Origin of the sequence: Microbacterium proteolyticum (genome assembly GCF_030818075.1) — a bacterium.
In the GTDB taxonomy this organism is placed as follows: Bacteria; Actinomycetota; Actinomycetes; order Actinomycetales; family Microbacteriaceae; genus Microbacterium; species Microbacterium proteolyticum_A.
In genome coordinates, this window is sequence record NZ_JAUSZZ010000001.1 from 2,811,256 (window position 1) to 2,926,598 (window position 115,343).

Annotated in this window: 97 protein-coding genes, 3 tRNA genes, 1 other RNA gene and 1 pseudogene (1 of these 102 running past the window's edge); 56 read left to right on the forward strand and 46 right to left on the reverse strand. The window is 68.9% G+C overall.

Annotation, left to right across the window (positions count from 1 at the left end):
- Positions 1–376: 376 nt before the first annotated feature.
- The 3 genes from QE392_RS13075 to QE392_RS13085 are packed head-to-tail and all read left to right on the forward strand — an operon-like array spanning position 377 to position 2,583.
- Positions 377–1,075: a recombinase family protein gene (locus QE392_RS13075; RefSeq protein ID WP_307452398.1), complete on the forward strand. Its 699-nt coding sequence runs from the start codon at positions 377–379 to the stop codon at positions 1,073–1,075.
- 48 nt (positions 1,076–1,123) lie between these two features.
- On the forward strand, positions 1,124–1,360 hold the full coding sequence (locus QE392_RS13080) for a helix-turn-helix transcriptional regulator (RefSeq protein WP_307452400.1): 237 nt from the start codon (positions 1,124–1,126) through the stop codon (positions 1,358–1,360).
- The gene (locus tag QE392_RS13085; RefSeq protein WP_307452403.1) at positions 1,357–2,583 is read left to right on the forward strand and encodes a tyrosine-type recombinase/integrase; all 1,227 of its coding nucleotides are present in this window, start codon (positions 1,357–1,359) and stop codon (positions 2,581–2,583) included. The genes QE392_RS13080 and QE392_RS13085 overlap by 4 nt, the downstream gene beginning before the upstream one ends.
- Before the next feature lie 14 nt (positions 2,584–2,597).
- On the opposite strand, the gene QE392_RS13090 is transcribed toward QE392_RS13085, so the two are convergent.
- Positions 2,598–5,588, reverse strand: a complete 2,991-nt coding sequence (locus tag QE392_RS13090) for an SIR2 family NAD-dependent protein deacylase (RefSeq protein ID WP_307452404.1) — start codon at positions 5,586–5,588, stop codon at positions 2,598–2,600.
- 144 nt (positions 5,589–5,732) lie between these two features.
- Positions 5,733–5,805, reverse strand: a tRNA-Lys gene (locus tag QE392_RS13095).
- Between the two features lie 102 nt (positions 5,806–5,907).
- Between QE392_RS13095 and QE392_RS13100 the strand changes: the two genes are divergently transcribed.
- Together QE392_RS13100 and QE392_RS13105 are read left to right on the forward strand one after the other, a co-directional pair.
- Complete coding sequence (locus tag QE392_RS13100) at positions 5,908–6,726, forward strand: inositol monophosphatase family protein (RefSeq protein WP_307452406.1); 819 nt, start codon at positions 5,908–5,910, stop codon at positions 6,724–6,726.
- Positions 6,723–7,304: a hypothetical protein gene (locus QE392_RS13105; RefSeq protein WP_307452409.1), complete on the forward strand. Its 582-nt coding sequence runs from the start codon at positions 6,723–6,725 to the stop codon at positions 7,302–7,304. Before QE392_RS13100 ends, QE392_RS13105 begins: the two co-directional genes overlap by 4 nt.
- Positions 7,305–7,325: 21 nt before the next feature.
- On the opposite strand, the gene QE392_RS13110 is transcribed toward QE392_RS13105, so the two are convergent.
- Positions 7,326–7,592, reverse strand: a complete 267-nt coding sequence (locus tag QE392_RS13110) for a hypothetical protein (protein ID WP_307452411.1) — start codon at positions 7,590–7,592, stop codon at positions 7,326–7,328.
- 148 nt (positions 7,593–7,740) lie between these two features.
- On the opposite strand from QE392_RS13110, the gene QE392_RS13115 reads away from it, so the two are divergent.
- Both QE392_RS13115 and QE392_RS13120 read left to right on the forward strand, forming a co-directional pair.
- Entirely contained in the window at positions 7,741–8,559 is an 819-nt protein-coding gene (locus QE392_RS13115; protein ID WP_307452414.1) for a DUF6891 domain-containing protein, read from the forward strand.
- A gap of 11 nt (positions 8,560–8,570) precedes the next feature.
- The gene (locus QE392_RS13120) at positions 8,571–9,110 is read left to right on the forward strand and encodes a YaeQ family protein (protein WP_307452416.1); all 540 of its coding nucleotides are present in this window, start codon (positions 8,571–8,573) and stop codon (positions 9,108–9,110) included.
- Between the two features lie 195 nt (positions 9,111–9,305).
- On the opposite strand, the gene ssrA is transcribed toward QE392_RS13120, so the two are convergent.
- Positions 9,306–9,675, reverse strand: a transfer-messenger RNA (tmRNA) gene (ssrA, locus tag QE392_RS13125).
- 340 nt (positions 9,676–10,015) lie between these two features.
- On the opposite strand from ssrA, the gene QE392_RS13130 reads away from it, so the two are divergent.
- Positions 10,016–10,672, forward strand: coding sequence for an SIMPL domain-containing protein (locus QE392_RS13130; RefSeq protein ID WP_307452419.1), 657 nt, complete (start codon positions 10,016–10,018; stop codon positions 10,670–10,672).
- A 74-nt stretch (positions 10,673–10,746) separates the two neighbouring features.
- Here QE392_RS13130 and smpB read toward each other — a convergent pair whose 3' ends face one another.
- The 4 genes from smpB to prfB all read right to left on the reverse strand — a co-directional run bounded on the left by smpB (position 10,747) and on the right by prfB (position 14,539).
- Positions 10,747–11,223, reverse strand: a complete 477-nt coding sequence (gene smpB / locus QE392_RS13135; protein ID WP_058231363.1) for an SsrA-binding protein SmpB — start codon at positions 11,221–11,223, stop codon at positions 10,747–10,749.
- An 86-nt stretch (positions 11,224–11,309) separates the two neighbouring features.
- Complete coding sequence (gene ftsX, locus QE392_RS13140; protein ID WP_307452422.1) at positions 11,310–12,227, reverse strand: permease-like cell division protein FtsX; 918 nt, start codon at positions 12,225–12,227, stop codon at positions 11,310–11,312.
- The gene (gene ftsE, locus QE392_RS13145; protein WP_307452425.1) at positions 12,224–13,300 is read right to left on the reverse strand and encodes a cell division ATP-binding protein FtsE; all 1,077 of its coding nucleotides are present in this window, start codon (positions 13,298–13,300) and stop codon (positions 12,224–12,226) included. The genes ftsX and ftsE overlap by 4 nt, the downstream gene beginning before the upstream one ends.
- A 126-nt stretch (positions 13,301–13,426) precedes the next feature.
- Complete coding sequence (gene prfB / locus QE392_RS13150) at positions 13,427–14,539, reverse strand: peptide chain release factor 2 (protein ID WP_307452427.1); 1,113 nt, start codon at positions 14,537–14,539, stop codon at positions 13,427–13,429.
- 71 nt (positions 14,540–14,610) lie between these two features.
- Here prfB and QE392_RS13155 point away from each other — a divergent pair, with 71 nt between their 5' ends.
- From QE392_RS13155 to QE392_RS13165, 3 genes are all read left to right on the forward strand, one after another.
- Positions 14,611–15,849, forward strand: coding sequence for an MFS transporter (locus QE392_RS13155; RefSeq protein ID WP_307454147.1), 1,239 nt, complete (start codon positions 14,611–14,613; stop codon positions 15,847–15,849).
- A 141-nt stretch (positions 15,850–15,990) separates the two neighbouring features.
- Positions 15,991–17,577: a M28 family peptidase gene (locus QE392_RS13160; RefSeq protein WP_307452430.1), complete on the forward strand. Its 1,587-nt coding sequence runs from the start codon at positions 15,991–15,993 to the stop codon at positions 17,575–17,577.
- 309 nt (positions 17,578–17,886) lie between these two features.
- Positions 17,887–18,528, forward strand: coding sequence for a YoaK family protein (locus tag QE392_RS13165; protein WP_307452432.1), 642 nt, complete (start codon positions 17,887–17,889; stop codon positions 18,526–18,528).
- Between the two features lie 167 nt (positions 18,529–18,695).
- On the opposite strand, the gene QE392_RS13170 is transcribed toward QE392_RS13165, so the two are convergent.
- Positions 18,696–19,718, reverse strand: coding sequence for an NADPH:quinone reductase (locus QE392_RS13170; protein ID WP_307452434.1), 1,023 nt, complete (start codon positions 19,716–19,718; stop codon positions 18,696–18,698).
- Between the two features lie 75 nt (positions 19,719–19,793).
- Here QE392_RS13170 and QE392_RS13175 point away from each other — a divergent pair, with 75 nt between their 5' ends.
- From QE392_RS13175 to QE392_RS13185, 3 genes are all read left to right on the forward strand, one after another.
- A complete protein-coding gene (locus QE392_RS13175) occupies positions 19,794–21,407 on the forward strand; it encodes an amidohydrolase (RefSeq protein ID WP_307452436.1) in 1,614 nt (537 codons plus the stop codon).
- A 52-nt stretch (positions 21,408–21,459) separates the two neighbouring features.
- Positions 21,460–21,541: transfer RNA gene (locus QE392_RS13180), tRNA-Leu, on the forward strand.
- Between the two features lie 54 nt (positions 21,542–21,595).
- Positions 21,596–22,345, forward strand: a complete 750-nt coding sequence (locus QE392_RS13185; protein WP_307452437.1) for a DedA family protein — start codon at positions 21,596–21,598, stop codon at positions 22,343–22,345.
- Positions 22,346–22,666: 321 nt separating this feature from the next.
- Here QE392_RS13185 and ku read toward each other — a convergent pair whose 3' ends face one another.
- Complete coding sequence (gene ku / locus QE392_RS13190; RefSeq protein WP_307452439.1) at positions 22,667–23,518, reverse strand: non-homologous end joining protein Ku; 852 nt, start codon at positions 23,516–23,518, stop codon at positions 22,667–22,669.
- 1,198 nt (positions 23,519–24,716) lie between these two features.
- On the opposite strand from ku, the gene QE392_RS13195 reads away from it, so the two are divergent.
- The gene (locus QE392_RS13195) at positions 24,717–27,278 is read left to right on the forward strand and encodes an ATP-dependent DNA ligase (protein WP_307452441.1); all 2,562 of its coding nucleotides are present in this window, start codon (positions 24,717–24,719) and stop codon (positions 27,276–27,278) included.
- A 22-nt stretch (positions 27,279–27,300) separates the two neighbouring features.
- Here the strand turns inward: QE392_RS13195 and QE392_RS13200 are convergent, their stop codons facing one another.
- A complete protein-coding gene (locus QE392_RS13200) occupies positions 27,301–27,804 on the reverse strand; it encodes an alpha/beta fold hydrolase (RefSeq protein WP_307452444.1) in 504 nt (167 codons plus the stop codon).
- A complete protein-coding gene (locus QE392_RS13205; RefSeq protein ID WP_307452446.1) occupies positions 27,747–28,148 on the reverse strand; it encodes an alpha/beta fold hydrolase in 402 nt (133 codons plus the stop codon). Before QE392_RS13205 ends, QE392_RS13200 begins: the two co-directional genes overlap by 58 nt.
- Here QE392_RS13205 and QE392_RS17565 point away from each other — a divergent pair.
- Positions 28,139–28,681, forward strand: coding sequence for a helix-turn-helix domain-containing protein (locus tag QE392_RS17565; RefSeq protein ID WP_373426474.1), 543 nt, complete (start codon positions 28,139–28,141; stop codon positions 28,679–28,681). The genes QE392_RS13205 and QE392_RS17565 overlap by 10 nt on opposite strands.
- Before the next feature lie 70 nt (positions 28,682–28,751).
- Here QE392_RS17565 and QE392_RS13215 read toward each other — a convergent pair whose 3' ends face one another.
- Positions 28,752–29,669 (reverse strand): cation diffusion facilitator family transporter, encoded by a 918-nt coding sequence (locus QE392_RS13215; protein ID WP_307452452.1) that lies wholly within the window; start codon positions 29,667–29,669, stop codon positions 28,752–28,754.
- 395 nt (positions 29,670–30,064) lie between these two features.
- On the opposite strand from QE392_RS13215, the gene QE392_RS13220 reads away from it, so the two are divergent.
- On the forward strand, positions 30,065–30,334 hold the full coding sequence (locus QE392_RS13220; RefSeq protein WP_307452454.1) for a hypothetical protein: 270 nt from the start codon (positions 30,065–30,067) through the stop codon (positions 30,332–30,334).
- 6 nt (positions 30,335–30,340) lie between these two features.
- Here the strand turns inward: QE392_RS13220 and QE392_RS13225 are convergent, their stop codons facing one another.
- Positions 30,341–31,153, reverse strand: coding sequence for a hypothetical protein (locus QE392_RS13225; protein ID WP_307452457.1), 813 nt, complete (start codon positions 31,151–31,153; stop codon positions 30,341–30,343).
- Between the two features lie 54 nt (positions 31,154–31,207).
- Here QE392_RS13225 and QE392_RS13230 point away from each other — a divergent pair, with 54 nt between their 5' ends.
- Positions 31,208–31,516 (forward strand): hypothetical protein, encoded by a 309-nt coding sequence (locus tag QE392_RS13230; protein WP_307452459.1) that lies wholly within the window; start codon positions 31,208–31,210, stop codon positions 31,514–31,516.
- A gap of 697 nt (positions 31,517–32,213) precedes the next feature.
- Here the strand turns inward: QE392_RS13230 and QE392_RS13235 are convergent.
- From QE392_RS13235 to murI, 8 genes are all read right to left on the reverse strand, one after another.
- Positions 32,214–32,801, reverse strand: coding sequence for a hypothetical protein (locus tag QE392_RS13235; RefSeq protein ID WP_307452461.1), 588 nt, complete (start codon positions 32,799–32,801; stop codon positions 32,214–32,216).
- A gap of 1,082 nt (positions 32,802–33,883) precedes the next feature.
- Positions 33,884–34,459 carry a hypothetical protein gene (locus tag QE392_RS13240; RefSeq protein WP_307452466.1) on the reverse strand — a complete coding sequence of 192 codons (576 nt, stop codon included), beginning with the start codon at positions 34,457–34,459 and terminating at the stop codon, positions 33,884–33,886.
- Between the two features lie 36 nt (positions 34,460–34,495).
- Positions 34,496–41,011 (reverse strand): DUF6531 domain-containing protein, encoded by a 6,516-nt coding sequence (locus QE392_RS13245; protein WP_307452469.1) that lies wholly within the window; start codon positions 41,009–41,011, stop codon positions 34,496–34,498.
- Positions 41,012–41,016: 5 nt separating this feature from the next.
- Complete coding sequence (locus QE392_RS13250) at positions 41,017–41,745, reverse strand: hypothetical protein (RefSeq protein ID WP_307452471.1); 729 nt, start codon at positions 41,743–41,745, stop codon at positions 41,017–41,019.
- A 152-nt stretch (positions 41,746–41,897) separates the two neighbouring features.
- Complete coding sequence (locus QE392_RS13255) at positions 41,898–42,707, reverse strand: glycosyltransferase (protein ID WP_307454148.1); 810 nt, start codon at positions 42,705–42,707, stop codon at positions 41,898–41,900.
- A gap of 26 nt (positions 42,708–42,733) precedes the next feature.
- The gene (gene rdgB / locus QE392_RS13260; RefSeq protein WP_307452474.1) at positions 42,734–43,330 is read right to left on the reverse strand and encodes an RdgB/HAM1 family non-canonical purine NTP pyrophosphatase; all 597 of its coding nucleotides are present in this window, start codon (positions 43,328–43,330) and stop codon (positions 42,734–42,736) included.
- 1 nt (position 43,331) lies between these two features.
- Complete coding sequence (gene rph / locus QE392_RS13265; protein WP_307452476.1) at positions 43,332–44,057, reverse strand: ribonuclease PH; 726 nt, start codon at positions 44,055–44,057, stop codon at positions 43,332–43,334.
- A 35-nt stretch (positions 44,058–44,092) separates the two neighbouring features.
- On the reverse strand, positions 44,093–44,911 hold the full coding sequence (murI, locus tag QE392_RS13270) for a glutamate racemase (RefSeq protein ID WP_307452478.1): 819 nt from the start codon (positions 44,909–44,911) through the stop codon (positions 44,093–44,095).
- A gap of 268 nt (positions 44,912–45,179) precedes the next feature.
- Here murI and QE392_RS13275 point away from each other — a divergent pair, with 268 nt between their 5' ends.
- The gene (locus QE392_RS13275; protein ID WP_307452481.1) at positions 45,180–46,505 is read left to right on the forward strand and encodes a nicotinate phosphoribosyltransferase; all 1,326 of its coding nucleotides are present in this window, start codon (positions 45,180–45,182) and stop codon (positions 46,503–46,505) included.
- 95 nt (positions 46,506–46,600) lie between these two features.
- Here QE392_RS13275 and QE392_RS13280 read toward each other — a convergent pair whose 3' ends face one another.
- The 3 genes from QE392_RS13280 to QE392_RS13290 are packed head-to-tail and all read right to left on the reverse strand — an operon-like array spanning position 46,601 to position 50,356.
- A complete protein-coding gene (locus QE392_RS13280; RefSeq protein WP_136585370.1) occupies positions 46,601–46,867 on the reverse strand; it encodes a DUF3039 domain-containing protein in 267 nt (88 codons plus the stop codon).
- 49 nt (positions 46,868–46,916) lie between these two features.
- The gene (locus tag QE392_RS13285; RefSeq protein ID WP_307452486.1) at positions 46,917–48,443 is read right to left on the reverse strand and encodes a hypothetical protein; all 1,527 of its coding nucleotides are present in this window, start codon (positions 48,441–48,443) and stop codon (positions 46,917–46,919) included.
- 11 nt (positions 48,444–48,454) lie between these two features.
- Positions 48,455–50,356 (reverse strand): ATP-binding cassette domain-containing protein, encoded by a 1,902-nt coding sequence (locus QE392_RS13290; protein ID WP_307452488.1) that lies wholly within the window; start codon positions 50,354–50,356, stop codon positions 48,455–48,457.
- A gap of 25 nt (positions 50,357–50,381) precedes the next feature.
- Between QE392_RS13290 and QE392_RS13295 the strand changes: the two genes are divergently transcribed.
- The 3 genes from QE392_RS13295 to QE392_RS13305 all read left to right on the forward strand — a co-directional run bounded on the left by QE392_RS13295 (position 50,382) and on the right by QE392_RS13305 (position 53,380).
- On the forward strand, positions 50,382–50,714 hold the full coding sequence (locus QE392_RS13295; protein ID WP_307452491.1) for a hypothetical protein: 333 nt from the start codon (positions 50,382–50,384) through the stop codon (positions 50,712–50,714).
- Between the two features lie 297 nt (positions 50,715–51,011).
- Positions 51,012–51,971 carry a hypothetical protein gene (locus QE392_RS13300; protein ID WP_307452493.1) on the forward strand — a complete coding sequence of 320 codons (960 nt, stop codon included), beginning with the start codon at positions 51,012–51,014 and terminating at the stop codon, positions 51,969–51,971.
- Between the two features lie 71 nt (positions 51,972–52,042).
- The gene (locus QE392_RS13305) at positions 52,043–53,380 is read left to right on the forward strand and encodes a maltokinase N-terminal cap-like domain-containing protein (protein ID WP_307452496.1); all 1,338 of its coding nucleotides are present in this window, start codon (positions 52,043–52,045) and stop codon (positions 53,378–53,380) included.
- 336 nt (positions 53,381–53,716) lie between these two features.
- Here the strand turns inward: QE392_RS13305 and QE392_RS13310 are convergent, their stop codons facing one another.
- Positions 53,717–55,258, reverse strand: coding sequence for a S1C family serine protease (locus QE392_RS13310; RefSeq protein WP_307452499.1), 1,542 nt, complete (start codon positions 55,256–55,258; stop codon positions 53,717–53,719).
- Between the two features lie 149 nt (positions 55,259–55,407).
- Between QE392_RS13310 and QE392_RS13315 the strand changes: the two genes are divergently transcribed.
- The 3 genes from QE392_RS13315 to QE392_RS13325 all read left to right on the forward strand — a co-directional run bounded on the left by QE392_RS13315 (position 55,408) and on the right by QE392_RS13325 (position 57,516).
- Positions 55,408–56,613, forward strand: a complete 1,206-nt coding sequence (locus QE392_RS13315) for an aminotransferase class I/II-fold pyridoxal phosphate-dependent enzyme (protein ID WP_307452501.1) — start codon at positions 55,408–55,410, stop codon at positions 56,611–56,613.
- Positions 56,614–56,629: 16 nt separating this feature from the next.
- Positions 56,630–56,974, forward strand: a complete 345-nt coding sequence (locus QE392_RS13320; RefSeq protein ID WP_307452503.1) for a Pepco domain-containing protein — start codon at positions 56,630–56,632, stop codon at positions 56,972–56,974.
- Positions 56,975–57,288: 314 nt separating this feature from the next.
- A complete protein-coding gene (locus QE392_RS13325) occupies positions 57,289–57,516 on the forward strand; it encodes a hypothetical protein (protein WP_307452505.1) in 228 nt (75 codons plus the stop codon).
- Between the two features lie 67 nt (positions 57,517–57,583).
- On the opposite strand, the pseudogene QE392_RS13330 reads toward QE392_RS13325, so the two are convergent.
- Both QE392_RS13330 and QE392_RS13335 read right to left on the reverse strand, forming a co-directional pair.
- Positions 57,584–58,392 (reverse strand): annotated as a pseudogene (locus QE392_RS13330) (carbon-nitrogen hydrolase family protein).
- Positions 58,389–58,886: a DUF6328 family protein gene (locus QE392_RS13335; RefSeq protein ID WP_307452507.1), complete on the reverse strand. Its 498-nt coding sequence runs from the start codon at positions 58,884–58,886 to the stop codon at positions 58,389–58,391. Before QE392_RS13335 ends, QE392_RS13330 begins: the two are co-directional and overlap by 4 nt.
- A gap of 83 nt (positions 58,887–58,969) precedes the next feature.
- Here QE392_RS13335 and QE392_RS13340 point away from each other — a divergent pair.
- Positions 58,970–59,043, forward strand: a tRNA-Met gene (locus tag QE392_RS13340).
- A gap of 167 nt (positions 59,044–59,210) precedes the next feature.
- On the opposite strand, the gene QE392_RS13345 is transcribed toward QE392_RS13340, so the two are convergent.
- The 6 genes from QE392_RS13345 to QE392_RS13370 form a co-directional block, all read right to left on the reverse strand.
- The gene (locus QE392_RS13345; protein WP_307452509.1) at positions 59,211–59,423 is read right to left on the reverse strand and encodes a hypothetical protein; all 213 of its coding nucleotides are present in this window, start codon (positions 59,421–59,423) and stop codon (positions 59,211–59,213) included.
- Between the two features lie 289 nt (positions 59,424–59,712).
- On the reverse strand, positions 59,713–60,771 hold the full coding sequence (locus QE392_RS13350) for a hypothetical protein (protein WP_307452511.1): 1,059 nt from the start codon (positions 60,769–60,771) through the stop codon (positions 59,713–59,715).
- A 101-nt stretch (positions 60,772–60,872) separates the two neighbouring features.
- Entirely contained in the window at positions 60,873–62,000 is a 1,128-nt protein-coding gene (locus tag QE392_RS13355) for a polysaccharide pyruvyl transferase family protein (protein ID WP_307452513.1), read from the reverse strand.
- Between the two features lie 45 nt (positions 62,001–62,045).
- Positions 62,046–63,119, reverse strand: coding sequence for a glycosyltransferase family 4 protein (locus tag QE392_RS13360; RefSeq protein ID WP_307452515.1), 1,074 nt, complete (start codon positions 63,117–63,119; stop codon positions 62,046–62,048).
- Complete coding sequence (locus QE392_RS13365; RefSeq protein WP_307452518.1) at positions 63,116–64,180, reverse strand: glycosyltransferase; 1,065 nt, start codon at positions 64,178–64,180, stop codon at positions 63,116–63,118. The genes QE392_RS13360 and QE392_RS13365 overlap by 4 nt, the downstream gene beginning before the upstream one ends.
- A 352-nt stretch (positions 64,181–64,532) precedes the next feature.
- The gene (locus QE392_RS13370; RefSeq protein ID WP_307452520.1) at positions 64,533–65,084 is read right to left on the reverse strand and encodes a CPBP family intramembrane glutamic endopeptidase; all 552 of its coding nucleotides are present in this window, start codon (positions 65,082–65,084) and stop codon (positions 64,533–64,535) included.
- A 304-nt stretch (positions 65,085–65,388) separates the two neighbouring features.
- On the opposite strand from QE392_RS13370, the gene QE392_RS13375 reads away from it, so the two are divergent.
- The 7 genes from QE392_RS13375 to QE392_RS13405 all read left to right on the forward strand — a co-directional run bounded on the left by QE392_RS13375 (position 65,389) and on the right by QE392_RS13405 (position 73,949).
- Positions 65,389–66,015 carry an arsenate reductase/protein-tyrosine-phosphatase family protein gene (locus QE392_RS13375; RefSeq protein ID WP_307452523.1) on the forward strand — a complete coding sequence of 209 codons (627 nt, stop codon included), beginning with the start codon at positions 65,389–65,391 and terminating at the stop codon, positions 66,013–66,015.
- 152 nt (positions 66,016–66,167) lie between these two features.
- Positions 66,168–67,646 carry a polysaccharide biosynthesis tyrosine autokinase gene (locus QE392_RS13380; RefSeq protein WP_307452525.1) on the forward strand — a complete coding sequence of 493 codons (1,479 nt, stop codon included), beginning with the start codon at positions 66,168–66,170 and terminating at the stop codon, positions 67,644–67,646.
- Between the two features lie 199 nt (positions 67,647–67,845).
- Positions 67,846–69,540 carry a DUF4012 domain-containing protein gene (locus QE392_RS13385; protein ID WP_307452528.1) on the forward strand — a complete coding sequence of 565 codons (1,695 nt, stop codon included), beginning with the start codon at positions 67,846–67,848 and terminating at the stop codon, positions 69,538–69,540.
- A 213-nt stretch (positions 69,541–69,753) separates the two neighbouring features.
- Positions 69,754–70,341 carry a hypothetical protein gene (locus QE392_RS13390; RefSeq protein ID WP_307452530.1) on the forward strand — a complete coding sequence of 196 codons (588 nt, stop codon included), beginning with the start codon at positions 69,754–69,756 and terminating at the stop codon, positions 70,339–70,341.
- A gap of 435 nt (positions 70,342–70,776) precedes the next feature.
- Positions 70,777–71,403: an SMP-30/gluconolactonase/LRE family protein gene (locus QE392_RS13395; RefSeq protein WP_307452532.1), complete on the forward strand. Its 627-nt coding sequence runs from the start codon at positions 70,777–70,779 to the stop codon at positions 71,401–71,403.
- Positions 71,404–71,843: 440 nt separating this feature from the next.
- Positions 71,844–73,175 carry a hypothetical protein gene (locus QE392_RS13400; RefSeq protein ID WP_307452535.1) on the forward strand — a complete coding sequence of 444 codons (1,332 nt, stop codon included), beginning with the start codon at positions 71,844–71,846 and terminating at the stop codon, positions 73,173–73,175.
- A 129-nt stretch (positions 73,176–73,304) separates the two neighbouring features.
- Positions 73,305–73,949: a formylglycine-generating enzyme family protein gene (locus QE392_RS13405; protein WP_307452538.1), complete on the forward strand. Its 645-nt coding sequence runs from the start codon at positions 73,305–73,307 to the stop codon at positions 73,947–73,949.
- Between the two features lie 106 nt (positions 73,950–74,055).
- On the opposite strand, the gene QE392_RS13410 is transcribed toward QE392_RS13405, so the two are convergent.
- On the reverse strand, positions 74,056–74,406 hold the full coding sequence (locus QE392_RS13410) for a MarR family winged helix-turn-helix transcriptional regulator (protein WP_307452540.1): 351 nt from the start codon (positions 74,404–74,406) through the stop codon (positions 74,056–74,058).
- A gap of 191 nt (positions 74,407–74,597) precedes the next feature.
- Between QE392_RS13410 and idi the strand changes: the two genes are divergently transcribed.
- Genes idi through QE392_RS13445 form a run of 7 tightly spaced genes read left to right on the forward strand, consistent with a single transcriptional unit; the run spans position 74,598 to position 80,317 of the window.
- Positions 74,598–75,149, forward strand: a complete 552-nt coding sequence (idi, locus tag QE392_RS13415; RefSeq protein ID WP_307452543.1) for an isopentenyl-diphosphate Delta-isomerase — start codon at positions 74,598–74,600, stop codon at positions 75,147–75,149.
- Positions 75,146–76,216, forward strand: coding sequence for a polyprenyl synthetase family protein (locus tag QE392_RS13420; RefSeq protein WP_307452545.1), 1,071 nt, complete (start codon positions 75,146–75,148; stop codon positions 76,214–76,216). The genes idi and QE392_RS13420 overlap by 4 nt, the downstream gene beginning before the upstream one ends.
- Positions 76,213–77,082: a phytoene/squalene synthase family protein gene (locus QE392_RS13425; protein ID WP_307452548.1), complete on the forward strand. Its 870-nt coding sequence runs from the start codon at positions 76,213–76,215 to the stop codon at positions 77,080–77,082. Before QE392_RS13420 ends, QE392_RS13425 begins: the two co-directional genes overlap by 4 nt.
- Positions 77,079–78,635 carry a phytoene desaturase family protein gene (gene crtI, locus QE392_RS13430; RefSeq protein ID WP_307452550.1) on the forward strand — a complete coding sequence of 519 codons (1,557 nt, stop codon included), beginning with the start codon at positions 77,079–77,081 and terminating at the stop codon, positions 78,633–78,635. The genes QE392_RS13425 and crtI overlap by 4 nt, the downstream gene beginning before the upstream one ends.
- 1 nt (position 78,636) lies before the next feature.
- Positions 78,637–79,116, forward strand: a complete 480-nt coding sequence (locus QE392_RS13435; RefSeq protein ID WP_307452551.1) for a lycopene cyclase domain-containing protein — start codon at positions 78,637–78,639, stop codon at positions 79,114–79,116.
- Entirely contained in the window at positions 79,113–79,430 is a 318-nt protein-coding gene (locus tag QE392_RS13440) for a lycopene cyclase domain-containing protein (RefSeq protein WP_307452553.1), read from the forward strand. The genes QE392_RS13435 and QE392_RS13440 overlap by 4 nt, the downstream gene beginning before the upstream one ends.
- Positions 79,427–80,317 carry a prenyltransferase gene (locus QE392_RS13445; protein ID WP_307452555.1) on the forward strand — a complete coding sequence of 297 codons (891 nt, stop codon included), beginning with the start codon at positions 79,427–79,429 and terminating at the stop codon, positions 80,315–80,317. The genes QE392_RS13440 and QE392_RS13445 overlap by 4 nt, the downstream gene beginning before the upstream one ends.
- A 686-nt stretch (positions 80,318–81,003) precedes the next feature.
- On the opposite strand, the gene QE392_RS13450 is transcribed toward QE392_RS13445, so the two are convergent.
- The gene (locus QE392_RS13450; protein WP_307452557.1) at positions 81,004–83,943 is read right to left on the reverse strand and encodes a UPF0182 family membrane protein; all 2,940 of its coding nucleotides are present in this window, start codon (positions 83,941–83,943) and stop codon (positions 81,004–81,006) included.
- A gap of 43 nt (positions 83,944–83,986) precedes the next feature.
- Positions 83,987–85,111 carry a YlbL family protein gene (locus QE392_RS13455; RefSeq protein WP_307452559.1) on the reverse strand — a complete coding sequence of 375 codons (1,125 nt, stop codon included), beginning with the start codon at positions 85,109–85,111 and terminating at the stop codon, positions 83,987–83,989.
- 128 nt (positions 85,112–85,239) lie between these two features.
- On the opposite strand from QE392_RS13455, the gene QE392_RS13460 reads away from it, so the two are divergent.
- Positions 85,240–86,703 carry a zinc-dependent metalloprotease gene (locus tag QE392_RS13460; protein WP_307452561.1) on the forward strand — a complete coding sequence of 488 codons (1,464 nt, stop codon included), beginning with the start codon at positions 85,240–85,242 and terminating at the stop codon, positions 86,701–86,703.
- Positions 86,704–87,497: 794 nt separating this feature from the next.
- Here the strand turns inward: QE392_RS13460 and QE392_RS13465 are convergent.
- Both QE392_RS13465 and nudC read right to left on the reverse strand, forming a co-directional pair.
- Positions 87,498–89,249: an ATP-dependent helicase gene (locus QE392_RS13465; RefSeq protein ID WP_307452563.1), complete on the reverse strand. Its 1,752-nt coding sequence runs from the start codon at positions 89,247–89,249 to the stop codon at positions 87,498–87,500.
- Positions 89,246–90,256 (reverse strand): NAD(+) diphosphatase, encoded by a 1,011-nt coding sequence (nudC, locus tag QE392_RS13470; protein ID WP_307452565.1) that lies wholly within the window; start codon positions 90,254–90,256, stop codon positions 89,246–89,248. The genes QE392_RS13465 and nudC overlap by 4 nt, the downstream gene beginning before the upstream one ends.
- A gap of 107 nt (positions 90,257–90,363) precedes the next feature.
- Here nudC and QE392_RS13475 point away from each other — a divergent pair, with 107 nt between their 5' ends.
- Positions 90,364–91,809 carry a phosphotransferase gene (locus QE392_RS13475; RefSeq protein WP_307452567.1) on the forward strand — a complete coding sequence of 482 codons (1,446 nt, stop codon included), beginning with the start codon at positions 90,364–90,366 and terminating at the stop codon, positions 91,807–91,809.
- A gap of 50 nt (positions 91,810–91,859) precedes the next feature.
- On the opposite strand, the gene QE392_RS13480 is transcribed toward QE392_RS13475, so the two are convergent.
- The 3 genes from QE392_RS13480 to QE392_RS13490 are packed head-to-tail and all read right to left on the reverse strand — an operon-like array spanning position 91,860 to position 98,285.
- Complete coding sequence (locus QE392_RS13480; RefSeq protein WP_307452569.1) at positions 91,860–95,144, reverse strand: ATP-dependent DNA helicase; 3,285 nt, start codon at positions 95,142–95,144, stop codon at positions 91,860–91,862.
- On the reverse strand, positions 95,141–96,982 hold the full coding sequence (locus QE392_RS13485; protein WP_307452570.1) for a UrvD/REP family ATP-dependent DNA helicase: 1,842 nt from the start codon (positions 96,980–96,982) through the stop codon (positions 95,141–95,143). Before QE392_RS13485 ends, QE392_RS13480 begins: the two co-directional genes overlap by 4 nt.
- Complete coding sequence (locus QE392_RS13490) at positions 96,951–98,285, reverse strand: UvrD-helicase domain-containing protein (RefSeq protein WP_307452572.1); 1,335 nt, start codon at positions 98,283–98,285, stop codon at positions 96,951–96,953. Before QE392_RS13490 ends, QE392_RS13485 begins: the two co-directional genes overlap by 32 nt.
- Before the next feature lie 211 nt (positions 98,286–98,496).
- Between QE392_RS13490 and QE392_RS13495 the strand changes: the two genes are divergently transcribed.
- Both QE392_RS13495 and QE392_RS13500 read left to right on the forward strand, forming a co-directional pair.
- The gene (locus QE392_RS13495) at positions 98,497–98,721 is read left to right on the forward strand and encodes a DUF3107 domain-containing protein (protein ID WP_307452574.1); all 225 of its coding nucleotides are present in this window, start codon (positions 98,497–98,499) and stop codon (positions 98,719–98,721) included.
- Between the two features lie 10 nt (positions 98,722–98,731).
- Positions 98,732–99,019, forward strand: a complete 288-nt coding sequence (locus QE392_RS13500; RefSeq protein ID WP_307452577.1) for a hypothetical protein — start codon at positions 98,732–98,734, stop codon at positions 99,017–99,019.
- 119 nt (positions 99,020–99,138) lie between these two features.
- Here the strand turns inward: QE392_RS13500 and QE392_RS13505 are convergent, their stop codons facing one another.
- The gene (locus tag QE392_RS13505) at positions 99,139–99,855 is read right to left on the reverse strand and encodes a ferritin-like fold-containing protein (protein WP_307452580.1); all 717 of its coding nucleotides are present in this window, start codon (positions 99,853–99,855) and stop codon (positions 99,139–99,141) included.
- A 149-nt stretch (positions 99,856–100,004) separates the two neighbouring features.
- Between QE392_RS13505 and QE392_RS13510 the strand changes: the two genes are divergently transcribed.
- Complete coding sequence (locus QE392_RS13510) at positions 100,005–101,459, forward strand: DEAD/DEAH box helicase (RefSeq protein WP_307452582.1); 1,455 nt, start codon at positions 100,005–100,007, stop codon at positions 101,457–101,459.
- A 381-nt stretch (positions 101,460–101,840) separates the two neighbouring features.
- Here the strand turns inward: QE392_RS13510 and QE392_RS13515 are convergent, their stop codons facing one another.
- The gene (locus QE392_RS13515; protein ID WP_307452584.1) at positions 101,841–102,701 is read right to left on the reverse strand and encodes a PHP domain-containing protein; all 861 of its coding nucleotides are present in this window, start codon (positions 102,699–102,701) and stop codon (positions 101,841–101,843) included.
- Positions 102,702–102,817: 116 nt separating this feature from the next.
- Between QE392_RS13515 and QE392_RS13520 the strand changes: the two genes are divergently transcribed.
- The 8 genes from QE392_RS13520 to QE392_RS13555 all read left to right on the forward strand — a co-directional run bounded on the left by QE392_RS13520 (position 102,818) and on the right by QE392_RS13555 (position 110,900).
- Complete coding sequence (locus QE392_RS13520) at positions 102,818–103,849, forward strand: endonuclease/exonuclease/phosphatase family protein (RefSeq protein WP_307452586.1); 1,032 nt, start codon at positions 102,818–102,820, stop codon at positions 103,847–103,849.
- Positions 103,850–103,932: 83 nt separating this feature from the next.
- Positions 103,933–105,384: an aminopeptidase P N-terminal domain-containing protein gene (locus tag QE392_RS13525; RefSeq protein WP_307452588.1), complete on the forward strand. Its 1,452-nt coding sequence runs from the start codon at positions 103,933–103,935 to the stop codon at positions 105,382–105,384.
- The gene (locus QE392_RS13530) at positions 105,381–107,162 is read left to right on the forward strand and encodes a gamma-glutamyltransferase family protein (protein ID WP_307452590.1); all 1,782 of its coding nucleotides are present in this window, start codon (positions 105,381–105,383) and stop codon (positions 107,160–107,162) included. Before QE392_RS13525 ends, QE392_RS13530 begins: the two co-directional genes overlap by 4 nt.
- A gap of 95 nt (positions 107,163–107,257) precedes the next feature.
- Positions 107,258–107,605 carry a hypothetical protein gene (locus QE392_RS13535; RefSeq protein WP_307452592.1) on the forward strand — a complete coding sequence of 116 codons (348 nt, stop codon included), beginning with the start codon at positions 107,258–107,260 and terminating at the stop codon, positions 107,603–107,605.
- Positions 107,602–109,326 carry a hypothetical protein gene (locus QE392_RS13540; RefSeq protein ID WP_307452596.1) on the forward strand — a complete coding sequence of 575 codons (1,725 nt, stop codon included), beginning with the start codon at positions 107,602–107,604 and terminating at the stop codon, positions 109,324–109,326. The genes QE392_RS13535 and QE392_RS13540 overlap by 4 nt, the downstream gene beginning before the upstream one ends.
- A gap of 59 nt (positions 109,327–109,385) precedes the next feature.
- Positions 109,386–109,880 (forward strand): hypothetical protein, encoded by a 495-nt coding sequence (locus tag QE392_RS13545; protein WP_307452598.1) that lies wholly within the window; start codon positions 109,386–109,388, stop codon positions 109,878–109,880.
- A gap of 340 nt (positions 109,881–110,220) precedes the next feature.
- Complete coding sequence (locus tag QE392_RS13550) at positions 110,221–110,388, forward strand: hypothetical protein (protein ID WP_307452600.1); 168 nt, start codon at positions 110,221–110,223, stop codon at positions 110,386–110,388.
- A 62-nt stretch (positions 110,389–110,450) separates the two neighbouring features.
- A complete protein-coding gene (locus tag QE392_RS13555) occupies positions 110,451–110,900 on the forward strand; it encodes a hypothetical protein (protein ID WP_307452603.1) in 450 nt (149 codons plus the stop codon).
- A gap of 145 nt (positions 110,901–111,045) precedes the next feature.
- On the opposite strand, the gene QE392_RS13560 is transcribed toward QE392_RS13555, so the two are convergent.
- Positions 111,046–111,714, reverse strand: a complete 669-nt coding sequence (locus QE392_RS13560) for an alpha/beta hydrolase family protein (protein WP_307452606.1) — start codon at positions 111,712–111,714, stop codon at positions 111,046–111,048.
- A 49-nt stretch (positions 111,715–111,763) separates the two neighbouring features.
- On the reverse strand, positions 111,764–112,477 hold the full coding sequence (locus QE392_RS13565) for a general stress protein (protein WP_307452608.1): 714 nt from the start codon (positions 112,475–112,477) through the stop codon (positions 111,764–111,766).
- A gap of 71 nt (positions 112,478–112,548) precedes the next feature.
- Here QE392_RS13565 and QE392_RS13570 point away from each other — a divergent pair, with 71 nt between their 5' ends.
- The 3 genes in view from QE392_RS13570 to QE392_RS13580 are tightly spaced (each overlapping or abutting the next) and all read left to right on the forward strand, a layout consistent with a single transcriptional unit that may run on beyond the window.
- A complete protein-coding gene (locus QE392_RS13570; RefSeq protein ID WP_307452610.1) occupies positions 112,549–113,868 on the forward strand; it encodes a magnesium transporter in 1,320 nt (439 codons plus the stop codon).
- A complete protein-coding gene (locus tag QE392_RS13575) occupies positions 113,868–114,440 on the forward strand; it encodes a DUF1003 domain-containing protein (RefSeq protein WP_307452611.1) in 573 nt (190 codons plus the stop codon). The genes QE392_RS13570 and QE392_RS13575 overlap by 1 nt, the downstream gene beginning before the upstream one ends.
- Positions 114,437–115,343, forward strand: the 5' portion of a protein-coding gene (locus QE392_RS13580; protein WP_307452614.1) for an Mrp/NBP35 family ATP-binding protein. It continues 242 nt past the right edge of the window; only the first 907 of its 1,149 coding nucleotides appear in the window; it begins with the start codon at positions 114,437–114,439; the stop codon falls past the right edge of the window. Before QE392_RS13575 ends, QE392_RS13580 begins: the two co-directional genes overlap by 4 nt.

Below are 115,343 nucleotides of genomic sequence, written 5' to 3' on the forward strand. Positions count from 1 at the left end.
GCTCGAAGCCCAGCAACAGGACGACGACCACCAAGCTGAGCGGGAAGAGCAGGACTGACACCTAACGCCGCAGATGATCCGCAAAACAACCGTGTGACCTGACCCGGGGTCTGGAATTCTCCTCGGGTCACACGGTCCCGACCGACTTAAGTCTTTCAATGCCGGGATGACAGTCGGTCCAGCCCCCTCCCTCAGCTTCGCTCACCTGGCTAGTGGGGAGGGGGTCTTCTCATGCTCTCGCGACTGTCTCACCTGTCATGGCATATGAGATAGCGGTACGTACGCACAAAACCGTCTCACGTATGCGCTTGAAGACATCAGTTGACACGTGTCTCACCTATTGCGTCGCATAGGCAGTAGGTGATACTTTTGCCGCATGACGAGTTCTCACGGCACCACCCCCGGCTACGCATGGGCGTACCGAAGAGTGTCGAGCGTGCAGCAGAGCTACGCCCGCCAGACCGAAGCGCTCACCAAGGCGCTCCGTGATGCCGGTGTGCCAGAACAAGAAATTGCGAGCCGCATCTTCGAAGACAAGTTGACGGGGAAACACGAGAACCGCCCCGGCTATCAAGCCCTCCTCAGCCGTGTGCGACGAGGCGACCAGATTTTCGTGAGCAGCTTGGACAGATTCGGTAGAACGACCCTCCACATCCTCAACACCATTGAGGAGCTGGCGAACAAGGGCGTTCAGATCAAGTCACTGAAGGAGGGTGAGCAGTTCGAAGGCATCACCGGCAAGCTCATCCTGACCATCCTCGCGGCGTTGGCTGAATGGGAGCGGGCCAACATCGCCGAGCGCGCGGCAGAGGGCAGAGCCGCCAGAGCCGCCACGGGTGACAGGAAGCCCCGCGCGAAGACAGCCCTCACGCCTGAGAAGGTGACAGCGGTGAAAGCTTTGCGGGCGCAAGGAATGACCATCGACCACATCGTGAAGACGCTTGGCGTGTCCCGCGCCTCCGTCTATCGAGCACTGGACGACGGTGCAGTGAAGACGCCTCGCCCGCGCAAGGGCGTCCAGCCCAATGAAGACATCCTGTTCGAGGTTCCGCAGGAGGAGCTACCGAAGCGGTGAGACACCGCCCCGGTACGCAGATTCAAAAAGAACCTCTAGGGAGACACGATGGACAAACAACAATTTCGGGGCAGCACAACAGAAGCAGGGGCGGTTGAAGCATTCAGTGACCGGTTGATGACACCAAGGGAGGTCGCGGACCGCCTTGTGCGCTCCGTGCCAGCCCTGGCGCAGATGCGCTATCGCGGCACCGGTCCGAAATTTATCCACGCTGGCGGTCGCATCCGCTACCGAGAGAGCGCCGTCGAGGCGTGGCTGAACACCGGAGAGAAGACCACGACATGACCGCATCGCGCGTGTGGGTAGCTGATCGGTGGATGCGCGCCGACAAGACCAAGAAACCGTCCTACGGGCAAGGGGACCGCTGGCGCGTCGTGTGGATTGACCCTGAGACGAAGCGTGAACGATCCCGGCAGTTCAGCAAAAAGACCGATGCAGATGCGTTCCGGGCGGCGAAGGAACACAGCCTCAGAGACGGTGCTTACGTCTCCCCCGAGGTCGAAGCGATGACGGTAGGCGAAGTGCTCACCGTGTGGATGTCCTCGAAGAAGCGCCCGAAGGATTCGAGCCTGAAGAAGTACGAGGACGCCATCGCCATGTACGTACGCCCTCGCTGGGGTGGCGTGCTTCTGACGGCGGTACAGCGTCCTGACGTTGAGCGGTGGCTGTCTGCCCTCATCGACGGCTCAGCGCCCCGTAAAGCCAATGCCAGGACCAAAGCCGTTCCGTTGGCTCCTGCGACCGCTAAGGCCGTTCTCCTGCCTCTGAATGCCGCTCTGCGCTACGCCGTGGCGGAGGGGTGGCTGAAGAAGAATCCTGCCTACGGTGTGGAGTTGCCGAAGGCTAAGCCTGAGCCGGTGATCTTCCTCAACTACCGGCAGTTGGAAGCGCTCGTGACGGCCACGCGCTCCGTCGCTACGGATGCGGATGCTGTCATGGTCGCTGTGCTGGGAAACGTCGGGTTGCGCCCCGGCGAAGCCGTCGCTCTTCAGGTGTCGGACGTGAATCTGAAGACGCGCCGAATCAGTATCTCGAAGACGGTCACCACGGATCGGGAGGGACGCACGATCATCGGTCATAGCCCGAAAACCGACAGCGGCATCCGTGACGTTCCGATCCCTCCGCACCTGATCCCAGAGCTTGCCGAACTCACGGATGGCAGAGCCGATGACGCTCCCCTGTTTCCAACAGCGCGCGGGCAGGTGATCAACCTCCACAACTGGAGGGACCGCGTGTGGAGGAAGGCAAAGGAGCAAGCGAAGATGCCCGCTGACCTCACTCCGAAAGGTCTGCGGCACACAGCGGCATCCCTCGCCATCGCCGCCGGTGCTGACGTTCTCGTGGTGCAGAAGATGCTTGGGCACGCCGACGCAACCGAAACTCTGAACACCTATGCCAAGCTCTGGCCCGACCGCCTCGACCAAGTGACCGCTCTCATGTCTGCCGCCAGATCTGTTGCTCTTAGTGCATGCGAGCCGACAGGAGACAAGTCACATGCCGCGAGTTGATATCTCGGCTGTCGTCACAACTCGATAGCGAGTCGAGGACGGTTCTTGTCGAGACGATCCCGACGCAGCTTGGCCTCGAAGTCGTTCAGCACCTTATTGCGATGCTGCACGCTGTCGAAGTTGTAACGTGCCTCAATGACCTTGCGGAGAAAATCTCTAATTTTATCACGGTCCGAGTCGGTGAGGTAGGTTGCCGTCAAGTATGCACGCCGAGCCAACGCAGAGAAAAATGAGACGGAGAAGAAGGTCTTAAGGCTCGTTTCGTCGATATAGTCCAGAGTCTCAACCCAGCGACGATTTTCTGCTTGCAAGAGCGCGAGGGTCCGCATCAATCCTGCATAGCCCCCATTCTCAACGTCATCGAGTTTGAGCTGGACGAGCCTCGTCGCCAGACCCGGCCCGGACAGACAGTATCGGATTCCAGCGGCGGTGATAATGGAGGGAAGGAGTTTGATCAGGAACAGCTTTAGCCGCTCTACCTCCTCTTCATCATCCGCGTCTTCTCCCAAGAATGTCGAGACTACATCGTCGAGGTCCGGGATTCCCGCCATCTCCGATTCCCACAAGTCAGCGAAAGCCACCCAGGCTACAAGAACCTTTTTGAGAATCCGTTCCTTGAGTTCTTGGTCACGCACTTCGTCAGAATCTCTGAGGACTCGTGAGGCCAGATCGACAACCAGCATTGCCACACGGGCCTCTGACAGGTCCTCGATACGCGTTGTCAAGAAGGCCGGAGAGTCGGAGTCGGAAGAGTCATCGTAATAGCTGCCAGTCAGACCTTTACGTTCGACGACGCCGTCACCCTTGGACTGCCCCTCTCCGGCGTGATCCCGCTCAGTTTCCGCGTCGTTGTCGTCGGAAAATAGCTCGTGACGAGCATCCATCTTCCGAATGCTGGAGAAGATACCGCCTGTCGGAGGAGCGATGGCGATACGCTTAATTTCCCGTTCAACTACGTCGAGCACGTCAACGGCGTTGCGAGTCATCGCCGTGTAGGTACGAACTATCGACGCAAGTTGAATCGGAAACTGGAAAACAAGCGCCCGGAATTCGGCATCATCACGGGCTGCGATCCCCGCCATTAGCTCCAGGTATGCTGAGCGTTGAAACCGCAAGGTTGTTTCGGCAGACCGCGCGAGTACACGCCGGTCAACCAAGTCGTTAACGCAATCCTGTACATTGTGATCCCAGCCAAGTTCTTCGAACTGCGCCCGAAGCCACTCCGTAATTTCCGGCTCCGATCCTTTGTCTTCTCGCTTCTCAACGAAACGACGAGCAAGGAGTTCCAGAACGAGCCGCTTGTTCCTCACCGTCATCGTCAACTCGGAGGCAGTCTGGACATAGTCCGTGTTGAGCAACAGATCTAAGTACTGATCCAGGACTGCTATCTCAGACTCCTGCTTTTGCAGCAGAACGCCGCTTTGCACCAAGTCGACAAGCAGCGTGATTGTGAAAGGTGTACGGGGTAGGTTCTTCTCGCGAATCACAACCATCACGTAGCTGGCGACTTTGTCCTCCCGCCCAGGAGCAACGCGCCTAGCGAGTTCTCGGGCTTCGCCGTCGCTGAACCGGCCAAGAAAGACCACCGTGACCTCGACATCGGTCTGTTCCTTGAGAAGGTTAGCGATAATTACCGCGTCGCCTTGTCGGACACCGACTATCTTCAGTGCGGCCGGAGACGCGACGATGTCGCTCAACGCCTTTTGAAAGCGGGAAGACTCGTCGTAACGGAGGTTGTCGACGCCCAGAATGAGACGAGCTTGCGTCTCTTGCGGCGGCGACCCTACTCCCCAATCACGATACGCACGTTCCACGACCCTCGCAACAGGATGAACCCCCGCCGCAGTCGGATTTTTCACCAGGAGTGCGTGTGCGAGCGGCCGGAGGTCCAGCGCTTGACTCAGTGAATAACCGAGAGCGGTTGACACGCCCGACGATTCCTCACCCGCAATTATGATTATCCCTCCCTCCGACATTTTCTCTGCCAAGTCGAGTGGGGTGGGTTTGTCCTTCTCCGCATTCAAGACAGCGCTATTCACGTACTGATCGTGCGGCTCTGGCAAGAAGATGGGCGGGACCACAAGGTCCTTGATGGATTTCTCGTTTAATGTCTCAGTATCTCGCCAGAGCGTCGAGTTATCGCGGAGCGCGTCCAGCAGCAATCGTCGAGACTTCGCACCCAGTTCTGCGTGCGAAGACGTTGCGGGATCGACAAGCCCCTCTAGGAAGCTCGCGAGGTCATCGTGTCTACTTCCGTATCCAACATCAACGACGCTCTTCAGATCGGAGGCCGGATCGACGTCACCGTCAACGCAAAGCCGGAAATGGGTGTGAGCGCTTGAAGGGAACCGTTGCTCAAACGCCGTCACCATCGGACTGAAGTTCGGATCCGTCAAACCGTCGCCGACTCCGATGAAAAGGAATGTTTTGATACTAAACGCTGCCGTCTGGGTAGCCTGAGCGTCATCGTCGGCAGTAATCCGTTGATAGTCACCTTGGGAAAAGACCACGCTCGCTAGATCGTTGTACACGCCGTGCAGGTGACCGATTGCCCGAGACTCTCGTCGAATTACTTCGCGCATGTCACTTGGACGCGACCACGTTGCGGAGCCTCTCCCGAGCGCTTTCTCCAGGAGCTGATCGTAGTTCGTCGTCATGATCGGGGCACCAAGGCCGGCAATGGCCTGCGCTAGACGAGGCGACTTGAGGGGCAATGCGCCTACCGACAAAGCGAGCCAGCGTCCAAAGTCCGCTCCGAGCGTGCGCTTCAAGTCATGCGCAATTCCAATGAGGTCATCGGCGGTTTTGGCATGCTCAAGCCGAAACTCAAGAATGGTCGCAGCGTCGACGTCTATCAGCTTGGCGCGAGCGACCCCGTCCCGGATGAGGCCCATCCACGTACTCGTCTCAGCCCCACCGGTGAGAGCCATCGTCACGCCAGTACCTGTGACCACGATCACTTCTTGGCTTGCTATCGCATTTACCAGACGCGCCTTCGCATCCATTACTGCCCCCATACGAACATGGCGCGGCCACCCGCGCGCCATGGCAGCCTAGTCGACGCAAACCAGTCCTGACAGAATCCTGACCGCCGGAACAAAGCCAAACCGCCCCGCAGCAGGAACACCTGACGCGGGGCGGTTTACTCGTGCACCCCCTGGGACTCGAACCCAGAACCCACTGATTAAGAGTCAGTTGCTCTGCCGATTGAGCTAGAGGTGCGTTCCGTTGGCCCGAAACTTGCGTTCCGAACCGAGGGATCACGTTACCAGTCGTAACGTGAGCACACCAAATCGGCCACATGCCGACGGTTATCCTGGAGCCGTGCCCTCTGCCGCAGCGCCGTCCCCGACCCTCACCGACGACCTCGCTCTCGCGCTTCGGCTTGCCGACGCCGCCGACGCCGTCGCGATGCAGCGGTTCGATGCAGCCGACCTCCGAGTCGACACCAAGCCCGACCGCACCCACGTCACCGAGGCGGATCTCGCGACCGAGCGGGCGATCCGGGAGATCCTGGATGCCGAACGACCCGGCGACGCCGTGCTCGGGGAGGAGTACGGCTCCTCGGGCGACACGGCCCGGCGGTGGGTCATCGACCCGATCGACGGAACGCACAACTACATGCGCGGCATCCCGATCTGGGCGACGCTGATCGCGCTCACCGTCGACGGCGTGCCGCAGGTGGGCGTGGTCAGTCAGCCCGCTCTCGGCCGCCGCTGGTGGGCCGCCACCGGTCACGGCGCGTGGACGACGACGGCGACCGGCGACACCCGTGGCATCCACGTGTCGGGCATCGACGAGGTCGGGGCGGCCAGCATCAGCTTCCAGAGCATCGAGCAGTGGGACGGCATGGGACTCCTCCCCACCCTCGAGAAGCTGGCGCGCGCGGTGTGGCGCGACCGCGGGTACGGTGACGCGCTTCCGTACATGTGGCTGGCGGAGGGGCGCCTCGAACTCGTCGCCGAGTTCGACGTGAAGGAGTACGACATCGCCGCGATCGCCCCCATCGTTCGCGAGGCCGGTGGCCGCTTCACCGCCTTCGACGGCTCCGAACGGCTCGACGCGGGATCGTCGCTCGCGACCAACGGCATCCTCCATGACGCATTCTCGGGGCTGCTGCACGACGAGGACCGCGCCCGGTGACCGGTCACGGTGGACGCGTCGTCACCGCGGCAGCCGCGACCCTGCTCTGTCTCACGGTTCTCACGGCGTGTACGGGCACGGCGCCCGAGACCGCACCGAGCGTCGCCGAGTCCGCCGCGGGCCCGACCATCGCAGCTCCCACCGCCACGGCGACGCCCGCCTCGGAGACGCCCGAGCCGACATGCGAGAACATCATCCCGCAGGCGACGGCCGACGACTTCAAGAGCCTCGGATGGGTCTCTCAGCAGGAGCCGTTCCGCATCGGCGCGACCGCTCTCGACGACGGCATCCAGTGCAAGTGGGGGGACTCGAAGATCGCCTCCGACCGCGTCCAGATTTTCGGGTGGGCGCCCATCGATGAAGCCACCGCGGAGTTCGCCAGAGACGAACTCGTCGACTCCGGCTGGAAGGTCGAAGTCGACGGCGACCTGACCTACGTGACCGAGAACCCGGAGTGGCTCGGCGGTCGCGGCGTCGACGGCTACGGTCTGACCTACCTCTTCGGCGACGGCTGGGTGAAGCTCGCCGACACCCGGCAGAGCCTGATCCTCGTCGACAGCCCGCGCCCTCCCGCCTGAGCGGATGCCGGGCCCCCGGCGTCAGCGATACGGGTTGACCGCGGCGGCGTCCCGCGCTGCGGCGAAACCTTCGTCCCACGCGTCTCCGCGCGCCTCGAGCCCGCGCCACAACTCGTCGGCCCGCAGCACGCGCTGAGCGAAAGCCACCCAGTCGCTCCACCCGCCGGTGACCCCGGATGCCGCCGACCCGGTGACACTCCTCGGTGCGGCGGTCCAGGTCGCGGCGTCGGGCGTGGGTTCGAGATGGAACGGACCGACGTCGATTCGCGAGGCGCGGGGATCTGGCATCCCTCGACGCTAGACGCCCCGTGAGAGCCCGGGCAATCCCCGCCCGGGAGGCGGCTGCCGCGGGCGCCGGCGACGGCAGGAGGTCGAGGTCCATTCAGTCGTCACCCGCATTTGACACTCTTCGACGCGCGTCGGTTCACTGACCCTCATGAGATTCATCGATCGCATCCTCGGGCGACTCACCTCACCCGGGAAGCGGGACGCTGCCCCGGCCGACCCCACCCTCGCCGAGCCCCACCAGGCCGAGCACGGCACCACCCCGGCCGACCCCACCCTCGCCGAGCTCCACCAGGCCGAGCACGACGCCACCCCGGTGGACCCCGCCCTCGCCGAGCTCTACGAGACCGCTCGGGAAGCCGTCATTCCCGGCTTCCGGGACTTCGATGAGGTCGTGGAGCAGGTTCAGGACGTCCTCGAGCTGGAAGACAGCGAGGCCGTCGAAGCCGTCGTGCGAAAGGTCTGGATCGCCCGTCAGGAAGCGGAGGCCGGGTGGCCGGAGGTCACCGAGGCGGACCGCCTGTTCGACGCCTTCGAGGCCCTCGGCGACCTCGGCGTTCTCGCCCTCCCGGACTTCACCTGCTGCAACAGCTGCGGCACGTCCGAAATCGCAGACGCCCGGACGCCCCTCGAGGGCGGCACCGGCTATCACGAATGGGCCTACGTCTTCTTCCACCAGCAGGACACCGAGCGCCTCGCCGAAGAGCCTGCGCACCTGCTGCTCACCTTCAGCGCTTTCGCCCCCGTGCGAGATCTCGATCCCGATCTGCTCGCTCGGGCGGACGGAGGCGATCAGGCCGCTCTCACAGAGGCGTGGCGCCAGACCGACGCCCGCGTGGGACGGATCGTCGTGGACGCCCTCGCCGAGGCCGGTCTCCCCGTGGAATGGAGCGGCGATCCCGCCCAGCGCATCGTCGTCACGATGCCCCAGTGGCGTCAACGACTCCCCGAGGATGCTCCCGCCGCGTAGGCTCGAACCCCGTGGCCATCGGATCGACCATTCACACGTTCACCGTGCAGCTCTCCGACGTCGATCGCGGCGTCTACGACGAACTGCAGCTCCGCGTCGCGCGGCATCCATCCGAGACCGCCCCGTACATGCTCACGCGGGTCCTCGCGTACTGCCTCGAGTACGAGGAGGGCATCGGCTTCAGCGAGGGTGTCGCCGCCACCGATGAGCCCGCCGTGATGGTGACGGACCTCACCGGAGCCCTCGTCGCCTGGATCGAGGTGGGAGCCCCGGATGCCGCTCGCCTGCACACCGGCAGCATGAAGGCCGGACGAGTCGCCGTATACACCCATCGCGACCCCGACAAGGTCGCCGCCGCGTGGGCGGGCAAGCGCATCCACCGCGCCGACGAGGTGCTGCTGCACAGCTTCGACCCGGGCTTCGTCGAGCGCCTCGCCGACAGCATCGAGCGCCGCAGCAGCGCCACCCTGACCCGGACGGAGGGGCGCATCTACCTCGAGCTCAACGGCGTCTCGGGCGAGAGCGACCTCCACACCCGCGCCGCGGCCTGACCCCCCGAGCACGCTCGTACCGCGGCTCGAACGGGCCGATCGTGCAGCGGCCTGACCCCGCGAGCACGCTCGCACCGCGGTCCGAACGGGCCGATTGCGCCGCCGCGTGGGGCACGTACGCGCGAAGAAGCCCCCGCCCCCGCCGAAACGGGCGGGAGCGGGGGCTTCGTCAGACGACTCAACCGTGACAACGGCTCGTGGAGCTGGGGGGAATCGAACCCCCGTCCAACGCTGGGTCTCCGCGTTTTCTCCGGGCGCAGTCTGTGCAGACGTTCTGCTCGGCTCCGACCTTTGTCACAGACACCTAAGTCGACGAGCCCAGCCTGGGAAAAGTCCCGCGTGACGTCCAGACGCCGTCACGCAGCAAGACCCCTAAATGACGCCAGGATCCGTGGCGGGGTCACACACGGTCTGACGGACTATCGGGCTCGCTTAGGCAGCGAGGGCGAAGTCAGTGCGCTTAGCATCGGCACTTATTGGTTTGCAGGGAGCGTTTACGAGATAACCCCACATCCTCGGCCCGCTTCTCGCGGGTTCGCAGGCGCTGTCGAAACCGATCAGCCCCGGGAACTCCGTGAAGGAGCGGCCGTTGTCACGCTGTTGAGTTGCCACCTCGGGCGCCGAAGCACCCGAGCATCACAGTCTATAACGGATCGAGACGCGACATCATTCCCACCCTCGGATCCGGGCAGCGCGCGCCAGGCGCGAACGAAGTGATTCCGGCCGCACCGGTGTGCCGAACTCCGGAGAATCGCACTCGCCGCCGTGCACGACGACAACGGTCCCACGCTGGTCGAGCGATCTCCCCGGAGTTCCGCACGACGACACCGCACCCACACCCCCACTCACCGACGACGAGGACATCGCGGAACACCGCACGACACCCGTCGCGTAGGCTCCCGTCCATGAGCGAGGTCGTCATCACCGTCCGGGGCGAGAGCAACGCCCGCGTTCGCGCGGAGGAGGCGGCGGTACGCGTCACCGTCTCCACCGACGGCCCCTCCCGCGGCCCCGTCGTCGAGCGGGCGCAGGAGAGGGCGTCGGTCGTGCAAGACGGGCTCGTCGCGCATCTGCGGTCCGGCGAGGTGTCCGAGTGGTCGAGCGCGCGCGTATCGGTGTGGTCGGACAGGCCGTGGAACAACGAGGGCGCGCAGCTTCCCCTCGTGCACCACGCCGGCGTCGAGCTCTCGGCGACGTTCACCGACGCCGGCGCGCTGTCGTGGTGGTTGGGCGATGTCGCCGAGTCCGACGACGTGCAGGTCACGGCCGTCGAGTGGCGCCTCTCCCCCGACACCCGCGCGCGCGTCGAGCGCGAGGTCGCCGCCGAGGCGGTGCACGTCGCGGTCGAACGCGCCGCCGCGTACGCGGACGCGCTGGGTCTGGCATCCGTGTCCGCCGTGGAGATCGCGGATGCCGGTCTGCTCGGCTCCCACCCGGAGACCCCCGCTCCCCTCGGTGCACGCTTGATGGCGGCGAGCGGCGCGGGCGGACCGTCGTTCAGCCTGCGGCCGCCCGAGATCGTCGTGACATCGGTGGTGGAGGGGCGCTTCCGCGCCGAGTAGCTCGAAGCCGACCGGGCGTCCTACCGCGCGTCGTCTGACGGGGCTCTCGGCCTTCTGCGGCGAGCCGAGACGGTTTATTCGCCCAGTCGGTTCTTCGTCCGCATCGCGCGCTCGGCCTCGCGCTTGTCTTCGCGTTCGCGGATGGTCTGGCGCTTCTCGAATTCGCGCTTGCCCTTGGCCACCGCGATCTCGACCTTCGCACGCCCGTCGAGGAAGTACAGCCGCAGCGGCACCAGCGTGTAGCCGCCCGCGGACACCGCGTGCGACAGCTTGATGATCTCTTCCTTGTGGAGGAGGAGCTTGCGGGTGCGTTTGGCCGAGTGGTTGGTCCAGTGCCCCTGCGAGTACTCGGGGATGTGGACCGCGTCCAGATACGCCTGCCCGCCGTCGATGTAGGCGTACCCGTCGGTGAGGTTCGCCCGCCCCTGGCGCAGCGACTTCACCTCGGTGCCGGTCAGGATCAGACCGGCTTCGTACGTCTTCTCGATGGCGTAGTCGTGACGCGCCTTCTTGTTCGACGCGATGAGCTTTTCACCCTGCTCACGAGGCATGGTGCCACCTCCTCATGATCATGGGCACACAGAGCCGCTCAGTTTACCCCACCGCTCGACGTCGGCCTCGCCGGGGCGAGAACAGGCTAGGCGCGCAACCACCGGCGGATGGCGAAACTGGCGCTCAGGGCGGCAAGGATCACGCCGACCACGACGATCACCGGGATGACGACGGCGACGTCGCCGACATTGACCCACGAGGTGATGAAGCCGATGCGGTCACGCAGGTACTGATCGACGCCGATGCCGACGATCGCCCAGACGGCGACACTCGCGAGGCCGGAGCCGACCAGGGCCGCCAAGACGCCCTCGAGGACGAACGGTGTCTGGATGAAGCGGTTGGACGCGCCCACCAGGCGCATGATCCCGAGCTCGCGCCGTCGAGCGAATGCCGACAGACGGATGGTGGTGGCGATGAGCAGCACCGCGGCGATGAGCATGAGGCCGGCGATACCGACGGCGACGTAGGTCGCGACCGTGAGCGCTTGGAAGAGCGGCTCGAGGTATTGCAGCTGATCCTGCACGTCTTCGACGCCCGTCTGCCCGGTGAAGGCCTCGGTGATGACGTCGGACTGTCGCTGGTCGATGAGGTTGATGCTGAAGGTGGCGTTGAACTGGTCGGCGGTGACGACACCGAGGATGTCCTCCGGCAGCTGCTGCTGCGCGTCGGCGAACACCTCGTCGCTCGTCTGGAAGGTGTAGTCGCGGATGAGCGGCGCCAGGGCCGGGCCGTCGAGGGTCGCGCGCACCTCGTCGATCTGCTGCTGCGTCGCCGGCTCGCCGGCGTCGCAGGTGGGCACGTTCGACGACGAAGCGCACATGAACACCGCCACCTGAGCGCGGTCGGCCCAGTACGACTGCATCTTGCCGATCTGCATCTGCATGAGCATCGCCGCGCCGACGAACGTCAGCGAGACGAAGGTGACCAGGATGACCGAGATCACCATCGAGGCGTTGCGCCGCAGGCCCGTGAAGGCCTCCGACAGGATGAGTCCGAGCCTCATGTCGTGGGTCCCACTTCGTCGCTGCGGTCGCTCTTCTTCCCCAGTCCCAGGCGGTCGGCGAGGCCGAGCTCGTCAACCTCGGGCGTCGTGACGGGGATGAAGCCCGTGTTGGTGCCCGGTTCCCGCGGCGGCCGGGCCTGGTCGGCCGCGGGGGCCGCAGACGCGGGGGCCGGCGTCGACACGGAAGACGGCGACGTGGCGGCGGGAGCCGACGCATCGGCATCCGTCGCCCGACCTTCGGACGGCACGCGTGCCGCGCCCGTGTCGGGCAGGGGCTGGACCGGACCGGTCATGCCGGTGACCTCGCGCTGCACCTCGAGCACCGCAGTCAGCGCCGCGACAGCCGCCGCACCCCGCTCCACCTCGGGCGTCAGACGCGGGATGCTGGTCGTGTCGCCGTACCCGCCGCCGCGCTCGTCGCGCACCAGTTCGCCGCCACGCAGCTCGATCACGCGGCGCTGCATCTGGTCGACGAATCCCGCCTCGTGCGTCGCCATCACGACGGTGGTGCCGCCGGCGTTGATCCGAGCGAGCAGGCGCATGATGTCGGTGGAGGTGCCGGGGTCGAGGTTTCCGGTCGGTTCGTCGGCGAGCAGCACCTGGGGGCGGTTGACGAGCGCGCGGGCGATCGCGACGCGCTGCTGCTCCCCGCCCGACAGTTCGTGCGGCAGGCGCTTCTCTTTGCCGTCGAGGCCCACGAGCGCGAGCACCTCCGGCACGGCCTGCTGGATGAAGCCGCGGGACGACCCCGTGACCTGCAGCGTGAAGGCGACGTTCTGGAAGACGGTCTTGTTCGGCAGCAGGCGGAAGTCCTGGAACACCGAGCCGATCTCGCGACGGAAGTAGGGCACCTTGCGATTGGACAGGGTGCGCAGGTCACGGCCGAGCACGACGACGCGCCCCTCGCTGGGGGTCTCCGCCCGCAGGATCAGCTGCAGGCACGACGACTTCCCCGACCCCGACGCTCCGACGAGGAAGACGAACTCTCCGCGCAGCACCTCGAAGTCGACGGCGTTCAGGGCGGGCTTCGCGGTGCCGCGATACCGCTTGGTGACGTTCTCGAACCGGATCATGGCTCGACGAGCCTAAACGGGCGTTCCGGGCACACCGTCAAGACGCGCCGTGACCCGAAACGGAGAAAGCCCTGTGGATGCCGGGGCACCGGCATCCACAGGGCTTCTCGCGAAACGCGAGACGCGTCAGTCGTCGTCGTCCTTACGCTTGCGCCAGCGGATGCCGGCGGCGATCAGGCCGTCGAGGTCGCCGTCGAAGACGACCGCGGGGTTTCCGACCTCGTACCCGGTGCGGAGGTCTTTCACGAGCTGCTGGCCGTAGAGGAAGTACGAGCGCATCTGGTCGCCCCAGCTCGCGGTGATGGTGCCCGCGAGCTCCTTCTTCTTGGCTGCCTCTTCTTCGCGCTTGAGCAGGAGCAGACGCGTCTGCAGCACGCGCATGGCGGCGGCGCGGTTCTGGATCTGCGACTTCTCGTTCTGCATCGACACGACCAGGCCCGTGGGGAGGTGCGTGATGCGCACGGCGGAGTCGGTCGTGTTGACCGACTGACCACCGGGTCCCGAGGAACGGAAGACGTCGACACGGATGTCTCCCTCGGGCACGTCGACCTCGACGGCCTCTTCCATCACGGGGATGACCTCGACCGCGGCGAAGCTCGTCTGGCGCTTGTCGGCGCCGCCGAAGGGGCTGATGCGCGCGAGGCGGTGCGTTCCCGCCTCGACAGACAGGGTGCCGTAGGCGTAGGGCACGTCGACCTCGAAGGTGGCCGACTTGATGCCGGCGCCCTCCGCGTAGGACATGTCCATGACCTTGGCCGGGTACTTGTGACGCTCGCACCAGCGCAGGTACATGCGCAGCAGCATCTCGGCGAAGTCGGTGGCGTCGTCGCCGCCCGCACCGGAGCGGATGGTGACGACGGCGGAGCGCGCGTCGTACTCCCCGTCGAGCAGCGTCTGCACCTCGAGCTGGCCGATGACGTCCTTCAGCGCGGCAAGCTCACGGCGGGCCTCCTCGGCGGAGTCTTCGTCGTCCATCTCGATGGCGAGCTCGACGAGCACCTCGAGATCGTCGAGGCGCTGCTCGATCTCGGTGATGCGCTTGAGCTCGGCCTGACGATGGCTGAGGCGGCTGGTCACCTTCTGCGCGTTGTCGACGTCGTCCCAGAGGTCGGGAGCACCGGCTTCTTCGCTCAGGCGTTCGATGTCGGCGGTGAGTGCGTCGACGTCGACCACGGCCTGAATATCGGCGAAGGTCGAGCGCAGCGCCTGGATGTCGGCGGTCAAATCGAGTTCGAGCATTTGCGATCAAGCCTATCGTGGAGACGGTGACAGCCGACTCTCCCCGGAACGTGCTGGTGCGCTTCGCCCCGATGATCTACGGCCCCACGCTGTTGTTCTCGCTGGGCGAGGGTGCCGTCATCCCCCTCATCCCCGTCATCGCCGACCGCCTCGGCGCCGATGTCGCCGTTGCCGCATTGGTGGCCGCTGCCCTCGTCGTGGGCCAGCTCTGCGGCAACATCCCCGCCGGATGGGCCGTCGCCCGCTTCGGCGAGCGCCTCACCATGGGCACCGCCGGCATCGTCGTGCTGGCCGGGCTCGTGGGGATCGTGTTCGCTCCCTCGTTGCTGATCTTCGCGGCGGCCGTCTTCCTCATCGGGTTCTGCGCCGCGTCGTTCGCTCTCGCCCGCCATTCCTTCATGACCACGCGCGTACCCCTGCACTTCCGCGCGCGAGCCCTGTCACTGCTGGGCGGCACGTTCCGCCTCGGGATGTTCGTCGGGCCGTTCATCTCCGCGGCACTGCTGACCGTCTTCGGCGACGAAGCGGCATCCGTCGTCTTCTTCGCCGTCTGCCAGGTCGCGACCATCCTGCTCGTGTTCTTCGGACCCGACCCCGAGAAGGCCGTACCGGTGGGCGCCGGCTCCCCCACCCGTCGCGAGCCCGACGCGGCGGCCGACGCCGAAGACAGCGGCGAGCCCGTCACCGGCGCGATCCCCACGGTCGAACGCGTCGGGGTGTTCCGCACGATGTGGCGCTACCGCGGTGTGCTCGCACGCCTGGGCCTGGCCGCGGCATCGCTGTCGGCCGTGCGCTCGGCCCGCCAGGTCGTCTTGCCCCTCTGGGGGGTGTCGCTCGGGCTGGATGCCGGCACGATCGCCGTCGTCGTCGGCGTGTCGGGGGCGATCGACTTCGCCCTGTTCTACGCCAGCGGCCAGGTGATGGACCGCTTCGGGCGCCTGTGGGCGGCTCTGCCGGCCATGATCCTCATGGGCGCGGGGTTCTTCGCGTTGTCGTTCACGCATGATCTCGCCTCCGCGGCGATGTGGTACTCCCTGTTCGCGGCCGTGCTGGGGGTGGGCAACGGCCTGTCCAGCGGCATCCTGCTCACCCTCGGTGCCGACATCGCTCCCCCGAGCGATCCCGCCGCGTTCCTCGGGTCGTGGCGCACCCTCACCGACGGCGGGGGTGCGGTGGCGCCGCTGATCGTCTCGGCCCTCACCGCAGCGGTGTCGATCTCGGTCGGGGTGGGCGCCATGGGGGTCATCGCGGTGCTGGGGGCGGTGGGCTTCATCCGCTGGGTGCCCCGATACGTGCCGCGCGCCCGGTGAGGGAAAGATTTCCGCCAACCGGCAGTGATTGCATCCAAAGAGACGCAGAATTTGGAGGAGTCGACCAAAAAAAATACGACGCGAGGAAGGGTGGTCGGATAACCTCCGTGCAAAGCAAGTTCACAGGATGGAGATTGTCAAATGTTCCACTCCCGAGCTCCACTTCGCACCGGCATCGCCGCCGTCGGCGCCGCCGCTCTCCTCGCCGGGTTGGCGGTGTCGCAGGCGGGCGCGGCAACGGCCGCCACGCCCAGCGCCTGCGGAACCCTGTCCGCACCTTCGTTGCCGAAGATGCAGGCGTGTATCGCAGCGCTCGACCCTGTCATCCACATGAAGGCGCTCCAGAAGATCGCCGACGAGAACAACGGCAACCGTGCCGCGACGACGAGCGGCTATGACGCCAGCGTCGCCTACGTCGCCGGAGTCCTCGAGAAGGCGGGCTGGGACGTCTCCTACGACGAATTCGACTTCTTCGTCTCGCCGCCGCCGGTGTTGACGCAGATCTCGCCGACGGAGGTGGACTACGAGTCGGTCGCAGCCACCGGCACCGGCTACGGGTCCGTCACAGCCGACGTGGTCGCCGTGGACACCGTCCTCGATCCGCCGCGCGACCCCGTGACGAGCGGATGCGAGCCGGAGGACTTCGCCGCCTTCCCCGAAGGTGCGATCGCTCTCGTGCAGAGAGGCACGTGCACGTTCCGGCAGAAGGCGGTCAACGCCGAGGCCGCCGGAGCCGAGGGCGTCATCATCTTCAACCAGGGCAACACGCCCGAGCGCGAGCCTCTGTTCGCCGGCACGCTGCTCGGCACCCCCGACGACGCGCCGCTGACCGTCCCCGTCGTCACGGTGAGCTTCGCCGACGGCGCAGCGCTCGCCGCCGGCACCGTGGCTTCGCTGACCATCGAGCCTCCGGTCAACAAGCCCCAGGTGAACGTCATCGCGGAGCTGCCCGGAAAGAATGCCGACAATGTCGTCATGGCCGGCGCCCACCTCGACAGCGTCGAAGAAGGCCCGGGCATCAACGACAACGGCAGCGGTTCGGCCGCCCTCCTGTCGGCGGCGCAGGCGCTGGGCAATGTCACCCCGGAGAACACCCTGCGGTTCGCGTGGTGGGGAGCTGAGGAGGCCGGCCTCGTCGGCAGCTCCGAGTACGTCGACGGGCTCGCGCCCGAGGAGCTCGAGAAGATCGCGCTCTACCTGAACTTCGACATGATCGCGTCGCCGAACTTCATCTACACCGTGTACGACGCCGACGAGTCCTCGTTCGCGGCGCCCGTCGAGGTGCCGGAGGGATCGGAGGCGATCGAGTCCCTGTTCGCGAGCTACTTCACCGCCCTGCGGCTCCCGTACGACGACTCGGAGTTCAGCGGTCGCAGCGACTACCAGGCGTTCATCAACAACGGCATCCCCTCGGGCGGCCTGTTCACGGGCGCCGAAGAGATCAAGACCGAGCAGCAGGCTGCGCTGTGGGGCGGCACGGCGGGCGAGTCGTTCGACCCGAATTACCACACGCCGCTCGACACGCTCGCGAACTACTCCAAGAAGTCGTTGTACGTGAACACCGGAGCGCTCGCCACCGCGCTGCTGACCTACGCGTACTCGACCGAGTCGGTCAACGGTGTGGCGGGTAAGGCCCTGCCGATCCCGCTCCCGAAGCCGGCACCGCCCGCCGGCACCTTCGTCAGCGGAGGTGGCATGTCGCTCCCGCACACGTCGGAAGAGTTCTAACGCGCGACGCGATTCCCCCGGTGCGGGGTGGCCCACGCTTCGGCCGGGGTCACCCCGCACCTTCGTTTGGGACCGGCTCGCGACGGCAGACGCCGCAGCGGCATCCTCTCCGCCGCCCTCACGGTGCTCCCGTCACCGTGGGGGCGGCGTGGTGCGGTGACGCCGGAGCAGCGGTGACCGCTGACCGCATCGCATCCGATAGCGACGGGCGGACTCCGCGGACGCGGTAGCGTCGGCGAAGAGCCCGGGGCTCGATGGCCTCACCGGCGCCATCCGTCACCCGGGTCCGCCGCAGAACGGGAGGGCACGGTGCAAAACGTCGATCGACCCGCGCTCGTGCTGTCGTCCACGCTCGCCGCGGTGGCGGGATTCGTGGATGCCGTGGGCTTCCTCGACACGGGAGGCATCTTCGTCTCGTTCATGAGCGGGAACTCGACCCAGGCCGCCGTGCAGGTTCTCGGCGGCGACCTGTCGGTCGTGTTCGTCTCCGCCGGGATCATCACGGCGTTCGTCGCGGGTGTCGCCGCGGGCGGTATCGTCAGCGCACGTACGGCACGACAGCAAGCCGGCGTCGTCGCGGGCACAGCGGTTCTCGTGGGCCTGGCGGCCGCGCTGGCGATGGGCGGAGACGCGACGCTGTGGCGGGCCGGACTGCTGGCCGTGGCGATGGGGGCGCTGAACACGCTGTTCCTCGCAGACGGACGCGCCCGCGTCGCGATCACCTATTCCACCGGCACCCTCGTGAGCCTGGGTCTCGGTCTCGCCTCCCTCGTCACGGGCGGGTCGCGCACGGCGTGGCGGCGGCCCCTGCTGTTGTGGTCGGCGCTGGTCGGCGGCGCGGTGATCGGCGGCCTCGCCCACGGACTGGGCAGGGCCCCGGCGCTCGCCGCAGCCGCCGCGGTCCTCGCCGCGGCGGCTGCGGTGGTCGCGGTGCGCGCGCGGCGCGGCTGACGGCGCAGACCGTCCGCCGTCCTCGCCGCGCACGGCGCCGTCGCGGCGGGGCTGACGGCGCAGACCATCCGCCGTCATCGCCGCGCACGGCGCCGTCGCGGCGAGCGCGCGGCTCACGACACCGGTGCCGCGCGAGGCCGTACCGCCGCGCGGGGGGGCGCCCGGCCTCAGTCCTCGTCGGCGACGCGGATGAGCACCTTGCCCGTCGCACCGTTCGCGACGGCGTCATGCGCGGCCGCGGTGTCGGCCAAGCCGAACCACGTCAGCGGCAGCCCGGCATCCTCTCCCACGGGAAGGGCCCCGGCCGCGACGGCCACCGAGACGTCTTCCGCGGCGGCGGCGAGCGCCTCCTCCCCCACGGTGTAGAGCAGAAGGCCCTGCCAGCGGACGTTCTTCGCGAAGCTCGCCCGGACGGGAGCGCTGAAGGCATCGCCGCCGTTGTCGGCGTAGTAGCCGATCGAGCCGTGGTTGGCGATCACCTCGACGTCGAGGGCGGCGTTGTCGGCGATGGCGACCTCGACGATGTGGTCGACGCCGTTCGGGGCGAGCTCGCGGATGCCATCGGCCAGGGCGTCGCTCGGGTACTGCACGACGTGATGGGCCCCGGCCGCGCGGGCCAGCGCCTCCTTCTCGTCGCTGCTGACGGTGGCGATGACCGTGGCCCCGGCCCACACGGCGAGCTGAATGGCGGCGTGCCCGACGGCGCCGGCGCCTCCCTGCACGAGGACGGTGCGTCCCTGCAGCGCGCCCGGGGCGAGTCGCGACGGTCCGTGCTCGTGCACGGTGAGCGCGCGGTGCGCCGTCATGGCGGGCACGCCGAGGCTGGCGCCCAGGGTGAACGAGGCGTCCTCGGCCAGCGGCACGGCGCGAGACGCCGGGATGACGGCGTACTCGGCGGCCGTGCCGGTCGGGCGCTCGTGCTGGGCGAGGTAGACCCACACTCGCTGGCCCACCGAGAGATCGTCGACGCCGTCGCCGACGGCATCCACTGTTCCCGCGCCGTCCTGGTTCGGAGTCACCTCGTCCCACGAGAAGGGCCGTCCGCCCTCGCGCGCCTTCCAGTCGGTCGGGTTCACCCCCGACACGGCGATGCGCACCCGCACCTCGCCGGGACCCGGCTCGGGCAGAGGACGCTCCACGAGCGTGAGGACGGAGGAGTCACCGGTCTGGGAGTACGTGATCGCCTGCATACAGAGGGACAAGGGGCGGGCGGCGGTCCGCATTCCCGCTCGGCGTGTCGCGGTGGCGCCCGCCACACTGGGGCGGTGAGCGCTCTGATCATCGGCAACGCGGTCGTCTTCTCGGACGGACGGGTCCAGGATGCCGACACCATCGGCATCCTGGACGGGACCATCGTGGCGGTCGGCACCGCCGCCTCCGTGCGGGATGCCGTGGGCCGGGGAGCCGACGAGCTCGACGCGCGCGGAGGCCTGGTCACTCCCGGTTTCGTCGACGCCCACGTGCACCTCGGTGTCGGAGCGATGGACGCGCTGCGCTGCGACCTGTCGGGGGCGGCATCCCTCGACGAGATCGACGCGCGCGTGCGGGCCTTCGCCGCGGACTCCCCCGCGCCGTGGATCGTCGGGGGCGGCTGGGATCCGACGCTTTTCCCGGCCACCGGTCCCTCCGCCACCCATCTCGACGCCCTCGTGCCCGACAGGCCCGCGTTGCTGCTCGACGCCGACCACCACGGCGCGTGGGCGAATTCGGCGGCGCTGGCGGCGGCGGGACTCGACGCCTCGACACCCGACCCCGCCGACGGCCGGATCGAGAGGGATGCCGACGGCCGACCGAGCGGCGCCCTGCGGGAGGGGGCGATGCAGCTCGTCGCCCGGTTGCTCCCCGCCCCCGCGACGGCCGATGTGGCCCGCGGCATCCTGCACCTGTCCCGGGATCTGCTGCGCGCCGGGATCACGGGATGGCAGGAAGCGGCGCTCGGCGCCTACGGCGGGTTCCCCGACTTCACCGACGCGTATCTCGAGCTCCTCCGGCACGGCACCCTGGTCGGACGCGCGACCGGTGCGATCTGGGTGCCCCGTGACCTCACCCTCGACGGTGTCGATGCGTTCGTGGCCCACGCCGTCGAGCGGTCGCGCGTCAACGCTGCAGAGGGCCTCCCGAGCGCGACGGCGAAGCTCATGCTCGACGGAATCGTCGAGACGCGGACCGCCCACCTCCTCGAGCCGTACGGCGGCAGCGACTCGCGCGGGCTGTCGTACTTCTCCCCCGCGCTCGTGCAACGGCTCCTGCCGGCGCTCAACGCGGCCGGCATCGCGGTGCACGTGCACGCCATCGGCGACGCGGCCGTTCGCGACGCGCTCGACGGGTTCGCCCACGTGCCAGCCGTCGACCGGGCGCGAGTGCGCAATCACCTCGCGCACATCCAGCTCATCCACCCCGACGACGTCGCCCGCTTCGCCGCACTCCAGGTCACCGCGAATGCGCAGCCGTTCTGGGCCTGTGCGACCGCTCTCACCCGGCAGGCGACGCTCCCCGTCATCGGTGAGCACCGGCGCGACGAGCTCTACGTGTTCGGCTCGCTGCACCGGGCGGGCGCTGCGCTGGCGATGGGGTCGGACTGGCCCGTGTCGAGTTACGACCCCTGGCAGGGCGTGCACGTCGCCGTCACCCGCCGCCCGCCGAGCGAACCGGATGCCGACCCGCTCGGCGCCGGCGAAGCGCTCGGACTCGCGACGGCGCTCGACGCGTACACCCGCGGCTCGTCCGACCTGCTCGGGCTCGGCGGTGGGGCGATCGCCCCGGGCCGGGCGGCCGACCTCGCCGTCGCCGACCGCGATCCGTTCGCCGCGCCGGCTTCCGGCATCCACGAGACCCGGAACGTCGCGACGATTGTGGCCGGTGCCGTGGTCGACGCTTGACGGCGGCTTCACATGGGGAGAGCGTCGCGGCCCGTTTAGACTGATGCCACTCGCGGGAGTGGTGAAATCGGCAGACACGCAGGATTTAGGTTCCTGTGCCTTCGGGCGTGGGGGTTCAAGTCCCCCCTTCCGCACGTTCTCTCGTTCCACCTGCACCAGCGACACCGCTCCGACCCGACGGGACCGATGTGATCCACACCACCGCCGCACTGCTCCCGTGGCTCGACCCCGCGACGATCATCACCAACTCGCAGCCGTGGGCGCTCCTGGTGGTCTGCTTCATCATCTTCGCCGAGACCGGGCTGCTCATCGGCTTCCTCCTGCCGGGCGACACGCTGCTGATCATGGCGGGTCTGCTCTCGCACTCGACGCCCGCCGCCCCCAACGGCGTGTTCGGCCTCAACGCGTGGTGGGTGGCCCTCGCCATCGGCGTCGCGGCGTTCGTCGGCGGTGAGGTCGGGTACTACATCGGCCACAAGGCCGGTCCGTCGATCTTCGAGCGGAAAGACTCCGGCATCTTCAGCCGCAAGAACGTCGAGCGCACGAACGCGTTCTTCGAGCGGTTCGGCGGTCTCACCGTCATCCTCGCCCGCTTCGTCCCCGTCGTGCGCACCTTCGCGCCCATCGCCGCCGGCGTCGGGCACATGCCGTGGCGCAAATACACGCTCTACAACTTCATCGGTGCCGTCATCTGGGGCATCGGCCTGACGATGTTCGGATACGCCGTGGGGTACATCCCGATCGTCCGCGACATCGTGACGGAATACATCGACGTCATCCTGCTCGCCGCCGTCGCGGGCACCGTGCTCTTCATCGCCATCCACTACTTCCGCGAGCGCGCCGCCGCCAAGCGCGAGGGCGCCGTGACGCGCGCGGAGGCCGAGTCGCTCGCGCTCGACCCGAAGACCCTCGAAGACGGCGACCAGCCGGCGCGCTGACGCGCCGCCCGCCGCAGGCCTTGTGGCTCCGGCGCAGGCCGGCGTCCGCCGATCGGGCGCATCGCCGTGGGCGCGGGGCGACCGCGGCGGGAAGTCTGTGTCCTGCGTCGGCGCCCGGCGGGGGTCTTCGGCGCGGGCCCGCCTCCGCCGATCGGGCGCATCGCCGTCGGCTCAGCACGACCGCGGCCTGGGGTCTGCGTCTCCGGCGCCGGCACGCGGCGGGGGTCTTTGGCGCGGTCGCGCGGCGAGGTCCGCGTCTTCGGCGCGGGCGCGCGGTGGGGTCTGCGTCTCCGGCGCCGGCGCTCGGCCCCTCGCCTCTGGTCAAGACGCCTTCGAACTCTTCTTCTTCGCGGGCGCCTTCTTCGCCGGAGTGTCCTTCTCGGCCCGTGCCGCCCGGGAGCGTTCGACGCTCGCGCGCAGCGCCTCCATCAGGTCGATGACCTCGCCGCCGTCGTCGTCCTCGGCCTTGCCGAAGGTGGCATCCGTGTCGAGAGCGTCACCCTGCTCGAGCTTCGCGTCGATGAGAGTGCGCAGCTCTACCTGATACTCGTCGGTGAACTCTTCGGGGTCGAAGTCCTTCGAGAAGCTGTCGACGAGGGATGCCGACATCTCGAGCTCCTTCGCCGAGATCCGCACCCTTTCGTCGAGCGCCGGGAAGGCCGCCTCGCGCACCTCATCGGCCCACAGCAGCGTCTGCAGCACGAGCACATCACCGCGCACCCGGAGGGCTGCGAGCCGCGTCTTCTGCCGCAGTGAGAAGCGGACGATGGCGGTGCGGTCGGTCTGCTCGAGCGTCTTGCGCAGCAGCACATAGGCCTTCGGCGACGACGAGTCGGGCTCGAGGTAGTACGCCTTGTCGAGGGTGAGCAGGTCGACCTGGTCGCTGGGCACGAACTCGACGACCTCGATCTCGCGGCTGCGCTCGCTCGGCAGTGACGCGAGGTCGTCCTTGGTCAGCACGACCGTCTGCTCACCATCGTCGTACGCCTTGTCGATGTCGCTGTACGGCACGACCTCGCCGTCGATCTCGCAGATGCGCTGGTACCGGATGCGCCCGCCGTCCTTGTTGTGCACCTGGTGCAGCGAGACGTCGTGGTCTTCCGTGGCGGAGTAGACCTTGACCGGCACGTTCACGAGGCCGAAGGTCAGGGCGCCTTTCCAGATCGATCGCATGTGCTTAGTGAACACCGTCGGCGGGGAGGATGCCGAGACCCTTGCGCCGTTCACGCCCCGGGCTCGCTTTCGGTCTCGCCGGCCCCTCGCTCCTGCGCCGCAACGCACGCCGGCCCCCCCACGCATAAACGCGATCCGTGCGCAGAAACACGCCGACATCGTGTTTATGCGCGCAGATCGTGTTTATGCGTTGATAAACACCGCGGACGCCACTCCGACGATGTGCAGACGCCGCGGCTTCACCCCGCCACCCTCCGCTCCTGCGCTGCGCCGCAACCCCCGACCTTCCACCCATAAACACGAACCGTGCGCAGAAACACGCCGACATCGCGTTTACATGCACAGATCGTGTTTATGCGTTGATAAACACCGCGGACGCCACTCCGACGATGTGAAGACGCCGCGGCTCCACCCCGCCACCCTCCGCTCCTGCGCTGGCGCAACCCCCGACCTTCCACCCATAAACACGAACCGTGCGCAGAAACACGCCGACATCGTGTTTACGCGCACAGATCGTGTTTGTGCGTCGTCGTCACACCCGCGACGCCACCTCGACGTCGTCCTGACGCCGCGGCTCCGCCCGGCGGCCCCTCGCTCCTGCGCCGCGCCGCACACCCGCCCTCCCACGCATAAACACGATCCGTGCGCAGAAACACGCCGACAACGTGTTTATGCGCACGAACGGTGTTTACGCGTCGACGTGACCCCCGCAACGTGACACCCGCGACGCCACTCCGACGATGCCCAGTCGCCGCGGCTCCGCTCCGCGGCCCTCCGCCGCACACCCGCTCTCTCACGCATAAACACGAATCGTGCGCAGAAACACGCCGACAACGTGTTTACGCGCACCGATCGTGTTTACGCGTCGACGTGACCCCGCGACGTGACACCCGCGATGCCACTCCGACGACGTCCAGACGCCGCGGCTCCGCCCGGCGGCCCCTCGCTCCTGCGCCGCGCCGCACACCCGACCTCTCACGCATAAACACGATCCGTGCGCAGAAACACGCCGACAACGTGTTTACGCGCACGAACGGTGTTTACGCGTCGACGTGACCCCCGCAACGTGACACCCGCGACGCCACCCCACGATGCGCAGACGCCGCGGCTCCGCCCAGCCGCCCTCCCCCGTCGGACGGACACGCAGCATCCGCAACCCCCTCGGCATCCGCCACCGCCCCCGCTCTACGCTGGGGCGATGGCGGAGCAGACGGTGCGTATCGGCGGGCACCGCTTGCGGCTGTCGAACCTCGACAAGGTGCTCTACCCCGAGACCGGCACCACCAAGGGCGAGGTCGTCGACTACTACTCGCGCATCGCCCCGCGCCTGCTCCACCACGTCGCCGATCGCCCCGTCACCCGCAAACGCTGGCCGGACGGGGTGGGCACCGAGACGGATGCCACCGAGCCCTTCTTCGCCAAGGCGCTCGAGCCCGGTGCCCCGGCGTGGGTGCGGCGGTTCCCGATCGATCACTCCTCCGGCGCGAAGGACTACCCCCTCGTCGACTACCTGCCGACGCTGGTGTACCTGGCGCAGGTCGCCAGCCTCGAGTTGCACGTGCCGCAGTGGCGGTTCTCCCCCGACGGGGAACGCCAGAACCCCGACCGCCTCGTGCTCGACCTCGACCCGGGTCCGGGCGTGGGTCTGCCCGAATGCGCCGAGGTCGCACGGTGGGCACGCGCGATCCTGCAGGACATCGGCCTGGACCCGCTGCCGGTCACGAGCGGCAGCAAGGGCATCCACCTCTACGCCCACCTCGACGGTCGGCAGTCGAGCGACGCGGCGAGCGCGATCGCGAAGGAACTCGCGCGGGCGATCGAAGCCGATCACCCCGACCTCGTGGTCAGCCAGATGGCCAAGGCGGCGCGCCCCGGCAAGGTCTTCATCGACTGGAGCCAGAACAACGGCTCGAAGACGACGATCGCCCCGTACTCGCTCCGGGGCAGGGCGCAGCCGACCGTGGCCGCGCCCCGCACGTGGGACGAGCTCGACGACCCCGACCTACGCCACCTGCTGTTCACCGAGGTGCTCGCGCGCACGGGCGACCCGCTCGCCCCCGTCGAGCGCGACAGCGGTCCCCTGCGTTCGTACATCTCCAAGCGCACGGCGGGGAGGACACCGGAGCCCGTTCCGCAGGCTCCGCACGGTGAGGCCGCGCCCGAGGGGCTCCCCCGCTTCGTCATCCAGGAGCACCACGCCACCCGCCTGCACTGGGACCTCCGCCTCGAACACGACGGCGTACTGGTCAGCTGGGCGGTTCCGAAAGGCGTACCGCCGACGACGGCGAAGAACAGCCTCGCCGTCATGACCGAGGATCACCCGATGCAGTACCTCGACTTCGCGGGGGAGATCCCCCGCGGCGAGTACGGCGCCGGCATCATGACCGTCTGGGACACCGGCACCTACGAGCTCGAGAAGTGGCGCGACGACGAGGTGATCGCCACCCTGCAGGGTCGCGACGACGGCCCGCTCGGCCGCGTGCGCGTCGCCCTCATCCGCACCGAGGGTCGCGGCGAGAAGTCGCAGTGGCTGCTGCACCGGATGAAGACGGATGCCGATGGCCGCCCGCAGAGCGAGGGAGCACCGGTGGTCCCGCTCGACCACGGGGCGCATGCTGCCGCGTCCACGCCGGAGACCGCCGCGCCCACCGACGACCCGGAAGCATCCGCGACGGCGACGCCGAAGCACCACTCCCCCGCCGCACCCCCGAAGGAATCGGAAATACCCGCGAGGACGACGACGTCCAAGACCCCACACCGCTCCCCCACCGCCGCCGACCTTCGCCCGATGCTCGCGACCTCCGCGACCCCGGGCCTCGCGCGTGCCGCCGCCGAGCGGTGGGGCCGGGCGTGGGTGGAGATGAAGTGGGACGGCATCCGGGGTCTCGGCATCTGGGATGGCGAGCGGCTGCGGCTGCGTTCGCGCAACGGCAACGACCTCACCGCGACCTACCCTGAACTGACCACGGCCGACCTGGGCCTCGGCCCCGAGCCCGCGGTCGTCGACGGCGAGATCGTCGCCCTCGACGAGCAGGGCCGACCGAGCTTTCCTCGCCTGCAGAAGCGCATGAACCTCGCCCAGCCGCGCGAGATCGACCGCGAGGCCCGGCGCACCCCCGTCCAGCTCTACCTGTTCGATGTCCTCACCGTGGGCGATCGCGACGTCGCCTCCCTGCCGCTGGTCGAGCGGCGCGGCATCCTGGAATCTCTGGCACGGGATGCCGCTGCCCCCGTCGTCGTTCCGCCGGTCTTCGACGACGTGGATGCGGCCGTCGCCACGAGCGGCCGCTTCGGGCTCGAGGGTGTCGTCGTCAAAGACCCGTCGTCGACCTACCGCCGCGGCGAACGGTCGGAGCTCTGGCTCAAGGTGAAGCACTCACGCACGCAGGAGGTCGTGATCGGCGGCATCCGCCCGGGTAAAGGAAACCGTTCGGGCACGATCGGGTCGTTGCTGGTCGGTGTACCCGGCCCGGAGGGGTTGCAGTACGCCGGCCGCGTCGGTTCGGGTTTCGGCGAGCAGACCCTCGCGCGGCTCACCGAGTTGCTCGGCCCCCTCGGCAGCGAGGAGAACCCGTTCGTGGGGGTTCCCGCGGCCGATACGCGCGATGCCGTGTGGATACGCCCCGAGCTCGTCGCCGAGGTCGAGTTCGCGGAGTTCACGCCCGGTGGCATCCTGCGGCAGGCGCGGTGGCGAGGGCTGCGGCCCGACAAGAACGCGGGCGACGTCGTGCGGGAGGACTCGCTCTCAAGCGGAGGGTGAGGCACCGTCGCGAGAGCGTTTCTCATCGGCGCAGCCAGTCGCGAACGGCGGTGACGACCGCCGCCGCGCCGACGACGGGTGCGAGGTGGCCGACCTCGCCGAAGACGATGACCTCCGCGTGACCGGGGAATGCCGCCTGGAGCTCATAGGCCTGCTCGAGCGGAAGCCACGGGTCGTCGCGGCCCCACCCGATCCGCACGGCGCATCGGGTCGCGTGCAGCGCGTCCGCAATCGCGCGAGTGTCCGATGAGGCGACACCGACGATCTGCCGGTAGAACGACGCTTGGCCGCGGGCATCCAGCCAGGGGCTCGCGAGCATGTCGACGATTCCCGCCCTCTCGCGCGGCGGGAGCGCCGTGGAGATGTACTCCCTCACCAAGGCGGCATGCAGATTCGCGGGCAGCCGGGCGAAGACCTCCGCGTGCTCGGCTACGAGGACGAAGAAGGGCGAGCCCCACGGATCGAGGGTCACGATGTCCCACAGGAACAGATCAGCGAAGTCGGCGCCGTGCAAAAGATGCGCCATGAGGGCCACAGCGCCGCCGATGTCGTGCGCCACCACGTGCGGACGCCGCAGCCCCAGAGCTGCAGCAGGGCGACCAACCGCTCCGCCTGTGCACGCAGATCGGTCGCCACGGTGGCATCCCGGTCGGACTCTCCGTATCCCGGCATGTCCCAGAGGAACACGCGGTAGTCCCGGCTGAGCTCGCGCGCCACCTGCGCCCAGACGCGCGAAGACCACGGCGTGCCGTGACACAACACGACCTCGCCGCGCGCTGCCCCGACGGGCTCGAGGACCCACGTGGCGAGCGAGGTCTCGCCCATCATCACGAAGCGCGGGTCGGGCAGGGTCGGGTCGTATGTCACCATGGCTCGACGGTAAAACCTCAGGTCGACCTGAGGTCAAGACGAAAGGAGCGATCGTGAAGATCGGCGAGGCCTCCCGACGTGTCGGCGTTCCTGCGCACGTCCTTCGGCACTGGCACGACAGCGGTGTCGTCGTTCCGGACCGCACCGCGACGGGGCACCGGGTGTACACCGACGAGCACGTGCGACGATTCCGCGTCGTCCAGGCGTGCCAGGAAGTCGGGATGAGCCTCGAGGAGATCCGGCACGTGCTGCACCGCGACGAGGCGGGCCGCACCGAGATCATCGAACGACGGCTCGACTGGATCCGCGCTCAGCGCGATCGGCTTGCGCAGGCCGAGGCGTTCCTGCAGCACGTCGTCGACTGCACGCACGACATGCTCACCCGATGCCCTTCGTGCGCCCGCTACCCCGACACGTCGTCGCTCTCGCTCCCGACGACGCCACGACCGGATGCGTCGTCAATCGCTCGCGGAGACCGCGGCGGCCCGGACCCTTTCCCACGCTCCGGAACCACCCTCAGCACAGGTGGCTGAGCCCGTCGAAGCCACCGGCACCCGCCGGAACCCTGGCCGGCTCGAGGTCCTCCGCCACGACCCGTCGCCGTTACGCGTGCCGCGTGTCGTGCTCGACGTGGCCGGCGGGCTCGAGCTGGAACGTCGAGTGCTCCACGTCGAAGTGGTCACTCAGGCACTCCTGCAGAGACGACAGGATGCCGGCGGCCCGGCCGTCCGAAAACGCGGCGTCGTCGACGATCACGTGCGCGCTGAACACCGGCGCGCCGCGGGTGAGCTGCCACACGTGCACGTCGTGCACATCGACGACGCCGTCGGCTTCGCGCAGGTGCTCGCGGATCTCGGCGACGTGCACACCGACGGGTGCCGACTCGGTCAAGACGACGACCACCTCGCGCAGCAGGCCGATGGCCCGCGGCACGATCATCAGAGCGATGAGCAGCGAGGCGATGGCATCCGCCTGCGTGAAGCCGGTCGCGACGATGACGACGGCGGCGAGGATGACGGCCACCGAGCCGATCAGATCGCCCAGCACTTCGAGGTACGCGCCCCGGACGTTGATGCTGCGTTTCTGCGCCCGGCCGAGCAGCCACATCGACACGGCGTTCGCGATCATGCCGACGCTCGCGACGACGAGCATGAGCCCGCCCTGCACCTCCGCCTCGGCCGGCGCAAGCAGTCGCTGGACGGCTTCGATCCCCACCCACACGCACAGCACGATCAGGATCGCGCCGTTCGCCAGGGCACCGAGCACCTCCGCGCGCTGATACCCGTAGGTCTGCCGGTCGTCGGCCGGTCGGGCAGCGATCGCCGTCGCGATGAGAGCGACGACCAGGGCCGCTGCGTCGGTGAACATGTGCGCCGCGTCGGCCAACAGGGCGAGCGAGCCCGACAGGATCGCCCCGACGATCTGCACGACCATCACGGTCGCGGTCAGGCCGAGCGCTGTCGCGAGCAGGCGCCTGTTGCTGGCATCCCGGATGCCGCCGGCGGGCGCGTGATCGTGCATAACGCCAGGCTAAGACGGGTGCTGCGCCTGTCGCCCTCGTTCCGGCAAGTCGGGAATGAGAACCGCCCTCAGCCTTCCCATACGGAGACTGGGGGCACGGACCCCGTGTCCATCTCGTGTCCCAGATCATGGCCGGAAGCATCGTGTTCGGCGGGATCTCAGAGGCGTATTACGAGTACGCCCACGAGAGGACCCGTTCCATATCCCAACCTCAGAAACTGCCTTCTGGCAACTTCCGCATCCGTGTGAAGGGGCCGGACGGTTCCGACACAGCGTGACCGCCGACAGCATCCGGGAGGTGCAGGAGGAGGCGAAACGGAAGACGGCCGAGCTGTGGACCGAGAAGCCCACGACGGCCAAGCGACAGCCCCGACAGAAGGTCATCGAAACCCGGTTTGATCTGTTCGCAGAGGAGTGGCTGCACACCCGCCGCCCTGGGGAGCGCCACCGCAACGTTCACGGCGCTTCTGGTCCAGGTGCTGGGCCTGGTAATCGTCGCTGGCGGTCTCGGCGCGGGCCTCGACAGCGTGCAGCAGAAGTTGGAGACGGTGGAGAAGCAGACCAACGGCACCCTGTCGGCGCTGCGTGAGGACAACGACCGACTGCACGCCGAGAACGCCAAGCTCAACCGCCAGCTCCATCCAGAGGACTCCGCGGACCACTGACGCTAGCTATTCGTCCTCGGGTGGGTTCACTGCGAAGTGAAAGAAGGCGTGGCCGTCGTACCAGTCACTGCGGTGGAACTTCGACGTGCTCGCCATGCGCACGTGGACCGTCCGCTGCTCACCCACGTCAGCCGCGGTCATCTGGTATCGCAGTACGACTTCCGATCCTGTGGCGTCTGGATCGCGGTCCAGGCGCGTTTTCGTGGCGAGACCTTCCATCAGTCCGCCGGAGAATATCCACCATTCGAGGTCGAACCCTCTGGCTGCAACGGCGCTCGCCCGCACTTCCACCCAGTCGCCAACGTCGAGGCGGGGACGTTCGGGATGGCTATAGATGTCGGCGGGGGTAACCGAACTGCGTCCCAGTTGGTCGGTCGCGGACTCGATACGCGGGTAGTACCTTGTTTCGCTCCCCGATGTTCCCCGGAAGATGGCGACCTGATTCTGCACCTGCTGCGCGCCACCGGACAGAAGGTCGCGCTCGAACGGCAGGATCACACGGTTGTGCTGGGCCGGGTTCCGATAGTCGTTCACCAACGCGAACATCACTTTCAGGCGTGCCAAATCCTGGAACACGGGCTTGAACTTCTCCCAGTTGGACTCCACTAGGCGGGTGAGTTGTGTCGTCTCCGTGTAGTCGAGAAGGTCAGTGCTCGCGACTGCGCCGTCACGCTTCTTCTCGTCGGTGGTCTGCTTCTCCTCCAGCTTTTCAACAGCCTCACTCTGGAGCTTCGTCTTCCACTCCGGCAGCACCTCCCGGATGGCGCTTCGTAGCGCACTCTCAAAGACCGCCACCGACTCGCTGGGTTCAAGTGCCATGAACGCAGGATAGTCAGATGCGCCCCGGGGACCGGGGGTCGATATCCTCTGGGGGTGAATCCCAGGTTGCGACTCGCTATCGACGCCCTCCTCAACGCCGTGCTCGTCATCGACGAAGACGCCAATCCCGCCGTCGTCCAGCGCCGGTACGAAGAGGCTTTGGCCCCGGCGCTGGACGACATGCGGGAGCCCGACAACACCAATGTCAGCTATCTCGTCAGCGCTGCAACCAGCATCATCCACGAACTCATGGGGAGCATCGTCAACGCGCAGGGCGTCACCAAGAGCGATATCGCGGAGGTACTCAGGAAGACCTACGAGCGGCAATCGGAAGTCTCAGACTCCGACGGCCACGGACGCTGACCTAACTCGACAGCCCCTCGTCCATCCAGCGTGAGGGGCTTCGTCGTGTCCCGTTCGTGTCCCAGAGTTGGCCCGCGCGCTAGGCTAATTCTACCTAGAGAACGCCGCCATTTCGCGAAGTATCGGCCCTGACCAACCAGCGTCGGGAATGAGAACCGGTGTCACGGATTGCGGCCATCGTTCACCGCGGTCGCCGGGTCTTCGACGTTCGCCGACTGCCGGGCGGCGCCGCGCACATTGCTCATCCGGCGACGGCGTCGCCAGCCGAGAGGGTCGGATGCTGCATGGCTGGCCCGACGCCGAGTGGGTTCCCCTCCCGTCGCGATGGACCAGGGTGACGTGAGCGTCACGCGGAACACGCCGTTCTTCTACCTGTGCGCGTCGCGAAGGCGGTCTCGCGCGTTCTGAACTGCCGTGGCGTAGTCGGGTGAGAACGTCACGGTCAACGCTGATTCGAATGCCGCTTCGAGATCCCACAGAACTCTTTCTTCAGCCTGATCGACGAATCGACCTTCGCGGTGTTCGGCATTTTCTCGACAAAGCAATTCGTACAAAACTAATGCCTCGTCGTGAGACACTCTCAGAACAAACTGCGTGACGCCCGTCTCGCCACGACTCTGATTCATTTCCACGTCATACCACGCGTCGGCGGGAGAAGACCACATACCCGCGACTGGACCGACCACCTCGACATGTGTCAGTCGTCGGCACTGTTCGCCACGCATCGTGACAGCGAGTCGACGAAGTCATCAACCTCATCTGGATGATAGCCAGTGATGGAGTGCATCTCTTCGGAGCCGACGTACGAGCGCATTTCCTTGGCACAGGCCAGAGCGATACTCAACGTGTTGCGCGTTGCAACGATCCGGAGCACTCCACCACTCTTCGACAAGTCCGCTTCCTGAGCAACCTGTCGTGCGCGTGCCTCTACGACGGCCCGCTCGCCGAATGGGATGAATAAGCGAAGAATCCTGGCTGCAGGGTGCCCTCCGACCTCAGAATCGAGGTCGCTGTTCAATATCGCAGCGAGAGAACGCTGCACATCCGATCGCATGACCCCCATCCCTATCCAAAAATCTGGCCGTCTATGAGCGGCCTCCAGAGCTTCTCTGAAACTCGATATGAGCAATGAGACATCATCTCTCGCGACGTTCAAGAGAACGACGGGCGTGGCTACCGCGCTCTCAACGACGCGAACACGTGCAACATTTTCAATCAGAATTGGCTTGGTCTTTCTCCTCGGAGAGCCCGATTCTGCATCGGAGAAACTCTCTCTGTGAGGCACCCTCGATCCCGCAGGCGAACGAAAAGAGCGACTTCACACCCAAACCGAAGAATCCCGATATGCCGGGCCGAACCAACGCTGCAACAAATCGCCGTTGCGATCCGAAGCGAACACGCAATTGAGGGGACGGCTTTGCACCGGACAACCTCAACGGCTTCAATCTGTCCGCAAGCGATCGCACGTACCGATGAATCTCGACGCCAGAAGATCTGCACGCCCCCATCACCGACGAAGTATGCGCCCTCCCCCGTTTGATGCGCGGGTTTCCAGTCGCGCCAAGAAGTGATGGGCCCACCAATCGAGGAATCACTGAAAAGAACCGGGCCCGTGGATCTGGAAACACGAGGGAGATCAACCGCCCAGCGTTGAAGTCCACGGTGCCTACTACAAGCCAAAACGAAGGTGAGAAGAGGCATGAGCAGAGCTGCCGCTGACCACAGGATCATCCATCTCATGCCGCGATGCTCCGACACAGAGAGAACTGCCGCACTGAGAGAGACAATTTCCAGGGCGCCGATCGAAGCCAAGCTGATCACTTGTGCGAGCCGCGCCTCGGGCTGAGCCGCCGGCATCCACTCCGTAACGATGTTCACCTGAAACTGCTCTCTAGACTTTGGCACGACCAATGACGCGACCGACTAATAATCCGTTTTTCATTGGCAGCGGTCAAGGAGCTCGCGTATTAGTTGAGCAAGCCTTCAACCTGCACCTGATCCGCGCTGATCATGAGAGGCTCGGCCAGCCAACGACCGAGCAACGCGAGCCATTTCGAAACTAAGGGCGCCCTCACGCGGATAGCGAAGCAATATAGTCGTCGTAGATAAATCGACCGGTGACCTCTGGGGGGAACTGTCGCATGTCTTCGCTCATTCTCATGAGATACGCAGACCACGAGCCCAGGAGGGCTCCATACGTAGCGGGCTCGCCACCCTACTGCACTGGCGTCCGAAGCATGATCTTGCCTGCTTCTTTCTGATCACCACGAACGTGTTGAATCTGCCAATATCAAATGTGTATTGTGCCGGCGCTACCAACCTCCTCCCTCGACGTTGACGCAGTCGTCAACGCCATCTTCACCTGCCTCACGACTGAAGCACGCAATTATCTTGGAGTCTCCGCCATTCCCCTCGCGTGATCCCGTGGTCCATGATCACCCATCCTGGATCAGTCAGCACGTTCGGGCTGTTATGTGCAATGCCGTCGGGTAGCCCATCAGGTACTTCGTCTGTTACAAGAAGGGCAACGTCCCAACCCCGCTGCCCCCAGACAGCCCACCTCTGACTTGTCCCCGCGATCGCGACATAGTCAAAGACGACCTCGGGTATGTTATAGGCACCTCGCGTATTGGCGCGATTTGTCGTCATCGACCGCCAATAACTTTCAGCCAGCCCGTCGGGCGTCACCCGAAAGCCGGGGTAAGCGCCATAACGCTGTAGATACCTGCCGTCGTCCCGTCCGGTCACATCATCCCATCCGACAACGAAGATCTCCTCATCAGCGCAGGATTCAGCAATCTTCATCAGAGTGAGCGCGAACTCGAGGCTGAAGACCTCGACAAAATCGTAGACGAAAACCTCACCCTTAATCTTGAAGGGCCACGCCGGAAAACTCGCGTCAAGTCGACAAGAAGTTTCTGCACGCGCTCGAATTTCGGCCATCTCGTGCTCAACCCGAGGAAAACTAGACACCTTCGCTCAACTCCCATCAAACCTGATCTTCATTCGTGCCTTCTCGCCAATTTTGAGATAGTCAGCACTCCAACCATCAAACGTCTTGGCCCTGTCGCGTAGCGTGTAGCGGAAGCCGTCCTTCTCGAAGGTATAGATTCCCTCCTTGATCTCGGTCTTGATCCAACCCGAGTCGAGAAGATTCTGCGCGAACTCCTGAGGGGTTGCGTCAGTGCGGACGTTCCGTACGCTGCCCCCACGGGTCAGATCCTCGTAACGGCGACTGAGACCGGGGAGCTCGTCCCCGGAACTAGTGGCATTTCCTGGTCGCGAGTAGTTGGACAACCCGCTAGGGACACAGTCTCCGCGCATCGCAGCGAGCGGGTCACAGCCCGGCGAACCGCTACCGGAACGGGCACCGGCCGCTGATGATGACCCAGATGTCGACGCGGCTGCCTCGTTCTTCCGGATGCCGATGCCGGACGAGTCACCGCTCAGAGACAGGAGCAACATCCCCGATACTGCCCCCGCTGTCGCGAGAACCAGAGCAGCGGCGGCAGCGGCCGCCGTCTCCGCTGCGGCCGCAAAGCCGGCTCCGATGAGCGGAAGCCCGGGCGACAGTACACCGACCGATCCCGCGGCGTGTCGAGCAGTCGTTTGGGAAGTCGACTTCGGCGACACGGGCTTCGGCTTGGACGAGGTACCGCGATAGGTCTTCGACGGGGCGAAGGGGGACGTGTCGGGTTGGGATTGCCCAGGGCCGTTCCACAGGCCCGGCGCCGTGAACCGCGGCGCCGTCGACCGCCCGCCGCGTGATGTTCCATAGTGGTTGTCGTAACGCCCCAGCGGCCGGAAGCCGAGCCAGTCGCGCGACGTCACCGGATTGCTCTCGACGTAGGCGTACCCGTTCAGTGACGCAGGCGCGTCAACCGTGCCCTCCCAAGCGTCTCGAGACAGCCATGATCCAGAACGGGTGTCGTAACCGCGAGAGTAGAACAGGTCGACGCCGGCGACCGGGTCGGTAGGTTCACCCGAGTGGCCGAGTGCGGCGTTCCAGCCGGAAGTCGCGAAACTCGGCACGCCCCAATCCGACCCGCCCGACACCTGGGTGACCCGCGCGCCGCGGTCAGTCAGGGCATCACGCGCGGCCTGCACCGGGTTGTTCAGAGCGGAAGCGAGACGGGTGTCGCCTACCTGCGCGATCGCGCTGCCGAGTCGATCCAGCAGATCCCATGTCGATGTTCCCGACGAGCGACCCTCGAGCAAGAGCTCACCCGCGACATCTCGCACGAGTGTCGTCGTTCCCGCGACATCGCTGACATCCTGCACGGGCTGCAGCCCACTCCACACGGTTGCCGTTTCGGTGCTGCCGTAGACGCCTCCGGTTCTGGACGACACTCGGCGCCCGAGCCCGTCGTACTCGAACCGGGTCGCACCCGATGCGTTCCGGTACCCGGTGAGCTGCCCGAACGCGTCCCAGTCGTAGGAGACGTCGCCTGAGGCTCCGCCGGACGCGGCGACCCGGTGTCCGTCCGCGTCATATGTGAAGCGTTGTGCGCCCGCCGTCCCGCCGTCCGTCGACACGAGCTGGTTGAGGTCGTTGAACAACTGGGTCTGCGTAAATGATGCGTCTACTGCCTGAACCGAGCCCGTCGCGATCGAGGCAGGGGGCCGCGAAGAGCTGACACCCTGAGCATCCAAACCGAGAATCGGATCGAGCATCCCCGACGACGACGTAGACGCAATATGCGCCCATGACGTTCGGTTGCCCGTCTCGTCGTAGCCGTACGAATCGGCTGCCCCGGTGCTCTGCACCGATCCGGTCACCCGGTCGCCATCGTCATAGGTGTATCGGGTCGCCACGCGATCAAGCACCGTGGTCATCGCGTCGGAGGCGCTCATCAGCGCGCCGATAGGTGTGACGCCGCCGGGGAGCGACGCGGTCGGAGCGGTCGCGGTCCGAGTGGCATCCGTCACGTTGCCGACGGCGTCATATGCGTAATCGAGCGTCAACGAGACGCCCTGCGCGAGCGAGCCCGTGTCGGACGGCAGCGTTCGACGTGAGAGGTACGACGACGGCTTGACGCAACCGGGCTTGTCCACAGTGGCTGCTCGAAGCGCCGGAGCGTTCGTGCTCGTGACGATCGGGCACTGCCCTTCGGTGCGCACCGGTCCGGCAGCAGCCGGCGCCGCTACGGACGTCCCGGGCGCGGGAGTGTCCGTCGTCATCTGCGTCACCCGATCGGCGGCGTCGTACTCGTATCGCGTGCTTACGCCGTTCGAGCGGTCCGTGCGGGTGTGATTGCCACCCGCGTCGTAGGCGTAGGCGGCACTCCCCCACGGACTCGACATGCGCAAGACACGGCCCGCCGAGTCACGCTCATACGCAATTGCCTGTCCGGTCGGTACCGTGAGCTGCGCCAGTGCACCCGAAGGGTCGTACGAGTAGGTCAGCTCGCGTCCCCCGGCGTCGAGCTGAGAGGCCAACCGCCCGGTCGCGGTGTACGTCCACCCCGTGGTGCCGACGCTCGTCGATGCGGCGATCAGGCGCTGTTCAGCGTCGTATTCGAATCGGACGGCGTCGGATGCCGACGATTGAGAGGTGCGATCCCCCCGAGCGTCGTATGCGTACGACACCGCTGTTCCCGACGGAGCGACCACACGGGACAACAGTCCGCGGGAGTCGTACTCGTAGCGGGTGCTGCCTCCTGTCGCATCGATCGTCTGCTCTGGTTGACCGGCAGCATCGTTGTCGTATCGCGTGACCTTCCCCCGCGCGTCGGTCAGTGATGCGAGAAGTCCGATCTCGTCGTAGGTGTACCGAGTCACGCCTCGCAGGGGGTCGGTGACCGAGGCGAGCTGGCCGTGCTCCTCGTAGGCGTACGTGGTCACGCGCCCCAACGCGTCCGTCGTCGACGTGAGCTGCCCGGCGTGGTCGTACCCGAAGGTCGTTGTGTTGCCAAGCGCGTCGGTCGTACTTGTGCGCTGGCCCGCAGCGTTCCACGTGGCGCGCGTCGTGTGGCCGTTGGGATCGACGACCGCGGTCACGTTGCCGAGCACATCATGTTCGAACCGGGTGCTGTGTCCAGCGGCGTCGACGGACTCGACGAGCTGATCGGCGTCGTCGTAGGCCCGCGTGCTACGGCGACCCACGGCGTCGACCACCGACACGACGTTGCCCGCCGCGTCATAGCCGTATGCGGTGGCGCCGTCGGCATCGGTCACGGCGGTGAGCTGCCCCGCAGCGTCGTGCTCGTAAAAGGTGGAATGGCCGAGCCGATCGGTCATGCCGACCAGGTGTCCGTCTTGATTGAAGCTGTACGTCGTGCGATGACCCAACTGGTCGACCACCGCCGTCATCCGGTCGAGGTCGTCGTATTCGTAGGAGGTCCTCTGCCCCGCGCCGTCGACGACCGCGGTCACTCGTCCGACTCCGTCGTAGACGGTGTGCTGCTCGACTCCTGTGGGGCCTTTCGTGGCGGTGACCTGTCCGAGATCGTCGACGGTTTGCTGTGTTTCGGCTCCGCGGGGATCGGTTTGGACGGTCGGAGTGCCGACGGCGTCGTACGTGCGCGACCAGGTCTGTCCGGCCGGGTCGGTCACCTGTGTGGCGCGCTCGAGGGCGTCCAGGACGAACGAGGTCTGGCGTCCGGCGGCATCGGTCACGCCGGTGAGCCCGTCTTCGCGGTCGTACGTGTAGGTGGTGACGCCACCCAGCGCGTCCGTTGCGCTGACGATGCGGAACAGCGCGTCCCACGCATACGAGGTGGTATTCCCCGCGGGGTCGGTCGATGAGGTCAGGTTGCCATTGAGGTCGTACGCGTAGGTCGTCGTCCGCCCGAGCGGGTCGGCAATCGTCGTGAGTCGATCGCGCGCGTCCCACCCGTAGTGTGTGGTACGCCCGAGCGGGTCGGTCGACGTCTGCAGGCGGTTGCCGTCGTCGTAGGTGAATCGCGTCGTTCGTCCCAACGGATCGGTGCTGGCGGTGCGGTTGCCGCGTCCGTCGAACTCGAACGTGTAGGCCGCACCCGAGGGAAGCGTCATCCTCGTCGTGTTGCCCACGGCATCGACGCCATAGGTGATCGCCGAGCCATCCGGCTGCACCATTGTCGTCAGCACGCCGTTGCCGTCGTAGCCGTAGCTGGTCACACGGCCGAGCGGGTCGGTGCGTGAGGCAACCGCCCCCTTCGGCGTGTACGTGTAGCGGGTCGCGTTGCCCGCGGCATCCGTGACCTCGGCGACGTTGCCGGCGGAGTCGTAGGCGTACCCGGTCGTGCGCCCGGCAGCGTCGGTGAAAGCGGTGACGTTGTTGTCGTCGTTGTACGTCCACGACTGCTCGCCACCGACGGGGTCGGTGATCTTGGTGATCCGCGCGCGCCCATCGAACGTGTAGGTGTGCTCGCGGCCCTCCTGATCGGTGTAGGTCGTCTGGCCCGCGCCGTACGAGAACCGACGCTCGTTGCCCGCCGCATCCCACTGCTTCTCGACCCGCCCCGCGCCGTCGTAGGCATTACGGAGGTAGGTCACGCCGAGTGCGTCGGTCATCGTCGCGATGCGGTGCGCCCCGTCGTAGGTGAACGTCTTCATCCCCCCGTCCGCAGCGGTCACGCGCACGAGGTCGCCCTTGTCGTCGTATCCCAGCGACCACGCCCGCCCGTCAGGGAGGACGAAAGCGGTGACGCGACCGACACCGTCGGAGTCGACACGGACGACCTGGCCCGCCGCGTCGATCAGCCCGGTGAGGGGGACGAATTGTTGGGTGTCCGACGGCGGGCCGTAGGTGAGCGTCGTCGCCCGACCCGATGCGTCCACCGAGCGCACCATCTCGCCGATACCGTCCTGGTCAGCGGCGTCATAGTCCCACGTCTCGCCGGTGCGCGACGTCATCCTGAGGATGCCGTTGCCCGCCTCGGCGAGGTGCAGCCCTTCCCCTCGGGGGTCGACGTAGCCGCCTGAACCGTCGGGTTCGAACATGATCGAAGCGCCGTCGCCGCGGACCACCATGACCGAGTGATCGTCGAAGCGTTGCGCGCGACCGCCGAGTCCGAAGGTCCACCCCGCACCGACACGGCCAAGGCGCCCGTCCTGCGCATTGTAGATCAGCGAAACATCGGTCGCTGATTCTCCGACGCCGGAAATCGAGAAGAGATGCTCGGTCTCCACGAGGTTTCCCGTCGAGAACGACACCGGATCGGCCCCGTAATGCTGCCAGTTGCGATAGCCGAGCTGGTACCACCGGGCAAGCTCGTCGGCTGACGGGCGAGCGGGCCAACCTCCGGTGATGGGGTTGGTGCAGGAGAAGCCTCGGGACTCGAGGTATTTCCCGACACCCGTGAATGCACCGTTGACGATCGAATCCCACCCGTTGTCGATGACGGGACGATCGAAGTTGTGGTCCATGAAGAGCGTCTCCATGTGCACGACCGCGCCGGGCAAGCCTTGATACTCCTCACGCGGGAAGTCCGGGGTTGGCGCTTTCACGTGCGCGGGCCGCCCGGTGTATCCGGGCATCTCCCCTAGGAGCGAGTCGCGGAGGGCGTTCCCGTCTCCCCCGCGGGAGAACAGTTGCGAGCCGCCGTTGCTCGCGGTTCCCCAAGCGGTGCCGTGGAAGGTGGCGAAGGCCAGCGTCAGCATCACGTCCGGCTCGTGGGATGCCGCTATCGCCCGGCGCGTGTCGGCGGAGACGAAACGCTGATCAGCCCCGCGCGTGACGGTGACGTCGGCGATACAGCGGTCGCGGAACATGCCGGCGAGTTGATCGGCGAGGCGAACGTTGAGGGGGAGTTCGGTGATACGCGGACCCGGCGAGTTCGCCCAACCCACGTCGTCATCCGGATCGAGCACGATCCGCGGCACCGGGGTCGTCTGAACCGGCGTACCGATGACGACGAATTGCGACAGATGCTCGGATTCGGCTTTCGCGACATGGTTGTCGGCGTCGTAGTACGAGGGCAGCTGACGCCACGGATCGCCCGGGTTCTCCCGGCTGTAGATGCGCAGGCTGTCCAGCGAGACGCCGGCACGGGAAAGCTCATCGGCGTCGACGTCGAGTTGGAGGCGCACGCCCGGGTCGATGTCTTTCGCGACCTGGATACCGGAGGAATCCGTCTCGATCGTGTAGGAGGCGGGGAATCGAGTCACCTCGTTTCCGCCGTCGGTTCGCGCACGGATCTCCACGGGCGGTGCCGCCACGACGCCCCCGGTCTCTGACGCGGCGGAGGTCGCCGCACGATCATCCAGGGCCGTCGCGTGAAGCGCGAGTGGTTCGTCGATATCGTGCCCGGAGAATTCCGCACGGACCCCGGGATCCTCGGCGGTGAGGACGGCCGCCCGACCGGGCTGCAAGGTCGTTTCTGCGAGAGGGGCGGGAGCGTCCGACGCGGCGTCTGCCGTCGTCAGCGGCGCGGCGGCTTCGCGCACCCGGTCGAGGATCTGTTGTTCGACGCGCGCGGAACGGTCGATCGGCCGCTCGGCGGCGTGGACGGCTCCCCCTGTGACGACGAGAGCGCCCACGATGGTGGCCGCAACCACGGCTCGGAACATGGCAATCACGAGAGCACCCCTGTCATGTCGACGGCCGCGTTCGCCGCCCGGCGAAGCGACCGAGCGGCGAGCGCGGCGGCGCCCACCAGAAGCAACGCCACCCCGGCGAAGACCACCCACGTCAGCCCGTCGTACGAGCGGCCCGTGATGGCCAGGGCCTGCCGGTACACCGCGTATGCCTGAAGGCTCACGGCATCGGCGACGCCGTCGCCGTCGAGGTCTTCCACACCTGTTGCGCAGATCGCCGTGCCGCAGATGATCTGCTCGACCCAGTCCGGCACACCGTCGCCGTCCGCGTCCTCACGACCGGCCGTGCACGTGTCGGAACCACACACGAGGCGCTCGACGAAGTCGGGAATGCCGTCCCCGTCGGCGTCGGCGGAGGCATCCGCGCACCCCACGCTTCCGCACGCGCGGACCTCGACACCATCGCTGATCCCGTCGCCGTCCGTGTCCTCCGTTCCCGTCGCGCAGGTGGCCGACCCACAGACGACGCGCTCGATGGCGTCGGCGATCGTGTCGCCGTCGACATCACCGTCGGCGCTCAGACCGGCAGCGGGCACGGCTCGCGCCGGTGACAAGCCCGGTGCGCCGGGGAACAGGGGCGCGGAGGCAGGAGCCGATGCCGCGACCGACACAAGTGGCGATGACGACAGAGCGACGAGACCCCCCGCCCCACCGGCGATGCCGAGGGCGACGAGGGCCGCGATGGGGACCAGACGGCGAGTGCGCACGCGTCAGCGTCCCGCGCCTTTCACGCCGATCCGAACGCCTCCGCGTCACGACGGCGATCGGGCAGCCGGAAAGCACCCGGAGCTTCACCCGGAGGCGAGGTCCGGTTCAGCCCCCACCTCGGGCTCTCGCGCTCGGCGGCGCAGCGACACGGTCAGCCGCGCAGCCCCCGCACCCGCGCCTGCACCCGCCGGTGCACGTGCAGCGCCGGGTAGACGCCCAAGAACACCGCCATCGGTGCCCGCAGCCGCAGGTCGCGGATGTCATGCGCGGCGTACGTGTTCTCGAAGCGGTCGACGTACCGGCGGAAGTCACGCGGACGATCGTCCAGTCGCCGCGCCGACATCCCCGCCACCATGTCGGAGCAATAGCCGATGCGGTGGCCGCCGAGCGCGAGATGGATTGCGATGTCGAGGTCTTCGTGCATGACGTCCGCGTGGTCGTCGCACAAGAACTCGCGCACGTCGCGCCAGGCCTCGGCCCGCACCGCCATGTTGCTGCCGAAGAGGAAGACGAAGTCGCCGGCCAGGCGCACTTGCAGCCGGCGGAGTCGGTCGTCGATCTGCTGCCCGACGGCTCGCAGGGGCAGGTCGTAGTACTCGACCGGACCCGACACGGCATCCATCCCCCGCGACGCGAACGCGCGTGACACCTGAGCGACCCAGTCGGGCTTGAGCACCGTGTCGGCGTCGATGCGGCCGAGCACCTCGCCCGTGGCGGCATCCATCCCCAGGTTGCGGGTGGGCACGAGGCCCTGGCGCTCGTCCTGGCGCAGCAGACGGATGCCGGCGACCGGGTACTCGTCGATGACGCGCTGCACCACCCGTCGTGTGCCGTCGGTCGAGCGGTTGTCGACCACGAGCACCTCGGCGGCCGGTACGCTCTGCCGCACGATGGCACGCAGGCACCGTTCGATGACCGCCTCCTCGTTGAAGGCGGGAACGACGATCGACACCGTGGGCATTGCGGTCACCACACGGGTCTACACGCTCAGAGTGACGCGAGGAGAGGCGCGAGCTGAACGAATGCCCGGGCGCGGTGCGAGGCGGCGTTCTTCTCGTCAGCCGTCCACTCACCCACCGTGCGCTCGGCGTCCGCGGGCTGACCGTCGGGGATGAAGATCGGGTCATACCCGAAACCACCCGGCCCGGCCGGCGCGTTCGCCAGGCGGCCCGGCCAGCGGCCCTCGACCGTCTGCTCGCTTCCGTCGGGACGCACCAGCGCGATCACCGAGACGAACTGCGCCGTCCGGTGGGGGTCGGAGACGTCGGAGAGCTGATCGAGCAGCAGCTCGAGGTTCGCCGTGGAGTCCTTCTTATGACCGGCCCAGTACGCCGAAAACACCCCCGGCGAGCCGCCCAGCACGTCGACGGCGACGCCGGAGTCGTCGGCCAGGGCCGGCAGCCCCGTATGAATTGCCGCCGCACGCGCCTTGATCAGCGCGTTCGCGGCGAACGTCACGCCGTCTTCGACCGGCTCGGGGCCGTCGTACCCGACCACCTCGAGGTCGGGCCGCACGGCGGCCACGATGGCCTGGAACTCCTCGACCTTGTGCGGGTTGTGCGTGGCCAGGACGACGCGCGCCATGTCAGCCCTCGAGCGCCGCGGTCTGGATGCCGCGCAGCTCGGCGCACCCGTTCACACCGAGCTCGAGCAACTGGTCGAGCTCGCGCTTGTCGAACGGTGCGCCCTCAGCCGTGCCCTGCACCTCGACGAACAGGCCGCGACCGGTGACGACGACGTTCATGTCGGTCTCGGCGCGCACGTCTTCGACGTAAGCGAGGTCGAGCATCGGCTCGCCGTCGATGATGCCCACCGACACCGCGGCCACCGAGTCACGCAGCACCTCGGAGCGCTGACCGATGAACTTCTTCTCGCGGCCCCAGGCGATGGCATCCGCCAAGGCCACATACGCTCCGGTGATCGCCGCGGTGCGCGTGCCGCCGTCGGCCTGCAGCACGTCGCAGTCGATGACGATGGTGTTCTCGCCCAACGCCTTGGTGTCGACGACGGCGCGGAGGGCGCGGCCGATCAAGCGCGAGATCTCGTGCGTGCGGCCGCCGACCTTGCCCTTGATGCTCTCGCGGTCGTTGCGGCTGTTGGTCGCGCGCGGGAGCATCGCGTACTCGGCGGTCACCCATCCCTTGCCCTTGCCGGTCAGCCAGCGCGGCACGCCGTTGGTGAACGACGCGGTGCAGAGCACCTTCGTGCCGCCGAACGTGACGAGGGCGGAACCCTCGGCGTGCGCCGACCAGCCGCGCTCGATCGTGACGGGGCGGAGCTGATCGGCGGTGCGGCCGTCTTTGCGGGTCATGGGTCCTCCAGAGGAACGGGAATGGATGCCGCGCCTCAGCGCGGAAGGTCGATGGCGCCGGTCTGCACGAGCTGCACCTCGCGCACCTCGCGGCCCATCAGGCGGTGCGCCAGGTGCAGGAAGTCGTCGGCCGACGAGCCCGTGGCTTCGTAGCGGTGCGTGGGTACGGCATCCGGGCTCGCCAGGAGGTCGCGCGAGATGAGTTGGCGGAACACGTCTTTCGCGGTCTCGCTGTCGCTGGAGACGAGGCTGACGTCGGGACCCATCACGTAGCTGATGGCGCCCTCCAGGAACGGGTAGTGCGTGCAGCCGAGCACGAGCGTGTCGACGCCGGCGCGGCGCAGCGGCGCGAGGTACTGCTCGGCGGTGGCCAGCACCTGGGGCGAGTCGGTGACGCCGGCCTCGACGAACTCCACGAAGCGCGGGCAGGCCTCGGCGAAGACGGTCAGACGCTCGTTGACCTCGAGCATGTCCTGGTAGGCACGCGAACCGATCGTGCCCGTCGTGCCGATGACGCCGATGCGGCCGTTGCGGGTGGTCGACATCGCTGTCCGCACCGCCGGGCCGATGACCTCGACCACCGGCACGTCGTAGCGCTCCCGGGCGTCGCGGAGCATGGCGGCGGATGCCGTGTTGCAGGCGATCACGAGCATCTTCACGCCCTGATCGACGAGCGTGTCGAGCACCTCGAGCGCGTAGCGACGCACATCGGCGATGGGCTTGGGGCCGTAGGGCGAGCGGGCAGTGTCGCCGACGTAGAGGATCGACTCGCGCGGCAGCTGCTGCGATACGGCCCGGGCGACGGTGAGACCGCCGACTCCCGAGTCGAAGATCCCGATCGGCGCGTCATCCATAGGAGCCCAGCCTATCGGGCGGGGTGGTGCGGGCCGGGCCCTAGGCGCGGGTGGTGCGGAACTCCGGGGTGGGGCGGGCGCGGGCCGGGCCGTGGGCGCGGGGGGTGCGGAACTCCGGAGAATCCACGCGCGGGGCGCTGTCGCGACGCTCGGAGCACACCCCCGACCCATATCTCCGGAGTTCGGCACGCCGCGCCGCCACCTCCCCGCACGTCAAGGGGCAGCGGGCGACCCGGCACCCGGCAACCGGCCGCAATAGGCTGGCGCGATGACCCGCAGCACGGCCTTGCATACCGACCGCTACGAGCTGACGATGCTCGACGCCGCTCTGCGCGACGGCACCGCCGAGCGCCGCTGCGTGTTCGAGGTGTTCGGCCGACGCCTCTCCGGTGGCCGCCGCTTCGGCGTCGTCGCGGGCACCGGCCGTCTGCTCGAAGCGATCCGCGACTTCCGGTTCGGCGACGAGGAGCTGCGGTTCCTGCGGGACAACCGCATCGTGGATGCCGCCACCCTCGACTTCCTTGCCGGGTACCGCTTCACCGGCTCGGTGACCGGCTACCACGAGGGCGAGATCTACTTCCCGGGGTCGCCGCTGCTCACGATCGAGGGCACATTCGCCGAGGCGGTGCTGCTGGAGACCGTGGCGCTCAGCATCCTGAACTACGACTCCGCGGTCGCCACCGCGGCCGCTCGCATGAGCGTGGCCGCGGGTGACCGGCCGCTCGCCGAGATGGGTTCGCGCCGGGCGAGCGAGGAGGCCGCGGTGGCCGCCGCGCGCGCGGCCTACATCGCCGGGTTCTCCGCCACGAGCAACCTCGAGGCGGGCCGCCGCTGGGGCGTCCCGACGATGGGAACCGCGGCGCACGCCTGGACCCTGCTGCACGACAGCGAGGAGGACGCGTTCCGCTCGCAGATCGACGCGCTCGGCACCGGGACGACGCTCCTCGTCGACACCTACGACATCGCCGAGGGCGTCCGCACGGCCATCCGCGTCGCGGGAACCGAGCTCGGCGGCGTCCGCATCGACTCCGGCGATCTGCCGATCGTGGCGGGTGAAGTGCGGGCGCTGCTCGATGAGCTCGGCGCGACCGGCACCCGGATCACCGTGACCAGCGACCTCGACGAGTACGCGCTCGCCGCCCTGGCGGCATCCCCCGTCGACTCGTACGGGGTGGGCACGTCGGTGGCGACCGGGTCCGGCGTGCCGACGGCCGGTCTCGTCTTCAAGCTCGTCGCGCGCGAAGCCGTCGACGGGTCCTGGGTGGCGGTGGCGAAGGCATCGGCGCAGAAGGCATCGCACGGCGGCCGCAAGGCGGCCTTCCGCGCGCTCGATGCGGGAACGGCGACCTCGGAGATCATCGTCGTCAGCGACGGGTTCGAAGAGCTGGCGACGGCCGCCGAGCATCCCGATGCCCGCGCCCTGCAGACGACGCTGATGTCAGGTGGAGAGGCGGATGCCGCTGCCCTCGGCGCCGAGGGCGTGGCGGCCGCCCGCGCTCATCATGCGCGTGTGCGCGAGGAGCTGCCGGTGCGCGCGCTCGCGCTCAGCAAAGCCGACCCCGCGCTCCCGACGGAGTACCGCGAGGCGGTCTGATCGCCCGCGCCGCCTCGAAAGCGTGAGTCGCCACGATGTGTCGCTCGGGCCCGGCCCGAAGCGACAGATCCTGGCGACTCGCGGGGTGGGTGGGGTCAGTTGACGAGCGACTCGTAGATCTCTTTGCACTGCGGGCAGACCGGGAACTTCTCGGGGTCGCGACCGGGCGTCCACTTCTTGCCGCAGAGCGCGCGCACCGGCTTGCCGGTGATCGCCGATTCGAGGATCTTGTCCTTCTTCACGTAATGCGAGAAGCGCTCATGGTCGCCGGGCTCGATGTTCTCTTCCCGGATGAGCTCCTCGAGCTCACGATCCAGGGTCGCGAGACCCCCGCTGTCGGGACTGTCGAGTGGCGTGCTCATGAAGAGCCAGTGTAGCCGCGGACCGCCTCCGGCGGTCGGGTGGCGGGCATCAGCTCGCTTCGGCGAACTCCATCAGACGGGTGGCGCGGCTCTCGTAGATGACCGCGCCGAGTCCGATCCCGGCCAGCAGAACGAAGCCTCCGGTGCCGACCCCGACCCAGAGGGCGAGCATCGAGTCGATGGTGTCGCCGTCGATCGCCTGCCAGGTCAGCCACGCGGCGGGAAGCGCCGTCAGCAGCGCGCCCAGCATGACCAGGCCCTGGGCGACCACGCCGCCCGAGCCGGTGCGCTGCGGCTGCTGGAAGGGGCTGTCGCCGGGCCGCGAGACCGCGTAGGGGGCGACGACCGACGAGATGCTCGACAGCCCCAGGCCGCCGAGGAACAGGGCTGCGCACACGCCGACCATCGCCGGAAAGATCGCCCACCGGCCGTGCGCGACGATCGCGAGCGGGAGGCTCACGGCGAGGATCGGGATGCCGATGAGCAGCACGGGGATGAGACGACCGACGCGGTCCGGGATGCCGCGCACGCCGCTCGCGATGTGCATCCACAGCGCCGTGGAGTCGTAGGCGAGGTCGTTGTGCGGCAGCCAGCCGAAGAACAACGCCATGATCGGGACGGGCAGGAGGACGACCAGCTCGAACGGCACACCGGCGACGAGCAGCGGCACGGTCGAGACCACGGCGGCGATCGGCACGATCACGACGTTGACGATGTAGCGGCGGTCGCGCAGCCAGTACGACAGGCTCCGGGCGGCGACAGCTCCCCCGGGCGTCCCCGGCAGCAGGGCGAACCATCCCAGTCCGCCTCGCTCGCGCACCGCGGCCGGGCGTCGGGTCGTGGTGAGCAGCACCTCGACCAGGGCGAACCACGCCACAGCGAGCACCGCCACGGTCGCGAGAGCGACAACGAGGCTCCCGACCGCGAACCCGCCCGTGGGCGCGAGGCCGATGGACCACGCGGCGCCGATGGGCGTCCACGACAGGATCTCGGCAGCCGAGGCCAGCTGAGACGGCACCGCGCCGCGCCACTCGAGCGAGCCGAGGAAGACCGCGATCGGCACCACGACGACGAGAACGACGATGAGGTACACGCTCATGAGTTCGCGCGACTGCCGGGGGCGCTGCACGAGCGCGCCGAGAGCCATGCTCACCCGCGCGAACAGCACGCACGTGGTCAACCCCAGAACGACGGATGCCACGGCCGCGAGCATCGACGCTCCCTGAGCGCTCCACGCGGTGGCGGCACTCACGCCGAGCGCCAGAGTGACCAGGACCGGGACGCTGAGGAAGCCGGCCAACAGCAACGCCCCCGCGAGCGGGCGCGGATCGGGTCCGATCACCGCGAAGCGTCTGGGGTCGAGAGGATCGACGGATGCCGTCACCGGCGGCCCCACGGCGAAGCCGAGGGTCAGGGCGGAGCCGGCGAGCACGGTGACGACCGCGGTGGTGAGGCGATCGGCATCCGCCAGCCCCGCCGCGCTCCTGGCGGCGAAGACGGTGGCCGCGATGAGCACAACGACGCCGATGACACGACGGATGACGTCGCGACGGTCGCCCCGCAAGGCGCCCAGCATCATCGCCAGTCTCAGGCGGAGAACGTGTGCAACCACTCGAGGCCCTCCACGTCGCCCAGCCCGCCGGACAGCTCGCGGAACCGCTGCTCGAGCGTGCCCTCGCCACGCACCTCGTCGACGGTGCCCTCGGCGAGGACCTGGCCCGACACGATGACGGCGACTCGCGAGCAGACCCGCTCGACGAGCTCCATCCCGTGACTCGACAGGATCACCGTGCCGCCGTGATCGACGTAGGTGCGGAGGATGTCGAGGATCACGCCGCTGGAGACGGGGTCGACGGCCTCGAAGGGCTCGTCGAGCACGAGCAGGCGCGGCGAGTGGATCATCGCGCCCGCCAGCATGACCTTCTTCGTCATTCCGGCCGAGTAATCGGACACCGGTCGCGCCAGCGCATCGACGAGGTCGAAGGCGCGTGCGAGGTCGGCCATGCGGCTCTCGACGAGCCCACTCGGAAGACCCCGCAGCGCACCGTAGTACGACAGCAGCTGACGACCGGTCAGGCGGTCGAACGTACGCAGGCGGTCGGGCAGCACGCCGATCAGCTTCTTGGCTTGACGCGCCTGCTTGCGCGCGTCGACGCCGTTGATCGTCACCTCGCCCGCGTCGGCGCGGAGCAGACCCGCGATGATCGACAGGGTGGTGGTCTTGCCGGCACCGTTCGGCCCGACCAGCCCGTAGAACGAGCCGGCGGGCACGGTCAGATCGATCGCGTCGACGGCGCGGAGCTCGCCGAAGGTCTTCGTGATGTGGCGCAGCGTCAAGGCGGGGGTCGCCGCGCCCGCATCGGGCTGGGACCGTTCGGCGTCCGGGTCGGTGCTCGTCGGCGTCTCGTCGGCACCGGCGACCGGCATCACGGCCGTGGCGTCGTGGGCGTCGTCCTCCGCAGCTTCCGACGCGGAGGCGGAATCGGCATCCGCCGGCGCGTCGTCCGCCGTGAGGGGGTCCGCTGTCAGGGCGTCGAGCGTGGCGGGATCCGTCGTGGGGGCACCCGTAGCGTCAGGCTCGGCGACGTCGTCCGAGCGCACGTCGGGCGGCGTGGGATCCTCCACGTCGGCGGCACCTCTCGGCGCAGCTTCCTCCGCCTCCTCGTGGCCGTCAGCCGGAGAGACGCCGTCGCCCGACCGGGTCTCGACCTCATCGGATGCCGCCGCGCCACCCTCGACGGAGGCGTCCGCGTCGAGCGGGGTCTCGACGACCACTTCGACCGCGGGGACAGCGCCGTCGGGCACTGCTCCGTCGAGGTCGTCGGATGGGGTGTCCGCGCTGTCGAGCGGGCGATCTGCCGCTGCCGTCGGCGGCTCCTCGACCGCGACGTCGGCCGGCGCGGGATCGTGGGTCGACTCGCGTGCACGGGCGTCATCGCTGCCCGAGGTGCTCACCGTCTTGAGCGCCCCGTCGGCGGGCTCGGCCGCCCGGTCGGAGGGCTCGACCACTTCGTGGGCCGGCTCCACCGCCCCGTCATCGCGCTCGACCGGGTCGCCAGTCTCGGCCGCGTCCTCGGTCTCCGCCCCGAGGGGTGTCGCCAGGCCGGGCGTTCCCGAATCCGTGTCGTCCGCGTCAGACGACTCGGCGTCGACGGACCGACCGGCCGATTCGCCGTCATCGTGGGTGGCCCCCGTCGCCGGGTGCGGCAGAGGAAGCGGGGGTCGTGGCGGGATCACGATGTCGTCGAAGGCGACCGCGGAAGCTGCGTTCCCGCCCACGCCCGCAGAGCGCGGAGCGTCGTCGACCGACGCGACGACTTCACCCGGAGCGGCCGTGAGATCTTCACCCGGTGCGGGCTCGACTGCACCGGCGGACTCCGCGCCCGGCGCCCGGAGACCACCGTCGAACGACGAGTCGCTCGCATCTGCCGTGGCACCGGACGCGGGCGAGTCGGTCGTCGGCGCCTCGCCCGTCGGCTGATCGCCCACGGACTCACCGGCCGCCGTCGGCGTCGTGATCGGCGTCTCGGTCTCCTCCACCGGGGCCGCGGCCGACACCACCGAGGCGTCGGCGGCTGCCTTCGACGCGGCCGTCCGCGACGACGCGGACGCGCGCGGAGCCGCCGGCTTCTTGGCCGCGGGCGTGCGCGGGGAGGCGGGTTTCTTCGCAGCGGGTGTGCGTGCGGCGGGCGTGCGCGGCGTCGCCGGCTTCTTGGCCGCGGGCGTGCGCGCCCCGGTGCCTGACGTGGAGCGCGCGGCGGTCGCGCGCGGAGCCCGTGGAGCGCGCGGCTTCGGAGTCGCCGCGCTCGCTGTCGAACCGGCGGAATCGGATGCTTCGCTCCCCTGAGACGGGGCCGTCGGACGCTTCGACGTGGTGCGCCGTGGAGCACGGGGCTGGGCGGGGGCGGCGGGTTCGACGCTCGCCGCGACGCCCTCGGAGTCTGAGGGCGACGGGTCTCGGGGATCCGGCAGCGAGGCTGTCATCGCACCACGGTATCAAGCCCCTCCGACACCCCCCGCCCCTTGCCGACGAACGTCGCGCGTGTAGCGCCGCTCGAGTCGGACGACCCGGGCACGCATGCGCGCTCCTCCCGTCGGCGTCAAGTCAGGGCGCGCGTCGAGGAGGCCGGGAGAGGATGTGTGCATGGCTGAGAAGGTGCACCGCATCCACTCCCTCCCGAACGACGCCCCCTGGAAGGGCGGGCTCCCGCCGGTGGGGTCGGAGGAGCATCCCCGGACCATCCGCATGCTCGATCGCGTGCTCTCTGTGCAGCGGCCGGTCGTGCTCGCGCACCTGCGCGGCATCCGTCTCCGGCATCCGGATGCCTCCGTCGACGAGATCCTGAGGATCCTCGAGCGCCGCTACCTCGCCGCCGTGACGACGGGAGGCGCCGCCGTCGGCGCCACCGCCGTCGTGCCGGGCATCGGGACGGGTGTCACGCTCGCGCTCAGCGGCGTCGAGACCGTGGGGTTCCTCGAGGCGACGGCGCTCTACGCGCAGTCGGTGGCCGAGGTGCACGGGGTCGCCGTGGAGGATCCTGACCGCGGGCGCGCCCTCGTGCTCGCGCTCATGCTCGGCAAGGAGGGCGTCGATCTCGTGTCGCAGCTCGCCGCGCAGGCGGCCGGGCGCGGCACGACGCGCGCCGGGTACTGGGGCAAACTGATCACGAAAACCCTTCCGCGGGCCGCCGTCGGTCCGCTCGTGGATCGGCTGAAGACATCGTTCGTGCGCCAGTTCGCCACCCGCGGTGGTGCGTCGTGGCTGGGCAAGGCGCTCCCGTTCGGCGTGGGCGCCGTCGTGGGCGGCGCCGGCAACCACATCCTCGGCCGACGGGTTCTCGTCAACGCCCGCCGCGCGTTCGGGGCGCCCCCGCTCACCCTTCCCGCCGACCTCGAGCCGCGTCCCGGAAGCGAGACGCTCGAGCACAGCGCCGCCAGCGGGGTGCGCCGCGTGGGCTCCGCGCTGGCCGATGCCGTCGGATCGGCCGGGCGCCGCACCGGCTCCGCGGCCCGCCGAGCACTCCCCCGCCGTCGGGGGCACGACGACGACGCCGAAGCGTCGCAGACCGACGAAGCGGACGGCGGCTCGGCCTCGGCATCCTGACCCTCTCTCATCGAGACGGCCCCGGGCGCAAGTCCCGCCCGCTCGGTGGATCGGCGCGTTAGCCTCGCCGCATGGGCGACCTCCTCGATCTTCTCGCTGTCTGGATGCCGCGTCAGCGCTGGTACGGCACGAAGGGCCGCGACCCGCTGCTGACCGTCGTGGCCGACTGGGCGCTCGACGGCGACGCCCGAGTCCTCCTCGTTCGCGACGAGGCCGTTCACCCGGCCATCGTCTACCAGGTGCCCGTCGTGGAGCGCGCGGAGGGGACGGTGCCTCCCGGCAGCCTCATCGGTGCGAGCGCGGACGGACAGGTGTGGGCGGATGCCACCACCGACCCGGATTTCACCGACCAGCTCTACACGTGGGTCACCGCAGGCGGCGAGGTGGGAACGGCCCAGGACGGCTTCATCGGCTTCGCCCTCGCGACCACGGGGGCGGCTCCCGTGTCGCGGGTCACCGCGAAGGTGCTCAGCGGGGAGCAGTCGAACACCTCCCTCATCTTCCGACCCGACGGCGAGGACGCCGGCGTGCCCGTCATCTGCAAGCTGTTCCGTCAGGTGAATCCCGGCATCAACCCCGATGTCGAATTGCAGTCGGCCCTCGCCGCCGGGGGCGCATCGTTCGTCCCGGCGGCCATCGGCGAGGTGCGCGGTTCGTGGATCACGCCGGAGGGCGTGCCGGTCAGCGGATCGCTCGCCTTCGCGCAGGAGTTCTTCGAGGGTGTGGAGGACGCGTGGCGGGTCGCCCTCGACGCGGCCGCGGCGGGAGAGGACTTCGCCGCGCGAGCTCGGGCGCTGGGCGCCAGCGTCGCCGGGATGCACGTCGCCCTCGCCGCGCAGTTCCCCACCCGGGAGCCCGACGAGGCCGACCGCGCGGCCGTGGTCGGCGCGTGGGAGCGCCGACTCGCCATCGCTCTGGCCGAGGTTCCTGCACTGGCCCCCTACGCCGAGCGCATCCGCGAGGTGTACGCCCGGGCCGCCCGCGCGCCGTGGCCGGCCCTGCAGCGCGTGCACGGCGACCTGCACCTCGGGCAGGTGCTGCTGACGCCGTCGAACGGCTGGGTACTGCTCGATTTCGAGGGCGAGCCTCTGCGCCCGATCGAGGAGCGGCTTCTGCCCGACATCGCTGTGCGCGATGTCGCCGGCATGCTGCGCTCGTTCGACTACGTCTCGGGCGCGGTCGCCGACGACGACGGAGAGGCCGTCCGCGCCTGGGTCATCGCCGCGCAGCAGGCGTTCCTCGACGGCTACGCCGAGACCGCGGGAGCCGTGCGCGCCGACGACGACCCGCTTCTCGCCGCGTTCGAGCTCGACAAGGCCGTGTACGAGGCGATCTACGAAACGCGCAACCGCCCCGACTGGATCGGCATCCCGCTCGCCGCGATCGGCCGCCTCGCGCCGCTCGACTGAAGACGCCGCGGGGTGCCCGGTCGGGCGGCCCATCTGCGCCCGTGCGCACAACCTCAGTGATGCGCACAACCTCCGTCGCTGCACGCCCCAGCCGACTGATCTTGCGCACATCACGGAGGATACGCACGCCCGCGGCAGCTCACCGCCGCCCGGGTTCCCCAAGACACCCGCGCACACATCCTCAGCGATGCGCACAACCTCATCCCGCACAGCCCCAGGCGACTGAGTTTGCGTGAAGAGCGGAGAATGCGCACGCATCGCCGGCCAAGCACACGCCCGGCGCACACGACGCCGCCCCGCGAACGTGTCGCGAGGCGGCGTCGAGGCAGCCGTGGGTCAGCTCTGCGGCATAGAGCCGAGCGTGACCTCGACGGTCTTCTGCTGACCGCCGCGGAGGTAGGTGACCTCCGCCTGCGCGCCCGCGGCAAGCGCGCGCACCTGGGCGGTGAGGTCGATCGAGTTCGTCACGGGGATGCCGTTCAACTCGGTGATCACGTCGCCCTTCTGCAGACCGGCCGCCTGCGCGGCGCCGCCGCTGGTGGCCTCGGCCACGAGGGCACCGGTGGTGGTCGCACCCTGCTGGGTCGCGGCATCCTGAACCGACGCGCCCAGCAGGCCGTGCGTGGCGGAGCCGTTCTCGATGATCTCCGACGAGATGCGCTTGGCGATGTCGGAGGGGATGGAGAAGCCGACGCCGATGTTGCCCGACTGCCCGCCCGACGAGGAGCCGCCGGCGCTCGCGATGGCGACATTGATGCCGATGAGCTTGCCCTCGTCGTCGACGAGTGCGCCGCCGGAGTTCCCGGGGTTGATGGCGGCGTCGGTCTGGATGACGGCGATCTTGATGGTCTGGCTCGCCGACTGCGACTGCTGGCCCTGGCCGAAGTCGAAGCGGAAGGGGCTCTCCTCGCCGGGCTCCTGCTGCTGCTGGTCGGAGCCGTCGCTGGGGGCCGCGGACGAGGCGACCTGGATCGACCGGTTCAGCGCGCTGACGATGCCGGTGGTCACGGTGTTGGGGAGGTCGAGCGGCGCCCCGACGGCCACGGTGGCGTCTCCGACGTTGAGCTTGGACGAGTCGCCGAACTCGATCGGGGTCAGACCCGACGCGTTCTCGAGCTTGATGACCGCGAGGTCGTAGGTGGGGTCGGTGCCGACGACCGTCGCCCGGTACACCTTGCCGTCGGAGGTGGTCACCGAGATGGTGGCGTTGCCGGTCTGCCCGTCGAGGGTCACGACGTGGGTGTTGGTGAGCACGTACCCGTCATCGCTCAACACGACGCCGGAGCCGGTGCCGCCCGACTGCGACCCGGTCGCGCTGATGGTGACGACGCTCGGCACGACCTTCGACGCGACCGCGGCGGTGGCGTTGACGTCTTGCGGGTCGTTGACGGTGATGGCAGTGGGGCCCGAGACGCTCGAGGCGTTCTCCCCACCCCACAGGCTGAGGCCGGCGTAGGTGCCGCCGAGGCCCGCCCCGCCGCCGACGAGGGCAGCGGCAACGAGCAGTGCGGCGACGCGCGGTGCCGAGCTCTTCTTGCGTGCAGGAGTGGCGGATGCCGACTCGGGCATCACGAGCGTGGGGTGCGCGCTCGTGGCGCCGGGGCCGAAGGCCTGACCGCTGGGGGCGGTGGCGCCGGAGGGGGCCGAGGCGTAGTCGCCGGCGGAGGTGCGAGGGTGGGGTGCGGCAGTACCGGCGGCGGGCGGCGGCCACGCGGCGGCGGCAGCGGCGGGCGAGCGCGTCGGCATCGGCGGCACGTCGGAGCGCGGGGCGGAAGCCGCGGGGGTGGCGGCCGGGGTGGTCGTGTCGTGCTGCGGCGAAGGCTCGACGCTGTCGATGCGGTCGTTACCCTCGGGACGGTTGTCCGTGGTGTCGCTCATGGGATGCTCCTTCTTCCAGGCGCTTCTACGATGACCACGGATGCTGTGGGTCACCTATGACAGAAGTGAGCCGCCTCTATGGGTCTATCAGCAACACACCGCGAGGCTCTCCCCCCTTGCCACGCGGGCGGGTGCGGCATGCTGGAGCCATGCACCAGCTTCCCGGCGCCTGGCAGCGCACGGCCCGCGGCGCGGGTCTGCTCGCTCCCGACGGCTCCTCGGTTCCAACGATCTTCGCCGAGATGAGCGCGCTCGCCGCCTCCACCGGCGCGCTCAACCTCGGGCAGGGCTTCCCCGACGAAGACGGTCCCGAGCCCGTCATCGAGGCGGCACGGGATGCCATCGCCCGCGGCGTCAACCAGTACGCGCCCGGACGAGGTTTCCCCGACCTGCTGTCGGCGGTCGCCGAGCACCAGAGACGCTTCTACGGCATCGAGCTCGACCCGCAGCGCGAGGTGCTGATCACCGTCGGTGCGACCGAGGCGCTCGCGGCGACCTTGCTGGCGCTCGTCGACTCCCCCGACGACGAAGTGGTCGTCTTCGAGCCGTACTACGACTCCTACGCCGCGTGCGTGGCGCTCTCGGGGGCGAAGCTCGTGCCGGTCCCCCTGCGGTGGCCCGCCTTCCAGCCCGACCTCGAGCAGCTGGCATCCGCTGTCACCGATCGGACGCGCGTGATCCTCGTGAACGACCCGCACAACCCGACCGGCAGCGTGTTCTCCCGCGAGGTGCTCGACGAGGTGGTGCGCCTCGCGCACCGGCACGACGCGATCATCGTCACCGACGAGGTGTACGAGCACCTCGTATTCAACGGACCGCACGTGCCGATCGCGACCCTCCCGGGGGCGGCCGAGCGGACGCTGTCGATCTCGTCGGCGGGCAAGACCTTCTCGCTCACCGGCTGGAAGACGGGATGGGTCACCGGGCCGTCCGAACTCGTGTCCGCGGTGCTGGCGGTGAAGCAGTTCCTCACCTACGTCGGGGGTTCGCCCTTCCAGCCGGCGATCGCGGTGGGCCTGCGCCTGCCCGACGCGTTCTTCGCATCCGTCGCTTCCGAGATGGCCGCCAAGGCCGCGCTGCTCGGCACGGGCCTGCGTGCCGCCGGCTTCGATGTGTCGTCCCCCGGTGGTTCGTACTTCACGGTGGTGGATGCCGCCCCGCTCGGCGCCGACGACGCCGACGCGTTCTGCCGCGAGCTGCCCGCCCGCGCCGGAGTGGTCGGCATCCCGCTCACCGCGTTCGTCTCCCCCGCGCACCGCGACCAGTACGCCACGCTCGTGCGTTTCGCGGCGTGCAAGAAGGTGGAAGTGCTCGCCGAGGCCGCTCAGCGGCTCGCCGGGATGACGGTGGCGTGAATCGAAGGAGCCTCCCATGAGCGATGACTGGACCGTGCAGATCTTCGTTCCCTCCCCCGCGGCGGGATCGCCGGATCGCTCCGCCGAGGACGGCGACGTTCCGCGCGTCCGCACCCCGGGTGTGCATCACAGCGGTAGTCGCGTCGTGGACGCCAGCGTCGAATCGTTGCGCGAGAACTGGCGCGACACGGTGCAGAAGCTCGTCGAGATCGGCGACGGAGTGCAGGATGCCGAATCCGGCTGGGGTGTCTCGAAGATCGAGGTCGGGCTGACGCTCAGTGCGAAGGGTCATCTGCTCTTCATCGCCGAGGCCGGGGCCGAGGCGTCCGTGAGAATCACTCTCACGCGTCGTCAGCCCTGACCGTGGGTGCGGTGCCGCTCGGCGCCGCCGACGCGTTCTGCCGCGGGGTGGACGCGCACGCCGCGTGATCGGCATCCTGGCTCACCGCTTCCGTCGCTCCCGCCCGCCGCGGCCGGGAAGGCACGCCCCTGCGCTGCGCAGAACGCGGAGGAAAGGACCTGCTGGACGGGAGGAAAGGGGCGTCAGCACATTCACGGAGCGGTCATTCGCTCGGTCGCGCAAAAGCCTGTACCCAAGACGCAACGTCGGCGTGATACGTTTCCCTCGGATCCCCCAATCCATCCGGCTCTGTTGCCCGACACTCAGGGGGAATCATGTCTCGCCGACGACTTCGCCTCGAAGCGCAGCCTCGACGCATCGTCGAGCTGTACGGCAAGGATCTGCGTTGGGTCGACGCCGAACCCGGTCTCCGCCTCGACCACGACACCGCAGCCCGCCTTCATGACGAGGGTTTCACCATGGCGTCCGTGCGCGTCGGTCTCTGGCAGACCAAGCAGGTGTCGCTCATCCGCTGGGCGCAGAGGAATTCCGCCGCTCGCTGACGGCAATGGCGTGACGGCACCCGTCCCGTCTCCCCGCAGCATCTCTCACGGGTGAGTCCGCCCCTTCTCAGCGCGGTGTCACGCGGTAGCGGCGCAGCTGCAGCGCCGGGTTGACGCGGCGCACGCGCGCGATGGCATCCGGATCGATGTGCGCGACGGCGACGTCGGTCGCCGTGCCCACCTGGGCGACGGGCACACCCTGCGGATCGACGACCATCGAGTGGCCCACGCCGAGGGGCGGCGGATGGTCGGCCGCGGCGACGAAGAACGTGTTCTCGATGGCGCGGGCCTGCAGAAGCGTGCGCCAGTGGTGCTCCTTGAGCGCGCCGCGCACCCACTCGGCCGGCACAAGGGCGACGTCCACCCCTGCGTCGGCGAGCGTTCGTGCGACCTCGGGAAAGCGCAGGTCGTAGCAGGTCATGAGACCGAAACGCAGGCCGCCGGCCTCGAAGGTCTGCGGCGGGGCGATCTCGCCGGGTTCCACCCAGTCGGATTCGCGCTGGCCGAAGGCGTCGTAGAGGTGCAGCTTGCGGTAGACCGCACGGATGCCGTCGGCGTTCACCGCCACGACCGCGTTGCGCACCCGTCGGCCATCGTCGGCCTTCTCGAGCAGACCCGCCACGATCACGATGCCGAGATCGCGCGCGAGGGCGGTGAGGGCCTGCACGAAGGGCCCGTCGAGGTCTTCGGCGTTCTCGGCGAGAGTGTCGTCGAACGGGTCGACGAAGTAGCTCGAATATTCGGGGAAGACGACGACGTGAGCGCGACTCGGGTCGCGGCGGTGCGGGCGGCGGCGGCGATGTCGGCGAGATTGTCCGTTCGCGAGGCGACCGGAGCGAACTGCGCGACGGCGATGCCGACGGTCTCGTGGGTCATCGCGCGCCTCTCCTCCCCCGGCGCCGCACGAAGATCGGCACCACCACCCACAGTACGAGGATCATCAGCCCCAGCACGACTCCGGCCGCCACGGCCGCGCCGAACCCGACGACGACGTCGAAGACGAACACGACGACGCCGACCAGCAGCAGGGAGACGAGTGCCAGCGCTCCCCGCAGGGCTACGTGCCCCACGCGCACGAGCTCGGGTTTCACCTGCTGGCCGAAGACCGCCCTGTGCAGCGCGACGGGCGCGAGAGCAACGACCGCGCTCAGGGCGGAGAGCGCGATGAGCGCGAGGTACAGCACCCGCTGCCCCGCGTCGAGGTCTGCGAAGGATGGCTGGAACGCCAGGGCGAGAAGGAAGCCGGTCAGGATCTGCGTGCCGGTCTGGAGCACCCGCAACTCCTGCAGGATCTCGTTCCAATTGCGGTCCGCGCGCTGCGCCGGGCTCTCCGGCCGCCCGTCAGCGAGATCGTCGAAAGTGTTGCTCATCGGCATATTCTCCCGCGACACTCCCGGGCGGGACGTCCGGATTTGCCATGTCGTTCATCTCGGCGTAATGTTTTCTCTTGTGCCGCGGGGTGGAGCAGCTCGGTAGCTCGCTGGGCTCATAACCCAGAGGTCGCAGGTTCAAATCCTGTCCCCGCAACAAGAAGAAGGCCCCGGATCGTGTGATCCGGGGCCTTCTGCCTTTCCCTCGTGCCCCGGATGACGGCAGGTGAAAGGCCCGAGACGATATCGTCTCGGGCCTTCCACCGGTCCCTTGATCCGTCGGGCCGCCGCGGTCGATTCTCCGCCGTACCGGACGGGCCGTCGTCAGCGGTCGCTGCGGTAATGGCTGGCCGCAGCTGCCGGGGCAGCCACGATGAGGGCGGCGACGAGCAGGACTGCTCCCGCGTCGCCATGGAAGGGAATGGTCACCGCGCCCGCCACCGCGAACGCGATGACTGCCGTCCAAAGAACGACGGTGGCAAGCGGGGTCGCCCAAACCGGGCGGTGTGCGACATGGTGCGCGTAAGGGTGGTGCATGGCTCCTCGCCTTCGAGTTGCTATGAATGACTGTCCTGGAGTGCGACAGTATCGGGCCGAACAACGGCGCCGACTGAAAAGAGCGTAGGACCCATCCACGCATATTGAGGTCATATTGCGCATGTTTTTTGGATGTGTCAGGAACCTCCGACCAGAAGGTCGTCGGTTCGACCTAACCGCGTCGAGCGGTCGAGGCCCTCTCACCCTTCAGCCTGCCAAGCGATTCGACCACCAATCACACGAACCCGACGAAGCAACGCTCCCCGCTTCGCCGTGACGGTCGCTTCCCTCACTGCGTTTGAATATCACCTTCAGACCGTGACCGACGATCCCGGGAGTCCATCACGGTGTACAGCACGATGGTCACCATCTGAGCGAGGACGAATGCTGCGAAAACGGCGACCATCGTCCCCGACAGGGCGGCTGCCGTCGTGGTCAACGTCACGTTCACGACGGCCGAGACGAAACGGGCGGTGAAGACGGTACGGACCGAACCGCGTCGCCGAAGCGAGGCGAAGGGGGCCGTCTCCGAAATGGTGAGCAGCTTCCATACGCTCGCGAGGAGAAGGATCGCGACGGTGACGGGTTCCCACGCCTCGCCGTAGACGAGCATTAGGACGCCCGTGAAGTGAAGGACGAGCACCGAACTCAGCGCGAGCGCGGACAGCCCATAGCATCCGACGATCAAGCGCTTCGAATGGCGACCCAAAAGGCGTACGCGTACGTATCCGAGAATCGGCTGGAGTACGCCCAAGGTCGACAAGACGAGCCGGAAAGCGACGGTATCAGCCGGCCCGAGGAACGCCAGAATGGCGAAATTCGTCACGTACGGAATCGCCGCGACGACCGCGGTCTCCATCGTGATCCAGATCACCGTCGAGGTCGCCGGTCGCCCTGCCACGCGCCACGGGGCACCGACACTCCGGGAAGCCGCAGCGACGGCCGCGCCGACGCCCAGCGGCACGTAGGCCAGAGGGCTCGTCGACAGCAGGAGCAGCAGGGCGACGAGCAGGGCGATGCTCAGCGCCGCCGCCGCGACCAGCTCGGTTTTCCAAGCTGACGCGTTGACGGCGTGGAGACGGCCGATCTGCAAGGCCACCATGCAGGCCGGCAGACCGATGCAGATGAACACGGGCGAGATCTCGCCGAGGGCGAGGAGCACGCCGCCGAGGAGTCCGAGCAGAGTCGCCCAGAGGGGCACGTAGGTCTTCTCAGCGAGGCGCGGCTCGGCCAACCGCGCTTCGAGGGTGGCGGCCCCCGCGATGGCAGCCAGGAACGCCCCCGTTCCCGCCGCGATGGCGACGGCGGCCTGCTCGTCGATTGAGAGCAGACGCGCGGAAGCCGCCATCACCGCGAGCGGGGGTGAGTGCTACGAGGCCGCCGGTGCCCATCATGAGCAATGGCAGAGCAGCCGCCGCGACGCTCTTCCCTCTCCGCGAACCCGCCAACTCAGCCTCGCGCGACGCGGAGATCAGCCAGGAGGGTCTCGCGCGCGCCGTTGATATGCGCGGCCCGCTCGGCGACCGCGTTCCAGTAGCCGGAACTATCGGTCGACAGCGCCAGAGCCTGACGTCTCACGAGATCGGGGTCGAAATCGAACGCGTTGTGCACGTATTCAGCGATCCCGAGATCCTCGTACGCACCCCATCCCTTGCGCTCATAGCTGAGGTGGATGGCGGGCACGCCGTTTCGGATGCTCTGGATCGCGCCGTGCAGGCGCACGGAGACGATCACATGCGGACGGTCGTCCGCGGTGGATGACGTGGCCTGGATGAGACTGCTCTCGGCGGCCCGACCGAGCGTCTCGCTGTAGAACCGATCGTCGTTGTTGCCGCGGGCGCTCGCCTGCAGCAACGGCCTCGCATGCAGCGAGGCGACGGTGCGGCGGATCGCGTCCACATATCGCGCCATGCGCGTGCGGGTCGAGTGCAGGCTGCGTGCGACCAGGCCGAACGTCGCAGAATCTTCCGTCTCCGCGGCGATGCGGGGATGCACGGTCATCGAGCCAAGAGGGAGGACGGCCGTGTCCGGCGTGCGCCGAACCGTCGCCGAGCCCTCCAGCAGGGAAAGGGAACGGTCATCGCGGACATGCCACACGATGTTCGCACCATGCGTACGCACGAGCGCCTGCGTCCCCCACCGCAGGGCACCGACGCTCTGCGGGAGGTACACCGCCGGTGTGGCCGACCGATTGGCGGTAGCCAGCTGCGGAAGGTGCGCAAGCACCATCTTGAGGGCCTCCACTGCGTTGGCCCCCCGCATGTACCCGCCGCCGACGCCGACGATCAAATCCGCTTCGTCCAGGAGACGGGAGGTCTTCTGCGGCAACCGGAGCCCCCGCAGGACCGAAATCAGCGCCGCGCGCAGGACCGTCGTGTTCGACGCGGAGCGCGCCTCCCCCGTGAAGGGGTGGACGAATCGCACGTTGGCGCGGTCGGTGAAGCTGTCGGGGTCGAGAGCGAGCACGATGACCTCGGCGCGCTCGTCCACCTCCTCGATGAGACGGATCGCCTCCTCGACGAGAAGGCCGTCACCGGAGTTGGTGGAGCTGTAAGCGTGGGCGATGACGTATCTCATGAAACTCCGGGCGAGAGGCCGAGGGCGGCGGGACGAGGATCGCGATCAGCGGGCAAGCGAATGGAAGATCTCGGCGTGACGCGCCGACGATGAATCCCAGTCGAATCGCGCGGCGTTGGCGAGCCCGGCCCCGCGGAGACGTTCCTGCTCGCCCGGACTGGCGAGGAGATGCTGCATTGCCTGCGCGATCGTGTCGGGATCGCGCTTGTCGAGCACGAGGGCGGCGCCGCCCGCGACCTCGGCGAGCGAGCCCTTGTCGCTGCAGATGACCGGGGAACCGCACGCCATCGCTTCTAGCACGGGGAAGCCGAACCCCTCGTAGTGGGACGGGAAACAGAAGGCGACGGCGTTCTGCATCAGTGTGATCAGCGAGTCGTCGGGGACCCGACCGAGGTAGATCACTCCCTCGGTTCCGCGGACGCTCCGCAAGATCTCCTCGCTGTCCCAGGCCGGGGCTCCCGAGATGACGAGAGGCACACCGGTGGCGCGGAAGGTCGTGGATGCCGCCTCCGTGAGGGCGACGACGTTCTTGCGGGGATCGAGGTTGCCCGCGTAGAAGAAGTACCTCTCCGGCACGCCCAGCTCGCTCAGGGCCGCCTCCGCCCCGCTCAGCGGACGGGTGTTGAACTTCTCATGATCGATTCCGTGGTGTATCACCTCGATCCGTTCAGCCGCGGACGGCTCGAAGAAAGCGATATCGTCGGCGGACGTCTGCGACACGGTGACGATCCGGTCACTGGTACGCGCGAGCCTGCGGACACGTCCTTTCCAGAGAGCGTCCGCCCCGGTGGAACGCACCCCGGGCATGTGCAGCGTCGCGAGACCGTGGATCGTGCCGACCACCGGCTTACCACTCTTGACGACCGATCCGGTGTCCGCGGGGAAATGGACGACGTCGACATCAGAGGGGGTGAAGCGCGGCCAGACCACGCCCTCGGCGAGGGCGAACGCGGCACTGCGGACCTTGCCTCGGTTCACGCTTCGGGGCAGGCGACCCACCTGGAACTCGACGCCGTGCTCGGCGATGCGGTCGTACACACTCCGCACGTAACGCGTATTGCCGCCGACCTGATGGTCGTAGACGCGTCCCGACAGCAGCACACGGGTCATCGAACTCATCTCGTTGTCGTCGCCACGGCGGCGACGGGTGCCAATCGTCGGCCGCTTGCGGACTCGTAGGCCTCGATCAGGGCTGCGCGCTGTCTGTCGCAGGTATTCGGGGCGAGTGCCGATCGCGTCCTCTGCACCAGATTGCACAGATCGGCCTGCGAACGCAAACGGGAGACGATGGTGGCGAGGTCGTCCGGATCGTCGAACTGAGGGATGTCCATCCCCGCGTAGGCCGGGATTTTCCGGGCAAGAAGGGGCACGCCGACCGCGGCCGCCTCGAGGATCGCGACCGGGAATCCCTCCCAGGCCGCCGTGTGCACGTAGAGGTCAGCTTCACCCAGGGTGCTGAGGGCGGCATCCCTCGTCAGCCATCCCGTGACGTCGATCCCCGCGGGGGCGAATCGCGCCCGCAGCGCGTCGCTTCCCCCAATCCACGTCGCACGGACGTCCAGGCCGCGGCCCCGAAGGGTTTGAACGCACTTCAGGAAGAAGTCTGGGTCCTTCTGTACGGCGTCCCGGCCCGCGCCGACGATGTGGAGGGCGCGAGAGCCGTCGTAGGCGTGTTCGCGGTCGAAGCCCCCCGACACGGCGATGTTGGGGACGTACACCACGGCTCGCCGCGGCCATCCCGTGCTCAGCTCGGCCTCGCGCTCCGAGCACGCAGCGAACACGCCGGTGCGCAGGGCGAGCGAGCGCTCCACGAGTCGGAAGACGACCCGCTTGGTGAGGCTGACGTCCAGGCGCTCGGATGCATAACAGTGGGGCGTGTACACCATGCGATTACGCGAACCCAGGTTGGCGACGCGGGCGTACACCCCGGCATAGCTCGAGTGCGCGTGCACGACGTCCCACTCGCGTGACCGGAGGGCGTCTCTCACTGTCCGGAGCCGAGCCGAATGACTCGACCCCATCGGGACGGCCGACGAGAACGCGCCGAGGACGGACCGTGAGATCGGCGAGTCATCCCGCTCGCCGTAGATCAGGTGGTGCTCGAACTCCGGCAGACTCGCGGCGTAATCGAGAATGGCGTTGCCCACACCGCCAGCGAAGCTCTCGGCGATGTGCAGCACGCGGAAAACGGCCGTGGCGGTCGATTCTCCGCCCCGCAGCCCTTCCGGTGTACTCGCAGAGGGCGTGGCCGGCTGGCGCGTGGTCGTTCGACTCCGGGTTTTCACGACCACGGATTCATTGAGGAAGTCGGGGGACGACGACGACGTCGTGCCAACCTTGAGTTCTAACGTCAAAGTGCACCGACCTCTCTTTTGGTCTGCTAGCTCGGGCCGTTAAAAAGAACCCTAACAGCACATTCATCCGACGAAACAACGCCGCGAGTAAACGTCGTGTTTCGCAGGACCACACAGCACACAAACCGCCTCGACTTAGGCCTGGACTGGCAGATCAAAAATGCCCCTGATGAGGCGTTTACGACAAGATCATGCCCACGAGGGCCAGCGCAAGAAAGGACGTGTTGTAGGCCAGGTGAATGATTACAGCGGACCATATGCGACCGGTGAGCAATACGAGGAGACCGCAGGTGACTCCGACGACGAACACCTGAAACGCCGCGACGGCTCCGAGGGGCTCGAACGGCACATGGATCAGGAGGAAAGCACCGGAGGTAGCCAGCACGGAGGCCGCCGAGGCGGCGACCGCCCCGGCGGCTCTGCGGAGCAGCTGGAACAGCGACACCAGCAGGACGGCCCGGAAGAAAAATTCCTCGATCAACGGCGAGACCAACGCTCCTCGAAGCGCCACGGTGGACCACCAGTCGATCGGAACTGTGCCGTCCGGCGTTGCCACGGTCGGGAAGGCACTCGCACCCGCTCCGCTCGTAGCCCCCTGCAATAGGCGAAGGGTCAGTCCCGCTGCGATTCCCCACAGCGCGTCGGTGGACCGGAAGCGGAGAAGACCCGCCGGCCGAGACCGCGAGAAGCCGAAGACGACGGCGCCGGCGAGCGCGATCCAGAGAAGCACGTTCGATACGAGCGGAGCCCAGGGTGTCGGTATCCGGGCGACCACGGTCGAGGTCGCAACACCGACCCCACCGCATACGATCGCCGTCGCGACGAGCGAGCCGTTCCACCCGCGCACGGATGAACCGCCCAGGCGCCAATCCCGTCGCATCCGCCTAGGGCGGACGGCGACGGAATTCTCGCCTGCCCCACTACGCGAGGGAATGGGCGGTGAATCTCCATCGCTAGGGTCGAAGTGCACGTCGCTAACCTACGGGCCGAGGCGTGGTTCTTGATCTAACAGGCACAGACGAACGGACGCATTCATGAACATTCTCACGGTGTGCACGGGCAATATCTGCCGATCCCCATTGGTCGAGCATCTTCTCACGCAGGCGTTTTCCGATCTCGACGTCTCAGTCGCAAGCGCCGGAACCCGGGCTCGTGGCGGGATGACGATGCCACGCGAGGCGATCGAAACCGCCGTGTCGCTGGGCATCGCCCGACCGCTCGACGTGGAGCATCGGGCCCGACTGCTCACACCGGCACTGCTCGACGGCGTCGATCTCGTTCTGCCTCTTGCTCGCGAGCACCGACGCGAGATCGTCGAACTGGCCCCGGCGCTGACACGCAAGGCGTTCACGCTCCGGGAATTCGGCCGGCTGGCCGCGGGAATGTCAGACGAGGAGCTCCTCTCGGGTACTGCTGCGTCGGCGCAGGACGCGACGCCGACCGCGTTGCTGGAAGGCTTCCTCAAGACGCTCGGAGCCCGTCGGGGGCTGATCGATCCCCCTCGGACGCCGCTCGACGACGACGTCATCGATCCCTTCGGCCGGTCCGCGGATGTGTACCGGCAGACCGCAAGGGAGCTCGAGCAGAGTGTGCCGACGGTCGTTCGCGTCGTCCGGCTGGCCTTCGCCGCGACGGCGACGACACGTACGCCGGATCAATGAACCGCGGAGCCAACGGGACAACGATCAGCTCACATGTCCCTCGGCACCAGGGATGGTCCCTTCAAGAACACCAGTCGGAAACATTCCATGTGTAAGACTGATGCGGATTCCGCGCTGCAGAAATCCAACCCAGCGCATATTCGAGAGGCATCATGGAGCTCAGCGATTACATCCGCATCCTCCGCAAGAACTGGCTCATGATGGTCGTGCTGACGCTGCTCGGCGTCGGCGCGGCCACTGCCTATACGCTCACTCGGACCCCCGTCTATGAGTCGCAGAGCACGGTTTTCGTCTCCACACAGGGCGGAAGTACGACGGCTGAACTGCAGCAGGGATCGAGTTTCACGCAGGCTCGGATCAACACGTACGTCGGCCTGGTGGACACCCCGGCGGTACTGGATCCGGTCATCGCGAACCTCGGACTCGCGGATTCGGCTGAGACGCTCGCCGCTCGAGTCACCGCATCGGCGGCTCTCAACTCCACTCTCATCACCGTCATGGTCTCCGGCAACGACCCCGCAGATGCCGCTGACGTGGCGAACGCGGTCGCATCTAGCCTCGCGACCGTCGTGCCGCGTCTCGAGCCCGAGGCCGAAGACGGCTCGAGCCCGGTCCGACTGAGTCCCGTCCGGGACGCTCAGCCCGCTCTGCGTCCGACCAGCCCGAACGTTCCCTTGAACCTCGCGATCGGCGGCCTGATCGGTCTGCTCGCAGGCCTCGTCGCCTCGGTCCTGCGGACCAGCCTGGACAACCGCGTGCGGACACCGCGCGATGCCGAGCAGCTCACCGGCGCCCCTGGCATCGGTGCCATCGCCTACGACGCCAAGGCGAAGGAACGCCCGCTCATTGTCCACGCAGACCCCTTGAGCCCTCGGGCGGAATCGTTCCGTGCGTTGCGAACAAACCTACAGTTCCTCGACATGGGCGGTCGGTCGAGCTTCGTCGTCACCAGCTCCATTCCCAGCGAGGGGAAGTCGACCACGACAATCAACCTCGCGATCGCGCTCGCCGACGCGGGCAAGCGGGTAGCCCTGCTCGACGCCGATCTACGCAAACCGAAGATCGCCGAGTATCTTGGCGTCGAGGGCGGTGCCGGCCTGACGGACGTCCTCATCGGGCGCGCGACGATCAACGACGTGATGATGCCGTGGGGCGGCCGCAGCCTCTACGTCCTCCCCTCCGGCAAGATCCCTCCCAACCCCAGCGAACTGCTCGGTTCGCAGCAGATGGGGAATCTTTTGGAGATGCTCGAGCGGGAGTTCGACGTCGTGCTCTGCGATGCCCCGCCGCTGCTCCCCGTCACGGACGCCGCCATCCTCGCCCGCGTGACGAGCGGCGCAATCATGATCGTCTCGGCCGGCAAGACGACGAAGCACCAGCTTGCGGGCGCGACCGATGCCCTGAACACCGTCGGGGCGAAGCTGGCCGGCTTCGTCATGTCCATGGTGCCGACCCGCGGTCCCGACTCCTACTATTCGGGATACGGCTACGGTTACGGCTACGGCTACACGCAGGAATCGACATCGAAGAAGAACCGCACACCAGCGGAGTCCCGACGGGGTGGTCTCAACGTCTTTCCCGCGGCCGAGGACGGGAACTCCCGGCGCGCGTCTCGAGACGTCGCGCGCTGACCCGTTCACCGGTGACGGTGCGCAACGTACGGGGTCGGATCGACCGGGTGCGCAGTCAACGACGAGGACCTGAGAACGGATGAGTGGTCACTTTCTTCCGCCCGCGGCCCACCGCGTCGGACGAGTGCTCGCGTGGAGCGTCGGCTCCCTCCTCCTTCTTGCGCTCGTCGCCATCGGGTGGGTCGGCATCCGCGGCTCGATGGCTTTCGAGCACATGAACGCTTTGAAGGCGGACGCGCCGTCGCTCTTGAGCAAGGTGGCGGCCGACCCTGCGGCCGCAGGAGACTCCCTCCGCGGGCTGATCGAGCATTCGGCTGCGGCTCGGGAGTTGACATCGGACCCGATCTGGCTTCTCGCCGAGGGCACCCCGTGGGTCGGCCCGCAGTTGAACGCCTTTCGCGTCGTCACCGCCTCCACCGATCGACTTCTGAGAGGAGCAGTGTCGCCGCTGATCGAAGCGACCCGGCAGGTTCCCCTGGAGACGCTGAAATCCCCGGGCGGACGCCTCGACATGTCCGTCCTGGCGCCGCTCTCGGGTGCGGCGGAATCGTCGGCCGCAATCGCGCAGTCAGCTGCCGGCGCTGTGTCAGACATCGATCGCGCTCCGCTGGTGGGGCGGGTGGACGTCGCGGTGGAAGAGGCGGATGCGCTCTTCACACGGTCGGCCGGAGCGTTGGACGCATTTTCCCGCGCCACGAAGCTCCTGCCCTCGATGCTCGAGCCCGGAGCACCCCGCACCTATCTGATCCTCGTCCAGAACAATGCGGAGTGGCGTTCGCTCGGCGGCATCTCGGGCACCGTGATCCAGCTCGAGTGGAACGGTCAGTCCATTTCGCTCGGACAGACGATCTCCGCAGCCGCCCTCACGCGGCTTCTCCCGGACGCCGGGTCCGTTCTGCCCGCAGATATCGAGTCGGTCTACCAGTCGAGGCCGGGGCGGTACTTTCAGAATCTGACGCAAATCCCGGACTTCACGTTCGACGGACCGCTGGCCCGGGACATGTATCAGGCCGCCACCGGCGTCGAGGCGGATGGCGTCCTCTCCGTCGACCCCGTCCTGCTGTCCTACCTTCTCACGGCGACGGGTCCCGTCACTCTGCCGACCGGCGGGCAGTTGGATGCGGGCAATGCACCTGCGCTGCTCATGAGCGACGTGTACGCAAAGTTCTCCCGGCCCGTGGACCAGGATGCGTATTTCGCATCCGCCGCATCGCTCGTCTTCGGCAAGCTGCTGTCCGCGCAGGGCTCGATGGCCGCGATGTTGAGTGGGCTGACCCGTGGTGTTGAGGAGCATCGCCTTCGGGTGTGGAGTGCGAACGCAGACGAGCAGCGCGTCATTGTAGGCACCCCCATCGCGGGAGACCTCCCGGAGAATGATCCGGAGACCGCCAGGGTGGGCGTGTTTCTCAACGACGGCACCGGGTCGAAGATGAGCTACTACCTGAAGCCGACCGTCGACATCGCCTGGTCGGGATGTCCCGTCCGCAGCGAGGACGCACGACCCGACTTGACGATAACCCTCTCGATCGCGAGCGATGCGCCCGCCGACGCCGCGACGTCGCTTCCCGCGTACGTCACCGGCAATGGACGATACGGCGTGCCGCCCGGTTCCGCCTCAGTCGTGGGCAACATCTATCTGCCGGAGGGACTCGAGCTGGTCGCGGCGACGATGCCGGACGACGCGTCTTACGAGACCGCCACGATCGGAACGCACCAGGTGGTGACTTTCGGGGCGCTTCTCGCCCCGCAGACGCAGAAGACCGTCACGCTCCTCGTGCGTTCGACGCTCACCGCCTCCCGCGCCGAGGCCTGGGTGACACCGACAGCCGACCCGGCACTGGATCCGGTCGTCGAGGTCGATTGCGTCCCCTCCTCCCCAGCGCTTGTGGGATGAGTGTGCGTGTTTCGTACGTCGGCAAGGAGCGAACAGACGAAATTAATGTGCTGGAAACCCTCCCAGTTTGCGCCGGGCTTGCACCTAAGCAATACTCAGAAATGCGCTTATATAAATCAACCGCACTGTCGTTGTCCTTCCCTTGCGTTCGTTTCGGATAGCGCGCACGCGGTCCACCTATCCCCGGTCGCCCGGATTTGAAAGCAGGCATTCATGAAGCTCAACTTCGCAAAGGTCGGTGCCTCCGCCGCCCTCGCCGGCGCGCTGCTTCTCGCAGCGCCGGTCGTCGCAAACGCCGCGACGCCGGAGTATCCCCCCACGGGACCCGGTGTGCAGTCCCGTCAGATCAGCGAGGACGGCCCCCAGGGCTTCGGTGGCTACTTGCCGGGTAGCCCTGTCACCTTCACGCTGACCGGCGTGGGAGTGACGGCCTCGAACATCGCCTCCGCCGGCGCCTCCGTGACCTCCGCGTCGGTCACCAAGTTCGCGGACGCATCGGGTTCGGCGGCCGCCGTGATCACGCTCCCGGAGCCGCAGATCGGCTCGTATGTCCTCACCGCGGCAGGAACCGCCGCGGACGGAACCCCTTCCACCTCGACTTCCGTGGTCGGTGGCGGCGCGGGCACCGGTGGAAGCTCCTCCACGGGGGGCGGCACCGAAGCGAGCTCGTCACTCGCCGAAACGGGCATGGACGCCAACTCGCTCCTCGGCTTCTGGATCGGCGGGGGGGCTCTCGTGCTCGCCGGCGCGACGGTCGCCGTGGCCGCCACGGCTCGTCGGAACCGCCGCAGCGCGGACTGACGCGCTCATCGTTCGAGAGGGCGCCGTCGACATCAGTCGGCGGCGCCCTCTCTGCGTTCACTCAAGCTGCGCCCACTGCTCCGTCCTCTGCAGAGGGCGTCAACCCGCCCCCGCGGAGCGGCCGCAGCCGTTTGACTGACTTCATGCCCCTTCCACTCGACGGCCGGATCCTGCAGAACCCCCGTTCCCCTCAGCATGTCGATGTCGCACAGCCGCGCGTGTGGGACGAGCGGCTCTCCGCCGTCCTGCCTCCGACGTCACGCCTGCTCTCGCTTTACGCCGACGCCACCTGGGCGGAGGGACCCGTCTGGTGGCCGGAGGAGCACTCCCTCGTCTTCAGCGACGTGATCGGCCGCCGAACGCTCGCTTGGCGGGAGGATGGCAGCATCGTCACGGTGCGCGATCGATCGGATTTCGCGAACGGGAACGCGATTGATGCACAGGGGTCGTCTCGTTCAGGCGGAGCACGGGCGTCGCGGAATCAGTCGAACAGACGAACGGCATACCGAACTACTCATCGACGCCTATGAGGGTGAGCCCTTGAACTCTCCGAACGACCTCCTCGTGGCATCCGATGGGGCGATCTGGTTCACCGATCCGACATACGGCATCTCCGACCCTCGAGAGGGCTACCCCGCAGATCCCGCCCTCCCCCACCAGAGCGTGTACCGCTGGTCCGACGCCGACGGGCTGCACCGAATGATCGACCTGGATCAGCCGAACGGCCTCGCGTTCAGTCGGGATGAGAAGACGCTCTACGTGACCGAATCGAACGCGCAACGTCTCCCCCGAATCGTCGCCTGCCGGTGGGACGGAGAAGTGCTGGGCACCCCGCGCACCTTCGCGACGGTGGATGCCGGCATCCCCGACGGCCTGGCAGTGGACAGCCGCGATTGGCTGTGGATCTCGAGCGAAGCCGGAGTCGTCATCGTCGATGGGGAGGGTGGACGACTGGGCGTCATCCCCACTCCACACGTCGTGAGCAACTGTGCGTTCGATGCCGCGGAGAAGCGACTGTTCATCACCGGCGACAGCGACCTGTGGATGGTGGAGCTTGCCTGACGACGGCGGAATTGGTCCCCGCTGGTCGCAGATCTCAACCTTTCGTGATCTTCGTGAAGAGCAAGCCCCGTACCCCACATGCACGAGGGAATTCATCCCGATTCGTGGCCACTTGCGCTTGAAACGGGCGGCTAGAGTTGAAGGGAAAGATCCGACCAATCGCGCGCGAATGTCGCGGTCGGCGGCCGTTTCTTGCACACAATTTTGCTCAGGTACTGGATGGCCGGATAGATGGGGGGCGGCATGATCGAGCCGACCATGGTGACGCCCGCCTGGCGGGTCTTTCATCGCTCAGAGCCGCTGCGCGCTTCCTCCCCCGGTGAGCCGGCTAGCTCGGGGGCAGGAGAGGGCGACATGGCAGTCGTCGCACGGCCGTCGTCGCCGTCATGCGTGGACCAGCGTGGTGCCGCTTCGCCTGTATCGCCTCAAGACGGAAACCGATGACATCCGTTAGCCGCCGCATCGACGTCGGGCCATCAGCAGACGATGCGATCGCGACGACATTCACCCTGAGCTGGCCCTGGTGGCTGCGTCCGAGTTGGGCCTTCGCCCTTCTCACCGGAACGATGGCTCTCATCGCGATCTCGCTCCCGTCGGAATTCTTTGTTGAGTGGCGTGTTCCGGACTACCTCGACGTCAACCTGTCCCTCGTCCTCGTCGTGCTTCTGCTGACGTTCCTGCTCAGCACCCTCGTCGGCGCCGGTCTCGCTTCTCGGGGCGGAAGTGTGACCATCGCCGTCACCGTCAAGCAGCTACGCTTTCTCCGCCGGGCATACCGGCTCCTTTTGGTTCTCAGTCTCGCCGGATACGCCCTCTGGCTTGGTAGCGCCATTTCACAGGGCGTGTCCATCGCAAACCTCACGAGCGTCCTCGACCGCGATCTGGGGGCCATCTCCGAGCTGAAGGCCAATAGCCGCCCCATCGGCGGGTTGACGACATTCACCCAATTCGGGCCGGTGGCGATTGCGCTCGGCGTGATCCTGCGGAAAATCGACGGTGGGGGTCGGATCTACTGGGTGTTGATAGGGCTCGCTGCATTTCGTGCGATGTTCTACGCCGAACGGCTGGCGCTGATCGAGGCCGTCCTGCCGCTCATCCTGCTGGCCGCGCTCACGGCACAGGGCAGGACGAAGCGGGCGGCACTCATCCGCGTCGCACCCATCGTCGCTCCCGTGATGGCGTGGGCGTTGTTCGCCACATTCGAGTATTCCCGCAGCTGGGTCTACTACCAGAACCTCACCAGCCTCCCGTTCGCGGAGTGGGTGAGCCTTCGGCTCGCGGGTTATTACACGACATCGTTCAACAACTCCGCTTTGATGGTCGACGCGACTCGCGGGATCAACGCTCAGCCGTACTTCGCCATTGACGGGTTCTGGAACTTCCCCGTCGTCGCCGCACTCTATCCGCATCAGGGCATGCAAGGTCTGGAGGCGACGGCATGGTGGGCCAATATCCTCAAGTCGAATGCGAACCCGGAGTTCAACAACACCGGGTCCTTCTTGGTCAGCTACGCCGAGTTCGGGATCGTCTTCGCGTTGCTGTTCTGGGTCGTCGTGGGCCTGACGTGCGGCGTGATCTTCGCTCGTATGACGAGGGGGAGCATTCCCGCACTGCTCGCGGTGACCACTCTTTTCGTGGGGCTGCTAGAGCTCTCTCGGTTCACTTATTGGACGCAGGGACGTGCGTTCCCTGTGCTCCTCGCAACGGCCATCATCGCTCTCACGTACCCGCGCATCCGCGCGAGTAGACAATCGCCGAGGCAACCTCGTTAGCGCATCGCCCTCCCCTCGCCTTCCGCTCCGACCGCGTACAGCACCGCCGACCCGCTGTCACCCATCCCACAGGATGGTCTCGCGCGGGTCATCCTGGAAACTGCACCGCGAGCGAGGGAACGGACGCGTATGAACGACGTCGAGATGGCATCCATCCCCGCCGGCCGCGTGCTGCGCGGCGACCTCCGAGGCGAGGGCCGGCGCGAGATCGTGGTCGACGCGTTCGAGATCGCCGTCTACCCCGTCACCGAGGAGCAGCTCGCGGAGCTTCTCGGCATCCCGTCCCGTCACCCCCGGCGCCCCGCCACCCAGATCAGTTGGCTGCGCGCGATCCGGCTCTGCAACGCGCTGAGCGAGTGGGAGGGGCTCGATCCGGTGTACGCGTTCGACGGCGAGGTCGTCGATCAGGATGCCGAGGCCGACGGCTTCCGCCTGCCCACGGAGGACGAGTGGGAGTACGCGTGCCGCGCCGGGTCGACGTCGGCGGCGTACGGGCCGGTGCGCGAGGTGGCGTGGACCGCGGCGGACGGCGTGGGGCATCCCTCCGACGTCGGGGCGCGTCTGCCGAACCTGCACGGACTGTTCGACACGCTCGGCAACGTCTGGGAGTGGTGCATGGATGCCTACGATCCCGACAGTGGGAGCGACGCACGCGCGTTCCGCGGCGGCGGGTGGTCGGACGCCCCGGCGCTCGTGCGGGCGACGGCGCGACGGGGTGGGCGGCCGCGGGATGCGTTCGACGATGTCGGGGTGCGGGTGGCGCGGACGCGGTGACGACGCGGGGGTGGCTGAGGCCGATGGCCGGCACCGGCCCTTCCGACGGGCTCAGGGTCCTCGGCGGGCGCGAGCGGAAGCGGGACTCCTCGTGGGAGGCGCGCGCTCAGTCGTCGGTCGTGAGGGCCTCGGTCAGCTCGTCCATGAAACGCGTCACGGTGGCGAGCTCGGCGTCGTCGAAGCGGTCGGCGATCTCGCGCATCGCCCCCAGGTGCACGCCGAAGTGCTGGAAGAACTCGCGCCGCGACTTGTCGGTGAGCACCACCACGCGGGCGCGACCGTCGGAGGGATGCGGACGGCGCTCGAGGTGCCCCGACGCGACCAGTCTGTCGATGAGCTTCGTCGTCGACGCGGTGGAGATGCGCAGATGCGTCGCCACGTCGTGCGGGCTGACGATCTGCCCCCGGTGCTCGCGGATGGTCAACATGCGCAACGTCGCCAGATCGCTGGCGTTCATGTCCATGTCGCCTTTCATGCCGCTATGCATGCGGTCGAGGGCATCGCTCAAGGTCTGAACGGCGCGCAGCGATGCCGTCACCGAAGGACGCGTAGCAGAGGTCGACACGGGGTTTGCCACGGTGGACACCCCCTTTCCGGCTGGGTATAGTCAGGCACACATCGCTAGCTAAACTAGCAAATGGGGGCGAGATGAGCGAGACCGAGTACGTGGTCCTCCTGGACGATTTCGGCAACGACATCGGCACGGCACCGAAAGCCAGCGTGCACGATACCGAAACCGCCCTGCACCTCGCATTCTCCTGCCACGTGCTCAACGGCGACGGCAAGGTGCTCGTCACCCGTCGGGCGCTGCACAAGAAGACCTGGCCGGGTGTCTGGACCAACTCGTTCTGCGGTCACCCGGCGCCGGCCGAACCCCTCGCGGCGGCGGTGCACCGTCGGGCCGAGTTCGAGGTCGGTCTGCGCGTGCGCGATCTCGAGCTCGCCCTGCCCCAGTTCCGCTATCGCGCGGTGGATGCGAGCGGCATCGTCGAGCACGAGATCTGCCCCGTGTTCGTCGCGCACACCGACGACGACCCGCGGCCCAACCCCGACGAGGTCGCCGAGTACCGCTGGGTCGACCCGCTCGACCTCGCCGCAGCCCTCAGCGCGACCCCGTGGGCATTCAGCCCCTGGCTCGTCCTCCAGGCTCAGCAGCTGCACCTGTTCGCGGACCCATCCGTCGTGAGGAGAGCATCGTGATCGTCGCCGTCCCGTCCGCTCCCACTGCCCGGCAAGAGATCGAGGACGCGATCGAAACGGCCCTCGAACGCCTCGCGTACCGCGTCATCCCCCTCGGTGAGGGTGCTGTCGCCCTCGTCTCCGCCATCCGGCGCGCCACGACGGGCGGCAAGCGGTTCCGGCCGCTGCTCGTCGCCGCCGCCTACGACACCCTCGACGGCGACGGCGTCGAGCTCTCGGCACTCTGGCAGGTGGCCGCAGCCTTCGAGCTGCTGCACACGGCGTTCGTGGTGCACGACGACGTCATCGACCACGATCTCGAGCGCCGCGGCATCCCGAACATCGGGGGCGAGTTCACGCAACGCGGTCTCGACAAGGGGGCCGACCAGAACGGTGCCGCGCTGCTCGGTGACGCCGCCGCCATCCTCGCCGGCGACATGCTGCTGCACGAAGCGGGTCGCCTCGTCGCCCTCGCCGACGTGCCGGCCCCCATGCGCGCCGACCTGCTGCGCCTCGTGGAGGATGCCGTCATCGTCTCGGCCGCCGGCGAACTGGCCGACGTCGAGAACGCCGTCTCCGCCGGAGACGTCGACCCGATGACGGTGCTCAAGGCCACCCGCGACAAGACGGCCGTCTACTCGTTCTCCGCGCCCCTGCAGGCCGGCGCCGTCATGGCCGGCGCGAGCGACGCTTCTCAGCACGCGCTCGAACGCTTCGGCGAACGCCTCGGCCTCGCCTACCAGCTCATCGACGACCTCATCGGGGCGTTCGGATCCTCCGCCGTCTCGGGCAAGGACGAGGGCTGCGATCTGCGCGAGGCGAAGAAGACGCACCTCATCTCCCTCGCGCGCGAAACAGCGGACTGGCCCGAGGTGAGCGTCGCGCTCGCCCAGGCCCACACCGGCCCCGTCGCCATCCGTGCCGCTCAGGCCGCACTCGCGGCATCCGGTGCCCGCAAAGCGCTCGAGCGCATGGTCTACGAGACGCTCGAGGAGGCCACGACGATCGTGGAGGGCGCCACCCTCCCCCCGGCCTGCACGGCCATGCTGCTCGGTCTCGTCGACACGGTGGCGGAGCGCGTTCCGTGACCACCGCCCACACGGGACTCGCACTCTATTCGCAGACAGCCGATGACGCCGCCGCCGCGGTGATCAACCGGTACTCGACGTCGTTCGGCATCGCCACGCGCCTGCTCGGTCCCCGCCCGCGACCGCACGTGCGCAACGTATACGCCCTCGTGCGCGTCGCCGACGAGATCGTCGATGGGCCCGCCCACGATGCGGGGCTCACCCCCGACAAGGAGCGCGCCGTCCTCGACGCTCTCGAGACCGAGGTGATGGATGCCATCGCCACCGGCTTCAGCGCCAACCTCGTCGTGCACGCCTTCGCCCGCACCGCCCGCGAGTGCGGCATCGGCGCCGACCTCATCGCCCCGTTCTTCGCCTCGATGCGCACCGACATCGACACCGCCGCCCACGACGACCTGTCGCACGACGCCTACGTGTACGGATCGGCGGAGGTCGTCGGGCTGATGTGCCTGCAGGTGTTCCTCAACGCGGGGATGTCGGCACCCGCGCGTCCCGCGGCCGATCTCGTCGACGGCGCCCGGCGCCTGGGCGCGGCGTTCCAAGACGTCAACTTCCTCCGCGACCTCGACGACGACGCCGAACGGCTGGGCCGCGACTATCTCGACGGCGCGGCCGACGACGAGCGGCGCGCCACGGTGCTCGACCGGATCGACGCCGACCTCGCCGCCGCGGCATCCGTCATCCCCCACCTGCCGCCCGACTGCCGCGCCGCCGTCACCACCGCGCACGACCTGTTCGCGGAGCTGTCGCGCCGGCTCCGCTCCTCCCCCGCGGGCGCCGGCCGCGTCCGCGTCCCCGACGGTGTCAAAGCCACCCTCGCCGCCCGCGCCCTCTTGGGGCGTCCACCGAAAGGTCCCCGTTCATGAGCACCCAGCGCATCGTCGTCGTCGGAGGCGGGATCGCCGGTCTCGGTACCGCTGCCCTCCTGGCCGACCGCGGACACGACGTCCAGCTCTTCGAGGCGCGCGACGCGCTCGGCGGGCGCGCCGGCTCGTGGGAGAGTGACGGGTTCCGCTTCGACACGGGCCCCAGCTGGTACCTCATGCCCGAGGTGTTCGACCACTTCTTCCAGCTGCTCGGCACGAGTGCCGCCGAGCAGCTCGATCTGGTGCGCCTCGACCCGGCGTACCGCGTCTACGGCCCTCCCGGAAAGGGAGAGCCCATCGACATCGTCTCGGGCCGCGAGGCCGTGCGTGCGTTGTTCGAAGAGCACGAGCCAGGCTCGGGCGACAACATCGACGCGTACCTCGACTCCGCGAAAGACGCCTACGAGCTGTCGACGTCGAAGTTCCTGTACGACCCGTACTCGTCGACGAAGGGCCTGCGCGACCCCGCCCTCGTCAAGCGTCTGCCCACCCTCATCCCGCTGCTCACCCGGACGCTGTGGAGCCGCGTCACCACCGACTTCCAGAACACGCGGCTGCAGCAGATCCTCGCCTACCCGGCGGTGTTCCTCGGTGGCTCGCCCTTCGAGGTGCCCAGCCTGTACCACCTCATGAGTCACCTCGACCTCGGAGACGGCGTGCTGTACCCGAAGGGTGGCATGACCGAGATCATCACGGCGATCGAGAAGCTCGCGCGCGAGCGCGGCGTGCGGATCGAGACCTCGTCTCCCGTGGATGCCATCATCACCGAGGCGGGTGTCGCGCGCGGCGTGCGCCTCGCCGACGGACGGGTGATCTCCGCGGATGCCGTGGTGTCGGGCGCCGACCTGCATCACACCGAGAACGACCTGCTCGAGGCGAAGGACCGGCAGTACCCGGAGAAGTGGTGGAAGGACAAGGTGCCGAGCCCCGGCGCCCTCCTGCTGCTGCTCGGTGTGAAGGGCGAACTCCCCCAGCTGACCCACCACACGCTGCTGTTCACCGACGACTGGCACACCAACTTCGACGCCATCTTCGGGGAGAACAAGAAGATCCCCGACCCCGCGTCCATCTACATCTGCCGGCCGAGCGCCACCGACGCCTCCGTCGCCCCCGCGGGCCACGAGAACCTCTTCGTGCTCGTCCCCGTGCCCGCCGACCCCGACAGCGGTCGCGGCGGCGTGTCGGGTGCCGGCGACGAACGCATCGAGAAGGCGGCCGACCGGGTGATCGCGCAGATCGCCGAGTGGACCGGCATCCCGGATCTCGCCGAACGCATCGTCGTGCGCAAGACCATCGCGCCGGAGGACTTCAAGGAAGACCTGCACGCGTGGCACGGCAACTCCCTGGGGCTCGCGCACACGCTCACGCAGAGCGCGATCTTCCGCCCCAAGAACCGGTCGCGCAAGGTCAAGAACCTGTACTACGCGGGCACCTCGGTGCTGCCGGGCATCGGCCTGCCGATGTGCCTCATCTCGGCGGAACTCGTCGTCAAGCGCATGACCGGCGACACCTCCCCCGGCCCTCTTGCGGAGCCGGCTCGCGCGGTGGTCTGACGTGCCCGGGATCTACCTGGGCGCGATCCTCTTCTCGTTGGTCGGCATGATGCTGATCGATGGGAAGTACTCGCTGGTGCTGTGGGTCGCCCCGGTGCGGGCGGCCGCGACCGTGCTGGTGGGGACTGCGTTCTTCCTCGCGTGGGACCTCGTCGGGATCGTCACGGGGGTGTTCGTCAAAGGCGAGAGCCCGCTGTTCGTCGGGGTGGAGCTCGCGCCGCACCTGCCGCTCGAAGAGGTGTTCTTCCTGCTCTTCTTGAGCTACCTGTCGCTCGTGATGTTCGCGGTGTTCGAGCGGTGGACGCGCGCTCGGACGGCCGGGGCGGGCACGGGAGACCGCGACCGGGCGGACGCGCGTAGCCGGACCCACGAGCGTGCCCGCGCGGGCGATCATGGCCGGGCCCACGAGCGCGCCCGCGCGGGCCATCATGGCCGGGTGGGTGACCGTGGCAGAGCCGGCGGGGACGGGCGGCACGCGTGACCTATCCGCTCATCGTCCTGCCGTTCGTCGTCGTCACGGCCGCAGTGACCCTCGCGACGCTGCGCCGCCCGCGGTTCCGCGAGCGGATGGCATCCTCGGGTCTGCTCGCCCTCGTGCTCGTCGGGCTCACTCTGGTCTTCGACAACCTCATGATCGCCGTCGACCTGTTCTCGTACCCCGAGGAGCATCTGAGCGGACTCCGGCTCGGGCTCGCCCCCATCGAGGACTTCGCCTACCCGCTGTGCGCCGCGTTCCTCGTGCCGGCGGTCTTCTCGCTGCTCTCGCCCCGCCCCTCCCCGAAGGATGTCGCATGACTCTGCCCGCCCTGACCCCCGGGCGCGTCGTCCGCGAGCTGTTCGTCTCGTCGCGGCCGGTCAGCTGGATCAACACCGCGTTCCCCTTCGCCGCCGCCTACCTGCTGACGACCCGGCAGGTCGACGCCACGCTGATCGTCGGCATCCTGTTCTTCCTCGTGCCCTACAACCTCGCGATGTACGGCGTGAACGACGTGTTCGACTACGAATCCGACCTCCGCAATCCCCGCAAGGGCGGCACGCACGGGGCGGTGCTCGACAAGCGCATGCACCGCATCACCCTGTGGGCGTCGGCCCTGTCGTGTCTGCCGTTCGTCGTCTTCCTCGTGATCGTCGGCTCGCCGCTGTCGTGGCTCGTGCTGGCGCTGAGCCTGTTCTTCGTCGTGTTCTACTCGGCACCACCGCTGCGGCTGAAGGAGCGACCCTTCGCCGACTCGGTCACGAGCAGCATCCACTTCTTCTCCCCCGCCGTGTACGGGCTCGTTCTCGCCGGCGCCGTATGGACGTGGCAGCTGGTGTTCGTGCTGGTGGCCTTCGCGCTGTGGGGCATCGCGTCGCACGCCTTCGGCGCCGTGCAAGACGTCGAGGCCGACCGCGCCGCCGACATCTCGTCGATCGCCACCGCCCGCGGAGCCCGTTGGACCGTGCGCTTCGCCCTCGTCGCCTACGCACTCGCCGGTGTCGCGATGCTGTTCACGGCGTGGCCCGGGCCCCTGGCCGCGGTGCTCGTGGTGCCCTACCTCGTGGTGTGCTGGCCCTACCGGAACGTGACGGATGCCGAGAGCGACCGCGCGACGGCCGGATGGAACCGCTTCCTCTGGTTGAACCAGATCGCCGGCTTCGGCACGACGATGCTGCTGATCTGGTGGTGGTTCCTCGCCGCGTAGCCCGGGACGCGGGTTGCACACCTGCGCCGGCACCGGTGGCTTCGACAGGCTCAGCCACCTCCACCGCGGTCCGAACCCAGGTCCCTGAGCCCGTCACAGGTCCCTGAGCCTGTTACAGGTCCCTGAGCCCGTCGAAGGGGCCGGCACCCGGCGCCCGCGGGCGCCTTGCCGCCCGGTGGCTTCGACGGGCTCAGCCACCTCTGCCATGGCGCCGCCCAGGACGAGGTCGCGGGGGCTTCGACGGGCTCAGCCACCTCTGCCATGGCGCCGCCCAGGACGAGGTCGCGGGGGCTTCGACGGGCTCAGCCACCCGTGCCGTGGGAGGAGACGAGGTCCCTGAGCCTGTCGAAGGGACCGGCACCCACTTTCCGAGGGCCCGCCGCCGCCCGGGGGCTTCGACGGGCTCAGCCACCTCTGCCATCGCGCCGCCCAGGGCGAGGTCGCGGGGGCTTCGACGGGCTCAGCCACCTGTGCCGCGGGAGGAGACGAGGTCCCTGAGCCTGTCGAAGGGACCGGCACCCGCTTTCCGCGGGCGCGCCGCCGCCCGGGGGCTTCGACGGGCTCAGCCACCTGTGCTGCGCAGGAGACGAGGTCCCTGAGCCTGTCGAAGGGACCGGCCCTCGCGGGCGCACGAAAACGACGCCGGCGCCCCGCGGAAGCGGAGCGCCGGCGTCGGTCAAAGGGTGTCAGCCCGCGGGCGTCGCCTCGGGCGTCGGTGTGGTCGAGGCGGTTCCGCCCTGCCCCTGCGACTCGAGGTCGAGCAGCCGCTGCACCGCCGCGGTGAGGCGGGCGTCCTGGGTGGCGAACTCGGCCAGGTTGCCGCTGGTCAGGGCCGCCTGACGGGCCGTCAGCGCATCGCGCGCCTCCTGCAGTGCGGCGGCGTAGTCACCGTCGGGAACGGTCGTGCCGCCACCCGTGGCTCCGCCCTCGCCCTGGTCGACCGGGGTGACGGTCTCGTCGCCCGTATTGGCGCCGGAGTCTCCGCCGAACAGCGTGTCGAGAGCCTCGCTGAGGGTGTTCTCGAACGCGATCTCATTGCCGAAGGCCACGAGCACGCGTCGCAGCTGCGGCAACTGCGTGTCACCGGACGACTGCACGAACACCGGCTGCACGTAGAGCAGGCCGCCGCCGACCGGGAGGGTCAGCAGGTTGCCGTTCAGCACCTCCGACTGTCCCTGCTGCAGGATGTTGATCTGCGACGAGACGGCGGTGTCGGAGTCGAACGTGTTCTGCACCTGGCCCGGTCCGGGAACGGTCGTGGCCGCGTCGATCACCAGCATGCGCAATCGACCGTAGTCTTCGCGCTTCGTGCCGCTCTCGGAGCCGGCGTTGGAGTCGACCGCGAGGTAACCGGTCAGCACGTTGCGCGCCTGTCCGCCCTGCGATGCCGGGATGAAGCTCGTGAACATCGAGTACGTCGGTTCGTCCTGGCTCGGCATCTTCATCGTCAGGTAGTACGGCGGCTGGAACGTCGCCGGGTCCTGCGGGTCGTTCGGCGTGGTCCACCGGTTGTCCTGCTGGAAGAACGAGCGCGGGTCGTCTACGTGGTAGACGCCCAGCATCGAGCGTTGCACCTTCATCAGGTCGGTCGGATAACGCACGTGACTCATCAGGTCGGCCGACATCTCGCTCCACGGCTGCAGCGAGGACGGGTACACCTTCTGCCAGGCCTGGAGGAGCGGATCCTCGTCATCCCACGCGTAGAGGTCGACCGAGCCGTCGTACGCGTCGACCGTGGCCTTGACGGAGTTGCGGATGTAGTTGATGTCATCCAGCGCGTAGGTAGGGGCCGGGTTGTTCGAGTCGGCGATCGCGCGCGAGAGCGAGACGCCCGTCGAGTACGGGTAGTTCGCGCTCGTGGTGTATCCGTCGATGACCCACTTGATCCGACCGTCGACCACCGTCGGGTAGGGGTCGCTGTCGAGGGTGAGGTACGGCGCCACCTTCTGCACGCGCTCCGCGGGGTTGCGGTCGTACAGGATCTGCGAGTCGGCGTTGACGCTGTCGGAGAAGAGGATCTGCTCCGACTGGAACTTCAGCGCGTAGATGAGACGGTTGAAGACGTTGCCCACGCTGGGACCGCCTTCGCCCGAGAACGTCGTGCGGGTGTCGGAGCCGCCGTCGGCACCCAGCGGGTAATCCAGTTCGATCGGATCGGTGCCCTCGGGCGCTCCGACGATGGAGTAGGTCGGCGACGACTCGCCGAAGTACACACGCGGCTCGTACGCGAGGTCGGTGAGGAAGCCCGTGCCGGGAATCGCCTGCTCGAGGAACACCGGGTCGCCGTCGGCGGTGCGCTCGTTGCCCGCGGCCGCGACCATGCCGTAACCGTGGGTGTAGACGAGGGTGGTGTTCTGCCACGAAGCAGCATCACCCAGTTGGCTCATGTTGAGCTCGCGCAGCGACACGACGGTGTCCTGCGTCTGGCCGTCGATCGTGTAACGGTCGACGTCGAGCGGGTTCGTGAACTGGTAGTAGGCGCGGTACTGCTCGAGCTGTCGCACCGTGGGGCCGATGATCGCGGGATCCATGATGCGCAGCTGCGCGGTGGACTCGGCGTCGTTGCGCAGCTGACCGGCCTCGGCCTCGGTGGTGGCCTGGAAGTTCTCCTTCTCGACCTTGTCGATGCCGTACGCGGCCTTCGTCCCGTTGAGGTTGCGCTCGAAGTACTGGCTCTCGAGCTGCAGCTGGTTGGGGCGCACCTGGAAGGTCGTCACGGCCCACGGGATCGCCGCGCCCACCACGATCGCGGAGACCACCAGAAGCGCCGTGCCGATCAGGGGGTAGCGCCAGCGCCCGAGGAAGGCGGTGACGAAGAAGGCCACGGCCACGATGACCGCCGCAATGGCGAGGATGGTCTGCCCGGGGATGACGGCGTTCGCGCCGACGTAGCCGGGGCCCGTGATGCGCTCCCCCGGCTCCACCAGGGTGCGGAAGCGGTCGAGCCACAGGCTCGCGCCCTGCAGCAGCAGGTAGAGACCGGCGAGGACGGCGAGCTGGATGCGCGCAGCCTTCGAGATGCGCAGCTCGCGCTGACCCACCCGGACCGAGCCGTAGAGGTACGACACGACGCCGGTGAGCAGCAGGCTGACCAGCACCACCGCGGAGGCGAACCCGAGCGCCGCACCGTAGAACGGCAACGCGAAGAGGTAGAAGCCGGTGTCGAGCCCGAACTGCGGGTCGGTGACCGAGGTGGCGACGCCGTTGACCCACAGCCACGTGGTCTCCCACTGGGCGGATGCCGCGAACCCGGCGAAGAAGCCGAAGAAGACCGGGATGCCCCACATCGCGAGGCGACGCAGCGGCTCGACGACCTCCTGGTACCGGTCGAGCTGCGAGCTGAGGCGCGCGTACACCGGGCGCAGGCGGTAGGCGAGCTGGATGACGCCCCAGACCGGAACCGCCATGGCCAGGAAGCCGACGACGAACATCACGCTGCGGCCGATCCACTGCGTGGTCAGCACGCCGGTGAAGCCCAGCTGCGCGAACCACAGCCAGTCGGAGTACAGGTTGGCGAAGACGAAGAACGCCACCACGAGTGCGGCGATCACGGCCAGCGTGAGAGAGACGATTCGTCGGGAGCGGTTCGGGGGCGTGGCCTGGTTCGGCGCTGAGGGCGTGGTCACCTCTTCATCCTAGGTGCGCCCTTCTCGGGGTAAGCCGTGAATGCTACGATCCCGAGCCACATGTCGGAAGGGCGTCGAGATCGCCCCCGTCACGCACCGTTTCCAGCACCGTCAGCGACTGCTCCAGCGTCGACGTCGAGAACACGCGGATGCCGTCCGGCACATGCCCCACGACCTCGTTGCAGTTTGCCTCGGGCGCGAGGAAGAAGGTGGCACCGGCATCCCGAGCTCCGTAGAGCTTCTGACGGATGCCGCCGATGGGACCGACGTTGCCGTCGGCGTCGATCGTGCCCGTGCCGGCGAAGTGGTTGCCGCCGGTGAGGTCGCCGGGCGACATCTTGTCGATGATCCCGAGCGCGAACATCATCCCGGCGCTCGGACCGCCCACGTCGTTCAGCTGGATCGTGACATCCACCGGCAGGTCGAACGAGATCATGAGCCCCACGCCCAGCAGGTAGACCGTCTGTCCGTCGGATTCGCTCTCGCGCGGGGTGACCTCCACCGATCCCGGGATGCCGTTGCGCTCGTAGCCGACCTCGACCGGGGCCCCGGCGGCATCCTGGACCTTCGAACGGATCGCGTCGACGCTGGTCGCGGCCGCGCCGTCGACGGAGGTGATGACGTCGTTCTGCTGGAGCAGGCCCGCCGAGGCTCCCGCGTCGTCGATGGTCATGACGGAGATCTGCTGGGGCACGTCGTACCCGAGCTCGCGGAGGGCGGCTGCGCTGGCCTCGTTCTGCGAGTCCGTCATGAGCGCGGCGTTCTCGGTGTTGCGCTGCTCGGTGCTCTGGCCCGCGGGGAAGATGCGGTCGATGGGAACCACCGCGCGCGACCGGTCGAACCACGCCAGGGCGAGCTCGAGCCAACTCGGCGTGCGCTCGCGGTTGCCGCTCACCTGCACCGTCAGCAGGTCGAGACGGCCGGTGGAGGAGTCCTGCTCATCGGGCACCGTGATCAGAGGCACCTCCTGCCCCTCGGCGTCGGTCGAGGTGCCGAGCGTGTCGAACACGGGACCCGGCTGCTGGATGACATAGGCGGAGGGCACGAAGGTGAGCGTCGCCAGCATGAGGATCGCCACGGCGAGCGCCCACACACCCACGACGGTGCTGCGACGCCACCGCGGACGCGGGGCGGGCACGACGGAGACGTTCTCATCGAACAGGGTCACGGTTGCAGGGTCCTTTGCCGGGTCGTTCGCGCGCGGCGTAAGCGGCGCGGGGCCGGGCCGGCAGATGCGGGGAAGCGTGCGACTAGCGTAGAACTCGTTCCCCCAGACCTGGCTGAAAGGCGGCCGACATGGCAGACGAGAACCGCGGCCCCGACGACCGGAGCCCCGAGGAGGAGTTCCAGGAGCTCATGCGCCGCTTGATGTCGGGCGACACCAGCGGAATCGATCCGGAGCAGCTCTCGCGCCTGTCGGGCATGCAGATCGACCCGGCCATGCTGCAGCAGGTGATGAACCAGCTGCAGGGGGCCTTCGCGGGTTCCGACGAAGGTGTCGACTGGAGCCTCGCCGAACGCCAGGCGCTGCACATCGCCAACCAGGACGGACTCGGCGTGACCACCGGTCAGCGCACCGATCTCGACCAGGCCTTCACGCTCGCGGGCCTGTGGCTCGGCGAGGCGACGACCATCCCCGACCTGCCGCGTCCGGCGCGGGCCGTCACCCGCGGGGCGTGGGTGAGCGCCACGCTTCCGGTGTGGCAGGAGCTCGCCGAGCCCGTCGCCACCAGCATCGCCGACGCCCTGACGGCCGCCCTCGGCCAGCAGGCGCCGGAGGACATGCAGGAGATGATCGCCGGCGCCGGCCGCCTCATGCGCACCGTCGGCGGGTCGCTCTTCGCCACGCAGCTCGGGCACGTCGTCGGACGCCTGTCGACCGAGGTCGTCGGCGGCGGTGACGTCGGCATCCCGCTCATGCCCGACGGCGATGCGGCGATCCTCCCCCAGAACTTCGCCGACTTCGGACGCGACCTCGAGATCCCCGAAGACCAATTGGCCCTCTATCTCGCCACGCGCGAGCTCGCGCACGCGCGCCTCTTCCGTCATGCGCGCTGGCTTCGCCTGCACGTCATCTCTCAGGTGCGCGACTTCGCGCACGGCATCCGCGTCGACACCGCGGCTCTCGAAGACCTCGCCTCGCGCTTCGATCCGTCGCAGCCCGAGGAGCTTCGCGGCGCCCTCGAGAGCGGTGCGCTGCTGCCGGAGCGCTCGGAGGAGCAGACCGCGGCCCTCACCCGCCTCGAGAACCTGCTGGCCACCATCGAGGGATGGGTCGACGTCGTCACCGAGGACGCCACCGCACGCCTGCCCGCCGCCGCCCGCATCGCCGAGGCCGTCCGTCGGCGCCGTGCCGTCGGCGGCCCCGCCGAGCAGGCGCTGGGCTCGCTCGTGGGCCTCGAGCTGCGTCCGCGTCGCATGCGGGAGGCCGCTGCGATGTGGCGTCAGGTGACCGAGGCGGTCGGCGTCGAGGGCCGCGACGCCCTGTGGGACTACCCCGACCTCATGCCCAGCGCGGAAGACATCGACGACCCGGCCGCGCTGCTCTCCCGGCTGACGGCCGCGTCCCGCGGAGAGGCCGCTCCCGCGGACGCCATGGACGACGCGCTCGCGCAGCTGCTCGCCGAAGAGGCGGAGGGAGGGCGCGCCGCCGGCACCGCCGACGAGGGGACGGATGCCGACGGCTCGGCCGCTCCGCGCGAATCGAGCGACGAGCGCCCCGACGACGACGCCGCGCCGGGCGACCAGCGACCGGTCTGAGTCTCTTCGCGCAACGCGCCCGGGGTGACGTCCGTCGCTTCGGGCGCGTTTCGCGTGGCTCCTCCCCACGCGCCGGGTCTCCCGGGCCGCTGGGGACAGCGGCATCCCTGATCCTCGTCCGCGCCAGGATCGGGCCATGATCCGACTCGATTCCTCCGCTCCCCCGCTCTGGCGCGACGACGGGCGCGTGCAGTTCGGCGCGCCCGCCGTCGCTGTCGCACCGGTCGTCGCCGCGTGGGTGGATGTCGTGGTGGCGGCCCTCGTGGCCGGCACGACGCGGTCCGAAGTCCGCGCCCTTGCGCGCGTGCACGGGGCCACCGCCGCCGAGGCCGACGACCTGCTCGACGCCGTCGCCCCTGCCCTCGCCGCGCGACGGCGGCAGAGACCCATCGGCGTGCAAGTCGCCGACGACCTGCCCGAGCGGGTCATCCGCGCGGTCCTGGCCGCTCTGCCCGCGCGCACGACGGTCATCCCATGGGCCGGCACCGAGCGCTCGCGCGTGCCGCGCGGGACGCACGTCGTCCTGCTCGCCGCCTACCGGGTCGACCCGCGGCGCGCGGCCGGCCTGCTGCGCGACGACATCACGCACGTCCCCCTCACGCTCGACGCCGCGACCGCCACGGTCGGGCCGGTCGTCGTCCCCGGTGTGTCGGCGTGTCTCGCCTGCCTCGACGTCCGCCGCCGGCGCAACGACCCGCAGTGGCCCGTCGTCGCGGCGCAGCTGCTGGGTCGGCCTCGGCCCGACGTCGATGTCGCCCTGGCCGCCGAGGCCGGCCGAGCCGCTCGGTTCCTGCTCAGCGCGCCTTCGGCGGCGACGACGAGGTCGCTGCGCTTGCGCGCCGATTCGTTCCGGCGGGCCTGGGAGCTGCATCGGCCGAGCGAAGACTGCCAGTGCCGATCTCCCGAAGAAAGCGTGACGGTGCGCGTTCCACTCGACCGCGACCTCGCGCCCAACTCATCCACAACGTCCGCGCTGCCCGTGTGACGCCCACATAGGCCAGTCGGCGTTCCTCGTCGACAGCCTCGAACGACTTCGCGTACGAGATGGGCAACAGCCCCTCGCTCACTCCCACGAGGTACACGTGATCCCACTCCAACCCCTTCGCCGCGTGCAGGGTGGCGAGCGTCACCGTTCGCGTGGTCGGCTCGTGCTGATCGCGTGCGCGTGCCTGCAGGTCATCCGTGAAGGCCCGGAGGTCGGTGCCCGCCGGCGCCTCCTCGGCCAGGCGCAGCAGGGCTGCGCGGGCCTCCCACGCCTCCCGCAGGGCGCCGCCCGCCTGCGGCGGGTCATCGGTGAGTCCGACGCTGCGCAGCACGTCGCGCACGGTCGCCAAGAAGCCGGTCTCCATCGGAGCGACCGACGCGGCGCGGAGCGCCATCAGGGCCTGCCGCACCTCGGGCAGGTCGAAGAACTTCCGCCCCCCGAGCACCGACGCCGCGACACCGACGCTCGCCAGCGCCGAGAGCAGACCCGCCGACTGCGCATGCGCGCGGTAGAGCACGGCGATGTCGTGCGGGTCGACGCCGCGCGCGAGCGAGTCGGCGATGGAACGGGCGACCGCCGCCGCCTCGTCCTCATCGTCGTCGAAACCCCGGACGGTGGGAGTCGGCGTGTCGAGCGAGGTGGCCGCGACCAGTTCGAGAGCGCCGGCGCGACCGCGCATCAGGTCGTTGGCCACCGCGAGCACCGGCGCCGTCGAACGGTAGTTGCGCTCGAGCCGGATGACGCGGGCATCCTCATGCGTGCGCTCGAAGTCGAGCAGGTACCGGGCATCGGCACCGGTGAACGAGTAGACGGTCTGACTGGCGTCGCCGACGACGCAGAGGTCGCGGCGGTCTCCCAACCACAGCTCGAGCACGCGGTTCTGCAGGGGCGAGACGTCCTGGTACTCGTCGACGGTGAAGTGCCGATACTGCTCGCGCACGGCCGCGGCGACGCGGGGCTCGGCCTCGATCATTCCCGCGCAGGTCAGAAGGACGTCCTCGAAATCCATCTGCCGCCGCTCGTCTTTGAGCTTCTCGTACGCGCGCTGCAGCGCCACCACCTGGTCCACACCGAGCCGCCCCACCCCCTCGGGGCGGTCCGCGGCGTACTGCTCGACCGAGCGCAACGTCACCTTGCGCCACTCGATGGCCGCGGCGACGTCGCGCAAGGTCTCGGTGTCGGGGCCGAGCCCGATGCCGTCGGCCGCGTGGGCGAGCATGCGCACCTTGTTGTCGATGATCGCGGGGGCCTGATCCCCGGCGAGAGTAGGCCAGAAGTAGTTGACCTGCGCCAGCGCCGCGGCGTGGAACGTCCGCGCCGACACCCCCGACACCCCGAGCGCGCGCAGACGCCCGCGCATCTCACCCGCGGCCTTCGCGGTGAACGTCACCGCCATCACCCGCTGCGGCGAGTAGGCGCCGGTGTCGACGCCGTGCGCGATGCGCCGCGTGATGACGCGCGTCTTGCCCGTGCCGGCACCCGCCAGCACGCAGACCGGACCACGCAGGGCACGCGCGGCCTCGAGCTGACGGTCGTCGAGACCGTCGAGAGGCCCGCTCACGCGACGTCCCGATACCAGTCGTCGATGAGACGGTGGGCGATGGATGCCGTCCCCGGCAGTTGCACGTCCGCCTCGCCGCGCAGCGCGGCGCCGACCTGGTCGCGGGTGAACCAGCGCACGTCCACGATCTCCTCACCGTCGGGGCGGGCGTCGGAATCGTCGACGACCTCGGCACGGAACCCGAGCATGAGGGAGCGCGGATACGGCCACGCCTGCGATCCCCGGTATTCGACGTTTCGCAGACGGACCCCCGCCTCCTCCTGCACCTCGCGGACGACCGCGTCTTCGAGCGACTCCCCCGCCTCGGCGAATCCGGCGAAACAGGAGAACCGCTGCCCGGCCCAGGCCGCGTTCGCTCCGAGCAGGATCCGGTCGTCGGATCGCGCCGAGGTGACGAGCACGATCACCGCCGGATCCGTGCGCGGGAAGTGTTCTCGCCCGCACACCGGGCAGTGCCGTGACCAGCCCGCATGGCGCACCGTCGTGCGCGCGCCGCACGCGGAGCAGAAGGGTGCATCGCGGAGCCACCCCGCCAGCGCGACGGCGGTGGTGAGCAGTTCCGCCTCCACGTCGGGAAGGTCCCCGCCGGCCGCGCGCAGCGGCGCCCAGACCGCCCCCGCGACGGTGGAGTCGGGCGCATCGTCGACGAGGGCCGCCAGCACGATCGCTTCCCCCGCGCCGTCACGGCCGAGGAAAGCCCACTCCTGGACGCCGGGCGCACCGAGGGGGTCGAGGGCGTCGACTTCCGCATCGGACCCGACCGGGACGGCTCCGGAGGGGGATGCGGCGCTGGTGTCGATGGATGCCGACGCACGCAGGTTCTGCACGCTCGTGAAAGCGAGGCCCCCGTTCGCGAGAGGCGCGGCGTCACGACGCACGGCCAGCACCCGGGTACCGGGCTCGCTCAGAACGCGCGACAACAGGTGCTCGTCCTCGCGCTCCCCGCCGGACCGATCGAAGCGCGGGGCCGCACCCGCGGTGGACGGCGAAGACGCGGGACGCGGCATCGAGCACCTCTCTGACGAGTGGACGGGGCGGTTGCGTGGCGCTCGACCTCCCCGCTCAAGGGCGTGGCGCGGAGCGCGGGACGGAGGGCCCACCTACGCTTGGGGGCATGGCACGCTCGCCCCTCATTTTAGCCGCGTCGGCGACGACGGCCCTGCCTGGCACCGTCTTCACCACGGCCCGAGCCCTCACCGAGAACGCGAGCGGGCGTTTCGACTCGGCGCTCGTGCGCACCGACGACGGCCGAGAGGTCGTGGTGCGCATGCCCGCCGGTGAGGACGGAGCACCCGACCTCGCCGCCGAGTCGCGTGCCCTGCACGCCTTGACCGCGGGGGTCCGCGCCCTCCTGCCGTTCGCCGTGCCCGAGGTGTTGGGCGAGAGCGGCTCCGGGACGCAGCGCGTGCTCGTGGTCGACCACATCGACGGCTACCGCATCGAACCTGCGCACCTCCCGAAGGGGCCGGGATACGCCCCCGCCATCGGCGGTGCTCTCGCTGCCGTGCACGCCCTTCCGGCATCCATCGTCCGCACCGACGGTCTTCCCGTGCGCACCGCCGCTCAAGTCCGCGACGACGCGCGCCGGCTGCTCGACCGCGCCGACGCGACGGGCCGAGTGAGCGATGACCTCATGCTGCGGTGGCGCCGCGCGCTCGACGTCGACGACCTCTGGCGCTTCGAGTCCGCCGTCGTCCTCGGTGGTGCCACCAGCTCGTCCATCGTCCTCGCCGACGACGAGCACGGCGTGCCGCATGTGATCGGCCTCCTCGACTGGTCCGGCCTGAGCGTCGGAGATCCGGCCATCGACCTCCGGTGGCTGGCCTCCGCCCCCGCCGCTGCCGACGACGTGCACGACGGATACGCCGCCGCGGGCGACCGCTCCCCCGACCCTCTGCTGCGCGAGCGCGCCCGTCTGTACGCCGAGCTCGAGTTCGCCCGGTGGCTCGTCCACGGCCACGACGCCGGTGAGGCCGACGTGGTCGCCGACGCGGTCGCCCTGCTCGACGCGCTCGCCGACGGCGTGCGCGGGGACCACATCGTCCCCGACACCCGCAGCGACATCGACGACGCCCTGGCCCTCGTCGAGAGCGTCCCGCCCGTCGCCGTGCCGGGCGGCGTCGACACCTCGATGCAGACCGATGCCTACGACCCGGAGGCGCTGTCGCTCTACGTCGCCGCCGAACGCGATCGGGCCGCCGCCGCCGAAGCGCTCGCCGCCGCGCTGGACGATCGCACGAATCCGGATGCCGACACCGGCGCCATCCACGTCGACCGACTGCCCGAGCCCGACAGCGTCGACCGCGACGCCACCGCGCCGGTCGACCTCGATGGGTGGACCGATCCCCCCGCGACCCGTTCCGACGCCTCGGCGGAGGTCGACGCGACCCGCATCGAATGGCAAACTCCGACGCCGGCCGACAGACCACGCGAGACGGACGGCGACGGTACTTCGCGCGCTGACCGCGCGCCCGACACGGTCGTCGATGACGAGCAGGATGCCCTCCGCGCGAGCCGCGCCGCGCTGCGTCGGTGGGGTGTGTCCGGCGATTCGGCCTGAGCCTTCGTCGGTCATGCGGCGGGGAGACCCGGTGCCGCTCAACCCGGTCGTCAGCCCCGCAGCACCACCTCGTCGCCGACGTAGAACAGAGTCACATCGATCTGGTCGAGATCAATGCCGTGCTTGGCGTGGTACGCCTCCCGGTACAGCTCGAGCTGCAGCATCCGCGCGCGCCGCTCGGCGTCGGTCGTAGGCGGTCGGCCCGTTTTCCAGTCGACGATCTCGTAGCGATCGCCGCGACGGTACACGGCATCCAGCTTGCAGATGATGACGTGCTCGCGGCCATCGAGCCGGGTCGTGACGAAGTCGATCTCGGTCTCGACCTCCAGCGGGCGCAGGCCGGCCCATTCGGACCGCTCGAAACACTCCCGCAGTCGTTGGAGCTCCTCGGCATCGGCCGCGGAGGCGCCGATCTCCTCGTCATCCCACAGGCCGTCGTCCAGGCCGATCCCGGCGCCGACCTGACCGGAACGTTGCTCCACCCAGGCATGGAAGAGGGTGCCCAGGCGCGTCTGCCGGTAGGGCCGCTCGGGCATGGGTCGTCGTAGGTCGTCCACCGCCCGCCCGTAGTCGGCGACGAAGTCCTTGAACTTCGACGCGGGGATCCGGGTCGGAGCGGGATCGTGCGACGGCCGCAGCCGGTCGGCTCGCTCGGCGAGCAGCAGCTCGAGGTCGGCGTCGGGGCCGACCGGCTCGTTGGTCCGCGCAGCCTCAGCCGCGGCGACGGCCGCGGTGATCGCCGTCCGCCGGGAGCCGAGCGGGTCGAGCGGCCAGTGCAGAAGTCGGCGCTCCCCGTCGTACGGGTCATCGCCGGGCTCTCCGATCGCGAGGTCGATCTCCAGCGCCTCGGCGGCTTCCTCGAGGAAGACGCTGGGTCGCCGGGGACGCTTCGTGCCCGACCAGCTCGAGCCCGACAGCAGGAGATGATCGCGCGCCCGGGTGAAGGCCACGTACGCCAGCCGACGGTCCTCATCGAGCTGTCGCGCGCGGTTGGCCGCGACGAAGTCGTCGATGGCGGCCTTCAGATCCTGCTGCGTCTCGGCGCCGCGCCACCCGAAGACGGGAAGCCACGCCGAATCGCCGCGGAACTCCGACGGCAGGATGCCGAAACCCAGCCAGCCCTTGGTGTCACGCGGCAGTGACGGCAACTCGTCGGTCACCAGGCGCACGACCGCCACGGCATCCCACTCCAACCCTTTCGACCCGTGGATCGTCAGCAGCTGCACGACATCGGCCTCAGGAGGCTCGGTGCGCGGGGCGAACTCGTCGGCCTGCTCGGCATGGTCGAGCCACGCGAGGAGACTCGTCACCGATCCCGATTCGTCGGCGGCGAGAAAGCCGCGGATCTCGTCGACGAACGCACGCAGCTGTGCGGACGCGATGCGCGCCGGACCGCGGGACTCGTTCGCGGCGAGCTCGATGTCGAGCCGCAGCTCGGCCTCGATCAACCGGATGAGCTCCGGGATCGGCGCTCCGACGCTGCGACGCAGCCCCGCGAACACCGCCCCCGCCTCGCGCAGGCGAGCGCGTCCTTCCGGGCTGATGTCAGCGAGCCATCGATGACCATCCGTCTGCCGGGTGACGAAATCGAGCGCGTCGACGAGCGACGCCCGGTCTGCGCCCGGCGTCGATCGCAGTCGGTCGACCACCTCGGGCGCGAGAGGCTGCAGGGCCACGTCGTGCGTCGCGAGGCGGCGCGCCACCTGTGCCAGCGCACGCAGATCGGCGAGTCCGACCGCCCATCTCGGCCCCGACAGCAGCCGGATGAGGGCGGAACCCGCCTCGGGATCACTGATGACCCGCAACGCCGACACCACATCCACCACTTCGGGGGTCGTCAGCAGACCACCGAGGCCGAGGATGCGATGAGGGATGCCGCGGCGGCCGAGCGCGTCACCGAATCGCACCATGTGCTTCTTGCTGCGGAACAACAGCGCTCCCGTGGTCGCACGGCCCTGCGCCGACCGAGCGGCGCGCACGCCCGCGAACCACGCGGCGACGCGGTCGGCCTCGGCATCCAGGTCGTTCTCGAACACCATCTCGACGACACCCGCCGGGGCGCCCGGTCGCGATCGGAGTTCCTCGACGGCGACGGCCGCGCGTGCGGCGAGCGGAGCGAGCACCGCGTTGGCGGCGTCGAGCACCCGGGCGCTGTTGCGCCAGCTCGTCAGCAGCGAGAAATGCCGGCATCCGCCCGCAGGAGCGAACGCCGCAGGGAAGCCGCCGAGGTTTCCGGCGCTCGCTCCACGCCACGCGTAGATGGCCTGGTGCGGGTCGCCCACGGCCATGACGCCCGTGCCCCCGAACAGCGTCGCGAGGAGGTCGGTCTGCACGACCGAAGTGTCTTGATACTCGTCGAGGAGGACGACGCGGTAGCGCGCGCGGAGCTCTTCCACGACGGCCGGATGCTCGTGAGCGATGCGGAGCGCCCCGGCGACCTGGTCGGCGAAGTCCATGACGCCCAGGCGAGCCTTCTCGCGGTCGTAACCGGCCGCGAGGGTCGCAAGCAGCGACAACGCCGACACTCTGGCGGCCGCCTCGGCCACCTCTTTGTAGACGCTGACGCGGGAGGAGGTGGACGGACGCTCGACGATGCGGCCGAACTCCTCGGGGAATGCCGCGAGCCGGTCGAGATCCACGAGGTTGTCGACGCCGTCGCGCGCGATGCGCAGCGCCGCGTCGATGAGGGTGCGCGGTGATTCCTGGCGCTCCTCGAGGCGCGGATCATCCGACGTGAAGACCACGCGGCGCATGAGCAGCCACGCCGCGGATTCCGACAGCACCGCGGACTCGGCATCCCGTCCGATGCGGAGCCCGTGCTCGCGCACGATCGAGTCGGCGAAGCTGTTGTAGGTCGACACCGTCGGGCGATGCAGCAGGTGGTCGGCGTCCACCGGCTGTTCCGCCGACACGCCGACCCGAGCGGCGAGGGCGTCGAGGGCTTCACGCCGCCGAGTGTCACCGCGGACGCCCTCGAGGTCGGCGAGCTCGCGGAACACGGCCAGCTCGCCGGCGGCGTGCAGGGCGGGGAGCGCGGGCAGCAGGCCACGGGACTCGAACTCCGACAGGCGCTGCAGCCGCTTCTGGATGCGCTCCGCCAGCTCGCCCGCGGCCTTCCGGGTGAAGGTCAGACCGAGCACCTCGTCGCGTCGCACGTGCCCATTCGCCACGAGCCAGACGACGCGCCCCGCCATCGTCTCCGTCTTTCCGCTGCCGGCCCCGGCGACGACGAGGGCGGGGGCGAGCGGCGCCTCGATGACGGCCGTCTGCTCGGCGGTCGGCGGGAACTGCCCGAGCGCGGCCGCGATCGTCGCGGCGGAGAGCCCGCCGGTCATGACGCACTCACCGCTGCGACGGTGTGGATGCGGCAGAGGCCGTACGAGAACTCGTCACGGCAGTGCACCTCGTACGGCGCCGCGAAGCTCGTGCCGCGCATGACCCCGACAGCGCGTTGAACGCGCGCGACGAACTTTTCGCGCTGCACGTCGTCGAAGGGCTGCTGCGTGGGCTCGGCGTAATCCTTCTTGGCGGTCGGGCGCAGCACGAGAAGCTTGGCGCCCCCGGACGTCAGGCCCGCCACCTGCCCGATCGCCCCCGACGAGAAGGCGAGCTGGTAGGCCGCGAGCTGCGGGTTGTCGGCGACCTTCTGGTCGGTCTGCGGCTCGTTCTTCCCCGTCTTCAGGTCGACGATGACGACCTCCCCCGACGGCGTGACCTCGACGCGATCGATGTCCCCGCTGAGGACGGCGCCGTGCGCGCCCGCATCGCTGAGGGGAATGGGCACCTCGAAGTGCTTCTCCGCACCGATCAGCCGACCGCCGGCGTCGTCGAAGCGTCGCAGGTAGGCGGCGAGTCGCCGCACGAGGTCTCGTGCGCGCGTGCGCTCGGCGCGCTCCCGCCACACGGCATCGAATGCGAGCTCTCCCCAGCGTTCCTCCACGACCGCCCACAGGTCTTCTTCCGAGCCGGATGCCGCCGTCTCGAGCGCCGCGTGGATGATGGTCCCGATACCGGCCGTCGTCCCCCCGCGATCGCCCCCGAGGTCGGCGATCACCCAGTCCAGTTGGCATTCCTCGAGCGCGTGCAGGCGCGAGGGCGACACGCGGACGTCTTCGCGCTCCAGGTCGCGCAGAGGGGCGGTCGACGTGGGCGGCGCGACACCGTACCAATCGTCAGTGGACGCCCCGGCGACCCCCGCGGCGGCGAGCAGGGCGAGCTGCCCGGCCGCATGTGCGCGTTCGGCCGCGGGAACCCGCGGTGCCGTCAGGGAACGCCGGTGACGAGCGACCAGCCCTCGCAGCGACAGGGGGTGCTCGGGAATGGATGCCGCCGGCTCCGGCGTCGGCAGCATCTCGAAGAGCACGCTCGGACCGGTGTCGTCGTCATCGACCGCGGTGACGATGAGCATGCGCTCCGCGCGGCTCAGGGCTCGCACGAACAGGCGCAGCTCGTCGTGCATGGCCGCCCGCCGCCGGTCCAGCATGCCCGTGGCCGGAAGGTCGGGGTTCTGGACCACTTCGGCGAGGCGCCAGGTCTCGAGCAGCCCTCCGCGCAGGCGCGTGTTGGGCCACACTCCCTCTTGGACGCCGGCGATGATGATGGTGTCGAACGACGTGCCGGCCGCAGCCGCCGGGGTGAGGACACGCACCGTGTCGACCACCGCGGGCTGCTCGATGCGGTCCTCCGCCACGTCGCTGTCGAGCACCGCGCGCAGGAATGTCGACGCCTCGCCGTCGGGTTCGCGCTCGGTGTACCGCTTCGCCGCCTGGAACAGCGCGACGACGGCATCCAGGTCGCGGTCCGCCTGCTCCGCGAGCGGGCCGCGTCCGCGCGACGCCTCCCGCCACGTGCGCGCGAGCGAACTGCGCTCCCACGCCGTCCAGAGCATCTCGTGCGCGGTGGCACGCGCTCGCGCCTGGGCGCCGAGCGCGGCCAGGGTTTCGCCCAACCGGGTTGCGCGTCGCGCCTCGCGCGAATCGACGGCGGCGAGTTCGAGCGGATGACGCACGCCGGAGACGAGAAGCTCGGTCGCCGACCGCGCGCCGCCGTCCGCCACCTCCCCGTGACGCAGAGCGGTGCGCAGTCGCCGCAATTCGATCGCGTCGAGACCTCCGAACGTGCCGAGAAGCGCATCGACGACGTCATCCGCGGCCCAGTCGCCGGGATCGGTCATGCCCAACTCGACCAGCCGCACGAGGTCTCGGACCGGCCGCTGCGCTCCGAGCGCCAGTCCCGGTCCACTCGCCCGCGCCGGCACCTCGCGGGCTGCCAGCTCGGCCTCGAGCGCGGCCACCTGCCGCGAGTCGTGGGCGATCACCGCACACGAACCCCACGGGACGCCCTCCAGGACGTGCCGCTCGCGCAGCAGCCGCGAGATGGCATCCGCCTCTTCGGCGGGCGAGCGCAGCAGGTACGTGCGCACGGAGCCCTGCGGGGCTGCACCCGCCGGGGCTCGACGGTGCGCCACGACCCCGGCCCGCGCCGATGCGGGATGCCACCTGGCGCACGAGGTCGACCTGCTCGGGCGTGCCGCGGTGCGGCGTGCCGAGCGCGACCGTCGTGCCGAGTTCGCGCGCGAGACGCGCGAAATTCTCCGGCGTCGCTCCGCGGAAGGCGCCGGACCCGACATCCGGGTCGCCGAACGCGACCACGCCGATGCCGAGGGCGCGACACGCCCCCAGCACATCGATCCCACCCGGGGTGAGCTCTTGCGCGTCGTCGACGAGGATGCACCGCAGCGAGGCGAACCGGCCGAGGAGCTCACGGTCCGCACGGGCGTCGTCGAGCACGACGGTCGCCTCGCGCGCGAGGTCGGCGGCGTCGCGGTGCGCCCCTCGCATGGAGGCCCGTACCGCCCGGTACTCGTCGGAGAACGACGCGAGCGACGCCCACACCGGGAGGTCGAGGTGCGCCGCGAGATCCGCCAGCTCCGCCGAGGTCACTCCCAGGTCGGTGCACTCGGCGAGGAACGCGCGGAGGTCACCGCGAAAACCCCGGGTCGAGCGGATCGACGGGTCGAGCCAGGCGGGCCAGCGCGAGACGCCGTCGACCTCGTCGAGCGCGTCGCCCTCGAGCAGATCGCGGATGATCTGGTCTTCGTCGCCGCCCGTCAGCAGTTGCGGAGGTTCACCGCCGCGCCGCACCTCCGCACCGCGCACGAGCTGGAAGGCGAACGATGCGACCGACCGCGCGAGCGCACCCGATGTGGCCCGCCCTACGGCGAGGGCGAGCGGGTCGCGCAACGCCGTCGCGGCCGGGCGTGTGGGGGTCAGCACGAGCAGATGATCGGGGTCGACGCCGGATGCCACGAGTTCGCGCACCCGCGCCAACAGGGTGGTGGTCTTGCCCGAGCCGGGGGCGCCGACCACGACGCCGCTGGCCTCCGTCGCCCAGTCCGCCACCGTCCGCTGATCGGCGTCGAGGGGCGCGTCGAGCAGGGGGGACGCCGGGCGGGTCATGGCATCCGGAATCTGCATGCGTCCACGCTAAACCGGACCTCCGACATTGCCCCCGCGCCCCTCCGAGAGGCCCCTCACGGGCGCGTCCGCATGCTCACCACCGGCATCGGCGCGACCCGCGTTCGCCGTCCGCGAAGCGGCACCCGCCCCGCGTCTCGGCGACGTGAGCCTGCCCTAGAGTCGAAGAACACGCCGGGCCGACCGCGGCCCCGCGAGGAAAGGACGCATCGTGGAGATCCGCATCGGCATCACCAACACCGGCCGCGAACTCAACTTCGAGACGAACGAGAGCTCGGACGCCGTGAAGACCGCCGTCGCCACGGCCCTCGACAGCTCGGCCAGCCACGTCACCTTCACCGATGTGAAGGGCAACTCCTACCTCGTGCCCACCGCCAACCTCGCGTTCGTCGAACTCGGTACCGAAGAGTTGCGCCGCGTCGGTTTCGTCGCCTGAGCGCGCGACCGTGGAGATCCTGCTCGGCCTGATCCTGGGGGCGGTCATCGGGCTCGCCGCGCACTTCTCTCTGCCGCACCGCGAGTTGCGCGGCGCCGCGCTGGCACCGCTCGCCGGCGCGGCGGCAGCCGCGGTCGTGTGGACCGCGCTGACGTGGTCGGGGCTCGGCGCCGACTCGCCGATCCTGTGGCTCGTCGCGGTGCTGGCTCCCGCCGCGACCGTGTTCGCGCTGGTCCCGCTCGTCACCCGAGCACGCGTCGCCCGCGACGAGGCAGATCGCGCGCGTTTGGGCGTCTGACCCCGCGGGCGTCGCCCTGCGGCCTCGTTCCCGGGCGGCGTGGTCCTTCGCAGCCGCCCGTCGACCGTCGGGACGCTGAGCGGTCCGCTCTTCGACGCGTGCGGACGCAGCGACAGCCGTCAGGCCGCGAGGCCCATGGCATCCATCCGCCGCGCGTGGGCGCCCATCAGATCGCTGAAGACCGGTTCGACCTTCTCCTCTTCGGCGCGGTCCAGGTGCCCGTGGCGGAGCGCCGCGCGGGCGACCAGGAGCGTGTCGCCGACGAGGCGTCGGCCCCAGAGCGCCAGCAACCAGCGCCATTCCTCGTCGCTGTCGATGGTGGCGGCCAGGATGTCGACGATCGCCTGACGGTCGTCATCGGCCTGCAGGATGCGGGCGACGCGGCGCCCCGTGTCACCGTAGCTCGACGACAGCGCGAGGTAGAAGTCGTCGAGCAGCCCCGCCGTGATGTGCACGGTGAGCATGGTCTCCTGCGGGCGCACTCCGTGGGTGTTGCGCCGGAACGCGTCGAGCGACTCGCGGAACGGCAGCATCAACTGCGTCGGGTCGGCGCCGCGATCGCGGATCAGCGCGACCAGCTCCTGGTGCTTGATCAGAGCCGCGCCCGCGGCCCGCGAGAGCGACTCCTTCTCGGCGAGTTCGGGGGTGAGGGCGATCAGTTCGCTGAGCGTCTCGAAGAAGCCGAGCTGCAGGTACGCGGCCTGCCCGAGGAAGGTGTCGACGTCGGGCGCGAGCTCGGCGAAGTCGACGCGCATCGCCTCGCCGAGGTCGCCGCGCGAGCGCAATTGGAGCGTGCGGCCCACCGGGCGCTGACGACGACGGAACCACGCGAACACGTACGACAGCCTAGGCGTCGGGGGCTGCCGAGGCGTGCCGGGTAGAGTAGGTGGGTCCCGGCGACGGATCGGGACCCCGCGCCTGTGGACGAGTGAGGGCGTGGATACGACTCCCCAGGCGGTCTCTCGCCGCCGGAACAGGCACGCTCATGACGACATTCGCCGAGCTCGGCATCGATCAGGACATCGTCGATGCCCTGGCATCCAAGGGCATCGTCGATGCTTTCCCCATCCAGGAGCAGACGATCCCCCTCGGGCTCCCGGGCCAGGACATCATCGGTCAGGCCAAGACGGGTACGGGCAAGACGTTCGGCTTCGGCATCCCGGTCGTCCAGCGTCTCGGACCGAACCCCGAGCCCGGTGTGAAGGCCCTCATCGTCGTCCCGACCCGCGAGCTCGCCGTCCAGGTCTACGAAGACATGGACATGCTGACCAGCAACCGCCCGACCAGCGTCGTGGCGATCTACGGCGGCAAGGCCTACGAGGGTCAGATCGACCAGCTCAAAGCCGGCGCGCAGATCGTCGTCGGCACCCCCGGGCGCCTCATCGACCTCGCCAACCAGCGACTGCTCGACCTCTCGCACGCGACCGAGGTCGTGCTCGACGAGGCCGACAAGATGCTCGATCTCGGCTTCCTCGCCGACATCGAGAAGATCTTCACCAAGGTGCCCGCCGTGCGGCACACGCAGCTGTTCTCGGCGACCATGCCGGGGCCGATCGTCGCCCTCGCCCGCCGTTTCATGTCGAACCCGATCCACATGCGCGCGAACGACCCCGACGAGGGTCTGACGCAGGCGAACATCAAGCACCTGGTCTACCGCGCGCACTCGCTCGACAAGGACGAGGTGATCGCCCGCATCCTGCAGTCCGAGGGCCGCGAGAAGGCAGTCATCTTCACCCGCACCAAGCGCGCCGCGCAGAAGCTCGTCGACGAGCTCGGCGACCGCGGCTTCAACGCCGCCGCCGTCCACGGTGACATGAGCCAGGAGGCGCGCGAGCGTTCGATGGCGGCGTTCAAGGCCGGCAAGAAGGACGTGCTGATCGCCACCGACGTCGCCGCGCGCGGCATCGACGTGAACGACGTCACCCACGTGATCAACCACACCATCCCCGACGACGAGAAGACCTACCTGCACCGCGCGGGTCGCACCGGCCGCGCCGGCAACACCGGTATCGCCGTGACGTTCGTCGACTGGGACGACGTGCACAAGTGGGCGCTCATCAACCGCGCGCTCGAGTTCGGTCAGCCCGAGCCGACCGAGACCTACTCGTCCAGCCCGCACCTCTACACGGATCTGAACATCCCCGAGGGTACGAAGGGCCGTCTCGTGACCGCCCCCAAGGCCGTCGCGCCCAAGCCCGAGCGCTCGAGCGAGGGATCGACGGATGCCGAGGGCGAGCGCACCCCGCGCCGTCGTCGCCGCCGCGGCGGGTCCACGCCGGGCGCGGCGGGCGAGGCTGCCGGCGCCGAGCGCGGCGAGGCCGGTGCCGGAACGCACGACGGCGCCGGCAAGGAGCACCACGACGGCAACGCGGCCCCGCGCCGTCGCCGTCGCCGCCGCAGCGGTGGCAGCTCGGGCGCCCCGACAGCACCCGTCGCCTGACACGCACCCGCCGAAACGGCGCCGGCCCTTCGGGGTCGGCGCCGTTCGCGTGTTCGCCGGCGTGACAGCGACGCGCCCGCCGGCGGTTTCGGCCACGACAAGCCCCACCCACAATCCTCCCCGCGCCACGACGCCTTGCCCGCACACGCAGCGTCCCCGAGCGGACCCACGCATAAACACCATCCGTGCGCAGAAACACGCACACAGCGCGTTTACGCGCACGAATCGGGTTTATGCGACGGATGCCGTTACACGCGCGCGGCCCGTACCCCGCAACCGCTCGGGCGCCGCAACGCCGCCGGCGCCCGGCCCCGGCATCCGCCCGGAGCCGAACGGGAGCGCGCCCCACGAAGGCGGCACGCGACCGCCGCCCGCCGCGCGCTACGGGAAGACCGGGGCCGACCCTCGACCGAGCGCGAAGATTCGCTCCACCATGGCATCCGACGTCGTGTTCTCGCCCGGGACGTTGGGCTTGCCGAGCCCGTGATAATCGCTCGAGCCGGTCACGATGAGGTCGCGTTCGCTCGCAAGGTCGGCCAGCAGCGCGGTGGGCTCGGGCAGATTCTCGCGGTGGGCGAGCTCGAAGCCCGCCAGACCGGCAGCCAGCATCGCCTGCAGCACACTGTCGGGCAGCAGAGCCCGGCCCGCCGGATGCGCGACGATCGGCACACCACCGGCGGCCACCACCAGCTCCACCGCCGTGACCGGGTCGGGAGCGTAGAGCGCGACGTAGTAGTCACCGGCCGGGTGCAGGATGCCGGCGAACGCCTCCGTGCGGTCCGCCACGATCCCCCGTGCCACGAGCGCGTCGGCGATGTGCGGGCGACCCACGGTCGCGCCGTCGGTGGTCTGGGCGACGATGTCGTCCCAGGCGATGTCGTAGTCGTGCGAGATGCGCTCCGCCATGATCTGCGCACGATCCAGACGCGACGAGCGGATGCGGTCGGTCATCGCCCGCAGTCCGTCGTGGTCGGGGTCGACGAGGTAGGCGAGCAGATGGACGCTCCGCCACCGGTGCCGTGCCGACAGTTCCATGCCCGGCACGAACGTCATGTCGAGCGAGGTCGCGGCCTCGGCCGCCTCCGCCCACCCCGATGTGGTGTCGTGGTCGGTGAGGGCGGCCGTGTGCAGGCCGTGCCGGTGCGCGGCGGCCATCACCTCAGCGGGCGGCTCGGTGCCGTCGGAGTGCGATGAGTGCAGATGCAGGTCGCTCGGTCCGGTGAATCGACGAAGCTGCGGCACCCGTCGAGCGTATCGCTCCGCTCCCCCGCCCGGACCTCCCCGCATCGCGACGCCGCGCAGACGGCATCCGGTCGATGTCCGTCGATCTCTCAGACGGCTGACCTAAGGTCGGGTCCGTGCGTCGACTGCTCGGTTCCCTCGTCGTGCTCGTCGTGGCGGCGGGTGCCGCCGTGCTGACGTGGCCCGCGGCGTTCGGCCTGGAACGCATGTTCCCTCTCGCGCAGATCATCTCGTTCCGCGCTCCGCTCGCCGCCGTCCTGCTCGCCGCGACGCTGCTCATGCTGCTGTTCGCCCTGGTGCGTCCCCTCCGGGCGTTCGCGCTCGCGCTCGCCGTCATCCTGGGCGTCTCCGGGGGTGTCAACGTCGCGATCCTGGCAGAGCGCGGACTCGGCTCCGAGGAGCTCCCCGCGAAGACTGAGACGAGCCTGCGCGTCATGACGTGGAACACCGCGGGCTCCGCGACATCGGCCGAATCCATCGCCCGGTTCGCCGTGGGGATGCAGGCCGACGTCGTCACCCTCCCCGAGACGACGATCGACACGGGTGCCCAGGTGGCCGAGCTGATGCGCGACATGGGCCAGCCCATGTGGGCGCATCACGCCGAGTACGGCGAATACGGCATCACCGGATGGGATGCCACCTCGACCACCGTGCTGATCCGGCCCGAGCTCGGCGACTATTCCGTCATCCAGTCCTCGCTCGACGGCTCGAGCAACACCTCCACCGTGCCGAGCGCGGTCGCGATGCCGACGTCCGGCGACGGACCCATCATCGTCGCCGCGCACGCGGTCGCACCCCGCCAGGAGTACATGACCCAGTGGCGCAGCGACCTGCAATGGCTCGCCGATCAGTGCGCGAGCGACAACGTCATCCTCGCCGGCGATTTCAACGCCACTCTCGATCACATGACGGGGATGGGTGTCGAGGGGGGCACCCTGGGGCGCTGTCACGACACCGCCTCCGGGAGCGGCAACGGTGGCGTCGGCACCTGGCCCACCGATGCTCCCGCGATCCTCGGCGCGCCCATCGATCACGTGATGGCCACGCCCGACTGGACGGTCTCCGGCTCCGTTGTGATGCGCTCGCTCGACGGCTCGGGCAGCGACCACCGCCCGATCGTGGTGCAGCTGGAACGCACCGCGGGCTGAGCAGCTTCGGCGAACGGACGGGGCGGCGTGGCCACCGGCCCGGCATCCGCGCGCCGAAGACGAACCGGTGCGAGACTGGAACGATGGACGCCCCCTCGACCAGCGACACGACCGCGCCGACCGCCGAGCCTCAGGCCGGGCCCACCGAGACCGACGAAGCACCCCCGATCGACGCGCCCAGCAATCGCAAGACGCCGTTCCCCCGCGGCTTCCTCGACACGATCTCGACCGGATGGGCCGAGCACCCCGCCGATCTCCCCGAGCCGCGAGAGCAGGCCGCGTGGGCCGCACGCCGCCGCGAGCGCGTGTCGGAGGCATTTCCCGGTCAGCGCATCGTCGTCCCCGCGGGCGGCTTGAAGCAGCGCAGCAACGACACCGACTACCCCTTCCGGGCCCACTCCGCGTTCTCGCACCTGACGGGCTGGGGCAGCGACGCGGAGCCCGACGCGGTGCTCGTCTTCGAACCCCGCGACGAGGGTCACGAGGCCGTGCTGTACTTCCGCGAGCGCGCCGACCGCACCACGGCGGAGTTCTATTCGGATGCGACGATCGGCGAGTTCTGGATCGGTCCCCGCCCCGCCCTCGACGGGGTCGCCGCGGATCTGGGCCTGGCCACCGCGCACCTCGACGACTACGCCGAGGGGGAGGACGACCGCACGGTCGGCGACGACGACGAGATCACCCGCTTCGTCTCCGAGCTGCGTCTGGTGAAAGACGAGTACGAGCTGGCGCAGCTGGCCCTCGCCGTCGAGGTCACCGGTCGCGGTTTCGACGACATCGTCGCCGAGCTGCCCCGCATCATCGAGCACCCGCGGGGCGAGCGTGTGGTGGAGGGCGTGTTCCACCAGCGTGCCCGCTCCGACGGCAACACCGTCGGCTACGACACGATCGCCGCTTCCGGTCCGCACGCCTGCTACCTGCACTGGACACGCAACGACGGCGCCGTGAAGCCCGGCGACCTGATCCTGGTCGACGCCGGCGTGGAGGTCGACAGCCTCTACACCGCCGACATCACCCGCACCCTCCCCGTCTCGGGCACGTTCACCGACATCCAGCGCCGCATCTACGAGACGGTGCGCGAGGCCGCCGACGCGTCCTTCGCGGCTGCGAAGGTCGGCGTGCCGTTCCGTCGGCTGCACGAGGCCGCGATGGAGGTCATCGCCGCGCGCGTGGCCGAGTGGGGTCTGCTGCCCGTGACCGCCGAAGAGGCTCTGGATGCCGACGCCGGCGGCCAGCACCGTCGCTACATGGTCCACGGCACCAGTCATCACCTCGGCATCGACGTGCACGACTGCGCACAGGCACGTCGCGACATGTACTACGACGGGCTTCTCGAGCCCGGCATGGTCTTCACGATCGAGCCCGGCCTGTACTTCCAGATCGACGATCTGACCGTGCCCGAGGAGTACCGCGGCATCGGCGCACGCATCGAAGACGACATCGTCATGACGGCCGACGGCCCCGTCAACCTCTCGGCCGGCATCCCGCGCACCGCCGACGAGGTCGAGGAGTGGATCGCCCGCCTGTCGCGATGACCTTCACCCCGGCGGCATCCTTCACCACCCGTCCGACCCTTCGGGGCACGTTCGGCATGTCGGCGTCGACGCACTGGACGGCCACCGCCACGGCGCAGGCGGTGCTCGAGCGCGGCGGGAACGCGTTCGATGCCGCCGTCGCCGGTGCGTTCGTGCTGCACGTGGCCGAACCGCACCTGAACGGCCCCGGCGGCGACCTCGTGGCGTTGATCCGGCCGACCGGGTGCGAGCGCCCCGTGGTGCTGATGGGGCAGGGGCCGGCGCCGGCGGGCGCGAGCATCGATCACTTCCGTTCGCGCGGCCTCGACCTCGTGCCCGGCGCGGGAGGGCTGGCGGCCGCCGTTCCCGGGGCGGTCGACGCCTGGCTGCTGCTTCTGCGCGATCACGGCACCTGGCATCTCGCCGACGTGCTGGCCTACGCCATCGACTACGCCCGCGACGGTCATCCCCTCGTCGCGGGGGCCGCGGCGACGATCGCGCGGGTCGCCGACCTGTTCCGCGCGCACTGGCCCACGTCGGCCGAGCAATGGATGCCGACCGGCACCCCGCCCGCGCCCGACACGCTCGTGCGCAATCCGGCCTGGGCCGACGTGCTCGACGGCCTCGTCAGCGCGGGAGCGCCCGACGCCAGCCGCGAGGCTCGCATCGACGCGGCACGCGAGCGCTGGATGACCCACGTGCTGCTCGAGGCGGCGTCCTTCCTCCGGCACCCTCACCGTCACGCCGACGGGAATGATCACGAGGGAGTCCTGGATACCGACGACCTGGCGTCGTGGCGAGCGGGCTACGAACCGGCCGAGGCGGTGTCGTTTCGAGGCTGGGACGTCTTCAAGGCCGGCACGTGGTCGCAGGGTCCGGCCCTGCTGCAGACCCTGCGCCTGATCGAGGACGCCGACGACGCCGGTCTCGATCCCGCGACGGCCGAGGGCGCCCACCTCCTCCTCGAGGCGCAGAAACTCGCCTACGCCGATCGCGACGCGTGGTTCGGCGACAGCGACGGAGCCGTCACCGCCGCCGCGCTGCTCGCCGACGACTACATCGCCGAACGCCGCGCGCTGATCGGACCCGCCGCCTCGCCGCATCTACGCCCCGGCTCACCGGACGGACGCCCGCCGCTCCTTCCGCCCCTGCGTACGGACGCGGCCGTGGCCGACGGGTCCACCGGCGAGCCCACGGTCGACCGCTCGGGACAGACGCGCGGCGACACCTGCCACATCGACGTGATCGACAGGTGGGGCAATGCGATCTCGGCGACGCCGTCCGGCGGATGGCTCCAGTCGTCACCGACGGTGCCTTCGCTCGGTTTCTGCCTCGGCACGCGCCTGCAGGCGACGTGGCTGATCCCGGGCCACCCGGCATCCCTCGCCCCCGGGCGGCGTCCGCGCACGACCCTGACACCGACCCTGCTCACGCGCGAGACGGAACTGATCGCGATCGGCTCCCCCGGCGGCGATCAGCAGGATCAGTGGCAGCTGCCCGTGATCCTGCGCATTCTCGTCGGCGGCTACTCCGGCCAGCAGGCGATCGATGCCCCGTCACTGAGCACGACCGCCGTCATCGACTCGTTCTGGCCGCGGACCTGGTCCCCGGCGGGCGTCACCGTGGAGGACCGCCTCGACGCCCGTGTCGTCGCGGCGCTGGAAGCGCGCGGTCACCGCGTGCGCCGCACGGGTGACTGGTCGCTCGGACGCGTCACCGCCGTGGGTCGCGACGCGGACGGCATTCTGTGGGCCGCCGCCAACCCGCGCGGGGCGCAGGGGTACGCCGCCGGACGCTGACGGCACCAGGGCGCGTGGGTGAGCGAGGGGGTGAACTTCCCGCCTTATCCACAGGCCGGAAACGGACGGGGGCGTCGTTTCACTAGCATCCCGGCATGTCGTTTTCCGTCCAGCCCTCCGAGGTCATCGGGATCGCCGACCGGGTCCGTCGTGCTCTCGATGACACCCTCGACCGAGCGAACGCGCTGCGCGACGCGGTCGGTTCAGTGAGCGACGCGCTCGCCGATCTCAAACCCGCGCACGCGGCGTTCGAAGAGATCGCCCGCCCTCGCGTCGAACTCTCGCGGGGGATCGTCTCGCGTGGCCGCGCAGTGGTGGCGACCCTTCGAGAGATCGTCCTCACCTACGTCGCGGCGGATGACGAGATGGCCTCGTCGACGTCTCGCACGGACGCCGAGACGGGGCTCTTCGACCCGATGAGGTTCAGCGGGGAGCGCCGATGACTCCTTCCTTGGACGACATCCCCGCCTGCCCTGCCGACCCGGAGGGCCTGCGTCGGCTCGGTGCCGCCATCGAAGCGGCAGGCTCCGGGACCCGAGAAGCGACGGAGCATGTTCTGTTCAGCTGGGGACTGCTACCGGGGGTCTATCAGGCTCCTGAGGCCTCCGAACTGCAGCAGGCCATGCGCCTTTTGAATCCCGCCGCGGCGGAGATCGACACAGGCCTCCGCGCCGCTCGAACCGCCATCGAGACGCTCGCCGACGAACTCGAAGCCGTCAACCGCCGCCGCGCCGCTCTCATCGAGGAAGTACGGAACAGCTCCGCCGTCCAGGCCCTGAACTTCCCCGACCCTGCCGACGCCGCCGGCCAGCGCTTTCGCGACGCCGCACTCGCCGAACGGGAGGCCGCCTTCCGGCGGGACTGCGCCGCGCTCATCGACGGATGGGATGCCGCGGCACTCGCGTGCGCCGCGGCGCTGCGAGCGATTCCCGATGTGTCGTGGACGCTCTCCCACGATCTCCCTGTCGACGCCGCTCTGCTCGCGGCACCATCGACCTCGATCCTGGATGAGGCGGCGCTGTCACTGCTCCAGCGCTTGGCGCAAGACGGCGGAGCGGACGCAGCGAGTCTGCTCGCGGAGCACCCCGAGTGGGCCGCCACGATCCGCCAGGGGCGACCCGAGGCCGTGGCGGAGTGGTGGGCGAGCCTCCCGCCCGGGGTCGTGACCACACTGGTCACCGGCGTACCGGCCCTGATCGGCAACCTCGACGGTGTCGCTCTCGCCGACCGCGTCGCCGCGAATCGTGCTCGTGCTGCTGCGCATCTGACGGAATTGTTGCGTCAACGCGAGGAGGCGCTCCTGCAAGGTCGTCAGCCCGTCCTTCGTTCCGATCCAGACCTGTACGGCGTGGCCAACCGTCTCGCAGCGCTCGACAGGGAGATCGCATACTTCCGGGCGGTCAATGATGGAAGCAAGCATCTGTATGCGTGGGACCCGGGCCACGGCTCGCTCATCGAGATGTCCGGCGATCCCTCCACCGCGAAGTCCGCGCTCTTCGTCGTCCCCGGAACGAATACGACAGCCGACTCGTTCTACGGCGACGACCCCGTCACGGGCTTCGCCGACTGGCAGACGAAGGGCGGACGCGCCAGTGTAGTTGCCTTCACGGTTATGACGGGACCGATGCCTCAACTCGACGAGATCCCGATCGGCGGCGGCCCACAGTGGAACGGCTACGCAGAGGCACGGGCGCCGGAGTACGCCGATTTCGTCCGCGGCGTGAAGGCCGCGCAACCCGACCTATGGACGCTGAGCTACGAGCATTCTTATGGAGGCGGTGTCGGCAGCGCCGCCGAGGCTTACGGCGGCAGGGTGAACTCACGCTTCCTCGCCGCTTCCGTCGGGGCCGTCGATGGGTACAGCCCGTCGCCCGAGACGACTTACTACGCCGCCCAGGGCCCGGACGATATAAATCGCTACTACGCAGGGCGCCAACTAGGTCCACTCGGCTTCGGAGTCGGCCCTGAGTCGATCGACGGCATCGAGATCGTTGATTCGGGGCTGCCGGGCATGAACCCGGCGAAGCTCGCCTTGGGAGTTCCTCTCGTCGTCGCCGACAGCGTCTCCCATCACAACGCCCTCATGAGCGATGACGAGAGGGTGAACGGCACAGTGTTGAATGCGGTGAACCAAATTCTGAACAAGGCGAGGGCTGGGCGATGAGGCTCAAAGCAGCTATCGGCATCTCTGTTTTTTTGTCTATCACTCTTGGAGGTTGCGCCATGCAGACGACCACATACGAAGAGGTCCGCGAAGAAACGCTCGACGTTCTGCAGGAGCTGACCGATCTCGTTCCCAACGTCGAGGACGTCCTCGTGACGCCCGAGTTCGATCCATATCCCTGCGGTCAAGACCTCGCGTTGCAGGGAGGCAAGGGTGCGTTCTTCACCGGGCAGTGGGCGGTGTTCGTACGAGACGACTTCGACATCCCCCAATTCATCAGTGACGTGCCCAGGCAACTCGGCGACGACTGGCGCATCGAAGAACTCGGCATTCCTGTCAACTTCGCCGAGGTGTACCTCGTTCGCAACGACCCGAGGATGACTCTCAAGATCGAAGAAGCAACAATCGACGGTCGTCCAGCTATCGACCTTCTCGCCGTCTCGCGCTGCGGCGCGGTGGCCAAGCAGGATGGCGAAGCTTCATTCCCCCCGCCTACCCCGCGCATTGGTCCTGAGGTCGAGCAAACTGCCGCGGCGGCGGGGCCACCAGCGTAGCCATCGTCCATCTGGCGCAACCCCGCTCTCTTCGCGCGACGACCGAACGCGTGTCAGCGAAGTCCCGGCGCAACGACAAGCCCCTACTGAAGCCGTGCAACTTGGCCCACAAACACTCAGACGCAGGCGCTGTAGATAGCGCTGTCGAAGCATACGTCGGCACAGTGGACGCTCGATTCATGGCGCCAACGGTTCCGCCGTCGGTCCGTACACGCCCTCCCCGGAGACGATCTACCACTCCGCCCAGAGTTCCGATGACATCAACCGCTACTACGCCGGAAGTCGCATCGGCTATCTGGGGTTCGACGTTCCGCCGGAAAGCTTCCCCGGTGTTCATATTGTGGATACCGGCCTTCCCGGCTTCGATCCTTTCAAGGTGGCCGTCGGTGCGCCCTTCATTCTGAAAGACAGCATCGACCACCACAACGCGTTGATGAGCGCTGACGAGAGCGTCAACGGGCCGGTGCTCTCCGAAGTTCAGAAGGCCCTCAGGGAGCGTGGACATTGAAGATACGGCTAGCGTGCGCCGCACTCATAGCAGTCATGACCTTGGGGATTGGAGGATGCACGGTGCAGGCACCCACGTACGAAGTCGTCAGGGAGGAAGTCATCCAGTCGCTGGACGACATCGTCGCAACCGTGCCGGAACCGAAGGAGGTGGTACGCGAACCCGAGGACGAGCCCTTCTCGTGCAGCAACCCCCTCTTACTTTCGAAAAGAAAGGGCGCGTTCTTCACGGGGCAATGGGCCGTGTACGTTCCTGAGGACTTCGATATTCGTGCATACGTGACTTCACTCCCCGGTCGACTGGGAGCAGGGTGGGAGGAGCGGAAGTCCAGCATCGAGGTCTCGTTCGCGAACGTGGATCTCGTTCGAGAAGAGCCGAGACTCACTGTGAGCGTGCAGGAGACTGAAATCAACGGGCGCAGAGCTTTGGACCTCATTGCCATCTCCCGCTGCGGCGTCCTCCCAGAGGATGAACCTGAGCCCGTGGGGCCGAGGGGCGTTCGGAAAGAGTGAGCAGATTGTGACGGCCGGACGCGGCACCACTCACCACCAGCCGGGCCCCACGACGAACACATTCGCCCTGCGCGCGCGTCGAGTCGCCCCGCGCTGCTCGGCCCTCCGCCTCAGCCTCCGACCAGCGACGGGCAGCACGGGCACATCACACCCCGCGAACGAACTCCCCCACCACCGGCGCCAGACCCGCACCGATCTCGACAGCAGGACGACGGGCGCCCTTCACCTCGAAGGAGTGGTTCCCGCTGGCGATCCAGTGGACTCGCGCGTCCTGGCATGACGCGATCACCTCGTCGAACTGCGCGCGCGGGTCGATGAACGGGTCGTTCTCCCCCTCCACGAACAGCTGCGGCACCGCGATGCCCGGCAGATGCTCGCTCCGCGGCTTCTCGGGGCGTCCAGGCGGGTGCAGCGGGTAGCCGAGGTACACGAGGGCCGCAGGCGCGACGACCCCTTCGGCGCATGCCATGGATGCCATCCGCCCGCCGTACGACTTCCCCACCGCCGTCCAGGGCCCCGGCGCCGTCGCGCCCAGCCATGCCTCGACGCCTCGCCACGTCGCCACGGCGTGGGCCGCGGGTCCCGGCATCCGTCGACCGGCCTCGACATACGGGAAGACGAAGCGCAGCACCGAGACCTCGTCTGCGCACAATGCGTCGGCGAGGCCCGCCAGGAACGGGTGGTCCATCCCGGCACCGGCCCCGTGGGCCAGAGCCACCGTCGCCCGCGCTGAGGCGGCGGGCGACCACAGCCCCGACACCTCGGATGCGCCGGCAGGCAGCTCGACGGGAAGGCGAACCGGCGCGGCGCTCACGCGCCCGTCCCCGTCGTCCGCGCGACGGCAAGACGCATCGGGTCGGTGGTCACGAGCCGGTGGGAGCGGAGGTCCCCCCATCGCGGGACTCGGACGTCTCCTCGTCACGCGGGCCGGGGGTCGGGGAAACACGCTCGCCGTACCGGGGCGGCTCCTCGTCGGAGCCGGGAGCGACGGGAGCCGGCGGCCGCGGAGGCGCGGTCGGTGCGTCCGCGCCCGGTGCGAGGCGCTCGCCGTAGCGCGGAGGGGCGTCGTCGACGGTCGCGGGGCGCGACACCACGGTGCGCTGCGCACCCGAGGGGCCGACGATCCCGCGCGCCTTCTGCACGCTCGTCGCGGCGACGCACACGTCGTAGTGGTCGGCGGCCACCTGCATCACCGAGGCGAAATCACGACGGCGACGCACGATCGAGTACGTGCCCAGGCTCAACAGCATCCCGAGCGCCATGCCGACCAGCAGAACGCCGATGAAGGCGGAGATCTGCACCGTCGGCGTGCCCAGCACGAAGATGAAGGCGAACAGCAGACCGAGCATCAGACCGTTCAGGGCGCCGGACCGGGCGGCGGTGGCATACCCCAGCTTGCCCGTGATGCGCTCGATGGAGCGCAGTCCCGAGCCCACGATGGCGATGTCGCGCGCGGGGACCTCACCGGCGATCAGCGAGGAGACGGCCTTCTGCGCCTGCTCGTAGGTCGGGAACGACGCGATCTTCTCGCCGACCTCGTCGCGACCGGCACCGGGTCTCTGCGCGAACATACTCATTTCACCATCCTGTCACGCGGGCCTGAGCCGTTCCGGGGTGTTGCGCATGAGGCGCGGACTACGCTGGACCGGTGAGCACGCAGAGGGTTTTCGTCGCCCGCTTGTCGGGCTGCACGGTGTTCGACCCGGCGGGAGACCGCTTGGGCCGGGTGCGCGACGTCGTGGTGATCTACCGCGCGTCGGCCGCACCACGCGTCGTGGGCCTGGTCGTCGAGATCCCCGGTCGCCGACATGTGTTCGTGTCCATCGGCCGCGTCACCTCGATTCAGTCGGGTCAGGTCATCACGACCGGCCTCATCAACGTGCGCCGGTTCCAGCAGCGCGGCGGCGAGGTGCGGGTGATGGCCGAGATGCTGGGCCGTCGGGTCAGCCTCGTCGACGGCTCGGGCACCGCCGTCATCGAAGACGTCGCCATCGAACGCAACCGCCTCGGCGAGTGGGACGTGGGGCAGCTGTTCCTCCGTCGTCCCCGCACCAGCGCGTCGCCCTTCGCCAAGGGTGCGACCACCTTCGCCGCCTGGAAAGAGGTGCGCGAGAACCAGACGCCCGGCGAGGCCCAGTCGGCCGAACAGCTCGTCGCGACCTACTCCGAGCTCAAGCCCGCCGACCTGGCCAACACCCTGCTCGACCTGCCAGAGGAGCGACTCATCGAGGTCGCCGAGGAACTCAGCGACGACCGTCTCGCCGACGCCCTCGAAGAGATGCCCGAAGACGAGCAGGTGCACATCCTCGAGCAGCTCGGCGATGAGCGCGCCGCAGACATCCTGGATGCCATGGAGCCCGACGACGCCGCCGACCTCCTCGGTCAGCTGCCCGAATCCCGTTCCGAGCAGCTGCTCGAGCTCATGGAGCCCGAGGAGGCCGACGACGTCCGCGCCCTCCTCCAGTACGGCCCCGACACCGCTGGCGGCCTCATGACGCCCGAGCCGATCGTCCTCTCGGCGGATGCCACCGTGGCCGAGGCCCTGGCCCTCATCCGTCGCCACGAGTTGCACCCCGCGCTCGCGGCATCCGTCTTCATCACCCTGCCGCCGTACGAGACGCCCACGGGGCGGCTCCTCGGCACGGTGCACTTCCAGCGGATGCTGCGCTACCCGCCCCACGAGCGCCTGGGGGCGATCATCGACGACACGCTCGAGCCGGTGCCCGCCGACGCGTCGGCCGCCGAGGTCGCGCGCCTGCTCGCGAGCTACAACCTCGTGTCGCTGCCCGTCGTCGACCAGGCGCATCGCCTCGTCGGCTGCGTGAGCGTCGACGACGTCCTCGACTATCTGCTGCCCGACGACTGGCGAACGCACGACAGCGACGATCCGAAACCCAAGACGTCGGTGCGCTCGCTCGCCACCCGCAGTATTCCCACCCAGATCCCGCAGACCCCGAGGAGGCGCTGATGGCACGAAACAACCGCACGCCCGCCCTCGACGCCCCCCGGGGTCGCACCGGAGTGCTCGCCCCGCGCGCCCCCCAGCCCTCTCGCGACCGCTTCGGCCGTTTCACCGAGTGGGTGGCGCGCGCCATGGGGACGCCCACCTTCCTGCTCTCGCTCACGCTGTTCTGCGTGCTGTGGATGGGCTGGAACTCCATCGCCCCCGACGACTGGCGCTTCGACTCCGCGGCGATCGGCTTCACGGCCCTCACGCTCGTGCTGTCGTTGCAGGCCTCGTACGCAGCCCCCCTGATCCTGCTCGCGCAGAACCGGCAGGACGACCGTGACCGCGTGCAGATCGAACAGGACCGTCAGCGGGCCGAACGCAACCTCGCCGACACCGAGTACCTCGCGCGCGAGATCGTGGCCCTGCGCATGGCCATCCGCGATCTGACCGACGAGGTCATCACCAAGGACACGCTTCGCGCCGAGCTCAAGGCGGCGCTCGAGCGCCTCGACGAGCACGACGACGTCCACCGCCCGAATACGGCGCGATCGGACGCCGCCCGGGCCGACGCGAGCCGGGCCCACCCGTGACCGCCGAACTCGCCGAGCGGGTGCGCGCCGCTGTCGCGGCCGTGACCGACCCCGAACTTCGCCGCCCCCTCGGCGAGCTCGACATGGTGCGCGGGGTCGACGTGCACGGCTCGACGGCCGACGTCGGGATCGCCCTGACGATCGTCGGCTGTCCGGCCGCCGACCGCATCGAGCGCGACGTGCGGGATGCCGCGGCCTCGGTCGCGGGGATCGACGCGGTCGACGTGCGGGTCGGTGTGATGTCGCCCGACGAGCGCAAAGCGCTCACCGAGAAGCTCCGCGGCGGTCGCGCCAAGCGCGAGATGCCGTTCGGCCCCGATTCGCTGACCCGCGTCATCGCGGTGACCAGCGGCAAGGGCGGCGTCGGCAAGTCGACCGTCACCGCCAACCTCGCGGTGGCCCTCGCCGCTCGAGGACTCCGCGTGGGCCTGGTGGATGCCGATGTGCACGGGTTCTCCATCCCGGGCCTGCTCGGACTGGTCGATGCCGACGGGCTGCCGCCGGCTCCCACGAAGCTGGACGACCTCATCCTGCCGCCGATCGCCTACGGCGTGAAGGTCATCTCGATCGGCATGTTCCTGCGCCGTCCCGGAGAGGATGCCGCCGGTGCGGTCGCCTGGCGCGGACCGATGCTGCACCGCACCGTGCAGCAGTTCCTGACCGACGTGTTCTTCGGCGACCTCGACGTGCTCCTGCTGGATATGCCACCGGGGACCGGCGACGTGGCCATCTCGGTGGGTCAGTTGCTGCCGCACGCCGATGTGCTCGTCGTGACGACGCCGCAGGCGGCCGCCGCGGACGTGGCCGTACGGTCGGGGCTCGTCGCGCGCCAGACCGGGCAGCGTCCCATCGGTGTGATCGAGAACATGGCAGCCATGACCCTCCCCGACGGCACGGTGCTCG

Bases quoted from the DNA above. Each gene is read 5' to 3' on its own strand.
- QE392_RS13285 (WP_307452486.1), bottom strand. From the start codon at position 48,443: ATGCTGGGCGCCTTGCGGGGCGACCGTCGCGACGTCATCCGTCGTGTC.
- QE392_RS13350 (WP_307452511.1), bottom strand. From the start codon at position 60,771: ATGGCGGCTTCCGCGCGTCTGCTCTCAATCGACGAGCAGGCCGCCGTC.
- QE392_RS13245 (WP_307452469.1), bottom strand. From the start codon at position 41,011: ATGTTCCGAGCCGTGGTTGCGGCCACCATCGTGGGCGCTCTCGTCGTC.
- idi (WP_307452543.1), top strand. From the start codon at position 74,598: ATGAGCGAGACCGAGTACGTGGTCCTCCTGGACGATTTCGGCAACGAC.
- QE392_RS13155 (WP_307454147.1), top strand. From the start codon at position 14,611: ATGATCTACGGCCCCACGCTGTTGTTCTCGCTGGGCGAGGGTGCCGTC.
- QE392_RS13300 (WP_307452493.1), top strand. From the start codon at position 51,012: ATGGCTGAGAAGGTGCACCGCATCCACTCCCTCCCGAACGACGCCCCC.
- QE392_RS13390 (WP_307452530.1), top strand. From the start codon at position 69,754: ATGAAGCTCAACTTCGCAAAGGTCGGTGCCTCCGCCGCCCTCGCCGGC.
- QE392_RS13090 (WP_307452404.1), bottom strand. From the start codon at position 5,588: ATGGATGCGAAGGCGCGTCTGGTAAATGCGATAGCAAGCCAAGAAGTG.
- QE392_RS13395 (WP_307452532.1), top strand. From the start codon at position 70,777: ATGCACAGGGGTCGTCTCGTTCAGGCGGAGCACGGGCGTCGCGGAATC.
- prfB (WP_307452427.1), bottom strand. From the start codon at position 14,539: ATGCTCGAACTCGATTTGACCGCCGACATCCAGGCGCTGCGCTCGACC.
- QE392_RS13200 (WP_307452444.1), bottom strand. From the start codon at position 27,804: ATGGCGCATCTTTTGCACGGCGCCGACTTCGCTGATCTGTTCCTGTGG.
- murI (WP_307452478.1), bottom strand. From the start codon at position 44,911: ATGGATGACGCGCCGATCGGGATCTTCGACTCGGGAGTCGGCGGTCTC.
- QE392_RS13205 (WP_307452446.1), bottom strand. From the start codon at position 28,148: ATGGTGACATACGACCCGACCCTGCCCGACCCGCGCTTCGTGATGATG.
- QE392_RS13130 (WP_307452419.1), top strand. From the start codon at position 10,016: ATGAGCGAGGTCGTCATCACCGTCCGGGGCGAGAGCAACGCCCGCGTT.
- QE392_RS13540 (WP_307452596.1), top strand. From the start codon at position 107,602: ATGACTCCTTCCTTGGACGACATCCCCGCCTGCCCTGCCGACCCGGAG.
- ftsE (WP_307452425.1), bottom strand. From the start codon at position 13,300: ATGATCCGGTTCGAGAACGTCACCAAGCGGTATCGCGGCACCGCGAAG.
- QE392_RS13275 (WP_307452481.1), top strand. From the start codon at position 45,180: ATGACCCGCAGCACGGCCTTGCATACCGACCGCTACGAGCTGACGATG.
- QE392_RS13575 (WP_307452611.1), top strand. From the start codon at position 113,868: ATGGCACGAAACAACCGCACGCCCGCCCTCGACGCCCCCCGGGGTCGC.
- QE392_RS13380 (WP_307452525.1), top strand. From the start codon at position 66,168: ATGGAGCTCAGCGATTACATCCGCATCCTCCGCAAGAACTGGCTCATG.
- QE392_RS13460 (WP_307452561.1), top strand. From the start codon at position 85,240: ATGGCAGACGAGAACCGCGGCCCCGACGACCGGAGCCCCGAGGAGGAG.
- QE392_RS13345 (WP_307452509.1), bottom strand. From the start codon at position 59,423: ATGCACCACCCTTACGCGCACCATGTCGCACACCGCCCGGTTTGGGCG.
- QE392_RS13355 (WP_307452513.1), bottom strand. From the start codon at position 62,000: ATGAGATACGTCATCGCCCACGCTTACAGCTCCACCAACTCCGGTGAC.
- QE392_RS13565 (WP_307452608.1), bottom strand. From the start codon at position 112,477: ATGAGTATGTTCGCGCAGAGACCCGGTGCCGGTCGCGACGAGGTCGGC.
- QE392_RS13080 (WP_307452400.1), top strand. From the start codon at position 1,124: ATGGACAAACAACAATTTCGGGGCAGCACAACAGAAGCAGGGGCGGTT.
- QE392_RS13530 (WP_307452590.1), top strand. From the start codon at position 105,381: ATGACCTTCACCCCGGCGGCATCCTTCACCACCCGTCCGACCCTTCGG.
- QE392_RS13445 (WP_307452555.1), top strand. From the start codon at position 79,427: ATGACTCTGCCCGCCCTGACCCCCGGGCGCGTCGTCCGCGAGCTGTTC.
- QE392_RS13115 (WP_307452414.1), top strand. From the start codon at position 7,741: ATGAGATTCATCGATCGCATCCTCGGGCGACTCACCTCACCCGGGAAG.
- QE392_RS13510 (WP_307452582.1), top strand. From the start codon at position 100,005: ATGACGACATTCGCCGAGCTCGGCATCGATCAGGACATCGTCGATGCC.
- ku (WP_307452439.1), bottom strand. From the start codon at position 23,518: ATGCGATCGATCTGGAAAGGCGCCCTGACCTTCGGCCTCGTGAACGTG.
- nudC (WP_307452565.1), bottom strand. From the start codon at position 90,256: ATGCCGCGTCCCGCGTCTTCGCCGTCCACCGCGGGTGCGGCCCCGCGC.
- QE392_RS13400 (WP_307452535.1), top strand. From the start codon at position 71,844: ATGACATCCGTTAGCCGCCGCATCGACGTCGGGCCATCAGCAGACGAT.
- QE392_RS13485 (WP_307452570.1), bottom strand. From the start codon at position 96,982: ATGACCGATCCCGGCGACTGGGCCGCGGATGACGTCGTCGATGCGCTT.
- QE392_RS13170 (WP_307452434.1), bottom strand. From the start codon at position 19,718: ATGCAGGCGATCACGTACTCCCAGACCGGTGACTCCTCCGTCCTCACG.
- QE392_RS13325 (WP_307452505.1), top strand. From the start codon at position 57,289: ATGTCTCGCCGACGACTTCGCCTCGAAGCGCAGCCTCGACGCATCGTC.
- QE392_RS13315 (WP_307452501.1), top strand. From the start codon at position 55,408: ATGCACCAGCTTCCCGGCGCCTGGCAGCGCACGGCCCGCGGCGCGGGT.
- QE392_RS13375 (WP_307452523.1), top strand. From the start codon at position 65,389: ATGAACATTCTCACGGTGTGCACGGGCAATATCTGCCGATCCCCATTG.
- QE392_RS13160 (WP_307452430.1), top strand. From the start codon at position 15,991: ATGTTCCACTCCCGAGCTCCACTTCGCACCGGCATCGCCGCCGTCGGC.
- QE392_RS13075 (WP_307452398.1), top strand. From the start codon at position 377: ATGACGAGTTCTCACGGCACCACCCCCGGCTACGCATGGGCGTACCGA.
- QE392_RS13385 (WP_307452528.1), top strand. From the start codon at position 67,846: ATGGCTTTCGAGCACATGAACGCTTTGAAGGCGGACGCGCCGTCGCTC.
- QE392_RS13310 (WP_307452499.1), bottom strand. From the start codon at position 55,258: ATGAGCGACACCACGGACAACCGTCCCGAGGGTAACGACCGCATCGAC.
- QE392_RS13225 (WP_307452457.1), bottom strand. From the start codon at position 31,153: ATGGCACTTGAACCCAGCGAGTCGGTGGCGGTCTTTGAGAGTGCGCTA.
- QE392_RS13280 (WP_136585370.1), bottom strand. From the start codon at position 46,867: ATGAGCACGCCACTCGACAGTCCCGACAGCGGGGGTCTCGCGACCCTG.
- QE392_RS13545 (WP_307452598.1), top strand. From the start codon at position 109,386: ATGCAGACGACCACATACGAAGAGGTCCGCGAAGAAACGCTCGACGTT.
- QE392_RS13525 (WP_307452588.1), top strand. From the start codon at position 103,933: ATGGACGCCCCCTCGACCAGCGACACGACCGCGCCGACCGCCGAGCCT.
- smpB (WP_058231363.1), bottom strand. From the start codon at position 11,223: ATGCCTCGTGAGCAGGGTGAAAAGCTCATCGCGTCGAACAAGAAGGCG.
- QE392_RS17565 (WP_373426474.1), top strand. From the start codon at position 28,139: ATGTCACCATGGCTCGACGGTAAAACCTCAGGTCGACCTGAGGTCAAG.
- QE392_RS13215 (WP_307452452.1), bottom strand. From the start codon at position 29,669: ATGCACGATCACGCGCCCGCCGGCGGCATCCGGGATGCCAGCAACAGG.
- QE392_RS13255 (WP_307454148.1), bottom strand. From the start codon at position 42,707: ATGCCCACGGTGTCGATCGTCGTTCCCGCCTTCAACGAGGAGGCGGTC.
- QE392_RS13335 (WP_307452507.1), bottom strand. From the start codon at position 58,886: ATGAGCAACACTTTCGACGATCTCGCTGACGGGCGGCCGGAGAGCCCG.
- QE392_RS13110 (WP_307452411.1), bottom strand. From the start codon at position 7,592: ATGCCAGATCCCCGCGCCTCGCGAATCGACGTCGGTCCGTTCCATCTC.
- QE392_RS13410 (WP_307452540.1), bottom strand. From the start codon at position 74,406: ATGAACGCCAGCGATCTGGCGACGTTGCGCATGTTGACCATCCGCGAG.
- QE392_RS13490 (WP_307452572.1), bottom strand. From the start codon at position 98,285: ATGCAGATTCCGGATGCCATGACCCGCCCGGCGTCCCCCCTGCTCGAC.
- rdgB (WP_307452474.1), bottom strand. From the start codon at position 43,330: ATGGCGCGCGTCGTCCTGGCCACGCACAACCCGCACAAGGTCGAGGAG.
- QE392_RS13195 (WP_307452441.1), top strand. From the start codon at position 24,717: ATGGCGGAGCAGACGGTGCGTATCGGCGGGCACCGCTTGCGGCTGTCG.
- QE392_RS13305 (WP_307452496.1), top strand. From the start codon at position 52,043: ATGGGCGACCTCCTCGATCTTCTCGCTGTCTGGATGCCGCGTCAGCGC.
- QE392_RS13405 (WP_307452538.1), top strand. From the start codon at position 73,305: ATGAACGACGTCGAGATGGCATCCATCCCCGCCGGCCGCGTGCTGCGC.
- QE392_RS13360 (WP_307452515.1), bottom strand. From the start codon at position 63,119: ATGAGTTCGATGACCCGTGTGCTGCTGTCGGGACGCGTCTACGACCAT.
- crtI (WP_307452550.1), top strand. From the start codon at position 77,079: ATGAGCACCCAGCGCATCGTCGTCGTCGGAGGCGGGATCGCCGGTCTC.
- QE392_RS13535 (WP_307452592.1), top strand. From the start codon at position 107,258: ATGTCGTTTTCCGTCCAGCCCTCCGAGGTCATCGGGATCGCCGACCGG.
- QE392_RS13240 (WP_307452466.1), bottom strand. From the start codon at position 34,459: ATGGCCGAAATTCGAGCGCGTGCAGAAACTTCTTGTCGACTTGACGCG.
- rph (WP_307452476.1), bottom strand. From the start codon at position 44,057: ATGACCCGCAAAGACGGCCGCACCGCCGATCAGCTCCGCCCCGTCACG.
- QE392_RS13480 (WP_307452569.1), bottom strand. From the start codon at position 95,144: ATGACCGGCGGGCTCTCCGCCGCGACGATCGCGGCCGCGCTCGGGCAG.
- QE392_RS13085 (WP_307452403.1), top strand. From the start codon at position 1,357: ATGACCGCATCGCGCGTGTGGGTAGCTGATCGGTGGATGCGCGCCGAC.
- QE392_RS13475 (WP_307452567.1), top strand. From the start codon at position 90,364: ATGGCACGCTCGCCCCTCATTTTAGCCGCGTCGGCGACGACGGCCCTG.
- QE392_RS13320 (WP_307452503.1), top strand. From the start codon at position 56,630: ATGAGCGATGACTGGACCGTGCAGATCTTCGTTCCCTCCCCCGCGGCG.
- ftsX (WP_307452422.1), bottom strand. From the start codon at position 12,227: ATGAGGCTCGGACTCATCCTGTCGGAGGCCTTCACGGGCCTGCGGCGC.